This window comes from Luteibacter sp. OK325 (genome assembly GCF_003050935.1).
Lineage (GTDB): Bacteria > Pseudomonadota > Gammaproteobacteria > Xanthomonadales > Rhodanobacteraceae > Luteibacter.
Window position 1 is genome coordinate 57,672 of the sequence record NZ_QAOX01000010.1, and the last position, 114,571, is coordinate 172,242.

The 114,571-nt window shown below is 65.2% G+C and carries 105 protein-coding genes (2 of these 105 only partly in view); 54 read left to right on the forward strand and 51 right to left on the reverse strand.

The features are described 5' to 3' along the window. The 4 genes from pilB to coaE all read left to right on the forward strand — a co-directional run. On the forward strand, positions 1-908 hold the 3' portion of the coding sequence (gene pilB, locus C8J98_RS18620; protein ID WP_107914824.1) for a type IV-A pilus assembly ATPase PilB. 817 nt of this gene lie to the left of the window's left edge; 908 of the gene's 1,725 nt are visible here — the last part of the coding sequence; its start codon lies off the left edge, out of view; it ends in the stop codon at positions 906-908. Between the two features lie 144 nt (positions 909-1,052). Continuing rightward, positions 1,053-2,318: a type II secretion system F family protein gene (locus C8J98_RS18625; protein WP_107914826.1), complete on the forward strand. Its 1,266-nt coding sequence runs from the start codon at positions 1,053-1,055 to the stop codon at positions 2,316-2,318. A gap of 81 nt (positions 2,319-2,399) precedes the next feature. Beyond that, the gene (locus tag C8J98_RS18630; RefSeq protein WP_107914828.1) at positions 2,400-3,269 is read left to right on the forward strand and encodes an A24 family peptidase; all 870 of its coding nucleotides are present in this window, start codon (positions 2,400-2,402) and stop codon (positions 3,267-3,269) included. Further along, positions 3,266-3,895 (forward strand): dephospho-CoA kinase, encoded by a 630-nt coding sequence (gene coaE / locus C8J98_RS18635; protein WP_107914830.1) that lies wholly within the window; start codon positions 3,266-3,268, stop codon positions 3,893-3,895. Before C8J98_RS18630 ends, coaE begins: the two co-directional genes overlap by 4 nt. Before the next feature lie 39 nt (positions 3,896-3,934). Here coaE and C8J98_RS18640 read toward each other — a convergent pair whose 3' ends face one another. Together C8J98_RS18640 and C8J98_RS18645 are read right to left on the reverse strand one after the other, a co-directional pair. Beyond that, the gene (locus C8J98_RS18640; RefSeq protein ID WP_107914832.1) at positions 3,935-5,188 is read right to left on the reverse strand and encodes a GGDEF domain-containing phosphodiesterase; all 1,254 of its coding nucleotides are present in this window, start codon (positions 5,186-5,188) and stop codon (positions 3,935-3,937) included. Further along, positions 5,185-6,426, reverse strand: coding sequence for an HD-GYP domain-containing protein (locus C8J98_RS18645; protein WP_107914834.1), 1,242 nt, complete (start codon positions 6,424-6,426; stop codon positions 5,185-5,187). Before C8J98_RS18645 ends, C8J98_RS18640 begins: the two co-directional genes overlap by 4 nt. Before the next feature lie 204 nt (positions 6,427-6,630). On the opposite strand from C8J98_RS18645, the gene msrA reads away from it, so the two are divergent. Further along, the gene (gene msrA / locus C8J98_RS18650) at positions 6,631-7,305 is read left to right on the forward strand and encodes a peptide-methionine (S)-S-oxide reductase MsrA (protein WP_107914836.1); all 675 of its coding nucleotides are present in this window, start codon (positions 6,631-6,633) and stop codon (positions 7,303-7,305) included. Between the two features lie 222 nt (positions 7,306-7,527). Here the strand turns inward: msrA and hutU are convergent, their stop codons facing one another. After that, the gene (gene hutU, locus C8J98_RS18655; RefSeq protein WP_107914838.1) at positions 7,528-9,201 is read right to left on the reverse strand and encodes a urocanate hydratase; all 1,674 of its coding nucleotides are present in this window, start codon (positions 9,199-9,201) and stop codon (positions 7,528-7,530) included. A gap of 86 nt (positions 9,202-9,287) precedes the next feature. Further along, positions 9,288-9,725, reverse strand: a complete 438-nt coding sequence (locus C8J98_RS18660) for a hypothetical protein (RefSeq protein ID WP_107914840.1) — start codon at positions 9,723-9,725, stop codon at positions 9,288-9,290. Between the two features lie 56 nt (positions 9,726-9,781). Between C8J98_RS18660 and C8J98_RS18665 the strand changes: the two genes are divergently transcribed. From C8J98_RS18665 to C8J98_RS18710, 10 genes are all read left to right on the forward strand, one after another. Continuing rightward, entirely contained in the window at positions 9,782-11,044 is a 1,263-nt protein-coding gene (locus C8J98_RS18665; RefSeq protein WP_107914842.1) for an ectonucleotide pyrophosphatase/phosphodiesterase, read from the forward strand. Positions 11,045-11,053: 9 nt separating this feature from the next. Continuing rightward, positions 11,054-11,446: a DUF2007 domain-containing protein gene (locus C8J98_RS18670; protein ID WP_107914844.1), complete on the forward strand. Its 393-nt coding sequence runs from the start codon at positions 11,054-11,056 to the stop codon at positions 11,444-11,446. Further along, the gene (locus C8J98_RS18675) at positions 11,447-12,112 is read left to right on the forward strand and encodes a biliverdin-producing heme oxygenase (protein WP_107914846.1); all 666 of its coding nucleotides are present in this window, start codon (positions 11,447-11,449) and stop codon (positions 12,110-12,112) included. Then, a complete protein-coding gene (locus C8J98_RS18680) occupies positions 12,105-13,946 on the forward strand; it encodes a GAF domain-containing protein (RefSeq protein WP_233260291.1) in 1,842 nt (613 codons plus the stop codon). The genes C8J98_RS18675 and C8J98_RS18680 overlap by 8 nt, the downstream gene beginning before the upstream one ends. 124 nt (positions 13,947-14,070) lie before the next feature. Then, positions 14,071-14,808: an arginyltransferase gene (locus C8J98_RS18685; protein WP_233260292.1), complete on the forward strand. Its 738-nt coding sequence runs from the start codon at positions 14,071-14,073 to the stop codon at positions 14,806-14,808. A 39-nt stretch (positions 14,809-14,847) separates the two neighbouring features. Continuing rightward, positions 14,848-15,636, forward strand: a complete 789-nt coding sequence (locus C8J98_RS18690) for a cobalamin-binding protein (RefSeq protein ID WP_107914850.1) — start codon at positions 14,848-14,850, stop codon at positions 15,634-15,636. Between the two features lie 198 nt (positions 15,637-15,834). Continuing rightward, positions 15,835-17,277 (forward strand): DUF3300 domain-containing protein, encoded by a 1,443-nt coding sequence (locus tag C8J98_RS18695; RefSeq protein ID WP_233260293.1) that lies wholly within the window; start codon positions 15,835-15,837, stop codon positions 17,275-17,277. A gap of 9 nt (positions 17,278-17,286) precedes the next feature. Beyond that, positions 17,287-18,198: a DUF2950 domain-containing protein gene (locus C8J98_RS18700; protein WP_107914852.1), complete on the forward strand. Its 912-nt coding sequence runs from the start codon at positions 17,287-17,289 to the stop codon at positions 18,196-18,198. Then, the gene (locus tag C8J98_RS18705) at positions 18,195-18,638 is read left to right on the forward strand and encodes a hypothetical protein (protein ID WP_107914854.1); all 444 of its coding nucleotides are present in this window, start codon (positions 18,195-18,197) and stop codon (positions 18,636-18,638) included. The genes C8J98_RS18700 and C8J98_RS18705 overlap by 4 nt, the downstream gene beginning before the upstream one ends. Positions 18,639-18,649: 11 nt before the next feature. Then, positions 18,650-18,895, forward strand: coding sequence for a hypothetical protein (locus C8J98_RS18710; protein ID WP_107914857.1), 246 nt, complete (start codon positions 18,650-18,652; stop codon positions 18,893-18,895). A gap of 131 nt (positions 18,896-19,026) precedes the next feature. Here the strand turns inward: C8J98_RS18710 and C8J98_RS18715 are convergent, their stop codons facing one another. Together C8J98_RS18715 and C8J98_RS18720 are read right to left on the reverse strand one after the other, a co-directional pair. Continuing rightward, the gene (locus C8J98_RS18715; protein ID WP_107914859.1) at positions 19,027-20,631 is read right to left on the reverse strand and encodes an arylsulfatase; all 1,605 of its coding nucleotides are present in this window, start codon (positions 20,629-20,631) and stop codon (positions 19,027-19,029) included. Positions 20,632-20,660: 29 nt separating this feature from the next. Next, complete coding sequence (locus C8J98_RS18720) at positions 20,661-21,689, reverse strand: HAD family hydrolase (protein ID WP_107914861.1); 1,029 nt, start codon at positions 21,687-21,689, stop codon at positions 20,661-20,663. A gap of 179 nt (positions 21,690-21,868) precedes the next feature. Here C8J98_RS18720 and C8J98_RS18725 point away from each other — a divergent pair, with 179 nt between their 5' ends. Together C8J98_RS18725 and C8J98_RS18730 are read left to right on the forward strand one after the other, a co-directional pair. Beyond that, a complete protein-coding gene (locus tag C8J98_RS18725) occupies positions 21,869-23,062 on the forward strand; it encodes a BamA/TamA family outer membrane protein (RefSeq protein ID WP_233260294.1) in 1,194 nt (397 codons plus the stop codon). A gap of 13 nt (positions 23,063-23,075) precedes the next feature. After that, positions 23,076-23,564: a DUF202 domain-containing protein gene (locus tag C8J98_RS18730; protein WP_199229958.1), complete on the forward strand. Its 489-nt coding sequence runs from the start codon at positions 23,076-23,078 to the stop codon at positions 23,562-23,564. A 110-nt stretch (positions 23,565-23,674) separates the two neighbouring features. On the opposite strand, the gene C8J98_RS18735 is transcribed toward C8J98_RS18730, so the two are convergent. From C8J98_RS18735 to C8J98_RS18750, 4 genes are all read right to left on the reverse strand, one after another. Beyond that, positions 23,675-24,256: a hypothetical protein gene (locus tag C8J98_RS18735; RefSeq protein WP_107914863.1), complete on the reverse strand. Its 582-nt coding sequence runs from the start codon at positions 24,254-24,256 to the stop codon at positions 23,675-23,677. A 29-nt stretch (positions 24,257-24,285) separates the two neighbouring features. Next, on the reverse strand, positions 24,286-24,963 hold the full coding sequence (locus tag C8J98_RS18740) for a response regulator transcription factor (RefSeq protein ID WP_107914865.1): 678 nt from the start codon (positions 24,961-24,963) through the stop codon (positions 24,286-24,288). A gap of 5 nt (positions 24,964-24,968) precedes the next feature. Next, positions 24,969-25,913, reverse strand: coding sequence for a transporter (locus C8J98_RS18745; RefSeq protein WP_107914867.1), 945 nt, complete (start codon positions 25,911-25,913; stop codon positions 24,969-24,971). Between the two features lie 102 nt (positions 25,914-26,015). After that, complete coding sequence (locus C8J98_RS18750) at positions 26,016-28,256, reverse strand: patatin-like phospholipase family protein (protein ID WP_107914869.1); 2,241 nt, start codon at positions 28,254-28,256, stop codon at positions 26,016-26,018. Positions 28,257-28,474: 218 nt separating this feature from the next. Here C8J98_RS18750 and C8J98_RS18755 point away from each other — a divergent pair, with 218 nt between their 5' ends. The 5 genes from C8J98_RS18755 to C8J98_RS18775 all read left to right on the forward strand — a co-directional run bounded on the left by C8J98_RS18755 (position 28,475) and on the right by C8J98_RS18775 (position 33,077). Then, complete coding sequence (locus C8J98_RS18755; RefSeq protein ID WP_107914871.1) at positions 28,475-30,046, forward strand: sensor histidine kinase; 1,572 nt, start codon at positions 28,475-28,477, stop codon at positions 30,044-30,046. Then, positions 30,016-30,669, forward strand: coding sequence for a response regulator transcription factor (locus C8J98_RS18760; RefSeq protein WP_107914872.1), 654 nt, complete (start codon positions 30,016-30,018; stop codon positions 30,667-30,669). Before C8J98_RS18755 ends, C8J98_RS18760 begins: the two co-directional genes overlap by 31 nt. 87 nt (positions 30,670-30,756) lie before the next feature. Then, entirely contained in the window at positions 30,757-31,188 is a 432-nt protein-coding gene (locus C8J98_RS18765; protein WP_107914874.1) for a response regulator transcription factor, read from the forward strand. Positions 31,189-31,380: 192 nt separating this feature from the next. Next, entirely contained in the window at positions 31,381-32,361 is a 981-nt protein-coding gene (locus C8J98_RS18770) for a formylglycine-generating enzyme family protein (protein WP_233260295.1), read from the forward strand. Continuing rightward, positions 32,358-33,077, forward strand: a complete 720-nt coding sequence (locus C8J98_RS18775) for a MarC family protein (RefSeq protein ID WP_107914876.1) — start codon at positions 32,358-32,360, stop codon at positions 33,075-33,077. The genes C8J98_RS18770 and C8J98_RS18775 overlap by 4 nt, the downstream gene beginning before the upstream one ends. Here the strand turns inward: C8J98_RS18775 and C8J98_RS18780 are convergent. Both C8J98_RS18780 and pdxH read right to left on the reverse strand, forming a co-directional pair. After that, entirely contained in the window at positions 33,052-33,492 is a 441-nt protein-coding gene (locus tag C8J98_RS18780) for a secondary thiamine-phosphate synthase enzyme YjbQ (RefSeq protein WP_107914878.1), read from the reverse strand. The genes C8J98_RS18775 and C8J98_RS18780 overlap by 26 nt on opposite strands. A gap of 13 nt (positions 33,493-33,505) precedes the next feature. Then, positions 33,506-34,093: a pyridoxamine 5'-phosphate oxidase gene (gene pdxH / locus C8J98_RS18785; protein ID WP_107914880.1), complete on the reverse strand. Its 588-nt coding sequence runs from the start codon at positions 34,091-34,093 to the stop codon at positions 33,506-33,508. A gap of 21 nt (positions 34,094-34,114) precedes the next feature. Between pdxH and C8J98_RS18790 the strand changes: the two genes are divergently transcribed. After that, on the forward strand, positions 34,115-34,972 hold the full coding sequence (locus tag C8J98_RS18790; RefSeq protein ID WP_233260296.1) for a kinase: 858 nt from the start codon (positions 34,115-34,117) through the stop codon (positions 34,970-34,972). 19 nt (positions 34,973-34,991) lie between these two features. Here C8J98_RS18790 and C8J98_RS18795 read toward each other — a convergent pair whose 3' ends face one another. Further along, positions 34,992-35,834, reverse strand: a complete 843-nt coding sequence (locus C8J98_RS18795; RefSeq protein ID WP_107914882.1) for an SDR family oxidoreductase — start codon at positions 35,832-35,834, stop codon at positions 34,992-34,994. A 7-nt stretch (positions 35,835-35,841) separates the two neighbouring features. Here C8J98_RS18795 and C8J98_RS18800 point away from each other — a divergent pair, with 7 nt between their 5' ends. The 4 genes from C8J98_RS18800 to hemE are packed head-to-tail and all read left to right on the forward strand — an operon-like array spanning position 35,842 to position 38,805. After that, positions 35,842-36,372 carry a shikimate kinase gene (locus tag C8J98_RS18800; RefSeq protein ID WP_107914884.1) on the forward strand — a complete coding sequence of 177 codons (531 nt, stop codon included), beginning with the start codon at positions 35,842-35,844 and terminating at the stop codon, positions 36,370-36,372. Next, complete coding sequence (gene aroB / locus C8J98_RS18805) at positions 36,372-37,439, forward strand: 3-dehydroquinate synthase (RefSeq protein ID WP_107914885.1); 1,068 nt, start codon at positions 36,372-36,374, stop codon at positions 37,437-37,439. The genes C8J98_RS18800 and aroB overlap by 1 nt, the downstream gene beginning before the upstream one ends. Positions 37,440-37,481: 42 nt before the next feature. After that, positions 37,482-37,745: a WGR domain-containing protein gene (locus C8J98_RS18810; RefSeq protein ID WP_107914887.1), complete on the forward strand. Its 264-nt coding sequence runs from the start codon at positions 37,482-37,484 to the stop codon at positions 37,743-37,745. Then, the gene (gene hemE / locus C8J98_RS18815) at positions 37,735-38,805 is read left to right on the forward strand and encodes a uroporphyrinogen decarboxylase (RefSeq protein ID WP_107914889.1); all 1,071 of its coding nucleotides are present in this window, start codon (positions 37,735-37,737) and stop codon (positions 38,803-38,805) included. The genes C8J98_RS18810 and hemE overlap by 11 nt, the downstream gene beginning before the upstream one ends. Before the next feature lie 125 nt (positions 38,806-38,930). Here the strand turns inward: hemE and C8J98_RS18820 are convergent, their stop codons facing one another. The 5 genes from C8J98_RS18820 to purT all read right to left on the reverse strand — a co-directional run bounded on the left by C8J98_RS18820 (position 38,931) and on the right by purT (position 45,671). Next, positions 38,931-39,443 carry a hypothetical protein gene (locus C8J98_RS18820; protein WP_107914891.1) on the reverse strand — a complete coding sequence of 171 codons (513 nt, stop codon included), beginning with the start codon at positions 39,441-39,443 and terminating at the stop codon, positions 38,931-38,933. 3 nt (positions 39,444-39,446) lie between these two features. After that, entirely contained in the window at positions 39,447-41,699 is a 2,253-nt protein-coding gene (mrcB, locus tag C8J98_RS18825) for a penicillin-binding protein 1B (RefSeq protein WP_107915029.1), read from the reverse strand. 172 nt (positions 41,700-41,871) lie between these two features. Further along, complete coding sequence (locus tag C8J98_RS18830) at positions 41,872-42,705, reverse strand: NAD-dependent epimerase/dehydratase family protein (protein ID WP_107915031.1); 834 nt, start codon at positions 42,703-42,705, stop codon at positions 41,872-41,874. Between the two features lie 8 nt (positions 42,706-42,713). Further along, a complete protein-coding gene (locus C8J98_RS18835; RefSeq protein ID WP_107914893.1) occupies positions 42,714-44,432 on the reverse strand; it encodes a tetratricopeptide repeat protein in 1,719 nt (572 codons plus the stop codon). 57 nt (positions 44,433-44,489) lie between these two features. Next, positions 44,490-45,671, reverse strand: a complete 1,182-nt coding sequence (purT, locus tag C8J98_RS18840; protein ID WP_107914895.1) for a formate-dependent phosphoribosylglycinamide formyltransferase — start codon at positions 45,669-45,671, stop codon at positions 44,490-44,492. A gap of 125 nt (positions 45,672-45,796) precedes the next feature. Between purT and C8J98_RS18845 the strand changes: the two genes are divergently transcribed. After that, positions 45,797-47,293, forward strand: coding sequence for a transglutaminase-like domain-containing protein (locus C8J98_RS18845; protein WP_146171676.1), 1,497 nt, complete (start codon positions 45,797-45,799; stop codon positions 47,291-47,293). A gap of 91 nt (positions 47,294-47,384) precedes the next feature. On the opposite strand, the gene C8J98_RS18850 is transcribed toward C8J98_RS18845, so the two are convergent. Then, a complete protein-coding gene (locus tag C8J98_RS18850; protein WP_107914899.1) occupies positions 47,385-47,774 on the reverse strand; it encodes a DUF423 domain-containing protein in 390 nt (129 codons plus the stop codon). An 81-nt stretch (positions 47,775-47,855) separates the two neighbouring features. Between C8J98_RS18850 and C8J98_RS18855 the strand changes: the two genes are divergently transcribed. Continuing rightward, positions 47,856-48,473 (forward strand): SCO family protein, encoded by a 618-nt coding sequence (locus tag C8J98_RS18855; protein ID WP_107914901.1) that lies wholly within the window; start codon positions 47,856-47,858, stop codon positions 48,471-48,473. After that, positions 48,470-48,916, forward strand: coding sequence for a copper chaperone PCu(A)C (locus tag C8J98_RS18860; RefSeq protein ID WP_107914903.1), 447 nt, complete (start codon positions 48,470-48,472; stop codon positions 48,914-48,916). The genes C8J98_RS18855 and C8J98_RS18860 overlap by 4 nt, the downstream gene beginning before the upstream one ends. Positions 48,917-49,030: 114 nt before the next feature. Here the strand turns inward: C8J98_RS18860 and C8J98_RS18865 are convergent, their stop codons facing one another. From C8J98_RS18865 to C8J98_RS18875, 3 genes are read right to left on the reverse strand one after another with little or no spacing between them, the layout of a single operon-like run. Beyond that, the gene (locus C8J98_RS18865) at positions 49,031-49,300 is read right to left on the reverse strand and encodes an acylphosphatase (RefSeq protein ID WP_107914905.1); all 270 of its coding nucleotides are present in this window, start codon (positions 49,298-49,300) and stop codon (positions 49,031-49,033) included. Position 49,301: 1 nt separating this feature from the next. Further along, positions 49,302-49,775, reverse strand: coding sequence for a TlpA disulfide reductase family protein (locus C8J98_RS18870; protein WP_107914907.1), 474 nt, complete (start codon positions 49,773-49,775; stop codon positions 49,302-49,304). Beyond that, positions 49,772-51,046, reverse strand: a complete 1,275-nt coding sequence (locus C8J98_RS18875; protein WP_107914909.1) for a YihY family inner membrane protein — start codon at positions 51,044-51,046, stop codon at positions 49,772-49,774. Before C8J98_RS18875 ends, C8J98_RS18870 begins: the two co-directional genes overlap by 4 nt. Before the next feature lie 81 nt (positions 51,047-51,127). Here C8J98_RS18875 and wrbA point away from each other — a divergent pair, with 81 nt between their 5' ends. Genes wrbA through C8J98_RS18895 form a run of 4 tightly spaced genes read left to right on the forward strand, consistent with a single transcriptional unit; the run spans position 51,128 to position 54,347 of the window. Next, on the forward strand, positions 51,128-51,730 hold the full coding sequence (gene wrbA / locus C8J98_RS18880; protein ID WP_107914911.1) for an NAD(P)H:quinone oxidoreductase: 603 nt from the start codon (positions 51,128-51,130) through the stop codon (positions 51,728-51,730). Further along, on the forward strand, positions 51,727-52,065 hold the full coding sequence (locus tag C8J98_RS18885) for a DUF2069 domain-containing protein (RefSeq protein WP_107914913.1): 339 nt from the start codon (positions 51,727-51,729) through the stop codon (positions 52,063-52,065). The genes wrbA and C8J98_RS18885 overlap by 4 nt, the downstream gene beginning before the upstream one ends. 57 nt (positions 52,066-52,122) lie before the next feature. Beyond that, positions 52,123-53,823, forward strand: a complete 1,701-nt coding sequence (locus C8J98_RS18890) for an acyl-CoA dehydrogenase family protein (protein ID WP_107914915.1) — start codon at positions 52,123-52,125, stop codon at positions 53,821-53,823. 38 nt (positions 53,824-53,861) lie between these two features. Next, complete coding sequence (locus tag C8J98_RS18895) at positions 53,862-54,347, forward strand: asparaginase domain-containing protein (RefSeq protein WP_107914917.1); 486 nt, start codon at positions 53,862-53,864, stop codon at positions 54,345-54,347. 9 nt (positions 54,348-54,356) lie between these two features. Here C8J98_RS18895 and C8J98_RS18900 read toward each other — a convergent pair whose 3' ends face one another. Together C8J98_RS18900 and C8J98_RS18905 are read right to left on the reverse strand one after the other, a co-directional pair. Next, a complete protein-coding gene (locus tag C8J98_RS18900) occupies positions 54,357-55,706 on the reverse strand; it encodes a S8 family serine peptidase (protein ID WP_146171677.1) in 1,350 nt (449 codons plus the stop codon). Between the two features lie 950 nt (positions 55,707-56,656). After that, positions 56,657-58,495 carry a M4 family metallopeptidase gene (locus C8J98_RS18905; protein ID WP_107914919.1) on the reverse strand — a complete coding sequence of 613 codons (1,839 nt, stop codon included), beginning with the start codon at positions 58,493-58,495 and terminating at the stop codon, positions 56,657-56,659. 206 nt (positions 58,496-58,701) lie between these two features. Between C8J98_RS18905 and C8J98_RS18910 the strand changes: the two genes are divergently transcribed. Further along, on the forward strand, positions 58,702-59,145 hold the full coding sequence (locus tag C8J98_RS18910) for a DUF4279 domain-containing protein (RefSeq protein ID WP_158272759.1): 444 nt from the start codon (positions 58,702-58,704) through the stop codon (positions 59,143-59,145). Between the two features lie 3 nt (positions 59,146-59,148). Here C8J98_RS18910 and sufT read toward each other — a convergent pair whose 3' ends face one another. Continuing rightward, positions 59,149-59,706 (reverse strand): putative Fe-S cluster assembly protein SufT, encoded by a 558-nt coding sequence (sufT, locus tag C8J98_RS18915; protein ID WP_107914923.1) that lies wholly within the window; start codon positions 59,704-59,706, stop codon positions 59,149-59,151. 191 nt (positions 59,707-59,897) lie between these two features. On the opposite strand from sufT, the gene C8J98_RS18920 reads away from it, so the two are divergent. The 8 genes from C8J98_RS18920 (at position 59,898) to dnaE (ending at position 67,962) form a co-directional block, all read left to right on the forward strand. Then, positions 59,898-60,347: a hypothetical protein gene (locus C8J98_RS18920; RefSeq protein ID WP_107914924.1), complete on the forward strand. Its 450-nt coding sequence runs from the start codon at positions 59,898-59,900 to the stop codon at positions 60,345-60,347. Positions 60,348-60,486: 139 nt separating this feature from the next. Continuing rightward, positions 60,487-61,068 (forward strand): RNA polymerase sigma factor, encoded by a 582-nt coding sequence (locus C8J98_RS18925; protein ID WP_107915035.1) that lies wholly within the window; start codon positions 60,487-60,489, stop codon positions 61,066-61,068. After that, a complete protein-coding gene (locus tag C8J98_RS18930) occupies positions 61,065-61,442 on the forward strand; it encodes a hypothetical protein (protein WP_107914926.1) in 378 nt (125 codons plus the stop codon). The genes C8J98_RS18925 and C8J98_RS18930 overlap by 4 nt, the downstream gene beginning before the upstream one ends. A 5-nt stretch (positions 61,443-61,447) precedes the next feature. Further along, on the forward strand, positions 61,448-62,029 hold the full coding sequence (locus C8J98_RS18935; protein WP_107915037.1) for a DUF3106 domain-containing protein: 582 nt from the start codon (positions 61,448-61,450) through the stop codon (positions 62,027-62,029). Continuing rightward, a complete protein-coding gene (locus tag C8J98_RS18940; RefSeq protein WP_107914928.1) occupies positions 62,026-62,598 on the forward strand; it encodes a nitroreductase in 573 nt (190 codons plus the stop codon). Before C8J98_RS18935 ends, C8J98_RS18940 begins: the two co-directional genes overlap by 4 nt. Beyond that, positions 62,586-63,485 (forward strand): 5'-3' exonuclease H3TH domain-containing protein, encoded by a 900-nt coding sequence (locus C8J98_RS18945; RefSeq protein ID WP_107914930.1) that lies wholly within the window; start codon positions 62,586-62,588, stop codon positions 63,483-63,485. The genes C8J98_RS18940 and C8J98_RS18945 overlap by 13 nt, the downstream gene beginning before the upstream one ends. Positions 63,486-63,561: 76 nt before the next feature. Then, positions 63,562-64,164 (forward strand): NUDIX hydrolase, encoded by a 603-nt coding sequence (locus tag C8J98_RS18950; protein WP_199229960.1) that lies wholly within the window; start codon positions 63,562-63,564, stop codon positions 64,162-64,164. 252 nt (positions 64,165-64,416) lie between these two features. Next, on the forward strand, positions 64,417-67,962 hold the full coding sequence (dnaE, locus tag C8J98_RS18955) for a DNA polymerase III subunit alpha (RefSeq protein WP_107914932.1): 3,546 nt from the start codon (positions 64,417-64,419) through the stop codon (positions 67,960-67,962). A 23-nt stretch (positions 67,963-67,985) separates the two neighbouring features. Here dnaE and C8J98_RS18960 read toward each other — a convergent pair whose 3' ends face one another. The 3 genes from C8J98_RS18960 to C8J98_RS18970 all read right to left on the reverse strand — a co-directional run bounded on the left by C8J98_RS18960 (position 67,986) and on the right by C8J98_RS18970 (position 70,174). Beyond that, positions 67,986-68,717 carry a hypothetical protein gene (locus C8J98_RS18960; protein WP_146171678.1) on the reverse strand — a complete coding sequence of 244 codons (732 nt, stop codon included), beginning with the start codon at positions 68,715-68,717 and terminating at the stop codon, positions 67,986-67,988. Positions 68,718-68,792: 75 nt separating this feature from the next. After that, complete coding sequence (locus tag C8J98_RS18965; RefSeq protein WP_107914935.1) at positions 68,793-69,527, reverse strand: hypothetical protein; 735 nt, start codon at positions 69,525-69,527, stop codon at positions 68,793-68,795. A 44-nt stretch (positions 69,528-69,571) separates the two neighbouring features. Then, a complete protein-coding gene (locus C8J98_RS18970; RefSeq protein WP_107914937.1) occupies positions 69,572-70,174 on the reverse strand; it encodes a hypothetical protein in 603 nt (200 codons plus the stop codon). A gap of 230 nt (positions 70,175-70,404) precedes the next feature. On the opposite strand from C8J98_RS18970, the gene C8J98_RS18975 reads away from it, so the two are divergent. The 5 genes from C8J98_RS18975 to ispA are packed head-to-tail and all read left to right on the forward strand — an operon-like array spanning position 70,405 to position 74,639. Beyond that, the gene (locus tag C8J98_RS18975; RefSeq protein ID WP_107914939.1) at positions 70,405-71,364 is read left to right on the forward strand and encodes an acetyl-CoA carboxylase carboxyltransferase subunit alpha; all 960 of its coding nucleotides are present in this window, start codon (positions 70,405-70,407) and stop codon (positions 71,362-71,364) included. A gap of 60 nt (positions 71,365-71,424) precedes the next feature. Then, on the forward strand, positions 71,425-72,168 hold the full coding sequence (locus C8J98_RS18980) for an NYN domain-containing protein (protein ID WP_107914941.1): 744 nt from the start codon (positions 71,425-71,427) through the stop codon (positions 72,166-72,168). Beyond that, complete coding sequence (gene tilS, locus C8J98_RS18985; protein ID WP_107914943.1) at positions 72,165-73,460, forward strand: tRNA lysidine(34) synthetase TilS; 1,296 nt, start codon at positions 72,165-72,167, stop codon at positions 73,458-73,460. Before C8J98_RS18980 ends, tilS begins: the two co-directional genes overlap by 4 nt. Before the next feature lie 32 nt (positions 73,461-73,492). Beyond that, the gene (locus C8J98_RS18990) at positions 73,493-73,753 is read left to right on the forward strand and encodes an exodeoxyribonuclease VII small subunit (RefSeq protein WP_107914945.1); all 261 of its coding nucleotides are present in this window, start codon (positions 73,493-73,495) and stop codon (positions 73,751-73,753) included. Continuing rightward, positions 73,737-74,639: a (2E,6E)-farnesyl diphosphate synthase gene (gene ispA, locus C8J98_RS18995; RefSeq protein ID WP_107915041.1), complete on the forward strand. Its 903-nt coding sequence runs from the start codon at positions 73,737-73,739 to the stop codon at positions 74,637-74,639. The genes C8J98_RS18990 and ispA overlap by 17 nt, the downstream gene beginning before the upstream one ends. Positions 74,640-75,355: 716 nt before the next feature. Here ispA and C8J98_RS19000 read toward each other — a convergent pair. Both C8J98_RS19000 and pmbA read right to left on the reverse strand, forming a co-directional pair. Beyond that, a complete protein-coding gene (locus C8J98_RS19000; protein ID WP_107914947.1) occupies positions 75,356-75,763 on the reverse strand; it encodes a DUF4870 domain-containing protein in 408 nt (135 codons plus the stop codon). A 105-nt stretch (positions 75,764-75,868) separates the two neighbouring features. Further along, a complete protein-coding gene (gene pmbA, locus C8J98_RS19005; protein ID WP_233260297.1) occupies positions 75,869-77,221 on the reverse strand; it encodes a metalloprotease PmbA in 1,353 nt (450 codons plus the stop codon). 119 nt (positions 77,222-77,340) lie between these two features. Between pmbA and C8J98_RS19010 the strand changes: the two genes are divergently transcribed. Further along, positions 77,341-77,589 (forward strand): DUF1653 domain-containing protein, encoded by a 249-nt coding sequence (locus C8J98_RS19010; protein WP_107914949.1) that lies wholly within the window; start codon positions 77,341-77,343, stop codon positions 77,587-77,589. After that, positions 77,586-78,131 carry a ribosome biogenesis factor YjgA gene (yjgA, locus tag C8J98_RS19015; protein ID WP_107914951.1) on the forward strand — a complete coding sequence of 182 codons (546 nt, stop codon included), beginning with the start codon at positions 77,586-77,588 and terminating at the stop codon, positions 78,129-78,131. The genes C8J98_RS19010 and yjgA overlap by 4 nt, the downstream gene beginning before the upstream one ends. 84 nt (positions 78,132-78,215) lie before the next feature. Here the strand turns inward: yjgA and C8J98_RS22115 are convergent, their stop codons facing one another. From C8J98_RS22115 to tldD, 4 genes are all read right to left on the reverse strand, one after another. Then, positions 78,216-78,353, reverse strand: coding sequence for a hypothetical protein (locus C8J98_RS22115; RefSeq protein ID WP_158272760.1), 138 nt, complete (start codon positions 78,351-78,353; stop codon positions 78,216-78,218). Between the two features lie 364 nt (positions 78,354-78,717). Continuing rightward, on the reverse strand, positions 78,718-85,776 hold the full coding sequence (locus tag C8J98_RS19020) for a beta-1,3-glucanase family protein (RefSeq protein ID WP_158272761.1): 7,059 nt from the start codon (positions 85,774-85,776) through the stop codon (positions 78,718-78,720). Positions 85,777-86,198: 422 nt separating this feature from the next. Further along, positions 86,199-87,560 (reverse strand): flagellar filament capping protein FliD, encoded by a 1,362-nt coding sequence (fliD, locus tag C8J98_RS19025; RefSeq protein ID WP_107914955.1) that lies wholly within the window; start codon positions 87,558-87,560, stop codon positions 86,199-86,201. Positions 87,561-87,752: 192 nt separating this feature from the next. Further along, positions 87,753-89,195 carry a metalloprotease TldD gene (gene tldD, locus C8J98_RS19030; RefSeq protein ID WP_199229962.1) on the reverse strand — a complete coding sequence of 481 codons (1,443 nt, stop codon included), beginning with the start codon at positions 89,193-89,195 and terminating at the stop codon, positions 87,753-87,755. A gap of 115 nt (positions 89,196-89,310) precedes the next feature. Between tldD and C8J98_RS19035 the strand changes: the two genes are divergently transcribed. Continuing rightward, positions 89,311-90,510: a sterol desaturase family protein gene (locus C8J98_RS19035; RefSeq protein WP_107914959.1), complete on the forward strand. Its 1,200-nt coding sequence runs from the start codon at positions 89,311-89,313 to the stop codon at positions 90,508-90,510. A 130-nt stretch (positions 90,511-90,640) separates the two neighbouring features. Here the strand turns inward: C8J98_RS19035 and C8J98_RS19040 are convergent, their stop codons facing one another. The 13 genes from C8J98_RS19040 to C8J98_RS19100 all read right to left on the reverse strand — a co-directional run bounded on the left by C8J98_RS19040 (position 90,641) and on the right by C8J98_RS19100 (position 106,505). Continuing rightward, a complete protein-coding gene (locus tag C8J98_RS19040; protein WP_158272762.1) occupies positions 90,641-94,579 on the reverse strand; it encodes a YhdP family protein in 3,939 nt (1,312 codons plus the stop codon). Positions 94,580-94,606: 27 nt separating this feature from the next. Next, on the reverse strand, positions 94,607-96,094 hold the full coding sequence (gene rng, locus C8J98_RS19045; RefSeq protein WP_107914963.1) for a ribonuclease G: 1,488 nt from the start codon (positions 96,092-96,094) through the stop codon (positions 94,607-94,609). Between the two features lie 54 nt (positions 96,095-96,148). Beyond that, positions 96,149-96,706, reverse strand: a complete 558-nt coding sequence (locus C8J98_RS19050) for a Maf family protein (RefSeq protein ID WP_107914965.1) — start codon at positions 96,704-96,706, stop codon at positions 96,149-96,151. Positions 96,707-96,716: 10 nt separating this feature from the next. Continuing rightward, positions 96,717-97,187: a 23S rRNA (pseudouridine(1915)-N(3))-methyltransferase RlmH gene (gene rlmH / locus C8J98_RS19055; protein ID WP_107914967.1), complete on the reverse strand. Its 471-nt coding sequence runs from the start codon at positions 97,185-97,187 to the stop codon at positions 96,717-96,719. A gap of 7 nt (positions 97,188-97,194) precedes the next feature. Further along, positions 97,195-97,530 (reverse strand): ribosome silencing factor, encoded by a 336-nt coding sequence (rsfS, locus tag C8J98_RS19060; protein WP_107915045.1) that lies wholly within the window; start codon positions 97,528-97,530, stop codon positions 97,195-97,197. A 311-nt stretch (positions 97,531-97,841) separates the two neighbouring features. Further along, entirely contained in the window at positions 97,842-98,483 is a 642-nt protein-coding gene (nadD, locus tag C8J98_RS19065; RefSeq protein ID WP_107914969.1) for a nicotinate-nucleotide adenylyltransferase, read from the reverse strand. Beyond that, a complete protein-coding gene (gene holA, locus C8J98_RS19070; protein ID WP_199229963.1) occupies positions 98,480-99,484 on the reverse strand; it encodes a DNA polymerase III subunit delta in 1,005 nt (334 codons plus the stop codon). The genes nadD and holA overlap by 4 nt, the downstream gene beginning before the upstream one ends. An 18-nt stretch (positions 99,485-99,502) precedes the next feature. After that, positions 99,503-100,051, reverse strand: a complete 549-nt coding sequence (gene lptE, locus C8J98_RS19075) for an LPS assembly lipoprotein LptE (protein WP_107914973.1) — start codon at positions 100,049-100,051, stop codon at positions 99,503-99,505. 2 nt (positions 100,052-100,053) lie between these two features. Then, positions 100,054-102,801, reverse strand: coding sequence for a leucine--tRNA ligase (leuS, locus tag C8J98_RS19080; protein WP_107914975.1), 2,748 nt, complete (start codon positions 102,799-102,801; stop codon positions 100,054-100,056). A 209-nt stretch (positions 102,802-103,010) separates the two neighbouring features. Then, complete coding sequence (locus C8J98_RS19085; protein WP_107914977.1) at positions 103,011-103,601, reverse strand: PqiC family protein; 591 nt, start codon at positions 103,599-103,601, stop codon at positions 103,011-103,013. After that, positions 103,598-105,280 carry an MlaD family protein gene (locus C8J98_RS19090; protein ID WP_107914979.1) on the reverse strand — a complete coding sequence of 561 codons (1,683 nt, stop codon included), beginning with the start codon at positions 105,278-105,280 and terminating at the stop codon, positions 103,598-103,600. The genes C8J98_RS19085 and C8J98_RS19090 overlap by 4 nt, the downstream gene beginning before the upstream one ends. Further along, on the reverse strand, positions 105,277-105,897 hold the full coding sequence (locus C8J98_RS19095; RefSeq protein WP_107914981.1) for a paraquat-inducible protein A: 621 nt from the start codon (positions 105,895-105,897) through the stop codon (positions 105,277-105,279). Before C8J98_RS19095 ends, C8J98_RS19090 begins: the two co-directional genes overlap by 4 nt. After that, the gene (locus tag C8J98_RS19100; RefSeq protein ID WP_107915047.1) at positions 105,894-106,505 is read right to left on the reverse strand and encodes a paraquat-inducible protein A; all 612 of its coding nucleotides are present in this window, start codon (positions 106,503-106,505) and stop codon (positions 105,894-105,896) included. The genes C8J98_RS19095 and C8J98_RS19100 overlap by 4 nt, the downstream gene beginning before the upstream one ends. Before the next feature lie 171 nt (positions 106,506-106,676). On the opposite strand from C8J98_RS19100, the gene trxA reads away from it, so the two are divergent. After that, entirely contained in the window at positions 106,677-107,549 is an 873-nt protein-coding gene (gene trxA / locus C8J98_RS19105) for a thioredoxin (protein ID WP_233260298.1), read from the forward strand. Between the two features lie 175 nt (positions 107,550-107,724). Here trxA and C8J98_RS19110 read toward each other — a convergent pair whose 3' ends face one another. After that, on the reverse strand, positions 107,725-108,174 hold the full coding sequence (locus C8J98_RS19110) for a DUF4442 domain-containing protein (protein ID WP_107914985.1): 450 nt from the start codon (positions 108,172-108,174) through the stop codon (positions 107,725-107,727). A 156-nt stretch (positions 108,175-108,330) separates the two neighbouring features. Between C8J98_RS19110 and C8J98_RS19115 the strand changes: the two genes are divergently transcribed. Next, positions 108,331-110,244, forward strand: a complete 1,914-nt coding sequence (locus tag C8J98_RS19115; protein WP_107914987.1) for a M61 family metallopeptidase — start codon at positions 108,331-108,333, stop codon at positions 110,242-110,244. Positions 110,245-110,285: 41 nt separating this feature from the next. Here the strand turns inward: C8J98_RS19115 and C8J98_RS19120 are convergent, their stop codons facing one another. The 3 genes from C8J98_RS19120 to C8J98_RS19130 form a co-directional block, all read right to left on the reverse strand. Continuing rightward, positions 110,286-110,807 (reverse strand): DNA starvation/stationary phase protection protein, encoded by a 522-nt coding sequence (locus tag C8J98_RS19120; protein WP_107914989.1) that lies wholly within the window; start codon positions 110,805-110,807, stop codon positions 110,286-110,288. A gap of 138 nt (positions 110,808-110,945) precedes the next feature. Next, the gene (locus C8J98_RS19125) at positions 110,946-112,337 is read right to left on the reverse strand and encodes an ATP-binding protein (protein ID WP_107914991.1); all 1,392 of its coding nucleotides are present in this window, start codon (positions 112,335-112,337) and stop codon (positions 110,946-110,948) included. Further along, positions 112,334-112,999, reverse strand: coding sequence for a response regulator transcription factor (locus C8J98_RS19130; protein ID WP_107914993.1), 666 nt, complete (start codon positions 112,997-112,999; stop codon positions 112,334-112,336). Before C8J98_RS19130 ends, C8J98_RS19125 begins: the two co-directional genes overlap by 4 nt. 155 nt (positions 113,000-113,154) lie before the next feature. On the opposite strand from C8J98_RS19130, the gene C8J98_RS19135 reads away from it, so the two are divergent. Continuing rightward, a protein-coding gene (locus tag C8J98_RS19135) for a M14 family metallopeptidase (RefSeq protein ID WP_107914995.1) crosses the window boundary here: on the forward strand, positions 113,155-114,571 show its 5' portion. The gene runs 374 nt beyond the window's last position; the window shows 1,417 of its 1,791 coding nt (coding positions 1-1,417); its start codon is at positions 113,155-113,157; its stop codon lies off the right edge, out of view.

Genomic DNA, 114,571 nt, shown 5'->3' on the forward strand with positions numbered 1-114,571 from the left:
AAACCCGGGCGATCGACTTCCGCGTGAGCACCCTGCCGACCCTGTTCGGCGAGAAGATCGTGCTGCGTATTCTCGACGGATCCTCGGCCAAACTGGGCATCGACAAGCTCGGCTACGAAGAAGTCCAGAAGAACCTCTACCTCGACGCTATCGAAAAGCCTTACGGCATGGTGCTGGTCACCGGTCCGACCGGCTCCGGTAAGACGGTCTCGTTGTACACGGCTCTCAACATCCTCAACACCGAGGGGCGCAACATCTCCACGGTGGAAGACCCGGTCGAAATCCGCGTCGAAGGTATCAACCAGGTCCAGCAGAACGTCAAACGCGGCATGACCTTCGCCGCCGCCCTGCGCTCGTTCCTGCGCCAGGATCCGGACGTGATCATGGTCGGCGAAATCCGCGACCTCGAGACCGCCGAGATTGCGGTCAAAGCGGCGCAGACAGGTCACATGGTCCTTTCGACCCTGCACACCAACGACGCACCACAGACCATTGCCCGCCTGATGAACATGGGCATTGCGCCCTACAACATCATTTCGTCGGTCACCCTGATCATCGCCCAGCGCCTGGCCCGCCGCCTGCATGACTGCAAGCGAGAGATCGTCCTGCCCGCGACCGCGCTGCTAGCCGAAGGTTATACCCAGGAAGAAATCGATACCGGCTTCAAGGTTTACGAAGCCGTCGGCTGCGACAGCTGCAACGAGGGCTATAAGGGTCGCGTGGGCATCTACCAGGTCATGCCGATGGTCGAGGACATCCAGAAGATCGTCCTGGAGGGCGGCAATGCCATGCAGATCGGCGAAGTGGCCCGCAGGAACGGCATCAATGACCTCCGCGCGTCCGCCCTGCTCAAGGTCCGCAATGGCATGACCAGCCTGGCCGAGATCAACCGGGTTACCAAGGACTGACAGCCCGACAAGCCATCCGGCTCGCCCAAGATGTGCGCCAGATGGCAGAAAGACAGATGACCAAGGCTTCACACTAGAATAAGAACAGGGGCCGACCGATAGGGGGCGGTCCCCTGAAGCATCAATCCGGGGGAACACCGCGTCATGGCCATTGCCACCGCCACCAAGAACACGCGCGCCGTGGGCGTTGCTCGTGCCCAAGTAAGCAAGCTCATATCCTACGACTGGACTGCCCTGGACAAGCGCGGCAAGCGCATGAAGGGAGAGATGCAGTCGAAGAACGCCGCGCTGGTCAAGGCGGAACTGCGTCGCCAGGGGATGAACCCCCAGACAGTACGCGAGAAGTCCAAGCCCCTGTTCGGCTCGGCCGGCAAGACGGTCAAGCCACGCGACGTCGCGATCTTCAGCCGCCAGATCGCCACCATGATGGCCTCGGGTGTGCCGATGGTCCAGGCTTTCGACATCATCATCGATGGCCAGAAGAACCCTCGCTTCAAGAACATCCTGATCGATGTGAAGACCGGTATCGAGGGCGGCTCGTCGCTGCACGAGGCCCTGGGCCAACACCCGGTGCAGTTCGATGAGCTCTACCGTAACCTGGTCCACGCGGGCGAGTCCGCCGGTGTACTGGATACGGTGCTCGACACGGTGGCGACCTATAAGGAGCGCATGGAGAGCATCAAGGCAAAGATCAAGAAGGCCTTGTTCTATCCGCTCATGGTGATGGTCGTTGCCCTGCTGGTCTCGTCGATCCTGCTGCTCTTCGTCGTTCCGGTGTTCCAGCAAACCTTCAAGGATGCTGGTGCCCAGCTTCCCGCTCCGACCCAGTTCGTGGTGTCGGCTTCGGAGTTCATGCAGGCGTACTGGTGGTTGGTATTGATCTCCATCGTCGGCGGCGTCACGGTCCTAATCCAGGGCAAGAAACGCTCCCCGAAGTTCGCCCATTTCCTCGAACGAGTCATGCTCCGACTGCCCGTCATGGGCGCCATCATGCATCAGTCGGCGATCGCCCGATTCGCGCGCACCCTCGGCGTGACCTTCCATGCGGGTGTGCCGCTGGTCGAGGCGCTGGAAGCGGTCGCCGGCGCGACGGGCAGTGTCATTTACGGCGAAGCCATCATGCAGATGCGCGACGACATCGCCGTGGGTCACCAGCTTCAGCTGGCCATGCGACAGACCAGCCTGTTCCCGAACATGGTGGTGCAGATGACGGCGATCGGCGAGGAGTCAGGCTCGCTCGACCACATGCTGTTCAAGGTGGCCGAGTTCTACGAAGAAGAAGTCAGCAACGCGGTGGACAACCTGGCCACGCTGCTCGAGCCCATGATCATGGTCATCCTCGGCGTCCTCGTCGGCGGCATGGTCATCTCCCTCTACCTGCCCATCTTCAAGCTGGCCGGTACGGTCTGACCTCTTCGCGCCCGCGCCATGCACAATAGGAACCCTTCGCCCTTGCGGGCGGAGGGTTTTTTCTTGGATCACGGATTGCCCATGCTCGATTTACCCCTTGCCCTCTGGATCGGTGTCGCCGGCGTCTTCGGCCTGCTGGTCGGCAGTTTCCTCAACGTGGTAATCCTGCGGGTGCCCGAGCGCATGCAGGCGGACTGGCGCAAGCAGGCGCGCGAGGTGCTCGAGATCGAGGCACCCGAGGAGCCGCGGCCGCCGGGGATCGTGGTCGAAGGCTCGCATTGCCCGAAGTGCAAGCACGCGCTTGCCGCCCGCGACAATATCCCGGTGTTCGGCTGGCTGTTGCTACGTGGCCGTTGCCGATACTGCCGTGAGCCGATCTCGGCGCAGTACCCGCTGGTGGAGCTGCTCACGGGACTGGCCAGCGCCGCCGTCGTCTGGCGGTTCGGGCCGACCATCGGGGCCCTCGCCGGCCTGGTGATGACGTACTTCCTGATCGCCTTGTCCGGCATCGACGCCCGCACCCAGTTCCTCCCGGACGAGCTCAACTACCCCCTGCTCTGGATCGGCCTGGGCCTGGCCCTGATCCCGGGCTGGCAAGCGCTGCCGGTATCGCCTTCCTCGGCCATCCTCGGCGCCCTGATCGGCTACCTCAGCCTGTGGAGTGTGTACTGGCTGTTCAAGCTGCTCACCGGCAAGGAAGGCATGGGTCACGGCGACTTCAAATTGCTCGCCGCGCTCGGCGCGTGGCTAGGCCCGGTGGCCTTGCTGCCGATCATCATGCTGTCGTCGCTGATCGGCGCGCTGGTCGGCGGGAGCCTGATGGTGTTCCGCAAGCATCAGCGCGAAGTACCGATTCCTTTCGGCCCTTATCTCGCGGCGGCCGGCTGGGTCTGGCTGATGTTCGGCGACTCGCTCCTCTCCGGCTACATGCACCTGACGGGGCTGCAATGAGCGCCTTCGTCGTCGCACTCACCGGTGGCGTAGCCTCGGGCAAGAGCGCGACGGAGCGCTGCTTCGAGGCCCTGGGTGTCCATGCCTACGACGCGGATGTCGCGGCGCGGGCCGTGGTCGAACCGGGATCGGAGGCGCTTGTGGAGATAGCTCGCGCCTTCGGTACGGACGCCCTGGACAGCGAAGGCCGGCTGGACCGGCCGGCCATGCGCAAGCGTGTCTTCGACAACCTGCTGGCCCGAACGACGCTGGAGGGCATTCTTCATCCGCGCATCCGCGCGTGGCTGCACGAAGCTGTCAACGCCGATAGCGGCCCTTACTGCATCCTGTCGATCCCGCTGCTGGTGGAGAATCGCGCCAACTACGAATGGGTCGACCGCGTGCTGGTGGTCGATGTGCCGGAGGCGGTGCAGATTGAACGGCTGACGCGGCGTGACGGTGTGGATGAGGAGCTGGCGCGGAAGATGATCGCGGCGCAGGCGTCGCGCGAAAGGCGGCTGGGGATCGCGGACGATGTGATCGTCAATGAGGGGAGCGAGGCGGAGCTGGCGGTGAAGGTGGGCGAGCTGCACCAACACTACCTGGCTTTGTGTGGGAGCCGCTTCAGCGGCGATGCTCTGCCTTGATGTAAGGGGCAATCGCCGCTGAAGCGGCTCCCACAAAAGTCAGACCAGGGAGGCGGCGGCGATGCGCTCGGCGACGAAGTCCTCGGCGACCATGGGGCGGCCGATGTGGTAGCCCTGTACGAGGTCGCAGTCCATCTCGACGAGGCGGCGCAGCGTCTCTTCGTTTTCCACGCCTTCAGCCACCGCTTCCAGGCCGAGGCGGTGAGCCACGTCGACCATCGCGCGGACGAGTAGCTCGGTGCGGCTGTCGCCGATCATGGCGTCGACGAAGCTGCGGTCGATCTTCAGCTCGGTGGCCGGGAAGTGGCGCAGGTAGGCGAACGAGGCGTAGCCCGTGCCGAAGTCGTCGATGGCCACGCGCACGCCCTGGTCGCGCAGGCGGCGCAGCACGCGCACGCTCATGTCGAGGTCGGTGAGCAGCGCGGTTTCGGTGATCTCGATGATCGCCGATTCCGGCGGGACGCCCCAGATTTCCAGCGCGCCGAGCATCTGTTCGGCGAAGCCCTGTTCGGCGAAGACCCGCGGGGAAAGATTGATCGCCACGTCCAGCGGGCAGCCGCCGCGATGCAGGGCGGCCGTATGACGCAGCGACGCGTGAAGGCTCCAGCGGGTCAGCTGCACGATGAGGTCGCTGCGCTCGGCGAAGGGAACAAAGTCGGCCGGGGCCACTTCCACGCCGGAACGCGTGCTCCAGCGCGCCAGCGATTCCACGCGGACCACTTCGCCCGTACGCAGGTCGCACAGTGGCTGGAAAGCCACGTGCAGCCGGTTGGCTTCGATGTCCTCGCGCAGTTCGCCGTAGAGGATTTCGATCGGCGTGGCGTCTTGCTGATAAACCGCGAACGGCTCGCCGATGCGTAGCGCCTCGTCATGCGCGAGCTCGGCACGCCGGTAGAGCAATTCCGCCGTGGTGCCGTGCTCGCCGTAGAGTGTCACGCCGATCACGGCGCGACCGTGCCAGGGACGCTCGCCGCGCAGCAGCGGGCTGTCGAAGGCACCGACGATACGCGTGGCGGCAAGCAGCGCATGCGTGCGGTTGCGGATGGCAGGCAGCACCGCGACGAAGGTGTCGTCACCGGCCACGAAGATCTTGTCCACGTGGCGCACGGCATCGACCATGCGCTCGCGGGCGGCAAGCATGACCTCGTTGCCGAAGTCGAAGCCGAAGCGCAGCTGTGCCTCGCGCATGCCCTGCAGGCGAATGACCAGCACCGCGCAAAGGCCGGCGTCGTTGACCGACCGGTCGAGGATGCCCTGAATAGCCGGCAGGATGTGCGACCGCTCGCTGGTCATGACAGAAAATACTCCCTCGGGTCGATACCGAAACTGCCGGCGGCCAGTGTGCGCAGGATCTCGCGCCGTACACCGTTGGTCTGGCGCATGAGATCCACGATCATGAAGTCATCGAGATGGCTCTTGTCCGTGCGGGAAAGCAGCGCCACGCGCGGCTGCAGGCGGCGTGCCTGGTTCTGCACCATGACGATGGCCACCTCGCCGGTGTTGAGCTCAACCAGCGAGCCGGTCGGATAGACGCCGAGGCAAGCCTGGAACTGCTCCACCAGTTCACCCTGGAACTCACGATCCCGACCGGAATAGAGCTGCCGGATCGCCAGGTGCTGGGACACCGCTGGCCGATAGGGCCGTGGCGTGGACATCGCATGGTAGGTGTCGATGATTGCAGCCATGCGTCCGGCCAGCGGGATGGCGGTGCCGGCCAGCCCCTGGGGGTAACCGCTGCCGTCGAAGCGCTCGTGATGGGTGAGCACCATGTCGCGGACTTCCGCATCGAGAACGCCGGAGTGATCGAGAATGGCCACGCCTTCGTTCACGTGCTGGCGGGCGAGCTCCCACTCGGCGTCGTTGAGCGGACCACCTCGCTCGAGCATCTCCTCGGGCAACTGCGACTTGCCCACGTCCATCAACAGGCCGCCGGCGGCGAGGCTGACGATGGCGTCGTCGGTGAAGCCCATGTGCCGGCCGAAGGCCGCCGCCAGCGTGCTGCAGCCGACGGCGTGCTGGTAGGTGTAGCTGTCGCGCTGGCGCAGGCTCTGCATCCAGAAAAAGGCGTCGCCGCTGCGCAGCACGCTCTCCACCATCGGCCGCACGGCATTTTCCACCGCGTCCGGATCGATCGGCCGGCCGGCCTGGATGTCTTCGACGATGCGCGCGGCGAAGCTGGCCACGGTATCGAAAGCCTCGCGGGCCCGCGGCATCTCGTCGTCGAAGGAAGCGGTGTCGCTGTAGCTATGCCGGGTGACCAGTCGCGTGTTCAGGACCGGGCGTACCTTGGCTGCCGTCGGCGCTGGCGCTGACGCGACTCCTGACACACGCGCCGGCGCGACGCGACGGTGCAGGTCGACGAAGACGTACTTGCAGATGCGCTGCAGGGACTCGATGTCCTCACGGGAGGTGATCGGCACCCCCTGCAACGGAAAGGGCGTGTCCGACCATTCACAATCGAGGCGGCTGACATACATGCCGATCTCCAGATCGGTCACGAAGACGCGTCTCTCCACCAGGTCGTACGCCACGTTTCCCCTGCCTCCGTCGATACTGCCAGCGCGGTGGGCAGTCTTGGTCAAACCGTCATTTTGCCGGATTCGTGCCGCGGCTGCCCGGCTCACGGTCGTCGGTCCTGTATCGACCGGATGTTTGTTAACTGTAGCGCTAGACCCTGTCAGTTTCCTTTGGTTCGCCCGGTCTTATCAGGCAGGCCCCCTCCTTCGGAGATCCGCATGAACCGCCGCTCCTTGTTTGTCCCCCTCCTGATCGCGCTCACGGCCTGCTCCGCAGCCTCGGCCCGCGACGAGGGTGTACACCTGCCCGCCCCCACCGTCGACGCGGCTGCCGCGCCGGGCGAGGCCACCGCCGTATTCGCCGGCGGGTGCTTCTGGGGCGTCGAAGGCGTCTTCCAGCACGTCCGCGGCGTTAAGAGCGTCCGTAACGGCTATGCCGGCGGTGATGCCGCCCATGCCAACTACGATGACGTAAGCGAGGGTGATACCGGCCACGCCGAGTCGGTGCGCGTGGTCTACGACCCGGCCCAGGTTACCTATGGGCAACTGCTGCAGGTGTTCTTCTCGGTCGCCCAGGACCCCACCCTGCTGAACCGCCAGGGGCCGGACTCGGGCACGCAGTACCGCTCGGCGGTGTTTTTCGCCACGCCGGAGCAGAAGAAGGTGGCCGACGCTTATGTGGCCCAGCTGACGGCGGCGCATGCGTTTTCCGCCCCGATCGTGACCCAGGTGACGCCGTTGAAGGCCTTTTATCCGGCTGAGGACTATCACCAGGATTACATGCGGTTGAACCCGGATGCGATGTATATCGCGGTGAATGACCGGCCGAAGGTGCTGGCGCTGGAGCGGATTTATCCGGAGCGGTATACCGCTGCCTGGGCTAATGGGCGGTGAGGCTAGCACCCCTTCGCCGCTGAAGCGGCTCCCACAAGGAGCTGAGGTTCCGGTCTCTGGGAACCCGCTTTCTGTGGGAGCCCACTTTCTGTGGGAGCCCGCTTTCTGTGGGAGCCCGCTTTCTGTGGGAGCCCGCTTTCTGTGGGAGCCCGCTTTCTGTGGGAGCCCGCTTTCTGTGGGAGCCGATTCATCGGCGATGCTCTTACCCGATGATCGACACCGTCACCCGATCATCGGCAGATTCAACCCCTGCTCCTGCGCACACGCAATCGCATCCTCATACCCCGCATCCGCGTGGCGCATGACGCCGGTGCCGGGGTCATTCCACAACACTCGCGCGAGGCGCTTGTCCGCCGCCTCGGTGCCGTCGGCCACGATAACGACGCCGCTGTGCTGGCTGTAACCCATGCCTACGCCGCCGCCATGGTGCAGGCTGACCCAGGTGGCGCCGCCGGCCACGTTGAGCATGGCGTTGAGCAGCGGCCAGTCGCTGACCGCGTCGCTGCCGTCGCGCATGGACTCGGTTTCGCGGTTGGGACTGGCGACCGAGCCGGAATCCAGATGGTCGCGGCCGATCACGATGGGCGCCTTGAGCTCGCCGTTGCGAACCATTTCGTTGAAAGCCAGGGCGAGGCGATGACGCTGACCCAGACCCACCCAGCAGATGCGCGCCGGAAGACCCTGGAAGCTGATCCGCTCGCGGGCCATGTCGAGCCAGCGGTGCAGGTGCGGATCGTCGGGGATCAGCTCCTTCACCTTGGCGTCAGTCTTGTAGATGTCTTCCGGATCGCCGGATAGTGCGACCCAGCGGAACGGCCCCACGCCGCGGCAAAACAGCGGGCGCACGAAGGCCGGCACGAAACCCGGGAACGCAAAGGCCTCGACCAGACCCTCATCCTTGGCCATCTGGCGGATGTTGTTGCCGTAGTCGAAGGTGGGCACGCCCATGGCATGGAAGGCGAGCATCGCCTCGACGTGCTTGCGCATGGAAACCTTGGCCGCGTGTGAGGTGCCCGCGGGATCGGACTTGCGGCGCTCGAACCATTCTTCCACCGTCCAGCCCGACGGCAGGTAGCCGTTGACAGGGTCGTGCGCGCTGGTCTGGTCGGTAACGGCATCCGGACGGACACCGCGGCGAACCAGTTCCGGCAGCACGTCGGCAGCGTTGCCGAGCAGGGCCACCGAGACGGCGCGACCTTCCTTCGCATAACGATCCAGACGTGCCAGCGCGTCATCGAGATCCGTCGCCTGTTCATCGACGTAACGCGTCTTCAGGCGGAAATCGATACGGCTCTGCTGGCATTCGATGGTCAGCGACGAGGCACCGGCCAGGCTCGCGGCCAGCGGCTGCGCGCCGCCCATGCCGCCCAGGCCGGCGGTGAGGATCCAGCGGCCGGCGAGGCTGCCACCGTAATGCTGGCGGCCCATCTCGACGAAGGTTTCATACGTGCCCTGCACGATGCCCTGCGAGCCAATGTAAATCCACGAGCCGGCCGTCATCTGGCCGTACATCATCAGGCCCTTGCGATCGAGCTCGTTGAAGTGTTCCCAGTTCGCCCAGGCCGGCACGAGGTTGGAATTGGCCAGCAGCACGCGCGGCGCGTCCGGATGCGACGGGAACACGCCGACCGGCTTGCCGGACTGGATGAGCAGCGTTTCGTCGTCGCGCAGTTCGCGCAGGGCGCGAAGGATGGCGTCGAAGCATTCCCAGTTGCGTGCGGCACGGCCGATGCCGCCATAGACGACGAGTTCGGCCGGATTCTCGGCCACCTCGGGGTCGAGGTTGTTCTGCAGCATGCGGAACGGCGCTTCCGTGAGCCAGCTGCGGCAGGTGAGTTCGGCGCCGCGCGGTGCGCGGACGGTGCGGGTCGTGTCGATGCGCGTAAAGGCCGTCATCGGGGAGGCTCCGTCGATCCAGGGGAATCGCCGATTATGGGCTTGCGGTGCGGCGCCTCGCCAGCCGCGTCGCAACAAACAACGCGTTAGTGCCCCGCTGAGCCCGCATTGGCAGGGGTGGCCCGCTGCGCCGCATCGCGTACCCTGGGATCGGCCTGGGCACGACGCACCGTGGCGTCCTGCTGGGCCTGGTAGCTCTGCTGTTGGGCGCGATCGGCGTTGTCCAGCTGGCTGCGCAGGGCCGGATCGGTCGCCGTGCTGCGTTGCTGGTTCATGTTGTTCTGGCGCAGCTGCTGCTGAACCGCGTTCTGGTTCTGCTGGTTGATCACCTGTTGGCGATTCACCTGGCGCTGGAACTGCTGGTTTGGCGGGGGCGTCGCTACGACCGGCCGTGCGACCGGCGCGGGGGTCGCGGGCCGGGCCGCAGGTGCGGGCTTGGCCGGTGTCGATGTCTGCGCGACCGAGGTCAACGGCAGCGCGACCGCAAGAAGAAAGAGCAGGAACTTATGAGATGAATTGGTCATGGGACTCGTCCATCATAGGCGGATTGCCTTGATAAACAGAGCCTACGTCGTCCCTCATGAACGCCACGTCGTCCACGCTGCCGCGCGTCTTCATCGCGCTTTTCGCGGTGGTCCTGGCCGGTTGCGCCACGCGCCCCGCCAAGCCCGCCACTCCACCCGTCGCGTCCGTGCTTCTGGTCTCGATCGATGCGTTCCGACCCGATTACCTGGACCGCGGCCTGACACCGAACCTGGTCGCCATCGTCGCCGACGGCGCGCGCGCCCGATACATGCTGCCCTCGTTCCCTTCGCTGACTTTCCCCAACCACTACACGCTGGTGACCGGCCGCGTGCCCGACCGCAACGGCATCGTGAACAACACGATGCAGGACCCGGTACTGGGCAAGTTCAGCCTGTCCAATCATGCCGCGACCAGTGATGGCCGCTGGTGGGCGGACGCCGAGCCGATCTGGGTGACCGCACAGAAGCATGGCCTGCATACGGCAACCATGTTCTGGCCCGGCACCGAGGCCGAGATTCATGGCGTGCGTCCCGATCACTGGATTCCCTTCGACGATTCGCTTACCTCACGGCAGCGCGTGGACAAGCTGCTCTCGTGGATCGACGAGCCGGGCCCGAAGCCGGCCTTCGACACCCTGTATTTCGACAGCGTGGACCATGCCGGTCATGAGCACGGGCCGGATTCCGCCGAGCTGAACGCCGCGCTTGGCGACGTCGACGACGCGATCGGTTACCTCGTGACGCAGCTGCGCCAGCGTGGCCTCTACGACCGCATGAACCTGGTGATCGTGTCTGACCACGGCATGGCTTACGTGCCCAAGGGCAACATCGTCTTTGCCGACGATGCCACCGATCTCAACGCCCTCGACGCGGTGTCTTACGGCGTCATGGCCACGTTCAACCCGAAGCCGGGCGTGGACACGGGAGCGGCCGTTGCGCGACTGCTCGGCCCGCACGAGCACATGCATTGCTACCGCAAGCAGGACCTGCCCAGGCGCCTCGACTACGGCACCCATCCGCGCGTACCGGCATTCGAATGCCTGGCCGATACGGGTTGGTCGATCATCAGCCGCGCGGTCCTCGCCAAACGCAAGGATCCGATGTCGATGGGCGAGCACGGCTACGACAATCTGGACCCCGCCATGCGCGCTCTGTTCGTCGCACACGGGCCGGCGTTTGCGCGCGGAGTCACCGTCGCCCCCTTCCCCAACGTGGACGTGTATCCACTGCTGATGGGCCTGCTGCGCCTGCCGGCGCAGCCCAACGACGGTCATATCGAGGATGTGAAGGGTCTGCTGGCTCCGGGGCAAATCCCGTAGAATCGGGGTATGCGCCAGATATATACCTCACCCCGCCCGGAAAACATCGACCGGATCGTGTCGCTCCTCACCGAGCACGACATCGAGACGACCGTCACCAACCGGTCGACCTGGAATCGCCCGACCTACCAGCGCTTCAGCTATTCGCAGCGCAACGACAACCGCGATTCGTGGCCGCAGGTATGGGTCAAGAGCGCCGACGACTTCCCCAAGGCCCGCGCCTTGCTGAAGGACATCGGCATCGAGCCGGTGGTGCGTTTCCAGGAAGAACTGCAGATGCACCGCTCACCGGACCTGCGGCCCAAGCCGCAGCGCACGGCGGCCCGCGTACGCCTGATGGCCCTGGCCATCGTCGCCGGTGTGGTGGTGGTTGTCGTGCTCAAGGCCGTCCAGGTGCTCTGAATGGACGGCGCCGTCGGTTTGACGCCCGCCCATCTTCTCCTCCGCGAAGCGACCCGGGATGCCCATGAGGCTGCCGAGGCGACGGCTGGCATGCGTTTGCTGCTTGCCGGTGAGCTGGATGAATCCGGTTATGCCGGGTTGTTGCGGGCGCAGCTTGGGTTGTTTCGTGAGTGGGAAGCCGAGCGAGGCGGTTGGCTGGAGGCGTTAACAGAGTGGCGTTATGTTTCGCGGGCTTCGTTGATCAAGGCAGATCTCTGTACGAGCCGCTGTGGGAGCCGCTGTGGGAGCCGCTTCAGCGGCGATACGGCGCGCGACAACGGCACCTACCTCGCTGCAACGCCTTTCGCCGCTGAAGCGGCTCCCACAATTGCCGCTGAAGCGGCTCCCACAGGGCACAGCGCGGCAGCCTGGGGCGAGCTCTACGTCATCGAAGGCTCCGCCCTCGGCGGCCGCGTGATCGTCCGCCGCCTCCGCGAGCTCTACCCCCAGCTTCCGCACCATTTCTACGCGATCGGCGAAAACGCTCCCGCCAGTTGGCGGCGTTTCCAGTCCCTGCTCGACCACGCACTCCCCGACGAAGCCTCCCAGGAAGCTGCCGTCCACGCCGCGCGGCGGATGTTCGCGCGCTTTCAACAGACGCTGAAGGATCCTGCGCCCCATGACTGACCTGCCCGACCTGACCGCCTGCGACCGCGAACCCATCCACATTCCGGGCTCGATCCAGCCGCACGGTGTCCTGATCGTGGTGGACGCGCGTACGCGCGCCATACTGCAGGTGAGCGAAAATGCCGCCGATGTGCTCGGCGTTGAACCGGCATTCTTGCTCGACGCCCCGTTGAACGAAGTCGTCTCGCTCCCGGCAGATCTGTTCGACGACGACGAGTGCCCTGCGCACAGCCCCTGGGTGCCGGTGACCTTCCCCAATGCCACGAAGCCGTCCGGGTGGTACGCCTCGGTACACGCTTACGACACGCGCTGGATGATCGAGATCGAGCCGCACGTGAGCTACTTCGAAGACGACCCCTACCGTGTGGGCTTCGACCTCACGCACCGGCTAGAGCTCGATCCCACCGTGGAACGCGCCGCCGCGCGCGTGGCCCGTGCCGTACGCAACCTGCTCGGCTACGACCGCGTCATGGTCTATCGCTTCGATCACGACTGGCACGGCGAAGTCGTGGCGGAAGCGCGCCAGGAAGGCCTCGAAGCCTACCTCGGCCTGCACTACCCAGCCACGGACATTCCCGTGCAGGCGCGAGCGCTCTACCTGCGCAACCGCGTCCGCCAGATCAGCGATTGCCGCTACGTGCCGGCGCGCCTCCTTCCGGCCTACGATCCGGAAACCTCAGCGGCAACGGACCTCAGCGACGTGTCGCTGCGCAGCGTGTCGCCGGTACATCTCGAATATCTCGGGAACATGGGCGTTACCGGCACCCTGGTGGCGTCGATCATCACCAACGGCAAGCTGTGGGGCCTGATCTCCTGCCACCACTACAGCCCCTTCTTCGCCGACCACCGCATGCGCGAAGTAGCCGATGCCGTGGCACGGGCCTTCGCCTCGCGCGTGGCCGCGATCGACGAACTGACGAAGATCGAAGGCGAGAGCGTTTTGCTCACGGTGCGCGAAAAACTGATCACCGCCTTCAATGAGCGCGACAGGATCGATCCGGATCTTCTCGCCTCGCTGGCGCCGGAGTTGCTTGAAGTGGTGGATGCGGACGGCATCGCCATCTTCGCCGGCAATCGCGTGATGCGTCACGGCCAGCTTCCGGACGAAGCGACCTTGCTGCGCATTCGTGACTTCGTCGGCAGAGGTGTCGCCGGGGACGTCGACGGCATCACCGGTGTCCTGCATACCGACCAGATCGGCGCGCGCTATCCCGAGTTGTCCGACCCCGCGATGACGAGCCTGGCGGCAGGCATCATCTTCATGCCGTTGCAGTCGGACGCGCACAATGCCGTCGTATGGACACGTGCCGAGCAGGTGCGCAATGTGCGCTGGGCCGGCAACCCCAACCTCGCCAAGCTGGAGAATTACCCCGGCGCGCGCCTGTCGCCGCGGCAGAGCTTTGCCAGCTGGCAGGAAAACGTTCGCGGTCGCTCGCGCCCCTGGTCGCGACTGCACCTGGAGTCCGCGCGGGGCCTGCGAGTGCTCATCGAGATGATGGAGCGCAAGTACTACCAGCAGAGCTTTGCCCTGATGCGCGCCTCGCTGGCCCGCCTGCCCGACCCCATCGTCATCACCGACGCATCGCAGGACGACTGGCGCGACTGCATCGTCGTATTCGTCAACGACGCCTTCGTGCACAAGACCCACCGCAGTGCCGAGAGTGTCACCGGGCTTCCCATGACAGCCCTGCTCGGCGAAAGCGCCGACGCGGTGACCGTATCCCTGCGCCATTCCGATGGATCGCTGCTGAGAAGCCGCGTAGAACTGGAACCGGTAGCGGACTCAGTCGGCAGCATCACCCACTGGATGTCCGTCTTCCATTTCGGGCCCTGAGGTCAGAAGGCCAGGCAGGTCTTGTGTGGGAGCCGCTTCAGCGGCGATAGGGTGCTCGCGGCACCCCGACCCGCTGCCGCGGGATCGCCGATGAATCGGCTCCCACAAGATAGCCCAGCCCGCGATGACGCCGACCGCCCTTCAGCGCTATAACATCCCCATGACCGACCGAGTCCGCCTGTTCCAGACCCTGCCGCACACCTGCGGCTATTTCGCCGAGCGGACGGCGCAAAACCTCGTGGTCGACCCAGGCGCGCCCAATCTCGACAAACTCTACGGCCCAGCGCTCGCAAAAGGCTTCCGCCGCGCCGGCGGCCACCTCTACCTGCCGCAATGCGCCGCCTGCCAGGCTTGCGTGCCCTGCCGCATCGACGTGGAGCGTTTCGCGCCGGACCGCGCCCAGCGGCGCTGCCTCAACCGCAACGCTGACCTGACCATACGAGAAGGCATCCCCGGCTTCACCCCCGAGCGGCACGAACTCTACGAGCGCTACCTGCGTGCGCGTCACAGCGGAGGCGGCATGGATACGGCCGATGCCGAGGACTTCCAACGTTTCCTCGCGGCACCGTGGAGCCCCACGCTGTTCCTCGAGTACTACCTCGGCGACCAGTTGCTCGGTGTCGCCGTGACCGACATTGCCCTTGCCGGCGTTTCGGCCGTCTATACGTTTTTTGACCCGGATGAGGAAGCGCGTGGCCTCGGCACGTTCGGCATCCTGCAGCAGGTGGCGTTGGCGAAGCGTCGTGGCATTCCGTATGTGTATCTTGGTTTCTGGATTGCCGGGCATCCGAAGATGGATTACAAGCGGCGGTTCAGGCCGCTGGAGATTCGGCGACATGGGCGTTGGATTGAGATGCCTTGAGCCGTCACAATCGGCGTTTACACCAACACCGGAACCCCCATGGGCCCGCGCCGCATCGTCTGCCTCACCGAAGAACCGACCGAGACCCTCTACCTTCTGGGTGAGCAGGACCGCATCGTAGGAATCAGCGGCTTCACCGTGCGGCCCACCGAGGCGCGCCGCGACAAGCCCAAGGTCAGCGCATTCACCAGCGCCAAGGTCGACAAGATCCTCGCCCTGAAGCCCGATCTCGCCATCGGCTTTTCGGACATCCAGGCCGATATCGCGCAGGCGCTCATCAAGGCCGGCGTGGAAGTGTGGATTTCCAACCATCGCAGCGTCGAAGGCATCCTCGAATACGTTCGCCGGCTCGGGGCGATGGTTGGTGTGGCGGATAAAGCCGAGAGACTGGCGGCCACGCTGGAACGCGGCCTCGATGAAACACGCGAAGCATCCGCCCGCCTGCCTCGCCGGCCGCGCGTGTACTTCGAGGAATGGGACGAGCCGATGATCTCTGGCATTCGGTGGGTGTCCGAGCTGGTCGGCATCGCCGGTGGTGATGACGTGCTGCCGGGTCGCGCGGTGCAGTCTTTAGCGAAGGACCGGATCATCGCTGACGCGCAGGAAGTGATCGACACGGCGCCGGACATCATCATCGGGTCCTGGTGTGGGAAGCGCTTTCGTCCCGAACAGGTGGCTGCGCGCGCTGGGTGGGAGAAGGTGCCGGCGATTCGTGATGGGCAGCTGTACGAGGTGAAGTCGCCGCTGATTCTTCAGCCGGGGCCGGCTGCGCTGACCGATGGGCTGGGGGAGTTGCGACGGATTATTCATGGGTGGGCGGGTAGGTAACGCTGGATGCGGGGTGGCTTAGGGCTAGCACCCTATCGCCGATGAATCGGCTCCCACAGAAGGGATGTTCATAGGAGGCGTCCCTACCGAGTGGGACGTAGGTAGTTTTGCGGAAGTTCGCTACGCACAACTGCGCTGTCGCCGCTTTCGGCCCGGATCGATCCTTTCCCTCGAGATCCGCATCGTGGGAGAGCGCTCGTGAATGCACGCATGGCTTGGCGGGTGGGCGTCGCAGTCCTGCTCGCCCTTGGCGTACCGGTCGCCCTGGCGCAGTCACCTGCACCTGCACCTGCACCTGCGGCCGCACCGGGACCGGCAGCCCAGAACGCACCGGCGGCACCTTCGGCACCGGTGTTCAAGAAAGAACAGATCGACCAGTTCATGGCGCCCATCGCGCTGTATCCGGACGCCCTGCTCTCGCAGATGTTAATGGCTTCGACCTACCCTGCCGACGTGGCCGATGCCGCCGCCTGGTCGAAAGCCAATCCCAAGGCGACCGGCGACGCCGCGGTGAAACAGGTGGCCAACCAGCCGTGGGATCCCAGCGTGCAGTCGCTGGTGGCTTTTCCACCGGTGATCGCGCAGATGGGTGCGCATCCGGACTGGGTACGCAACGTCGGCGATGCTTTCCTCGCCCAGCCCGATGACGTGATGACTTCGGTGCAACGCCTGCGAGCCCAGGCGCAGAAAGCCGGCAACCTGAAGAGCACAGAACAGCAAAAGGTCATCGTGCAGCAGAGCGCGCCAACGACGACGATCATCGAGATCCAGCCCGCTGATCCCCAGGTGGTCTACGTTCCTTCGTACAACCCGACCGTGGTGTACGGCACCTGGGCGTATCCGGCTTACCCGCCGCCCTATTACCCACCACCCCCGGGCTATTACCATCCGGTCGCCACGGGGCTGGCCGCCGGCCTTGCCTTCGGCACCGGCATCGCTGTCGCCAATTCGCTGTGGGGCGGCTGCGACTGGGGACACAATGACGTCAACATCAACGTCAACCGCTACAACAACATGAACGTGAACAACCGCATCAGCGGGAACGGCAACACCAACTGGAACCACAACGCGGCCAACCGTCGCGGCACGCCGTATCGCGGCGCCGCCACTCAGCAGCGCTTCAACCAGGGCGTGGGCGGCGCTCAACAGCGCCAGGCGTTCCGTGGCCAGCCGTCGGGAATGGACGCCAACCGGCAGCGGGCGATGCAGAGTTTCGACCGCACGACGAATGGCGGGGCGGCAGCCTCTGCACGCCGACCGGGCGAGACCTTCAATGGTTCCCGTAATCCGGGAGGGGCTGCGGGTGCGAATGCGGGCAACCGTGCGGACCTGGGCAACCGCGCCAACGCCGCGGACCGCCAGGGCGGCGGGAATCGTCCGGGCGCCGGTGGTGCAGACCGTCAAGGCGGCCAGAATCGCCCCGGTGCAAACGGCGGCGGCGTGCAACACCAGCCCGGTGCCTCGCAGGCGCGCGCCAATGCCTTTTCCGGCGTGCGTTCACCGGGGGATGGCGCCGCGCAGCGCCAGCAGGGCCAGCGCAGCATGCAAAGCGCCGGCGGCCAGCGCAGCGGCGCCGCTGCCGGCCGTCAGATCAATCGGCCTGTCCCCGCGCGCGGCGGCGGCGGATTCCATCGTCGCTAGGAGCACGACATGTCACGATTCCTCACCAAGCGGTTCGCACAGACCCTCCTTGCGTCGTCGCTGCTCACTGCATTCGCCGTATGGGCTGCCGCAACGACGTACCCGACGCCGGATGCCGCGTCCGAAGCGCTGGTCGCCGCGCTGAAGGCGCACGACCAACCCGCTCTCGCCAAGGTACTCGGCGAGGACTGGCGCACGTACATCCCCACTGACGGCATCGATCGCGACGACGTGGACGCCTTCATCGCCGACTACGACAGCTCGCACAAGATCGTCACCGAAGGAAACACCCATCACCTTGCGGTGGGTAGCTCGAACTGGGTGCTGCCGATCCCCCTGGTGAAAGGAGCGAACGGCTGGTCATTCGATACGAAGGCCGGCCGCGACGAGATTCTCGCGCAGCAGATCGGCCATAACGAAGCATCCGTGCCGCAAGCCCTGCTCGCCTACTACGATGCCCAGCGCGACTATGCCTCGAGCACGCACGACAAGGACGCCGTGACGCATTACGCGAGCAAGCTGATCAGTACGCCCGGAAAGCACGACGGCCTGTACTGGGAAGCCAGCGACAACGCTCCGGAGAGCCCGCTGGGCCCGTACTTCATTACGCCGCCCACCGGTGGTGGTTACTACGGTTACCACTACCGCATTCTCACCGCGCAGGGGCCTTCGGCGCCCGGTGGCGCCTACAACTACATGGAAGGCAAGGTGCTGACCAACGGCTTCGCGCTGATCGCGTGGCCGGTGCGCTATGGCGAGACCGGGGTGATGACCTTCGAGATCAGCCATGACGGCCAGATCTTCCAGAAGAACCTGGGCAAGGACTCCGAGCACGCCGCTGCATCCATCACCCGCTTCGATCCGGACTCCAGCTGGACCGAGGTGCCGAGCGACACCCCGACTGCAGGAGATACCCAGTGAACGCTCGCCTCTTTCCCGCCCTGCTCCTGCTGGCCGCCGGCGCGCTCGTCGCCCCAGCCGGCCACGCCGCGGCCATGCTCAAGTGCACGATGCGTTTCGATCTCGCCTCCTGGTCCATCCTTTACAAACATTCCTCCGGCACGGGGACCGTCAGTTGCTCCGACGGTAGCCACCTGAAAGTTAAGCTGACCGCGAATGGCGGTGGCCTCGCCGTCGGCAAGTCCAACATCAAGGGTGGCAAGGCGAACTTCTCGGACGTGAGGTCGATCGATGAAACGCTGGGCACCTACGCCGCCGCCACGGCAAGCATGGGGCTGCCCAAGAATGGCGAAGCCCAGGTCATGACCAAGGGCGAGGTAAACATGTCCCTCGCAGGCGCTGGCAAGGGCTTTGGCCTGGGAGTTACGGTGGGCGGAATGACGCTCGAGAAAGTGCCCTGAGGTAGGCCGCCATGCGCAAGGTCAAGCTCGACTACTCCTACGAAGTGCGCTGCATTCGCCATGAAAGCGACACCGGCGCCTCATGCTTTTCCGCGGATGCGATCATTCGCGATGCCGACGGCAAGGAGGTGACGCGCGTGATCGGAAAGCGCGTGCACAGCTACGTGGAAGCCGCCGAAGACGAGGCCGTCGAATCCGCCCGGCAAGAGCTACGCCAGCTCAAGTCACGCCAACCGCCAGACGCCGGCAAACCCTGAACCAGGCACCGCAGCCGTTGTGGGAGCCGCTTCAGCGGCGAACCCTCACCCATAAACTGCCGAACGAGGCCTTGCAACCATCAAGCGAGCTGTTCACCCACCCGCCCGATGATCGCGAGGCCTCCCCCATACTACTTGCCCGTCACCGCGTCATTGAGCTTCTCAATAGCCTGATCAGCAGTAAAGGTATTCGGCTTCTGGATCTTCGGGAATTCACCAAAGGTCTGATTGAACTTGGTGAGTAACGCTATCGCGCCGTAGACGATGTAGACGTGGTTGATGTACCAGTCCCAATAGGTGTTCGAGGTGACGTCCGCGAACTCGTAAGGATCCGTCCTCAGGTTGTAGATCTTGGGAATGCGCATGGCCGTGAACGGTTCGCCCCAGATCTGCATCGTCCCTTTGCACCGCTGTTCCATGAACGTTATCTTCCAGTTGTCGTAGCGAATACCAAGGATGTCGCCGTCGTCGGAGATGTAGACGAAGAGCTTGCGCGGCGATTTCTTCTCCTGGCCGGTGAGGTATGACAACAGGCTCACGCCGTCGATGTGATTTTTATAGGTGCGGCCAATCGCCTTGACACCTTTTTTGAGATCGTCGACAACGGTCTTGTTTCCCGCGAGCTCCAGAAACGTCGGCAGCCAGTCATGGTGCTGCACGATTTCGTTCGACACGGAGCCGGGCTTGATCTTGCCGGGGTAGCGAACGACCAGCGGGATACGGAAGGCGCCTTCCCAGTTGGTGTCCTTTTCGCTGCGGAACGGCGTCATGCCGCCGTCGGGCCAGGAGTTCCGGTGTGGTCCGTTGTCGGTGGAATACAAGACCATGGTGTCGTCGGCGATGCCGAGTTTATCCAGGTAATCGAGAAGCGTGCCAACGTTCCTGTCGTGGTCGATCATGGTGTCGTGATAAGGGGACTGCCAGCGGCCGGCCTGGCCCAGGCTCTCTTCCTTGGTATGCGTATACAGGTGCATGTGAGTGAAGTTGACCCAGACAAAGAAGGGCACGTCGTCGTCCGTGGCCTTCTTGATGAACCCCTTCGCCCTTTCCGCGAAGTCGTCATCGCAGGTGAGCATCCGCTTCCGGTTGAGCGGGCCCGTATCCTCGATCTTCTGCTTACCGACCCTTCCCCATCTTTTCTGTTCCGTTGCGTCGTCGACGTCGGTAGCGAAACTATGGATCACGCCTCGCGGCTTCACCGTCTCGATGAAGGCGCCGAACTCCTCTTGGGGAAAGTAGTCATACATCTCCGGCTCTTCTTCAGCGTTGAGATGGTAGAGATTGCCGTAGAACTCATCGAAGCCGTGGTTGGTCGGCAACATGTGGTTGAGGTCGCCCAGATGATTCTTGCCAAACTGGCCCGTCGTGTAGCCTTGATTCTTCAGTAGCGCGGCGATGGTCACGATCTTCTCGTTCATGCCGGTCGGCGCACCGGGTATGCCGACTTTCGACAGGCCCGTGCGCATGACGCTTTGCCCCGTGATGAAGGAGGATCTTCCGGCCGTGCACGACTGCTCGCCGTACGAGTCGGTGAACATCATGCCTTCATTTGCCAGGCGGTCGATGTTCGGCGTCTGGTAACCCATCAACCCGTGCGTGTAACAGCTGAGGTTCGATATGCCGATATCGTCACCCCAGATGACCAGGATATTCGGTCGCTTGCCGCCCTTGCCGGCAGATCCTTTGGCCGGCTCAGCCTTCTTGTCTTTCTTGTCGCTCTTGCTCACGCTTGCCATGGTCACTCCTCCGCAATTGCACAGGTGGATCAGGGGGCCGACGGTCGTGGGGTCACCGACGGATCGAACACGTTCTTCCAGTCGTTCTTGATGCTGACGACGCGGAAGTGATAACGGGTGGCGGCGGCGAGGGAGTCGCCATTCTTTTCGGCATAGACGAACTCACGTGCCGCATCATCGTGGTTCACCAGCAGGGCGAACGACGGGCCGCCGCGATCCATGGCGTAACGCATCATCGCCACGTCGCCGACACCGCCGACGTTGCCGCCGACGAATACCGGCCGCCGACCGATAGCCAGATGGATCACCGGCGGCTTGCCCTCGCGGTCGGTCACGTGCTCCACCTTGCCGGTATAGGTCAGCACCGTCTTGCCGTCGCGCTCGTCGAATTTCGTCTGCAACGAACTGCCGATGACCCGCTCCGGGGGAATGCCGAACACCTCCTGCGACATCCCACGGGTGTAGGCGACAGGAGACCCACTGCAGATCCAGGTCTGGAAGCCGTTGGCCTCGAGGTAGCGCAGGAGTTCAACCATGGGGCGGTAGGCCAGCTTCGTGTACGGCTCGCCAAAGTGCGGGTTCGGTGCCGCACGCTCCTCACGCGCCATATCGGCGGACACCTGGTCCGCCGTGCGATCGTCGACGGCGGCAGCGACAATCTGCGCGAGGCCGCTCTCGCCGAGCGCCTGCAGGCCCTTGAGGTCGCCGGCGAGCAAGGCTGCCACGCCAGGTTGCTGCTTGAGCTCCGGGTGTTTGGCCACGGCCGTCTTCACATCCGCCACCAATGGCAGCAACGCCCCCGGCAACGGCTTCTCCGGCATGAGCGTGCCGTCCATGTCGAACACCGCGACGCGGGCTTCCGGTGCGATATAGCCCGGATCGCCCTCCTTGGTCGCCGCAGTGACGAAGTCGATGACCGCCGTGCGTGTCGGTCCGTCGTTCCACGAGGGCAACGCGTCCCCTGCGCCATCGGAGTGTGCCCGCCCCGTCGTGGCGATGATGAACAGCAGCGCTAAGGTCGCCACGGTATGGCGCATCTCCCACCGATAGCAAAGCATCGACACACCCTCCTCTGGAGGGTCCGATGATCCGCAAGTGGATGACACAGTCGAAGCGTAGTAGCGCCCAGAAGACCCTAGGTAAATCTACGAGGGGTCGGAATGCTAGGTAGAAATACCCAGCCGTTTCGCGGAGGTTTGCGCTGTGGCCCGCATCGGTCCGAGCCGAAGATCGAGCCATGCGAATCGCGACGATCCCACCTCTCCTGTGCCGCGCGATGCTCGCGCTGGCGCCCGCCTGTGGGTTCGCCCAGGACGCGGCCCGACCGACGCCAGTGACGCCGCCTACGGCGGCACCAAAGGAATCCTTCTGGCAGCTCATGCACGACCCCAACGACCACGCCATCGACATGTCGCGCTGGCTGCTCCAGCACAAGGGGGCACTAATCGTGCCTATCGTGATCACCGAACCGGCCGTGGGAAATGGTGGGGGCGCCGCGGCGGTATTCTTTCGCCCGGCAAAGCAGTCGCAGGCTTCGAAGGATCGGGGCGAGCGCATCGCGCCGAACATCTATGGCTTCGGCGCGGCGAAGACCCAGAACGGCACCTATGGCGGCGCCCTCGCAGGTGAGTTTCATTTACGTGACGATCGCTGGCGTTACAAGGCGGCCCTCGGCAAGGCTTCGGTTAACCTCGACTTCTACACCCAGGGATTGGTGCTCGCGCCGCGCAAGATCGGCTACAACCTCAACGGCTATTTCTCCTTCCAGCAGGTGCAGCATCGCGTCGGCGATACGCCCTTGTATCTCGGTGTCCGGTGGATCTATATCGATCTGAACAGCCGCCTGAACATCGAGAGCAACAAACAGTTCTTCAAGCCGCGCGACTTCGCCAGCAAAGCCTCCGGCCTCGGCCCGGTGATCGAATACGACACTCGCGACAACACGCTGACCCCCTCGAGCGGGCTATTGGCCATGGTCGATACGACCTTCTACATGCCGGGCATCGGCAGCAGCAACACGTTCCAGTCCTATCGCGCCCACACACTGGGCTATCTCCCGATCGGCAAGAGCCTGGTCCTTGGCCTTCGTGCCGATTACCGCACGGCGCCGGGCAACGTGCCCTTCTACCAGTTGCCTTCGATCGACCTGCGCGGCATTTCGTATGGGCGCTACCAGGACACCTCGGTTGGCATGATCGAAGCGGAACTGCGCTGGAACATGACCAAACGCTGGGCCACGCTGGTTTTCGGTGGCGCGGGTCGCGCGTGGGGCAGGCACAACGCGTTCGACAGCGCGCCCACGGAGACCACCAAGGGCGTCGGCTTCCGTTACCTCATTGCCAGTGCGCTCGGGCTTTATGCCGGGGTGGACTGGGCCTGGAGCCACGACGACCACGCCTGGTACCTGCAGGTAGGTAGCGCGTGGCGCTGACGCGGAGATTTCGATGAATACACCACCGGGCGACTATCATTACACCCCTGCAGCCGTCGTCGCAGATAGGGGCGATCCGGCCGTTGAGCTATCCGCGCGGCGCACCGGCATGTCGTTCCAGCGCACGCGCATGAGTACCGATCGCACGCTGATGTCGGTGATGCGTACCTCGATCTCACTGATCAGCTTCGGCTTCACCATCGGCCAGTTCTTCGAACATCTGCGTACGTCGAAGATCCTTGCCGAGGGGAGCCACGCTCCGCGCAACTTCGGCGTGGCCCTGGTCGGACTGGGCATCGCCATGCTCGTGCTCGGCATCGTCTATCACCTGCACTACATGCGTACGCTTCGCGCCGAGCGCGAAGCGATGGCACGCGAAGGCCTGATTCACGGCGAGACGCCCTACCCGGTCTCGATGACCTTGCTGGTGGCCTTGGTGATGCTGCTGCTTGGCGTACTGGCCATCATCAGCATGACCGCGCACATCGGACCCTTCGATTAGCGTCTCGGGGGCCAGAGCTTTGCGTGGGAGCCGGCTATGCCGGCGATGGGGTGAGGCGGACTGGTTATCGCCGCTGAAGCGGCTCCCACACCTCCCACAAGAGCCTTCGACTAGCGGATGACGCCGTCGGCTTTCATCTTCGGAATCAGCGTTTTCGACAGCTCGTTGGTGGCCTTGGGAATATCGTTGCTGGCCAGCCCCTGGGTGGTCACGGTCCAGACCAGCTTCTGGCTGCGCACGTCCCACAGGCTCGTTTCCAGGGTGACAACCGTCGTCTGGGTGATCTCGGGCGTGCTATCCCAGGCGCCACCGTACCAGCCGTAAAAGCCGCCGTAGCCAGGACCAGGGCCGCGAGGCGTGACGTTGATACGATCCTCGACACGCTGGACACGTGTGACCAGCACCGCGTCACTCCCCGTACTGCGAACGACGTCACCGAGCTTGGCTGAGCCATCGTGTCCGGAAGGAATCGCCGCGTAACTGGCCTGCGCTCGGACGCCGGCGGCGCTGAGGTCGCGGGCGAAGGTGTCTTCGAAGAGACGGCGCATGGTGTCACTGCGCGCGACACCGATCACCAGGACATTCGTTGCAGGCGGTCCGGACCAGCTCGGGTCCTTCCACTCGTTGGTGACGCTATACGTGGCACACCCGGAAAGCAGCAAGGCAACGACGATGCTTGCACGATATTTCATGACCAGACCTCCTTCGGTTGAGACGGTTGCTACGGCGCGCCCTCGCCCCGCGGCACCGTATACGGGCCTGCGGGATCGCGAATGAGGCCCATGCGGATGGCTTCACGCACCAGGGCCACGCCGCTGTGCACATGGAAAAGGTCGAGTAACGACTGTCGGTGGCTCTCTACCGTGCGCACCGAGATGCCGAGCTCGACGGCAATGTCACTGGCGCGGAGCCCGTGCGCCATGCGCTCGAGCACCTCGCGCTGTCGCCGTGTGAGTCGGTGCACGGAGGGTGGTGCGTTAACCAGCGCGGCCATCAGTCCGGGACTGACATAGCGGTGGTTCTCCAGCACGTCGTTCACGGCGTCGAGCAGCTCGTTGCGTGGCGACTGCTTCAGCACATAGGCCCAGGCACCCGACTGCATCGCGTCCTGCACGATCAGCGGCTCGTCGTGCCCCGACAGAACGATAAAGCGGCTGCCGTCGCGACGCTCGGCCACGCGACGCACCGGTTCGAGGCCGGGCATGTCCGGCAGGTCGATGTCGCCGACGACAAGCATGCCTGGCGCGACGCGCTCGAGCAGTGCGGCAGCGGAGTGCACCAGCACCACGGAGCGGACATGCGGCGCGAGCAAGGCGGAGACACCTTCGGCAACCACCCGATGGTGATCGGCGACAATGACGTCGACCGCCAGGGGAACGCGTTCGATGGGCTCATGCATCGCCGTCAGAGCGCAAGACTGATGTTCAGGACGAGCGGCTCACCCTTGATGCGGTTCCTCACGTCGAACTCTTTGACCCAACGCAGGGTGAAGTCGATGTTGCTTTCCTTGCTGAAGGATTTTTTATAGGCGAGTGCGGGGCCTGCGCCGTAGGAGCGTCCTTTGAAGCCGTTCAGGCGATCCGCCGTCGGGCCGTCGTCGTTCTCGAGCTGCCGGATGACGCCGATGACGCCGCCGAAGCCCCAACCGCTCGGTGTACGTTTCATCGCCAGCAGGTCGAGGCGGAACACGGCACCGTTCTGGTAGTCGGTGGCGTGGTTCTTCGAATAGAAGTCGACGCCGGCGAGGGCGCTGAATTCGAACGAGCCTTTGTCGTACAGGTGCGTGTAGCCCACCGCCGGGGAATACGTCCAGATGTTCAGGCCCTTGTTCGCCAGCCGGCCTTTCGTGTAATCCGCCGTGGGTGCGTAGATGTAGACCCCGAACGACCAGTGCTCCACCTCGCTCACGTGGTAGCTGGCGATCACCGGGGCGAAGTAGAGGTCGAACAGGCCGGAGGCGCGATCGTTGACGGCCGCCGAGCGCTGGCCGACGAACAGCGAAGCCGTCGCCGTGGGGCGGATGTACGGGACGGTGAACATACTGGCGTAGTTCCAGCGACCTTTGCCCGTATTCCAGATGTACGCGAACGTCGCCGCATAGAGATCGACCTTGGCGTGCAGGTCCAGCGCCGTACTGCCACCGATCGGAACGGACTTGCTGCCACCGATGCTGCCGTCGTAGTTGATGTAGCTCACCGAGACGTTAAGCCCTGGCGTCGGCGGCACGATTCCCACGAAAGGCGTGATCTGCGCGCCGGTGATCGATCGACCCAGGGCGCTTTCCGTGGCATCGGCCCCGGCAGGCGCAAGCGCCAGGGCGATCAGGGCGAAGACGATTCGGCGATTCATGGTCACGATCCGGCATCGGTGACAGTGACATGCAGAGTGCGGTGTGTACGCCCGTGCGATAAGCGAACTTTCACCCGGCACGCGTAAGTAAAACTACCGGTCTCACAACCTGGGGCGCAGCAGGGAACCGAAATTCAGGTACACAGCCGTGTGGCCGCCAGCGGCATGGCCGATGCCCAGGAAGACGGGACCCAGAGGCGATTGCACGCCGGCGAAGATGCTTCCCGCGTAGATCAGCGAGCCCGCGCTGACATCGCCCTTGCTCTGCCATGTATTGCCCGCTTCCAGGCTCATGCCGATGAAGATAGGCGTGGAGAACAGCGCGTCGAGGTTGCCCGTGCGCCGGTACAGCACGGCACGCCCGAGCGCTGACTGGTTGCCGTATAGCGATCGTTCGCTGTATCCGGACAGGTTGAGGAAGCCACCAAGGAAAGCCTGGCTCTCGAAGAAATTGGCATTGTCGATGGCGCTCGACGCACGCAGGCCCAGCAACAGGTGGTACCGACCGGTACTCATGCCCCAGTCCGGTACCCAGTCGGCGACGATGCGTGCGACGTCGCCTTTCACGTCGCCGCCCAGGAAGTCGCGGTAACTCTCGTACTCGACGTTGACGTGCGAGCCCCGGGTCGGAAACGCGGCGTTATCCAGGCTGTCCCAATCCACCTTCGCGCCGATCGAGGCAAAATCCGAGGCGCCGCTCGGAAATGCCGATGGCGTGCCGATGCGCAGGTCGCCGTTATCGCGGCCGCGCGCGAAGATGGTCGAGATGCGCCAGTACGAAGCAGGCGTCCAGCCTAGCTCGAAGCCCGCATTGCGACGACGGATACGGTATTCGGCGACCTGGTGGTTCGCACCGAGGTCGAACACCGGTACGTCTTCGTTGCGCAGCACGGCGAACGGCATGATGTACGCGGTCGCGCCTTGCCCGAACGGCTGGTAGAACTCCGAGCGAACGCCGCCGATGCGGCCGCTCCACAACGTATTGCGCCATTCGCCGCCGCTGTCGTTGAGGTTGGCGGCGGTGATCTCAGCGGAGATCAGGTATTCGCTTCGACCATTGAAGTCATCGTCGAGCTGAAAGCCCATCTTGCCGTAGATCGGGCCCCAGGCCTTGTCGACAGGGGTCAGGCGGATGCCACGATCTTCACCGCGCTCGACGAGGTGATAATCCACTTGCTGGTAACCGCCCTGCCCGTAGATGGTTCCGATACGCGCTTCGACCTCCTTCGGATCGAAGGGCTTGCCTACCTCGGGCTGCATGCGGTTGGCGGCGAATTCGCCACTGCGGGTGCTTCGGGTGTCCACGTCGATGAAAGCCACAAGCTTCGGATCGAACTGACGCTGGCGGTGGTTTTCTTCAAAGGCCTGCCAGGCCTGTGGCGATGCGCTGAGCGCACGCAGCCGCGGGAGCATCGCCTCCGCGGCAGCACGGCCGATGGCGATCGCTTCTTGTGCACGATTGAAATCCCCCGCGCCCAGCTTGCCCAGGGCGGGACGAATGAGGATGTCGCGGTCATCCAGCGCATTCAGTTGTCGCGCCGTCTTCTCGGCCATCAGTGCGCTGACCATCTGGTTGAGCAAGGCCACGGGGTTGGACAGGGTCGACTCTTCGGCCAGCGGCGTACCGACGTCCACCACGATGAGCCGGTCCGCCCCCATGTCGCGGACCACGTCGATCGGTACGTTGTCCATGAGGCCGCCGTCGACCAGAAGCTTGCCGTCGACATTGGTCGGCGCAAAGGCGCCCGGCACCGACATGCTCGAACGGATCGCCAGCGGCAGGTCACCATGGGAGAACACCACCGGCTTGCCCACCACGATGTCGGTCGCTACGGCCCGGAAAGGCACCGGCAGGCTGTCGAAGTCGGTGACGTTCCAGGTCGACACGAGCAGGCGACGTAGCAGCAGGAGCAGCTTCTGGCCCTGCACCACGCCGGCGGGCGTGACGATGTGACCGTTTTTGTAGCCGACTTCGAAGTTCAGCAGATAGCGATAATCGGCATCTTTTCGATGCATGGGTTCTTCGACGCGGTCCGGGTCGTCGGAGAAGAGGTCTTTCCAGTCGAGCTGGCCGATCACGTTGGCCATCTCGTCCGAGCTGTAGCCGGCCGCGTAAAGACCACCGACGATCGAGCCCATGCTGGTACCGGCGATGCGGCAGATTGGGATGTGTTCGCGCTCGAGCACCTCGATCACGCCGATATGCGCTGCGCCACGCGCGCCGCCGCCACCGAGCACGAGGCCGATGCAGGGCGAGGGATCGCGCGGTGCAGCGTGCACGACCGTCACGCACAGGAGCAGGCCGGTTGCCAGCGTCGAGAGCCAGGGAAGGGACAGGCGCATGCGGTTTGCCCGTATCGCAATCGGTCCTGAAGTCTCGTCCGGGAGGCCCGTCCGACGGCAGCGAAGAACTACTTAAGCCGAAGTGCGATAGACGTCCGCGCGAGATAGACACCAAGTGGCCCTTGCGCGCGTATAGTCCCCCGAGGGCATGGCGGGGGCCGCCCTTCACTGTCGTGACAGCTGGTCGGGGCCACCCTCCATGGGTGGCGGGAGAGGCGATGACGCAGGCCTTGGCATCGACGCATAACGTGACCCATTGGTGCGGGGGTGTGTTCGTGGGCGTCATCGCTGCCCAACTGCTCTCCGCCGCCCTGTGGAGTCACCAGGGCGGCACGCATATCGTCTGGTTCCCCGGTGCCGTACTGCTTGGCGCCCTGCTCGCTACACCGCGGAACATGTGGCTCGCCCTCATGGGCGCCGCACTGATCGGCCTTGTGGCCACCGGCGTGGCTTTCGGCCTGCCGCTGGCCGATACCACCCTGGTCATTGCGCCTGCGGTGCTTCTGACACCGGTGGCCGCATGGGTGTTGCAGCTCGTACCACTGCATGCGCCGCCGCTGGAAGATTTCATCCGCCTCTACGCTTTCTCCGCCGTCGCGGTGATCGCGCTGCCTGCGGCCTGCGCGACGCTGGTCTACCAGGCAAGCCACTTCACTTCGTTTCGCGGTTCCATTCTGAGCGACTGGCCAAATATCGCCCTCGCCCATGCGCTCGGCTATGTGCTGTACGTGCCCGTGTGGGTCAGCGTGCGGAACCCGGAAGCCGCCGTGCGCCACGAGCCACGGCTTCCCACCGAATTCTACCTGCTCATGATCGTGTCGATCGCCCTGCTCGGTGTCATCTGGTACGGCTATGGAAGCCGCGCCGAGCTTGTCCCTGTACTTTGCCTGGCACCGGCGCCGATCATCATCGCCGCGATCATCCGGGCACAGATGACGGGCAGTTCCATTGCCGTCTTCATCATCGTGATCATGGCCGGTCACCTTAGTGTCACCGGACATGGCCCCTTCATGGCCTCCACGCCGCAACAGACGACTCTCGCACTGCAGCTGTGGACGCTCACCGCGGCGCTATCGGCGTTGACGCTCGGCGTCGTGGTGGAGCAGCGCTTCGCCAGTCGCCGCGCCTTGAACGACGCGCATGGCGAACTGCGCGAGATGACCGGCCGGCTCATCGCCACCCAGGAGCAGGAGCGCGCGCGCCTCGCCCGCGACCTGCACGACGACATCAACCAACGCCTGGCGGCGGCTTCGATCGGCCTGAGCTCATTGCGCCGACGTGTACCACCGGCGATACAGGGCGAGGTCAATCACATCCAGCACCAGGTAATCGCTTTGTCGGAGGACGTGCGCCAGTTATCACACGAACTTCACCCCAGCTGCCTGCACCATGCGGGCTTGCGCGATTCGCTCGAGGCGCTGTGCCATACGCAGCGGCGCCCGCGGGCGCCGCATGTGATCTTCATCGCCGATCGGGCCATCGATGTACTTTCGGCGGATATCGCACTGTGTTTCTATCGTGTCACCCAGGAAGCGCTGACGAATGCACTCCGTCACGCTGAAGCCAGTCAGGTCACCATCAAGGCATCGGTGACCAGCGATGCTGCGTCATTGTGGATTTTCGACGACGGCAAGGGGATCGATCCCGACGATCTGCCATCGGCAGGACCGGGCATCGGTTTGATCAGCATGAACGAACGTGCGAAGTTGCTGGGGGGCAGCTTCGAATTGCGTACCGCACCGGGAAAGGGAGTGGATCTATGTCTACGCATTCCGCTGGAAACGAGCTGAGTTGCGAGGCGCTGCCGCGCATCGTCTTCGCGGACGACCACCGCATGGTCGCCGAAGGTATCGAACGCCTGCTCGACGATGATTTCGAACTGGTCGCCCTCGCCCAGGATGGTCGCAGCCTCCTCGACATTGTCGAGCGCGAAAGCCCGGACCTCATCCTCTCGGACATCAACATGCCCGGCGGCAACGGACTCGAGGTGCTCAAGACCCTGCGGAGCCGCGGCGACAGCACCCCCTTCGTCTTCCTGACCATGCACGCCGAACCCGCCCTGGCCGCCTCGGCGATGCGCTCCGGCGCCAACGGCTACGTGCTCAAGGTCTCCGCCGGCGACGAACTGCTCAGTGCGCTGCGTCAGGTGCTTGCCGGCGGCACTTATGTCACTCCCTCGCTGGGTGCTCGCTATCTGCGCGGCCGCATGGCCGATCTGCACGAGCTCACCCCCAAGCAACGCGAAGTGCTGCGTCTGGTCGGATCAGGCCTTCGCTCCAAACAGATTGCCGCGCAACTGGGCCTCTCGGTGCGCACGGTGGAAGCGCACAAGTACACCATCATGCAGATACTGGACGTGCACAGCACGCTCGAGCTGGTGCGCCGTTCGGAGGACCTCGGGCTGCTGTTCTGACCCGGGAAACACGGAAGTAGATATACGCAGCGGTAGTCACGTGGCTTTACGCTGGCCCGTACCTGCTGCCAGGCGGAGAGTGAGCCCATGGATGACATACGCCCCACCCCTTTCAGAGCCAGTGTCGTCCTCGCGGACGACCATCCGCAGACTGCGCTGGAAATCGAGCGCCTGCTGCGCGAGGACTTCAACGTGATCGGAGTCGTCGGCAACGGCGCCGCACTGGTTTCGCTTGTCGAGATCATGCAGCCCGACGCCGTGGTCACCGACATCGCCATGCCCGGGATGGATGGCCTTGAGGCCGCACGCCGCCTCGCTGTGAGCTGCCCCGGCCTGCCCGTGGTTTTCGTGAGCTGCCACGACGATGCCGGCATTGCACGCAGGGCGCTTTCGCTTGGCTCCGCCTACGTGGTCAAGGCATCGGCCGGTGAGGACCTGCTCGATGCGGTCCACGCGGCCCTGCGTGGCGACGCCTATGTGTCGTGCTCGGTACGCACCGGATACCTCGACACTCCGTAAATCTACTTGAGCGGGAACCGTAGTTCCTCGGTCGCAGCATGGCCGTAGACGCGCGAGCATGGATCCCGACATCGTTTTCCCGTTCACCACGTCCGGCGGAACACGGAACATGGCCACCACCACCCCCGGCGGCCTGCCGCTGGCGTGGCGAATGGGTCTCTCGTCGGCCGTGGCAACCTCCAGGGAGTGATCATGGCCCTCGCCAATCCTGTGCACCGTTACCCGTCCACACTGCGGGCAATCGACATGTCCCGCCTGGAAGGCGGCATGTTCCGCATGGGTTCGGAACGTTTTTATCCGGAAGAGCAACCCGTGCACCGCGTCCGCGTCGATCCTTTTCTGATCGATCGCACGCCGGTGACCAACGCGCAGTTTGCACGCTTCGTGGAAGCCACCGGCTACCTGACCTTCGCCGAGATTCCGCCGCGCGCCGAGGACTATCCCGGCGCCCTGCCCGAGATGCTGCACCCGGGCTCGCTGGTCTTCGTGCAACCGTCCGGCCCGGTGCCGATGCAGATCGATCACTGGTGGCGCTTCGTACTGGGTGCCGACTGGCGCCATCCCACCGGTCCGGGGAGCGACATCCATGGCCTGCAGGATCATCCGGTGGTGCATGTCACCGCCTCCGATGCCGAAGCGTACGCGGCGTGGGCGGGAAAACGCCTGCCCACCGAAGCCGAGTGGGAATTCGCCGCTCGCGGCGGCCTCGATCATGCGGAGTACGCCTGGGGCGATGTCCTCGAACCGGCCGGCGGCTACATCGCCAATTACTGGCAAGGGCACTTTCCACACGAGAACACCGCGGAGGACGGTTTCGAGCGTACGTCGCCGGTGGGATCGTACCCGCCGAACGGCTATGGCCTCGTCGACATGATCGGCAACACCTGGGAATGGACGTCCGACTGGTATCGGCCCGGGCACACCGTTGAGGTACAAAAGGCTTGCTGCGTACCGGCGAATCCCCGGGGCGGCTGCATGGAACAGAGCCACGATCCACGCGCCGCGGGACCGGCCATACCGCGCCGGGTGTTGAAGGGCGGCTCCCACCTGTGTGCGGTGAACTACTGCCAGCGCTACCGACCGGCGGCGCGCTATCCGCATCCGATCGACACTTCCACCAGCCACATCGGCTTTCGCTGTGTTGCCGACATCACCCCGGAGGCTTCACCGTGAACGCCACGATCACCCTCCTGCAGGCCAGTATCGATGCAGGACGCAACCTGATCACGCCCATACTCAGCCTTTCGCAAGTGTTCACCCTGCTCTTCGTGGTAATGGGGCCACCGCTGAAAACGCCGCTCGCTTACTACGTGCGCATGCAGGCCTTCGATGCGGCGACGCGACGCAGCCTGGCGATCAAGACGGCCATCCTTGCCACCGTGGCAGCGCTGATCGGCGGTTTCCTCGGCCTCGCGTTACAGAACAGCTGGCAGATATCCCTGCCCGCGATGCTACTCGCGGGCGGTCTTATCTTCCTTCTCGTCTCGCTGCGCACGGTGCTCGAGCAGTACACCTCCGCCCCCGCGGCGCATCCAGTGCCCGATGGCACGGTACCACCGCGCCCGCAGGCGCCCAGCGCTTTTGAACTGGCCGTGCCGATGATCGTGACGCCTTACGGCCTGGCCGGCCTGATTATCCTGCTCGCCTCCAGCCACAGTACCGAACGCACGCTGGGCATCGTCGGCATGCTTCTGCTGGTGATGCTCCTGCACCTGCTGGCCATGCTCTTCTCGGGCCCGATCGTGCGAGGCATCGGACCGTTGCCATTCAAGCTGTTCGGCACGGTGATCGGCTCGCTCACCGTCGGCTTGTCCGTGCAGATGATGATTCTCGGTTATCAGCTGCTGGCGACCATGCCTGTGCTCAGTGGCCCGATATCGTCACCGTGATCTTGCGCTGGTGCGCTTCATGACGGTGCTCGTAGAGGAACACACCCTGCCAGGTCCCCAGCAAGGGACGCCCACTGTGAACCGGCACCGAGAGCGACACGCCGGTGAGCACCGCCCGCACATGGGCAGGCATGTCGTCGGGGCCTTCATCCTGATGACGGAACAGCGGATCGCCGTCCGGCACCAGGCGTGCGAAGAATCGCTCGAGGTCGGCGACCACCGTCGGGTCGGCGTTCTCGCCAATGAGCAGCGAGGCGCTGGTGTGCTGGACGAACACGTGCGCGATGCCGGTCGTCACGCCACTGGCCGAGACGGCGTCGGCGATGCGGTCGGTGACCTCGGTGAGCGAACGCCCGCGCGTGTGGACGGTGAATGTGGTCTGCGCGATGTGCTGTACAGGCTGGGCGCGGCTCATCGCGGGCTCCGGATCAGGGATAAAGCAGGCGGCTGGTCCAGCTTGTACCGTGTTCGGCGTGCACGATGCGTTCGTGCAGGCGAAACTCGGCGCCGTACCAGAACTCGACGCGGTCCGGCTTGAGGATATATCCGCCCCAATGGGGAGGGCGCGGCACGTCGCGGCCTTCGAACTCCTTCTCGAAATGCGCCACGCGGTCTTCAAAGGTCTGCCTGTCCGGCAGTTCCTGGCTTTGTTTCGACGCCCAGGCGCCGATCTGGCTGCCGCGTTGGCGACGGACGAAGTAGCCGTCCGATTCGGCGGCGCTGGCCTTGCTCACGCGCCCTTCGAAACGTACCTGGATGCCCTCGCGAATCTGCTTCCAGTGGAAGCACGCCGCGACCTGGTCGTGCGCGGCCATCTCGCCGGCCTTCGCGCTCTCGTAGTTGGTGAAGAAACCCAGCCCGTTCTCGTCGATGCGCTTGAGCAGCACGATGCGTGAATGCACGCGGCCGTTAGCGTCGACCGTGGCGAGGTTCATGGCGGTGGGTTCGCGATCGCCACTGGCTTTCGCTTCGTCCAGCAGGCCACGGAAGGTGTCGAGGATCTCGGGAGTCAGCATGGGTGGGCTATGCTTGCCGGTATGGAATCAGCCGATGCTAGCACGCTCGCCGAGCGGGTCCTGGGGCGTTTCGCCGCGTCGGTCGCGCACGCCTCGCTGCCCTTCATCCTGGGTGTTTCCGGCCTGCAGGGCAGCGGCAAGAGCACGCTGGCAGCCGCCCTGATCGAGGCTGCAAGGGAACGGGGATGGTCCGCGGTGACCCTGTCGCTGGACGACGTGTACCTGACCCGCGCCGAGCGCGAGGCCCTGGGCAAGCAGGTCCATCCACTCCTGCGGACACGTGGCGTCCCCGGAACCCATGATCTCACCCTGCTCGCGTCCACACTCGATGCCCTCGAAAAGGCGGCGCCCGAGCGGCCCGTGTCGATCCCGCGCTTCGACAAGGGACAGGACGACCGCTATGCATCGACGCTGTGGCCCGAGGTGCCGCAGCCACCGATGCTGGTCATCCTCGAAGGCTGGTGTCTGGGCCTCGAACCGCAGACCGACACCGATCTGGTCGAGCCGATCAACACACTGGAACGCGAGGAGGACGCCGACGGCGCCTGGCGTCGGTGGGTGAATGCGAAACTCGCCGACTACCTTCCCGTGTGGCGCCGCCTGGATGCTCTCGTGCTGCTCGAGGCCCCGTCATGGGATGTCGTGGCACGTTGGCGCGACGAAGCCGAGTGGTCGCTTCGCGCCCGCGGCGAGCCCCGTGCGATGGACGAAGAAGAGATGGCGCGCTTTCTCCAGCATTACGAACGCCTGAGCCGTCATGCGCTCGCGACGTTGCCAGCGAAGGCAGACCTGGTGGTAACGCTCGATTCTTGTGGGAGCCGCTTCAGCGGCGATGGGTGCTTGCTGAAACCTGGCCCGCTACCGCGGGATCGCCGATGAATCGGCTCCTACAGAAAGATTACAGAAGCGCGGCGTAGCCCATGCGTGCGTCGGGCCAGCGGCATTGGAATCCCGTCGCACGCAGGCGCGCATTCGACATGCGCTTGTTGCCAATACCCGCAGCGGCCGGCCCGTCCGCCGGCGGGGCTGCGCCGAGCAGGCCGGCAAGGTAGTCGTAGAGTTCATCCACAGGCAGCGGCGTGTCGTCGACACCGACGTAAAGCGATTCGGGTGCATCCAGCGACAGCAAGTGCGCGATTGCGGCAGCCGCGTCGTCGACGTGCATGCGATTGGCGAAAACACCGCGGCCACGCGGTACGGAAACCTTGCCGTCGCGAAGCCGCTCGAGCAGTTGCGTTCTTCCCGGACCATAGAGACCGGCCAGGCGCAGCGACATGCCGCCAACATCACGCGACGCCAGCCAGTCTTCCGCTTCGACAAGAACACGCCCGTTAAAGCCGGGCGGATCCGGGGGCGTGGTTTCGTCGACCCAATCGCCGGCGTGCTCGCCATAAACAGCCGTCGAGGAGACAAACAGCGTGCGCCGCGGCGGCGCCGGAAGGGCCTCGACCAGATGGCGAAGCCCGTCGAGGAACACGGCGCGATACGCCGCCTCGTCGCGCGCATCCGGCGTCGGGGCGAAAACCACCGCGTCGACCTTCGGCAGGCCACGCAAGGTGTCCGGCCGGGTCAGGTCGCCGCGCAGCCAACGCGTGGCCGGATCCGGCGCCATCTCACCACGGCGAAGTGCAAACACCTGTTTTCCCTGCGCCACCAGGCGACGCGCCACGCGGCTACCGACATCGCCCGCGCCGGCAATCAGCACGGTCTCGTTCTTCTGTGGATGGCTTATTGCTAGCATGGGTGCAATGAATCCTTCGCCCAACCTGTTCCTGGTCGGCCCTACAGGGGCCGGCAAGACCACGATCGGACAGCGCCTCGCAGCGCACTATGGCCTGACGTTCGTCGACCTCGATGTTGAGATCGAGGCACGCTGCGGCATGACGATCGCCGCGCTCTTCGAAAGCGAAGGCGAAGCGGGTTTCCGGGCACGTGAGTATGCGCACCTGGACGAGTTTAGTCTGCGTCACGGTATCGTGCTCGCCACCGGCGCCGGCGCCGTGCTGGCCCCCGACAATCGCGAGCGCCTGATGAGCCGGGGCACCGTGCTCATGCTCGGCGTCGACGTGGACGAACAGCTCGATCGCCTCCAGCACGATCGCGTCCGCCCGATGATCGCCGGCAACGATCGCCGGGGACGGCTGGAAAGCCTCGCCCACGATCGCAACCACCTCTACGAGGAAATCGCCGACCTGATCTTCCGCGGTCGCCACGAAGGCGTCGACGACGCCGCGCCCCGCGCGATCGCCCTCCTCGACCGCCACTGGAAACGCAGCTGATGGAAACCGTCGATGTCGCCCTCGCCGGGCGCGAATACAGCGTCTGGATCGGCCCCGCCCTCATCGCGGACAGTGCGCGCTGGCGCGCGAGGATCCGCGGCAGGCACGTGCTGGTAGTCAGCAACACCACGGTCGCACCGCTCTACCTCGCCGCGCTGGCGAAGGGCCTCGAAGGCCTGACGTGGTCGTCCTACCTCATCGACGATGGCGAAACCCACAAGACCTTCGCCAACGTGGGTCGTGTCCTCGAAGCGCTCGGTGAACTCGGCGCCACGCGCGACGCCTGCGTCATCGCCCTGGGTGGCGGCGTCGTCGGTGACCTCGCCGGCTTCGCCGCCGCCTGCTGGATGCGTGGCATCGACTTCATCCAGGTGCCCACCACGCTGCTGGCCATGGTGGATTCGTCCGTCGGGGGCAAGACCGGCGTGAATCTGCCCGCCGGCAAGAACCTCGCCGGCGCCTTTCACCAGCCACGCGCCGTCGTCGCCGATGTGGACGTTCTCGCGACGCTACCCCAGCGCGAGTACCGCGCGGGGCTGGCCGAAATCGTCAAGGGCGCCGCGATCGGCGATCGGGACTTCTTCGCCTGGCTGGAAACCCACGCCGACGCGCTGGCGCGACGGGATCCCGACATCCTGATCGAAGCGATCGCGCGTAAGTGCCGCTACAAGGCGGGCGTGATCGCGCGCGACGAAACCGAACAAGGCGAGCGCGCGCTGCTCAACCTGGGCCACACCTTCGGCCACGCACTGGAGACCGCAGGCAACTACAGCGAGATCCTGCACGGCGAGGGCGTCGCCATCGGCATGGTGCTGGCAGCCCGGCTGTCGGAAAAGCTGGGCATGGCCCCGGCGGCCGACACCCAGCGCCTCACGCAGTTGCTCGATCGCCTCGGCCTGCCCACCACCGCATCGCGCGAGCACGCTGCCAGCCGTCTGCTCGACCTGATGCGCCTGGACAAGAAGAACACCGCAGGTACGTTGCGCCTGATTCTCTGGCGCGGCATCGGCCGTGCGGAGATCGTCTCCGGAGTGCAGGACGCGGACGTCCTCGCCGTGCTCGATTGAACCACCTACAATGATCGGCCCTGCGCCAGCCCGGATCGTTTGATGCGGATCTACATGCAAACCATGCCCGAAGCGGCGACGGAAGCGCCCCGCTTCGTCCAGATCACGCTCGAGCAGGATCTCCTCGGCGGCTGGACCCTGTACCGCGAGAGCGGCGTCCAGGGCGGCAAGACCACGCTGAAGCGCGAGGTGTACCTGGAGCGCGATGCCGCGCAGGCCGCCTTCGAGAAAGCGCGCGACGCGCAGATAAAAAAAGGATTCAAAGTGATGTTCAGCCAGGGTCAGGAGTCGGCACATGGCCGCTGACGTCCTCCGCAACGATCGTTTCCTCCGCGCGCTGCGCCGCGAGCCAACCGACACCACGCCGATCTGGGTGATGCGCCAGGCCGGCCGCTACCTGCCGGAGTACCGCGCCACTCGCGCCCGGGCTGGCAGCTTCATGGGCCTGGCGACGAACCCGGACTTCGCGTGCGAAGTCACCTTGCAGCCGCTGGAGCGTTTCGAGCTGGACGCGGCGATCCTCTTCTCCGACATCCTGACCATTCCCGATGCGATGGGCCTGGGCCTGACGTTCGAGCAGGGCGAAGGCCCGCGCTTCGCGCGTCCGCTGCGCGATGCCGCGTCGATCGAGAAACTCGCCGTGCCCGACATGGACGGCGAACTGCGCTACGTGATGGACGCCGTACGCCTGATCCGCAAGGAACTCGACGGCCGCGTGCCGCTGATCGGTTTCTCCGGCAGCCCGTGGACGTTGGCCTGTTACATGGTCGAAGGCGAAGGTTCGAAGGACTTCGCCCGGGTCAAGGCGCTGGCCTGGAACGAGCCCGCCCTGGCGCACCACCTGCTGGACACCGTGGCGCGTTCGGTCGCCGCCTACCTGATCGCCCAGGCCCATGCCGGTGCGCAGGCGCTGATGATTTTCGACACCTGGGGCGGCCTGCTCGGCCCCGCACCGTTCGCCGAGTTCTCGCTGCGCTACATGGCCCAGGTAGTGGAAGCCCTGAAAGCCGACCCAATCAGCCGGGAGCTGCCGGTGATCCTGTTTTCCAAGGGCGCCAGCGGCCAGCTCGAAGCGCTTGCCGACACCGGCTGCACCGGCCTGGGCGTGGACTGGACGATCGACATCGGTGAGGCACGTCGCCGCGTCGGCAACCGCGTCGCCCTGCAGGGCAACCTCGACCCGGCGGTGCTACGCGCCTCGCCGGAGATCGTCGCGCGCGAAGCCCGCGCGGTGCTGGATGCCTTCGGCAATCATCCCGGGCATGTGTTCAACCTCGGGCATGGCATCACGCCCGAGGTGGATCCGGAGAACGTGAAGGTGCTGGTGGATACCGTGCATGAGCACGGGCGGGTCATTCGGGGCTGAGCAAAAGCGTCGCCGATGAATCGGCTCCCACATTAGAGACCTTCGCAGGAAACCGACCTGGGAGGGATGTTGTGGGAGCCGCTTCAGCGGCGAATAAAGACATGCGCGGCGAAGCCGCGAACCGATCAGAACCGGTTAGGCCCCGCCTTATGGCACTTCCCCACCTCGGCCCGGGCCGCCATCGCCTGCCCCTGGTCATTCGCCTGCATGCGCATCTCGTAAATCGTCTGCCAGTTGCGCGCGCAAAGGCTACCAAACCCGGGGCCCATCTCGAACGACTGCTTTGCCAGCTTCTCCGCCAGCGGGAAATCCTGCATGCGGACGGCCACTTCGGCGCGGTCCTGGATCAGTTCCGGTGCCTGCGGCGCCATCTTCAGGGCCTGGACGAGCTTGGCATCGGCGTCCGGGTAGCGGCCGGCCTGTTCGTCCGCCTGGGCAGCCTTTTCCAGGCCCTGCACGCCGGGATCGCGCAACGGGGCGACTTCGATGGCCGACTTCTCGCGCTCACCCGCGGCGCGGATCTGGGCGACGATATCGTAGGCGGGCTTGCTCGGCCGGGTCGCCTGCGGCGGGGCGGGCTGGCTGCAGGCGGCGGCGAGCGTAACGGCGGCGATGGCACAGAAGCGAAAGCGATGCATGGGTCAATCCGTAGGATTACTGGGAACGGGCGGCGCCGGCTGGGCGTCGCCGCCGCCGAACATACCCTTGAATTGCTGCCAGAAACAGCCCTCCTCGGCATCCGGGACATAACCGGAGACGAAGGGGAACTGCCGGGCGCCCTGGCAGGACGGGTCCGTACGCTTGCCCGTCTGCGGGTTCACCCAGGCCATTTCGAGTCCATCGCCCAGCGCCGTGGGCAACGGTCTGGTCGGCAGCTTACGGAACAGCTCCTGCCACACGCGCATGCTCCCGGTGGCGCCGTAGAGGCCCGTCGGCTTGTTGTCGTCACGGCCCATCCAGATCACGGCCAGGTGCTCGCCCGTGAAACCGGCGAACCAGCTGTCGCGCTGGCTGTCGCTGGTACCTGTCTTGCCGGCGGCATGGAGCGAGCCGAGCGACGAGTTGCCGATGGCCGCGGCGGTACCGCTGTTGACCACCTGCTGCATGGCCCACGTGGTCAGGCGGGTGGCGGTCTGGTATTCGCCCTCGCCGCCCTTGACCTCGTAGCGCTTGATCGCCTGCCCCTTGTTGTCCATCACGCCGCTCACCGCGATCAGCGGCAGCGCGTGCCCATCGGCGGCGATGTACTCGTAGAGCTGGGCGACCTGTAACGGCGACAGGTCGATCGCGCCAAGCAACAGCGACGGGCTGGGATTGACGTCTTCAAGCCCGAACGATTCCAGGAAGCCCTTGATCCGCGGCACACCCACCTGCATGCCCAGGTGCACGGTGGCGAGGTTCCACGAATGCACCAGCGCGTCGAGCATCGGCACCTGGCCGTGGATCTCGCGGTCGTCGTTCTGCGGGGTCCACGGCTTTCCGTCCGGCTGGGTCATGTTGATCGGCGTGTCGTCGACGATCGTGGCGAGCGACCACTTCGAAGGCTGCGCCCACGCCACCAGATACACCAGCGGTTTGACCAGGGAGCCGATCGAGCGGCGGGCGTCCAGTGCGCGATTGAAGCCCTGGTCGCCCGGGTCGCGGGAGCCGACCACGGCCAGCACGCTGCCGGTGGCGGTGTCGGTGACCACGGCGGCGGCTTGCGCGGCGGCGCCACGCTTACCGAGCGACTTCGCCGTCGTCAGGATGGCTTGCTCGGTGTACAGCTGGGCTGCCGGATCGAGCGTGGTGAAGATGCTCAGGCTACCGTCGCGCAGCGCGGCTTCGTCGAAGTCGTTGGTGATCTGCGCACGGACCAGCTGCATGAAGGCCGGGAAGCGGTTGTGCGGAAGTTGTGCGTTCTCGGCGATGCCGAGCGGCGTGGCCTGTGCCGCCTTCATCTGCGCATCGTCGAGCAGGCCGGTGTCGTGGAACTGCTGCAGCACGAGGTTGCGTCGCGACAGCGCGCGGTCAGGGTAACGGCGCGGATCGTAGTAGCTTGGTCCCTTCACCAGCCCGACGAGCATGGCGATCTCCTGCGGACGCAGGTCTTCCAGTCGACGCCCGAAGAAGAACTCGCCGCCGGCGGCGAAACCGTGCACGGCCTGGCTGCCCTGCTGGCCGAGGAAGACCTCGTTGACGTAAGCCTCGAGGATGCGACCCTTCGAGTAATGCGCTTCCATCAACACCGAAAGGATCGCCTCGTTCACCTTGCGCAACATGTTCTGGCTGCGGTCGAGGAACAGGTTGCGCACCAGCTGCTGGGTTAGTGTCGAGCCGCCCTGCACCGCGTGACCGGCGCGGAGGTTGGCGAGCGACGCCCGCGCGATAGCGGAGAAGTCGATGCCGATGTGATGGTTGAAGTCGCGATCCTCCACCGCCTGCAGGCCCTGCACGAGCAGCGGCGGCACGTTCTCGAGGCGCACGATGCGACGCTCTTCCTGCTGCGCACCGTAGAGGGTGGCGATGCGCGCGGGATCGAGATGGATGGCCTTGATCGGCTTGTCGTTGGTGTCGTCGACGATCTGGCCGACCTGGCCATTGCCGAGGCTCACACGGATGCGATGTGGCAGCTCGCCACCATCCGGACCCGAATAGCCGCGTGAGGCGATGATGAAACGTGAGCCGTTCTTCGAGTAGCTGCCCTGGACCTTGCCGCCGCCTTCGGTGGTGTAACCGGCGAAGGTGAGTTCCAGTTCCAGCGCGGCAGGCGTCATGGCACGCCCCGCTTCCAGCGGGAGCGGGCGCGCGTAGACGCGGGTCGGCACCGCGAAGACCAGGTCGTTGAAGCGATCCTGCAAGCGGGCGTTGAGGATCAGCGTGTACGGCAGCAGGAAGCCGAACACGAGGCCCATCACGAGCCAGAAGGGAATGCGCAGCCAGGGCCAGCAGGCGCGCAGGAAGGAGCCAAGACGATTCAGGAAAGCCAACGCGGGGAGGTCCTGGGGAAAGAGACGTAGCCGGATGATAGGGGCACTGCCCCGGCGCCCATCTGAACGAATGCTGGCGAAGCAGTGACCGGAAGGGTCAGGAGGCCGCCTGCCACGCCTCGGGCCCCGGCGTAAAGGCGCGGGGATGGATGCCCAGAGCGGCTTCCAGGTGTCGATTGTCGGCGATCAGGTCGCTATCGAGTCGGTGGATGGGTCCCCGCATGGCCGGCGACACCAGGGTCGCGACGTTCAGGATAAACCGCGGGATGGGCAACGGAAGCGTCGCCGAACCCGCCGTACGACGTGCCCGGCGAAACATCTCGGCGGCGCTGAGCCGTTCGCCACCACCGATCGCGAAGGTCTGATTACGGCCCGCCGGGAGCGCCAGGGCGGCCACGATGGCCGCCGCGATATCGTCGGCATGGACCGGCTGACGCTGGCCCCGGCCCGCCGGCAACGGGAATACGTGCCGACGGATGGCGGCCTGGACCACGGGGGTCAGGCTCTTGTCGAGGCCGGCGCCGTAAACCAGGGTCGGGCGGAATATCGTCCAAGGCATGCCCCGCGACGCGCAAACGGTGCTCAACTGGGTCTCTGCTTCGCGCAGGATGCGTGACAGGTCACGCTCTTCCGGATTGGAGGAGTTCCGTTTGGTTTCCGCACTCATCGAGGACGTCGCCACGACGTGTGGCGTGCCCGGCAGCCGCGTCCCCGCCAGCCATTGCGATAGTCCGTTGAGCGGACCCAGGCAGACGACGGCCTTCAACGGCGGCAGCGCCGGCATACCGCCCGGAAGATTCCCGACCAGCCAGTCGGGATCGCCTGCGCGAGGCTGTCGGCTCAGCGCCAGCACGTCCTCGCCGGCGGCAGCCAGGCGAGGCAAGAGGAAGTGACCGATCTGGCTCGACGCGCCGATGACAAGAATCTGCATGCGGCCGCTCATCGCCCCGTCGCGATACGCTCGTAGGCGCCCTGGAGGCGCGGGTCGTCCGGCGCATAATGGCGCGCGCGGTCCAGTGCCTGGAACGCACCCTGACGGTCGCCCTGCGAGGAGCGCTGGAGTGCGCTGTCGATCCACGCGCTGCCCAGGCGGTGACGCATCTCGCCCTGCGAGGCATCGCCCGGGGCGAGGTCGGAAAGCGTCGCGTAGAGGTCCTCGGCGCGCTTGACGTTGCCGTTGGCGACGGCCTGCTGCATCAACTTTTCGACCTGACCCGGCAAGCCCTGCAGGCCAGCGCGAGCGGCGGGGTCGTTGCCATCGATAGCCAGCGCATTGCGATACAGGTCGTAGGCGCTGTCGCCCGGCGGATCCATGATGTCGCCACGGGTAACAGCGGCCTGGGCACGGGTGACCAACGCGGCCACCTTCGCTTTCTGTTCCGGACTGACCGCCAGGGAAGCCTCGGCCGTGTCGCCATCGCGTACCGTGGCCACCGCATCGGATGAGCCGCCGCGTTTGCCGCCACCCTTCGCTTCGCCGCCGCCGATTCGTGCGCGCGCGGCAGCGAGTTCGGCAGACTTCGGCGCCAGCCTGGCCGCCTGATCGAGCAGGCGTGAGGCCTGTGCATCATCCTCGCTATCGAGTGCGGCGTTGGCCTGGACGATCAGCGCCTGGGCCACTTGCCCCAGGCCTGCTTTTGCATCCGCGTTGTCCGGGTCGGTGGCGAGCACGGCGTTGAACCGGGCCAGCGCGTTGTCGTCGCCATCGCCGGTGAAACGGCCAGCGCGCATGGCATCGTTGCCCTGCTGGATGAGGGCGGTGACGGCGTGGTCATCCTGTTTGCGATTTTCCGCCAGCGATGCGCGCAAGGAAGGCAGGTCGCCGTAGCCCGGCACGAGAATGGCGATGCGATCGACCAGTGCGTTCGCCTTGACCCTGTCGTTGTCGGTGATGGCCTGGCGCGCCTGCGCGGCGAGCGCGTCACCGACCTTGTCGAGGCCGCGCGCGGCCACCGTGTTCGATTTGTCCGCGTCGAGCACGCGGCGATAGAGCGCACCGGCACCGTCGTCGCCATCGAGCTTGCCTGCCGCGAACGCCTGCTGCGCCTGGTCGATCAGGGACTCGGTGTGTCCTTGCGGATTGCGGGCCTGCGAGAGGCGTGCGCTCAGCTGCTCGACATCGCTGCCGCCACCGAGCAACTCACGCGCCACATTGAGTGCGGCCTCTGCCTCGTCGAGCCGGCCGGCGGTGAGCGCCTGGTCGGCGCGGGCGATCTCGGCCTGGCCCACGCGACGCAGGCCATCGCGGGCCTGGTCGCTGTCCGGTTGCTGGTCGCGGGCCTTTTCGAACAGCTCACGCGCGCTGTCGCCCTGGGTGCCGTCGAGCTTGCCGGCGGCGAGCGCCTGGTTCGCCTGGGCGAGCACGTCGTTGAGTTCGGTGCTCGGCACGAGGTTGCGCAGGCGATCCTGCTGCAACCACAGGCCGGTGCCGGCACCGATCAAGACGAGCACCAGGACGGGAATCAACCAGCCGCGCTTGCGCGGTCGGCGCGGCGACGGTGTGGGGCCACCGGTTCGGCGACGCGGCTCGTCGACGACGAAGTGAGGCAAGCCGTCGTCGACCGGCGGTGCCGGCTTGTCCAGATCGTCGAGCCGCCCGAGGGTCGGTTCGGTTCGTCCGCGTGGTTCGTGGTCGTTCGAGTCTCGGCGTCCGCTCATGGGTCAGGCATCTTCCCTAGGAGCGCAGCAGCTTAACATCGGGGTGTGAACGGCTGTTCAAAGCTCGACGCGGATGAGGCTCGCCGCGCGCTTGGCCTTGTCCAGCGCTTCCTCGACCGTTGCACCGCGGGCGAGCGTCACCGCCATGCGACGGCGCCCGCGGACTTCCGGCTTACCGAAGATGCGCAACATCGTGCCGGTCTCGGCCAGGGCATCGGCGATGCCATGGTAAGTCGGCGCCGCACCTTCGCCTTCGACCAGGACGGCGCACGAGGCAGCCGGGGCAAAAGCGTGAATTTCCGGTACGGGCAGGCCCAGGATGGCGCGCGCATGCAGGGCGAATTCTGAAAGATCCTGCGAGATCAGGGTGACCAGTCCGGTGTCGTGGGGACGCGGGCTCACCTCGGAGAAGATGACCTCGTCGCCGCGCACGAAGAACTCCACGCCGAACACACCCCAGCCGCCGAGCACAGCCGTGATAGCGTCGGCCTGCAGCTCGGCGGAGACGCGTGCCGCCTCACTCATCGGCTGCGGCTGCCACGACTCGCGGTAGTCGCCGTCTTCCTGGCGATGCCCGATGGGTGCGCAGAACGACACGCCGTCGCGATGACGCACGGTAAGCAGGGTGATCTCGTAGTCGAAGTCGATGAAGCCTTCGACGATGACGCGACCGCGGCCCGCACGACCACCGGACTGCGCGTATTCCCATGCCGCGTCCGCATCGCCCGACTGGCGCACGACGCTCTGACCCTTGCCCGAGGAACTCATCACCGGCTTGACCACGCAAGGCGTGCCGAGTGCGCCGATGGCGGCGAGGAACTCCTCGCGCGTATCGCAGAACCGGTAAGGCGAGGTGGGCAGTCCCAGCGTTTCCGCGGCAAGGCGACGGATGCCTTCGCGATCCATGGTGAGCCACGCGGCCTTCGCGGTGGGGATGACCTTGAGGCCTTCCTTTTCCATGTCGATGAGGGTTTGCGTGTGGATCGCCTCGATCTCGGGAACGACCAGATGCGGTTTCTCTTCTTCGATCAGCTTGCGCAGGGCGGCACCGTCCAGCATGTCGATGACGTGGCTGCGATGGGCCACCTGCATGGCCGGCGCGTTCGGGTAACGGTCTACCGCGATCACCTCGACCGCGAAGCGCTGCAGCTCGATGGCGACTTCCTTCCCGAGCTCGCCGGACCCCAACAGGAGCACCTTGAGGGCGGTGTGCGAGTGCGGTGTGCCGAAGGTCTTCATGGGGGCGGGTCCGGATGGGATCGAAGGCCGCATTCTACCGGGGCGGACCCCTACCAATGGGGTACTTGACTCCAGCCGTGAAAGTGCTGTTATGCAGTTGTCCCCAACAATCCGGAAGTACGCTCATGAGACGTCGTCTTGCCGCCGTCGCCGTACTGCTGTGTCTCACCGCCACTTCGGCCCTGGCGGATCAGCGCTGGATGACCGTTCTCCTCGACGGTCGCAAGGTGGGTAGCCTGCAGATCGACCGCGACCAGGCGGGCGACAAGGTGACCACGACCCAGGTACTCAACTTCCGCCTGACCCGCGTGCACACGCCGATCCTGCTCGAAACCCGGATCAAGACGGTGGAGTCCCCGCTGGGCGCTCCCCTGGCGTTCTATGCCAGCACCAATATGTCATCGCAGCAGAACCTGGTGGAAGGCCAGGTGCGCGACGACGGCGCGTTCCAGGTGGCCAACACCGTGGGCGGCCAGTCCAAGGTGAACCTGCTCATCTGGCCGACCGGCGCCTCGCTGGCCGAAGGACAGCGACTCTCCATGCTGGCCCATGGATTCAAACCGGGCACGACCTACCAGATCCGCAACTTCGACGCGGTGAAGCAGCAGGTGGCCAACATCCAGGTCGTCGTCATCGGCGACGAGATCGTCGATATGCCCGACAACCGTCAGGAAACACTTCACCACCTGAGGCAGTCGCTGGTCGGTGCCTCGGGCGATCGCAGCGTGGACGTGTGGATCGATAACGAGGCCTATATCCGCCGGGGCATCTCCCCCCTGCTCGGCTTCCGCCTGGAGATGGCTGCGTGCAGCGAAGCCTGCGCGAAGGCGCCCGACCAGGACGTGGACCTGCTCCGCGCGGCGATGATCCAGTCGCCGCGGCCGATGGTCATGGGGCTGCGCGCCGCGCCGGTGCGCTACACCGTCACGGTTCGCGGCAATTTTCCGGAACCCTTCGTCGAAACCGACGAGCAGCACGTGAGCTCGATTGGCGACGGCGTCTACATCATCGACGTCGGCTTCGGCCATATGGCCAGCGACGAGGCAGCACCCTCCCCCGAAGACACCGCACCCAATGCCTGGGTGCAGTCGGATTCGCCGAAGATCCGGGCCTTCGCGCAGCAGATCACCGGCGACGCGAACAGCGATCTCCAGCGCATGCGCCGGCTTCGCTCCTACCTCTCCGACTACATCTCGAGGAAGGGACTCGATGTCGGCTACGCCTCCGCACTGGAAACCATGGATAGCCGGAACGGTGACTGCACCGAGCATGCCGTCTTGCTGACGGCCCTGGCGCGTTCATTAGGCATCCCGACCCGCGTGGTCACCGGCATCGTCTACGCCGAACGCATGGGAGGCGCGACGCGGGTCTTCATTCCCCACGCCTGGACGCAGGCCTTCATCAACGGGCGGTGGATCAGCTTCGACTCGGCACAGCGACGATTCGACTCGACGCACATCGCGCTGGGCATAGGCAACGGTGACCCCTGGCGGTTCTTCGCGGCGATGAGCACCCTGGGTCACATCACCATTAATCGGGCGATCGCCGGTTCGAATCTGATGGACCTGCCAATGCCCTCGGGCATGACGGCCAACATTGGAGGCGGCAAGGGTTCCGACTGATGGGTGTTGGTTGCGAGCACCCATCGCCGATGAATCGGCTCCCACAAGGTGCCCGACCCGCTCTCTGTGGGAGCCGCTTCAGCGGCGATGCCTACGCGGCGGAACCCGCACGCCCCCGCAACGCCAACCCCACCGCCACCCACCCACCAATAAACGCCACCCCACCCACCGGCGTCACCAGCCCGACCAGCCGCGGCGCCCCGACCGCCAACGCATACAGACTGCCCGAAAACAACACGATCCCCAGGGCGAACAGCACGATCGCCACCGACCGCGCGCGGCCCGGCGACAATCCGATCACCGCGGCAAAAAGCGCCAGCGCGTGCCAGAAATGGTATTCCACGCCGGTGTGCCAGATTTCCAGTCCGTGCTCGTCGACCACCCCGCGCAGCGCATGCGCGCCGAAGGCCCCGAGGGCGACGGCCGAGGCGCCGGCGATGCCGACGAGGAGGGCCTGGGCAGCGCTGACATGTTGTCGCATCCGGATCGTTCCCGTAGGAGGAAGTGCCTGAAGGCCGGCACGGGTGGCGTATCCTTTGCGGGATATGTCGCGGAGTGTCGCATGAAGCCCTCGTTCTCCCGCCGGGCCCGCTGGGCCTTGCTGCTCCTGATCGCCCTCGTCTGCCTGGGCGGTTGCCAACGCGACCCCCAACCCGCCTGGAAGCTGACCGACGTGTCCGGCCACCTGCCCGACCTCGACTTCCGGCTGACCGATGACAACGGCAAGGCCGTGACCGGGGCCGACTTCAAGGGCAAGGTCACGCTCATGTACTTCGGCTACACGCACTGCCCCGATGTGTGCCCGCTGACCCTGACCCAGCTACACGTGGTGCTGGATCGCCTTGGCCCGCAGGCGGACAACGTGCGCATCCTCTTCGTCAGCGTCGATCCCAAGCGCGACACGCCCGAGATCATGCATGCCTATGTCAATGCGTTCGACAAGCGCGCGGTCGGCCTGGTCGGTTCGGATGCCGACGTGGAAGCGCTGGCCAAGCGCTATCGCTCCGCCTTCACCCGCGAGCCGGACCGTGGCGACGGCGCCTACGACGTGAGCCACAGCTCGGCCATCTATTTCTTCGATGCCACGGGCAAGGCCCGCCTGCTGGCGACGCCGTCCACTTCGCAGGACGACATGGTGCACGACCTGCACCTCCTCACTTCGCTGGGAGCCCAACCGTGACTTTCCGATCGCTCGCAATCGCGCTGCTGCTCGTCGCCGGCGTGGCACATGCCGCCGATGCGCCCTCCGTCAAGGCCAACGGCGGCTGGCTGCGTGTACTCCCCGGCAATCTGCCCGCCGGCGGCTATGTGAGCTTTGAGAACGTCTCCGATCGCACCGTTTCGATCGTCGGCGCCTCGTCGCCGGACTATGCCAGCGCGATGATCCATCGCAGCAGCACCGACGGTGGCATGGGACGCATGGAAATGGTCGACAGCGTACCGCTGCCGCCCAAGGGCAAGGTGGCGTTCTCGCCGGGCGGTTACCACGTGATGTTGATGGACTCGAAGCACCCGGTGAAACCGGGCGACAGGATCATGGTGACGTTCGAGCTGTCCGACGGAGAAAATTTGCCGGTGACGTTCCTGGCCCGCCCGGCGAACGCAACCGGCCCAACGGACTGACCTGTGGGAGCCGGCTATGCCGGCGATTGTAGGAGCCGATTCATCGGCGATCCCGCGGTAGCGGGCAAGGTCGCCGCAAGCACCCGATCGCCGCTGAAGCGGCTCCTACATGTACTACTTGGTGACAAACTCGGTTGGCGCGTCGTGCGTGCCGAGATCCTCGCGGTATAGCTCGTTGACTTCCGCCGAGTCGGGGCCATCGTGCAGCCACACCTCGAGCCGGTCGATCGCCGCCGCCTCGCCGTAGACGACCACCTCGACACTGCCATCCAGCAGGTTGCGGGCGTGGCCGGTGAGCGCCAGTGCTTTTGCCTGTTCCCGCGCCGAAGCACGAAAGAAGACACCCTGCACCTTTCCCCTCACGACGAAGCGAGCGGCTTTCATTTCATTTCCCCTTGCTGATGGCCTCGCCGAGGCTCTGCTCGGTGACGGGCCCGACGAAGCGCTTGGCCACGGTGCCGTCCGGCGCGATCAGGTAAGTCGTCGGCAGGCCCTTCGGCGGCTCGAAGGCCTTCGGCGGATCCATTACGTCGACCTGGGCGATCGGGTACACGACCGGATGCTTGGCCAGGAAGGCGCGAATTTCCTTCGCGTCGGTATCTTCGAAGGCCAGGCCGATCGCGGTGACGTTCTTGTGGTTCTTCACGAAGGCCGAGATATCCGGCATTTCCTTGATGCAGGGCACGCACCAGGTGGCCCAGTAGTTCACTACCACCCACTTGCCGTGCTGTGCGGCGAGATCGAACGGCTTGCCATCCAGCGTGGTGATTTTCAGATCGGGAGCGGCGGCCGTGGCGGCCATGGCCGGGCCGGCGAAGGCCAGTGCGACGACGGCAACGGCGAGAAAGCGGCGAATCATGCGGGAGTGTCCTCGATGGGAGCGCTGACGAGAGCGGGGGGAAAGAGTTGATCGAGCCGCGCACCGAGCGTTGCGTCCAGCGCAGCTGCAAGGTGGTCGAGCAGCACGAGCAACTCGGTGGGGAGGTAGATGCCGAGCCGTTCCACCTGATCGCGCGGATGCAGCGGCAGGCGGTACGAGGTGCAACGATAGATGCGGAGCAGTTCGGTGCAGTCCAGGCTGCGGGTCAGCAGCCAGCCGCCCGCTTCGCCGCGCTGGATCATGTCCGCGCGCTGGAGGTCGTCGAAGTAGCAGGTGATCGCGCTCGACGGCAGGTACGGGGCACGAATGCGGACCGTGGCGGGATCCACGCTGTCGCCGGCGCGTTGCGCCTCGACGAACTGTTGCAACACCACCAGCAGACCGATGAATTCCGCACCCTCCGGCAACGCTTCCTGAGGCAAGGTGTATTCGAACGCGGAAATCGACGCGGCGATCGACGCGCCCAGGATCACGATGATCCAGGACAGGTAGATCCACAGCAGGAAGATCGGGATCGCCGCGAGCGCGCCGTAGATTTCCTCGTACGTCGGCGCGTTGCGGATGAACAACGTGAAGCCCCAGCGTGCGAATTCGAACAGGATCGCCCCGAGCAACGCGCCGATACCCGCATGCCGCCAGTTGACCCGGCGATTCGGCACCATGGTGTACATCAACACCAGGGTGACCAGGGTGATCACGAACGGCAGGAAGTTGAGCAGCCTGCTCTGCGTTGCGATCTGGTCGGCGGCCGCGTGCAGCATGGGGAACGCGGTGATGTACGAGGTGAGCACGAGGCTGCCGACAACCAGAATGGGACCCAGCGTGAGTGCCGCCCAGTAGAGCAAAAGACGCGAGGTCCAGCCGCGTGGCTTGCGTACGCGCCAGATGCGGTTCATGCGGTCTTCGATGCTGATCATCATCGACACCGCACTGAAGAGCATGACCAGGATGGAAATGCCCGTCAGCTGGCTGGCTTTGTCCGCGAAAGCCAGCATGTACTCCTGGATCTTGATGCCCGTGGCGGGCACGAAGTTCTGGAAGGCATAGTTGGCCAGGCTGCCGCGCCACTCGGCGAATACGGGGAAGGCCGAGAGAATCGCGAACACCGCGACGGTCAGCGGCACGAGCGAGACGAGCGTGGTGTACGACAGCGCGCCGGCCGTCTCGAAGCATTTGTCGTCGACGAAGCGCAGCCACGTGAAGCGGGTAAAACTCAGGGCGCGGTCGCGATCGAAGCGAAGCGGCGGCATGTCTGTCCTTAATCCTGTCCCGAAAGATTGGGAACGTGTGGCAGTTCTGCGAGACTAGCGCCTTCGCACAGGCGCCCATCCATGTCCCACGACGTCCTCGTACTCTACTACAGCCGTAGCGGCCACACGGCCCAGCTCGCCCGCCTCATCGCCCGCGGCATCGAGGAAGTCCCCGGCATGCGGGCACGCCTGCGCCAGGTGCCGCCGGTGGCACCGGTGACCGAAATCGCCATGCCGCCGGAGCCGGACGAAGGCGCCCCTTACGTGACCCGCACCGACCTGGTCGAGTGCGTGGGCATGGCCATGGGTAGCCCCACGCGCTTCGGCAACATGGCCGCGCCGCTGAAACACTTCCTCGATACCACGGGGGCCGAGTGGGCGTCCGGTGCCCTGGCAGGCAAGCCGGCGGCATTGTTCACCTCGACCAGCACGATGCATGGCGGGCAGGAAGCCACCTTGCTGTCGATGGCCCTGCCCCTGCTCCACCACGGCATGCTCATCGTCGGTATCCCGTACACCGAGCCGTCACTGACCAGTACCACCAGCGGTGGCACGCCTTATGGCGCCAGCCACGTGGCTGGCGCTCGTGGCGACAACACCATCAGTGAGCACGAGCGCGACCTTGCCCGCGCCCTGGGCAAGCGCCTGGCCGATGTCGCACGGCGATTGGGTACGCCCGCGTGAGGGTGGCGCTGAGCGCCACGCAGAAAACGGGGCTGTGGGCGTGGGCGGCGCTGCTCGCGCTCCAGGTGCTCTGGTACTCGCTGTATCCGCCCATCTCGATTCCGACCTGGGTCGCCTTCGCACTCACCGTCCCGCCGCTGCTCCTGCCGCTGCTGTCGTTGCCCAAAGTCACCCGCGCGCTGCTTTGGGTCGGCGTGCTGGCCCTGTTCTATTTCTGCCACGGCGTCACCGAGACATGGAGCGGTGGTCCGGACCGCTGGCTCGGCGTGATCGAGCTGGTGCTGACCCTGCTCCTGATCGGCACGCTGGGCGTGGGTGTCCGCAGGCCTCGTTGACCGTCCAAAGTCATCGGCGCAGGCTAGACCTGCTTACCTGACGGAGAGGATGCCACGATGGGTTTTCTGCAGGACGCGCCTCGACTGGCGCATCCCTATCGCGACGATCGCGTACTGAATGCATGGCTCGGCCATGTCTTGCCGGCCGGGCGCCTGCATGCGATGCGCGCCGATCTGGACGCACTGGGCGACTATGCCGTGATGGCCTGGGACCGACGCGGCCGCACGCCACGCACCGAACCGGTGCTCACCTCCTGGGACGCCTGGGGCGCACGCGTGGATCGCATCGCGCTGACGCCCGCGTGGGAAGAAGGTCCCGGCCTGACCACGCGCCATGCCGTGCTCGCTTCCGGTCACGATGTTTCGCCATGGGCGCGTGTGGAAGAGTTCGCGCGCGTGTACCTGTACCACATCGCCAGCGAGTTCTACTGCTGTCCCCTGGCGATGACCGATGGCGCTGCGACGGCGATCCGCGCCTCCGGCAACGCCGCGTTGATCGATCGGGCGTTACCGCATTTTCTCAGTCGCGACGCATCCACGTTCTGGCTGTCCGGGCAATGGATGACCGAGACGCCGGGTGGTTCGGATGTCGGCCGCACCGAGACTATCGCGCGGCAGGATGCCGAAGGACAGTGGCGGCTGTACGGCCGCAAGTGGTTCAGCTCCGCCGTGGTGGGCGAAGCCGCGCTTGCACTGGCGCGGCCGGAAGGTGCGGGTCACGGCACCTCGGCCCTCGCCTTGTTCTACGTCGAGACCAGGGACGAGCATGGCGCCTGGCGTGGCATCACGATCGACCGCCTTAAGAAAAAGCTCGGCACGCACGAGTTGCCGACCGCCGAGATCCATCTGGATGGCTTGCCGGCGACGCCAGTGGGGCCTCTCGACCACGGCGTGCGCCAGATCGCGCCGATGCTCAATGTCACGCGAACCTGGAACGCCGTCTGCGCGGTGGCGAGCATGGCCCGTGCGATTTCGCTCGCGCGCGACTACGCCACGCGCCGCAGCGCCTTCGGAGCACGCCTGATCGACCAGCCGCTGCACGCCCGCACGCTCGCCGACATGCAGGCCGAGTTCGAAGCCGCTTTCTCGCTCACCTTTTTCGTCGCCGAGTTGCTCGGCCGCACCGAACGCGGCGAAGGCGCTGCGCACGAAGGCGCCCTGCTCCGCCTGCTCACGCCGCTTGCCAAGTTGTGGACGGCAAAAGTGTCGATACGCATCGTTTCCGAAGCGCTGGAGTGCTTCGGAGGCGCGGGTTACATCGAGGACACCGGCCTGCCGCAACTGTTGCGCGACGCTCAGGTCTACGCCATCTGGGAGGGCACGACCAATGTTCTCTCGCTCGACATGCTGCGTGCGATCGGCGCGACCGGCATCGCACCGCTGCGCCAGGCCATCGATGGCCTTCTCGGCGCGGACGCGCCCGAGCGCGGCATCATCGGCAGCGCGCTGGACGCCACCGAGGCCCTGCTCGGCGATATCGTCGCGGACCGCGCCTCGCTGGAAGCCTCCGCACGTGGTGTCGCCTACACACTGGCCCGCGCGATGGCCGCCGCGCTCCTGGTCCGTTCGGCGGCGTGGGCTGACGCGACCGGCGATGCACGCCCGGCAGCCGCCTGCCGGCGCTTCATCGCGCGTGGGCTCGACAGACTGGCGTTGCCTGAGAATGACGAGGATATCCTGCTGGCGACCGACGCTCCCCCCCGCCCCCTGGGGAACAAGGCCGCCGCCGGGACGATGGCCGACGCGGTCACGAGGTAGAATGGGCGCCCCGCTTTACCCGGCTTCCCAGGTCAGACATGCAGCAGCTCACCATCGTTACCACTGGCGGCACGATCGACAAGGTCTACTTCGACGACAAATCGGACTACCAGATCGGTAGCCCGCAGATCGCCGACATTCTCCAGCAGCTTGGCGTCGCGTTCCGTTTCGATGTGATTCCGATCCTGCGCAAGGACAGCCTGCATGTCACCGACGAAGACCGCGTGCTGATGCGCAGCACGATCGAAGCGCAGCCGCACCGCCACGTGCTGGTGACGCACGGAACCGACACCATGGTCGAGACTGCGCGCGTCCTGGCAGGCATCCCCGGCAAGGTCATCGTCCTTACCGGCGCGTTGAATCCGGCGCGCTTTCAGGGTTCCGACGCAGTGTTCAACATCGGCTGCGCCGTGGGCGCGGTGCAGACACTGGGCGATGGCGTCTACATTGCGATGAATGGCCGCGTGTGGGATCCCGCCACGGTTCGCAAGAACCGTGACGCGAACCGCTTCGAAGCCATCTGATCCGCCCGGTCAGGAACGCGGCCGGGGAAGAACACTATCTTCGATGACCGCGTCGACCGTCGCGCCCGCATCGATCAGGCCGGCCCCGCAGCCTTTCGGGCACGGGCCGGGCAGCGGTCTGGCGTTGTCGATCAGCTGCGCCGTGATCTCGTCGACCCCGATGAGCGGATCGGCCGAGCGCATGAGCGCCACCAGCCCTGCGACCTGCGGCGCCGCCATCGACGTGCCCGCGTAGTACTTGAAGATGGGCCGCTGGCGGCCCCGCTCACCGCCGTCGACCGACGAAAGGATGTCGTCGATGCCCATCCGTCCCAGCGAGCCCCCGGGCGCCGCCACGGTCACCCCGTCGCCGTAGTTCGAGTACCAGGCCATGCTCCCGTCGCGCGCCAGCGCGGCGACTGACACGACCCCCGGGCAGTTGGCGGGCGATACGCCTGAGGCCTTGATCGAGTCGTTGCCCGCAGCCGCCACCACGCTCGTGCCGCGCGCGCGCGCCTGTGCGATGGCGCGGCCCATAGTCATGCTGCAGGCACCGGGCACGCGCAGACTGAGGTTGATGACATCGACGGGCGCCCTGCCCGGAATGCCGGCCACCTCACCGCCGGAGGCCCAGACGATGGCGTCGGCAACATCCGAAAGCCTGCCGCCACAACGGCCCATGACGCGCACCGGGACAACCTTCGCCTGCGGCGCGACGCCGACGATACCCGGCGTGTTGCCGGCACGCGCCACGACGATGCCGGTGACATGCGTGCCGTGCCACGACGATGGCGAGCCCTGGCGCGAATGGCAGTCGCCCGGATCGGTCCAGTCGCCCTCGTCGGTAGGATCGGCATCGCGGCCATCGCCATCGCGCGCCGCCTGCGCGTCGGTGATGAAGTCGTAACCCGGAAGCAGTTGGCCATCGAACTCCGGATGCGGTGTGACACCGGTATCCAGCACCGCGACGACAGCGCCCTCGCCACGCGTATCGCGCCATGCCACCGGTGCCTCGATACCGACTTTCGGATCGTGCATGTACCACTGGCGTCGCCACAGTGGATCGATGATGCTGCCGGCCAGGCTGACCATGAGATCTTCCTCGACCGCAACGACACCCTTCGATGCCGCCATCGCCTCGGCCTCGACAGCGGACAGTTCGAACAACTCACCACCCGCTGCCAGGCGACGCACGTGCCACGCAGGTGAACCATGTTGCGCCATAGCATGCACGGCCTCCATCGTGGCGGCGTTCGCGGTAACAGAGTCGTCGAAATGCACGATGTAGCGGTTGGTTGTTTCATCGGCGGCAACGACGGGCGCACTCACTGCGAGACCGAGCATCACCGCGCCAAGAGGCCGGCAGGCATATTTCGACATGACGCGTTCCTTCGACAGGGCGCTCTCTGCGCCGGTCGAAACACGCTAGAAGACGCGCGCCATCGCCACCATTCGCCGCACCTCGACAGCGCACGTGGGAATCACGCGGGACGAACTCCGGGCAACGCTTACTTAGGCTGCAGGAGGCTCGCCTTCGGCATTGCGTTTTGCGCTCGCGGTGCGTTGCAAGAGCCGGCGGGTGCCACCCTCGGGGCCACGACTGCGGCGACCCGCTTCGGAAGGGCCGCCCAAAAGCGGCCGTTTACTTATTGCCCTACGGGCCGGGTCGATTGATGCCGAGCGTGGGAGCCGCTTCAGCGGCGAACCCTCAGGCTGTCGTGTACGCGAACGAGGCATTGCGGTGATCGGGCGAGCGGTTCAACGGCCCGCACGATCAGATGCACGGCATCGTTCGCCCTGGCAGCGCTGAGGGTTCGCCGGCGCAGCCGGCTCCTACAACAGCAGGGAACGGTCGCGCTTCCGATAGCGAGCGGTGCGCTCGACCCCACGAACCTCAGTACTCGGAAGAGCCGGCGGGTATCACCGTCGGGGCCGGTAGCGGAGGCGAGGCGTGCCACCGGAAAAAGCCCGCAGGGGGTCGGCCATGGATGGCCGGCCGTTTTCGCGCGACAGGAGTCGCGTCGAAAACCTCCGGTGGGGCGCCGACCCGGCCCGTAGGGCTATAAGTAAACGGCCGCTTTGGGCGGCCCTTCGTTAGCGGGTCGCCGGAGTCGTGGCCCCGAGGGTGAGACCCGCCGGCTCTTGCGCCAACGCGCACCGCGAGCCGCGAGCCGCGCACCGCTATACCGACAGCGAGCCGTCCCCGGAAATTCGCGAGCTGCCTTTTTCGAGGCAAGCACCCTTTCGCCGCTGAAGCGGCTCCTACAGAGAGCCAAAAAAAGCGCGGGCATTGCTGCCCGCGCTTTTCATTACGAAACAACCTCAGCCGCTTACGGCGTCCAGGTTGCCTTCAACGAGACACCCGAGAAAGCCGTATAGCCGCGTACTTTCACGTAGTACGTGCCGGCCTGGGTCGACGTAAACGTGCAGGACTCGGCGTTGCCGGTCTTGTACGGGCGGCAGTTGTAGCTCGAGGTGGTCGGTGCGGAACCGAACTTCACATAGAGATCCGCGTCACCCGTGCCGCCGCTCGTCGCAATGACGAGGTTCTTGCCGGCCGTCACGACCACCGTGTAGCTCAGTTCCTGGCTGGCGCTACCGGCAAGGCCAGTCTTGGCCACGCCATTCTGCAGCGCCGTACCACCACCGCCGCCACCCGTCGAGCAGGTCACGCCCACGCCGGTGAACGCCGAGGCGACATCGGTCGCCGAGAAACCGAGGTCGGTCGCCGCGCTGGCAACACCGCACGAGCCGGTGTTGAAGGTGGAGCTTGCGGTCCAGTACAGGGCGTTAGCGCGAGCGAACACCTTGAACGCTTTCACCGTGTCCCAGCCGGTCTTCTTGGCCAGCAGGCAGAACGCCTTGTTGTAGACGCCGGACGAATAATGCACGTCGAGACCGCTGGTGTAGTCGGCGGCGTTACCGATCGAACCACCGTCCTGCGGCGGATCGCACATGTAGCGCAACGCGGTGCCGATGCCGGCACTGGCCTTGACGATATCGGCGCCGACGAGGAAGTCGTTCGTGCCGCGATCGTAATACTCGGCCGCTTCGCCGGCGATGTCCGAATAGGCTTCGTTCATGCCGCCCGACTGGCCGCTATAGGTCAGGTTCGAGTGCTGCTCGGTGTAGCCGTGGCTGATTTCGTGCGAGGTCACATCCAGCGCCACCAGCGGATAGAAGGTGCTGGCACCATCGCCGAAGTTCATCGAGCTACCGTCCCAGAACGCGTTCTCGTAGCTGGAGCCGTAGTGCACCTTCATGATGAGCACCTGGTTCAACGGCGCCGCGCCGGTGTACGCGGTGTACATGTCATGCACCACGCCACCGAAGTGATGGGCGTCGTTGATGGGACCATACGCGCCGTTGATCGCGTCACCGGTGGAATTGAAGCAGGTGAAGCTCCATAACGTTCCGGCACCGGACGTCGCATGGTTGAGGTTGTACGTCTTCACGTTCGTATTCTGCGCCGTGCAGGTGTTGCCCGACTGCGTCACGATCAAGGAGGGCTTACCGCCTGCGCCCCAGGTGTATTGCCCGGTCTTCTGGTTGCCGCCCGGACCGGTGGCATTGACTTCGGCGTAGGTCAGGCCTTCCCACTGCTGGATGATCTCGCCGGTGTTGGCGTCGATGATCGCGGTGGGACGAGTCGGATGATCGCCGCCGGAGAAGAATGAGGTCAGGTAGACCAGGCGCGCGGGTACGCCATCTCCGGGATAGACATAGAGATCCGCCTTGGCGTTCTCGGGCGCCGCGACAGCACCGGCCAGCGTCTTCGCCTGCTTACCGAGAAGAGCAATCGCGCGAGCCGCGTCGATCTTCGGCGTTACCGATGCGAGGTCGACCTGCAGGTCGGATGTCACCACGCCATTGGCGACGAGCGAATTGCCCTGGGCGTCCTGCTCCACGGCGATGCTGCGGCCGAACACCGGCACACCCTTGAAGGTCTGCTGCATGCGGACGGTCTGCGTGCCCTTGACGGTCGGCAGTGCGTTCTTCGCGACGAAAGCGTTGTCGGCCGAGAGGCCGAGCTTCGCGGCCAGCTGGCTGGCGGGGATGGCTCCCAGGCTCTGGGCCCGCAACGCTTGCTCGGTGGCCGCCGAAGCGACGGAGCAGGTTGCGACACCCAGCGAAACGACCAGGAGTTTCAAGCGAACATGACTTGCCATTACGTTCCTCCTCCAGGAACAGGCCACACGAACCCATTGCGGTCGTGTGGACCACATTCCGAACGATATGATTGACGCGCCGAAGCGCGATGCCCGTTGCGACCTCCGGCCCCCCCGCCGAAAGTGCTTGTCAACCTAGCGCAAGTTCTCGCGGTCGACTACCTAGGGATTTCCCTAGGACACACGAACTTGCGAAGATGACCGCCATGACGCAGCCCACCGATATCGACCTCGACCTCCGCCACATGACCCCGTTGGTGCGCGCCTCGTTCCGGCTCACCTCGGAACGGCACACCCTCGACCACCTGCTCGACGAGCTCGGCGTGCCGGGCGCCAGGAGCTGGCAACGTGGTGAGACGGAGGGGATTTCATCGCAGCGCCGCAGCCACGGCTGGTGCGTGGAGTTGCCCGAGCAGCATACGTACGCGCTGGACGATGCGCTCAGCCAGCTTCTGGCCGTCCTTGCGCCGCATCGCGACGACATCGTCGCGACCATCCGCAGCCTCGAACTGGACGCGCATTTCGGGCTGCATGTGCAGATGACCGGCGACCGTGCACCCGCTGGTTACTGGTCGCCCGTGAACATCAAGACCATCGCGCTCTACGAGGCCTCGCTTGAAGCCGACATCAGCGTGTCTCCGGCTCCCTGAAGCTCAGAGCATCCCGGTTTCGAGCTTGGCCGCGTCCGACATCATCGAATGATTCCAGGGCGGATCGAACACCAGGTCGACATCGGCTTCGACCACGGTAGGGATGAGTTCGAGCTTGGTACGGACATCGTCGATGAGGATGTCACCCATGCCGCAACCAGGCGCGGTCAGGGTCATCTTCACGTACGCCTTGCGCGAGCCTTCGTCGGTGGATTCCAGACTCACGTCATACACCAGGCCAAGCTCGACCACGTTGATCGGAATCTCGGGATCGAAGCAGGTGCGCAACTGCTGCCAGACCAGCTTCTCCACCTCGTCGTCGGAGGCGCCGTCTTCCAGTTCGATCGGACGCGGTGGCTCCTTGCCGAGCGCGTCGGCGTCGCCGCCGGCTATGCGGAACAGGTTGCCTTCCACATACACGGTAAAGCTGCCGCCCAGGGCCTGGGTGATGTACCCGATCTGCCCGGCCGGAAGCGTCACCGTCTCGCCCTGCGGCACCATGACCGCCTGGCAGTCGCGCTCGAGGGTGAAAGGTTCGCTGCTGAGGCTGAAACCGCTCATTGCTGTCCTGTAAAGGCCGCGCCGCGGCCGCAAAGTCGTCGATTATGCGCCCGCCGCCGGCCGGCGGTAAGCATCCATGAGGATAAATCGGGGCGGTGACCGACTGCCTCAAGAGCGCGGCGCCCGCTTGCCCGCTATCATTGCCCCCTTTGGCCCATCCCCGGACCCTATGCGTCATCCGAAGGAACACCATGCCGGCTGAGCGTCTGCGTCGCCTCCCCGGCCTCCTGTTTGGCGCTTTTTGCGCCATCGCGTTCGGTTTCGCCGCCGGTGCCGTCTGGATGGTGCCGTCGATGATGTTCGGCCGCGCCCTGCCCGCGCTGGTCCTTCCGGTGGGCTGGGTGCTCGGTATCGTGGTTCGCCGCTGGCTGCGCATCGAGGGCGGCGCGGGCGCCGGACTGGCTGCCATCGCCACCTTGATCGCGGCGGCGTACACCGCGTGCCTGGTCGCCGCGGCGACCATCTCCGGGATGATGGGCATTGGCTTCGGCCAGGCCATCCATGACGCCGGAGCGGCCATGCTGCTCGAACTGGCCCGCCTGGCCCAGGGCCCCTGGGATCTGGTGCTTTACGTCGCCGGCGCCCTCCTTGCCGCCCTCGTCGCCTGGCCGATCGCACGCCGGTCACCGGGCCAGCCCTGACTTCATAAGCAGTAAATGCCCGGCCTAGGAATATGGCTGGTGCAGATCCCGTCAACCGGCGGTCGCCGACCGCGTTTATCGGAGTGATTCAGGCCGTATGGAGCATGAGGATGCCAAGACCGACGAAGCGAAGGGCGCCGTGAACGGCTCGCTCGCGCTCGACAGTGCATCCCTGGACGATGTCCGCGAGGTGCCGGCGAACATGGACGCCTTCCTGGCGGCCATCGAGCGCAGGGCCTGGCGCATGGCCGAAATCCACCTGGGCAACCGTGAAGACGGCATGGATGCGGTGCAGGACGCGATGCTGCGCCTGGTCCGCCACTACGCCGACAAGCCGCCCGGGGAATGGACGCCGCTGTTCTGGGGCATCCTCCGTCGTCGCATCGTGGACCTCCAGCGCCGCCGCAAGGTGCGCTCGATCATCGTCGGCTGGATCGGCGGTGGCCGCGACGACGAAGGCGACGAGTTGCCCGCGTGGGAACCGGCCGACGACAGCCCGGATCCTTCGGCGCGGTTGCAGGATTCCCAGGCGTACGGCGACATCGTCGTCGCGGTTCGCAAGCTGCCGCAGCGCCAGCGTGAGGCATTTACCTTGCGCATCATGGAAGGGCTGGACGTAGCTGAAACGGCAGCGGTCATGGGCTGCTCCGACGGCAGTGTGAAGACTCACCTTTCGCGCGCGATGCATTCGCTGCGCGATCAATTGGAGGCATGGCGATGAGCCAGCACGATCGAGACCTCGAACGTCGCGCCCGGGAACTCTACCTGCGCGCCAGCCGCGACGTGGATCCGACCACGGCCGGGCGCCTGCGCGCGGCCCGGCGTACGGCGCTGGCCGCACCACAGGAATCCCCGGCGCGTCGCCTGATGCTCCCCGCCGGCGCGTTCGCCGTCGTGGCGCTGGCGTCGCTCATGCTCTGGCAGCCGGGCGCTGCGCCGCCCTCGGCCCCGCCGGCCGTCATGCAGTCCGCCGATACCGAGGCGACCGACCTCCCGCCAGACCCGGACAGCACTGATCCCGCCCTGTACCAGAACCTGCAGTTCTATAGCTGGCTGGCCTACAACGACACGCAGCCGTCCGCCGCCCACAAGTGATCGCCATGCGCCGCCTCCCTCTCGTCATCGCCGCCCTGCTTGCCCTGGCAGCTCCCCTTGCTGCCCCGGCGCAGGATCGTCCGCTGCCTCCCGGCGGGTCCGATTGGCCCAATAGCGAACATCCTGCCGTGCCGCCGCGTCCGTGGAGCCAGCTGACGCCCGACGAGAAAGACATCCTTTCCCCCGTGGCTCATGACTGGGACAGCTTCACGCCGAGGAAGCAGTCGCACATGCTCGAAATGGTGCAGCGCTGGAAAGGCCTGCCGCCGGAGCGGCGTGCCCAGATCCGCGATCGCATCGACCGCTGGCAGCACATGACGCCGGAAGAACGGGCGGAAGCTCGCAAGAACCAGCGGAAGTTCCAGGACCTGAGCCCGGAGCAGCGCGCCAAGCTGCACGATGCCTTCGAACGGTTCCGCAACCTGGCGCCCGCGCAGAAGCAGGCGCTGATGGAGAAGTGGCGCAACCAGACGCCCGAGCAGCGTCGCCAGGCCATCGACAACATGGGTCCGAACGACGCCCTGCCGCCCCCGCCGCCAGGCGAGCACGGGCCGCCGCCGGGCGGTTCCGCTAAACTGGGCGGATGACGCAGACCACGCTGGACCTCCTCGACCACCGTCGCTCCGTACCTTCGCGCCAGCTCGGCGAACCGGCTCCCGACGACACCGTTCTCAAACGCCTGCTCGAAGCGGCTATCCGCGTACCCGATCACGGCAAGCTCGAGCCGTTCCGCATCCGCGTGCTGCGCGGCGACGCCAAGCGTCAGTTCGGCGCGCAACTGGCCCGGCTTGCCGTTGAAGCGAATCCCGACCTGTCCGAAGCCAAGCACGAGAAAGAACGGCGGCGCTATGACTTCGCGCCGTTGGTGCTGGTCGTATCGGCGAAGATCGACGACGAAAGCAAGGTACCCGAGCTCGAACAGAACCTTGCCGCCGGCTGCGTGGCCTATAACGTGCTGCTCGGCGCCCAGGCGCTCGGCTACGGCGCGCAGTGGCTTACCGGCTGGGCCGCGTACGATCGCAACGTGGCAAAATTGCTCGGCATGAAGAAGAGCGAACACGTGATCGGCTTCATCCACGTCGGCACACCGTCGATGGACGCGCCGGAGCGCGAACGCCCGGTCTACGACGATATCGTGAGCGTGTGGACACCGTGAGCGGCGATTCCCTCGTTCACCTGGTCGACGGCAGCCTCTACGTGTTCCGCGCCTGGCATTCCATGCCGGACGAGTTCCACGACCAGGACGGCGAGTCGGTCAATGCCGTGCACGGCTTTACGCGGTTCCTCTGCGAGCTGCTCGAGCGCACCCGCGCGGAACATGTCGCCGTGGCCTTCGATGCCTCGCTCACCACCTCGTTCCGCAACGCGATCTATCCGGCCTACAAGGCCAACCGCGAGCTGCCTCCGCCGCAGCTCGTGCGCCAGTTTTCGCTTTGCCGCGAGATCTCCGCCGCGCTGGGCCTGAGCGTGCTCAACGACCACCAGTACGAAGCCGACGATCTCATCGGCAGCGCACTGTGGGGCCTGCGGTCGCACGGTTTCCGCGGTGTCATCGTCTCTGCCGACAAGGACTTCGGCCAGTTGCTGGGCGAACACGACGAACAGTGGGACTTCGCCAAGAACGTTCGCTGGGGCCCGGCCGGCGTATTCGACAAGCTCGGCGTGCATCCCCACCAGGTAGCCGACTACCTCGCGCTTTGCGGGGATGCCGTCGACAACATTCCCGGCGTACCCGGCATCGGCGCGAAGACCGCGGCGGCCCTGCTCGCCCATTTCGGCAATCTGGACGCCGTGCTGGACCGCATCGACGAGGTGCCGTACCTGCGTATCCGTGGTGCGGCGGCCTGCGCCGTTCGCTTGCGCGAGCACGCCGACCAGGCCTTGCTGTGCCGCCGCCTGACCCGCATCGCGCTGGATATCGCCGTGGCCGAGACTGCCGACGCGCTGCGCCGTCGCCGGGGCGAAGCCGACACCCTCGACGAACTCTGCGAGCGCCTGCGCTTCGGTCCGCTCACCCGATCCCGGCTGCGCGCGCTGATCTGAGGCGATTCCACCCAACGTCACACGACCGCGCTACCCTTGGCCGGATACTTCGTATCCATCGCCCAGGAGCCCGCCCATGCAGACCAGCCCGTTGCCCCACGCCTCGCCGATCCCCGACGACGCCAGCGCACCGGAAGAGGTGCTGCACAAGGCCAAGTGGCTGACCCTGAAGCGTCGCGGTCGCTGGGAGTACGCCGAGCGGAACAATCCCGGCGGTGCCGTGATCATTCTCGCGGTGACTGCCGACGACAAGGTGGTCTTCGTCGAGCAGTACCGCGTGTCGATCCTCGCCAACACCATCGAGATGCCTGCCGGACTGGTGGGCGACCTGGCCGATGCCGAAGACGAAGACGTGCTGATCGCCGCGCGTCGCGAGCTCGAGGAAGAAACCGGCTATGCCTGCGGCAAGATCGAGTTCATCCACGAGGGACCATCCTCCGCCGGCATGAGCACCGAGATGATCGCCTTCGCCCGCGCCTGGGACCTTGAAAAGGTTGGCAAGGGCGGCGGCGATGAAACCGAGAACATCATCGTCCACGAGGTGCCTCGTGCCGAAGCCGGCAAGTGGCTGTTCGACCGCGCCGCGGAAGGGTTTTCGATCGACGCCAAGCTGTTTGCTGGGCTGTGGTTCATCGAGCACCCCGAAGCTCATATCCAGGATAACCGCAGCCTTACCTGACGGAGATGGCTCGGTGGGAGCCGATTCATCGGCGAATGGTAAGTACATGTGGGAGCCGATTCATCGGCGAATGGTGAATAAACCCGCGGCACAGCCGCGCTCCTTGAGGTTGCTGGCCTCGGTTCCCACCGAACGCGAACGGAGAGCATCGCCGATGAATCGGCTCCTACAGGGGCGGGTATTGGTAATGTCAATTCTTGTCGCTGAGTCACTCCCCGGTTAGCCTTCCCACTGCTTCACCCGGCGCCGCCCATGTCTGTCCGCTTTGCCCATCTCCACCTGCACAGCGAATACTCGCTGGTCGACTCGACCATCCGCATCAAGCAGTTGGTCGCCGCGTGCGTGCGCACCGGCATGCCTGCCGTCGCACTGACGGATGAGAACAACCTCTTCGGCCTGGTCAAGTTCTACAAGCAGTGCACCGCGGCGGGCATCAAACCCATCGCTGGCTGCGACATCTGGGTATCCAGTCCGGACGATCCGCGCCCCTGGCGCCTGACCCTGATGTGCCAGGACCGCGACGGTTACCTCAACCTGTCGCGACTGGTCTCCCGCGCCTGGCGCGAAGGCCAGGGCACCGGTCGCGCGCTGGTCGACGCCACGTGGATGCATCCGGAGAGTGTGCGCGGCCTTATCGCCGTTGCCGGCCGGGAAAGCGAACTGGCCCGCGTGGCCCTTGGCGCCGGCCTTCCCGCGGCGGGCGCACGGCTGGAATCGCTGCGCCGCCTGTTTCCCGATCGCCTCTATCTCGAGCTGACCCGTACGGGTCGCCAGCACGAGGAAGACTGGGTACGTGCCGCCATGGCCCTGGCCGGCGACTACGAACTGCCGGTGATCGCCAGCAACGACGTCCGCTTCCTCGAACGCGAGGGCTTCGAATCGCACGAGGCACGTACCTGTATCAACCAGGGCCGTGTCCTCGCTGATCCCAAGCGCCCGCACGACTACAGCGAAGAGCAGTACTTCAAGAGCGCCGAGGAAATGGAGGTGTTGTTCGCCGACATTCCCGAAGCCCTCGAGAACACGGTGGAGCTGGCCAAGCGCTGCAACCTGGAACTGACTTTCGGCGAGTACTTCCTGCCGAACTTTCCGGTGCCCGAAGGCCACACGCTGGACACCTTCATTCGCGCCCAGGCCCAGGCCGGCCTGGAAGAACGTCTCGCCGTCCATCCGCTCGCCGCGGGCAAGACGCGCGAGGACTACCAGGCCCGACTCGACCGCGAAGTCGACGTCATCATCGGCATGGGCTTTCCCGGCTATTTCCTCATCGTGGCCGACTTCATCGGCTGGGGTAAGGACAATGGTATTCCGGTCGGACCGGGCCGCGGTTCCGGTGCGGGCTCGCTGGTGGCCTGGGTGCTCAAGATCACCGACCTGGATCCGCTCCAGTTCGAGCTGCTGTTCGAGCGATTCCTCAATCCCGAACGCGTGTCGATGCCCGACTTCGACATCGATTTCTGCATGGATCGCCGCGACGAGGTGATCGACTACGTCGCGCGCAAATACGGCCGCGACCACGTCAGTCAGATCATCACCTACGGCTCCATGGCGGCCAAAGCCGTGCTGCGCGATTCCGGCCGCGTGCTCGGCATGGGCTACGGCCAGGTGGATCGCCTGGCCAAGCTCATTCCCAACCGTCCGCTCGACCTCACGCTGGGCGACGCGCTCGGCCGCACCGAGAAGTCGAAGAAAGAACCGGACCGCATCGTCAAGGAATTCTGCGACGTCTACGAGCAGGAGGAAGAGCCGCGCCAGCTGATCGACCTCGCACTCAGCCTCGAAGGCCTCACCCGTAACGCCGGCAAGCACGCCGGCGGCGTCGTCATCGCGCCCACGCCGCTGACCGACTTCGCGCCGCTCTACTGCGAAGCCAGCGGCGACGGTGTCGTCACCCAGTACGACAAGGACGACGTCGAAGCGGTGGGCCTGGTGAAGTTCGACTTCCTCGGCCTGCGCACGCTCACGATCATCGACTGGGCGGTCAAGGCGATCAACAAGCGCCGTGCGAAGGAAGCCACCGAGCCGCTGGTGATCGAAGCATTGCCGCTGGACGATCCGAAGGTATACGAGCTGCTGAAGAAGGCGCAGACCGTCGCCGTCTTCCAGCTCGAGTCGCGCGGCATGCAGGGCATGCTGAAAGACGCCCAGGCCGACCGTTTCGAAGACATCATCGCGCTGGTGGCCTTGTATCGACCCGGCCCGATGGACCTGATTCCAAGCTTCTGCGCGCGTAAGCATGGTCGCGAAGCGGTGGAGTATCCGGATCCGCGTGTCGAGCCCATCCTGAAAGAGACCTACGGCATCATGGTCTATCAGGAGCAGGTGATGCAGATGGCGCAGATCGTCGGCGGTTACACGCTCGGCGGCGCCGACCTTCTTCGCCGTGCGATGGGTAAGAAAAAAGCCGAGGAGATGGTCAAGCATCGCGCCACCTTCCGGGAAGGTGCGGCGAAGGACGGCATCGATTCGATCAAGGCCGACGCGATCTTCGACCTGATGGAGAAGTTCGCCGGCTACGGCTTCAACAAGTCGCATGCCGCGGCTTATGCGCTGGTGTCGTACCAGACCGCATGGCTGAAGGCGCACTACCCTGCCGAGTTCATGGCCGCGACGATTTCGTCGGACATGGACAACACCGAGAAGGCCGTCACCTTCCTCGAAGAAACCCGCGCTATCGGCATCAAGGTGCTGCCGCCGGATGTCAATGCGTCGGACTGGATGTTCGAGGCGGTGGAGCCGAAGGTCGTGCGTTACGGCCTGGGCGCGATCAAGGGCGTCGGCCAGGGTATCTGCGAGGAAATCGTCGCCGAGCGCAAGGCAAAGGGCCCATACCGCGGACTCGTCGATTTCTGCCAGCGCGTCGGCTCGAACAAGCTCAACAAACGCACGATGGAAGCGCTGGTCCAGTCGGGCGCACTCGACGCGCTCGGCGAGAACCGCGCCACCCTCATCATGCACCTGCCTGAAGCCATGCGTGCGGCGGACCAGGAAGCGAAGAACCGCGCTTCCGGCCAGGTCGATATCTTCGGCAACGCCTTCGGCGCGGCGGAAACGCCGAGCATCATCGAACTTTCCGGCGCCGTGCCCGAGTGGCCGCTCGAGCAGCTGCTGCAGGGCGAGCACGACACGCTCGGCCATTACCTTTCCGGCCATCCCACGGATCCGTGGAAGGGCGAGCTCGCACAGCTGTCGAGCTGCCCTATCGGCGAGATCCCGCAGCGCTACCAACCGCCCAAGCCGCGTCGTAACGACGACGATGAAAACGCCAGCCGTTTCCGTCGTGGTCCGGAAACGCCATGGACAGTCGCAGGCATGGTGGTCGGCATGCGCAAGCGCGGCGACAGCGATGCATTCGTGCAGATCGAAGACGCCACCGGCCTGCTCGAAACCAGCTTCTTCCGTGAGGTATTCACGGAGGCCGCGCCGCTGCTCACGCGTGGCACTCTTATCGTGGTCGAAGGCGGCTTGCGCATCGACGATTTTGCCGGCGGATACCAGCTGCGCGCACGCAAGGCGTATGCGCTGTCGGAAGCGATGGAACATTTCGGCCGCCTGCTCACGTTGAAACTCAACGGCGTCGGCAGCGACTTCCCGCAACACCTGAAACAGGCGTTGATGAGTTACCGCGGCGGTCGTACGCCCTTATTGCTATCGGGCTATCGCAACGATACGGGCAGCGCCAGCCTCGAACTGGGCGAGCAGTGGCGTGTGCGCGCGCTGCCCGACCTGCTTCGCACATTGCGTGGCATCCCCGGCGTGCTCGCGACCGATCTTCGTATGGTTCGCCCCGCCGACTGAGCGGCAGCGGGACGAGGAGTCCATCAAAAGTCGATGGGGCCGTAAGGATCCGTCCTTTCAACGAGGGCCACTTCCTTGATGATCACGGGCGACGCGTCACCTTTCTTGCCAATGGCTACGCCCAACTGGGTGACCGGCGTGCCGGGAGGAAGGGTCACGGTCGTCTCAAAGGCGGCGGGGACGGAGAGTGACCCCGCCTTCGTATCGTCGAAAACCTCCGATAGCTTTTCCCCCTTGTCGTCGGCAACGATGACCTTCATGCCGATGCTGGCAGGGCCAGCCGACTTGTACGCCGCGTAGGTCACGCGCAGCGTGTAGAACGAAACGGAGCTCTGCGTGCCGTCATGGTTCGGCACGTCGATCCACTGGAAGATGGAATCGCCGGGCTTGTTCAGGACAACGCCCGGTGTCGCGTCGATGCCCGTCGCGTAGGACGGCGTCCCGTCGCCGTAGAAGCCCCACGGCTTCAGGTGATCGCCGATGCGATGGTCGCGTCGCGGTGTGATTTTCCACCAGCTGAACGACGACTCCCAGGGATGCTTGTAGTCTCCGTTTTCCGTGCCGAGCGTCGGCGGCGCGCCGGTAAAGTCACCATTCGGGACCGTGACGCGGCAGTAGGTATGACCGCCGTAGTGACTCTTCTCACGCCCGGCCTCGCAGGACACGGCATCAAAGTCTTCGGCGGCGGCGACCGGGGACAGTGCAGCCAGGCAGGCCACCATGAGTGCGCCTCGGGTAAACGTTCCATGTTTCATACATGTCCTTTCGTTACAGATCGGGCGGTGGTCTTGCCCGCCACGGACGGTGCAGTGGGCAAGACCGTCCGGCGTTTACTCGGCTGGCGGCGTGACTCCCAGGCGAGTACGCACGATGCGCACGTCGTCGACCTGGAGCATGGTGGGAGTGTTGTTGTCCCGACGCTTGATTCCCACCAGAAGGACGGCGGGCGCCGGACTGGAGATACCGTCGACCTTGAAGTCGATGTTTTCCCAATCCCAGCCGACCGTGCGCGAGACGCTGGCCAGTTCGCGCACGGACTCCGACGCTTCTGAGCCGACGAACAGGGCAACATCGACATCGGCCGGTAGCGGGCCGGACCCACGGGCGCGCAGCTTGACCGTGTATGTATTCTGCGGTGCGCTCGAAATGGTCGAACCGAGGGGAAGAAATGCGCCGGTCACAGCCTCGGCACCCTGTCCTTGCAATGCCAGCACACGCGACGTGGGTGTGCTGCCTAAGTAAGGCGCGGGCGAATACCTGCCTTCCTTGAGCGACCACCCGCTGAGCGTTTCCGGATCGTTCGGATCCTCGAAATCGCCGTTGCCCAGTCCCACACGACACAGATCCTGGCTCCAGCTGTCCGCGCAGACGACCATGCCGCGAGGCTTAGGTAGCGTCCAGTTACGCAGTGCCTGACTCAGTTCCAGCAGGGTCTGAAAACCAACGGCGAGACGCGAGGGCTCGTCGGCAGCACTTGCCAGCGGTGCCGGACCGGCCTGCACTGCCCCAGCCTGAAGCGCCAGCGCAAGCGCGCCGGAACAAAGCAATACATTCTTCTTGTTCATGGTTTCTCCTTGGTTGAAATAACGGACTTCCCTGGTCCTGCGTCTCAGCGGCGGAACACCTCCGTTCCGGCACTTTCGATCAGTACGACGTCGTCCACCTGCACGGTGGCGAGTGTGCCGCCTTCGTTGTCGATCGCCACGAGCACGTGCGCGGGAGCGGCATAGGGGCGGCCCTGCACGCTCAGCTCCACGGTGCTCCATTGATCGGTCAGGGCCATGCTGGTGACGTGCCCAAGAGGGATCAGGTCGGTCCGCTGGCCGGTGCTCATGGACAGGGTGGCGCGCACCTGGGCCGGGGCATGCTCGGCGCGGATCTGAAAGCGCAAGGTATAAACCGCTTCCGCGCTGCCCTGCGGGGTATGTGCGTAGACCGCTTGCTGGATGCTGCTGCCCAACGGCAGGGCGGCATAGGTATTACCCTCAGCGTCCGTGCCGTGGCCCGGCAGGCCAACGCGTTCCCAGGACGACAGCGCCCTGTCGTCGAAATGACCGTTCTTCAACGACAGAAGGCAGGCATCGCCCGTGGCGCTGCCGCCATGACAGCCTGGCAGCGATGGCGCGGCACCGGAATTTCCGGCGAACACCATGCCGGCACCGGCAAAGGTGAGAAGGGACACCAGCGCGAGGGCGGGGAGAGGTTTGAGCATCATCATTCCTTGATGTTTGTGGGTTCGGCGATTGGAGCATGGCCGGGTCAGGCACGAGCGAGCCCTTGGGCGCGCCGGGCTATTGCCCTACACGGATTTCGCCCAAATCTCACCCACAGGGCAATGCGCTCAACGACTTACGAGGCAGACCGGGCATCCGTACCCTTGCGCACACCGCGCCGCGCCCCACTAGGTATAATCAGCGGTCTTGCCCGGATGCACCCTATTCCATGAATCCCAACTTCCTCGATTTCGAACAACCCATTGCCGAGCTGGAAGCGAAGATCGAAGAGCTTCGCCATGCCAGCAGCGGGCAGGCATTCAACATCGACGAAGAAGTGGGCCGGCTGCGTGAAAAGCTGAAGATCAAGACCGCCGAGATCTTCCGCAACCTCACGCCCTGGCAGGTGAGTCAGGTTTCGCGCCACCCGGCGCGCCCGTACACGCTGGATTACATCCAGGCCATGTGCGAGGAATTCCACGAGCTCAAGGGCGATCGCATGTTCGCCGACGACCAGGCGATCGTCGGCGGTCTCGCCCGTATCAACGGTCGCTCGATCATGATCGTCGGCCACCAGAAGGGTCGCGACACCAAGACCAAGGTGAAGCGCAACTTCGGCATGCCGCGTCCCGAGGGCTATCGCAAGGCGCTTCGCCTGTTCAAGATGGCCGAGCGCTTCGGCATCCCGGTGTTTACCTTTATCGATACCGCCGGTGCGTGGCCCGGGATCAACGCCGAAGAGCGCGGCCAGTCCGAGGCCATCGCGCGGAACCTGCTGGAGATGGCCGAACTGCGCGTGCCGATCATCTGCACCGTCACCGGTGAAGGCGGTTCCGGCGGCGCGCTGGCCATCGGCGTGGGCGACCGTACGCTGATGCTTCAGTACTCCACCTACTCGGTCATTACCCCCGAAGGCTGCGCGTCCATTCTGTGGAAGAGCGCCGACAAGGCCAAGGATGCCGCCGAGGTCATGGGTCTCACCGCTCCGCGCCTGCTCGAAAACGGGCTGATCGACAAGATCGTGCGTGAGCCGCTGGGCGGCGCGCACCGCAATGCCCAGTCGATGGCGATTCGCCTCAAGGCCGTGCTGCTCAACGAGCTCGACGAGCTGGAAAAGCTCGGCGTCGACCAGCTGCTGGAAAAGCGCTACCAGCGCCTGCGTGGTTACGGCGCCTTTATCGAGGGCTGAGCCGCCGTCACACCGCGCGGGGTAACATCGGCCTTCCATGCCCCGCCCGCGGATTGAACCATGGCCAACGACGTCACCGATAAACTCGCCGTCCTCATCGACGCGGACAACGCCCGACCCGCGATCGTCGACGGCCTGCTCGCCGAAGTCGCCAAGTACGGCACCGCGCACGTGAAGCGCATCTACGGCGACTGGACCGGGCCCCACCTCAACGGGTGGAAGACGGCGTTGCTCGATCATTCCATCCAGCCGATCCAGCAGTTCGCCTATACCTCGGGCAAGAACGCTACCGACTCGGCGATGATCATCGACGCGATGGATCTGCTTTACTCCAACCGTTTCGACGGTTTCTGCATCGTCTCCAGCGACAGCGACTTCACGCGCCTGGCGTCGCGGATCCGCGAGGCCGGCCTCATGGTCTATGGGTTCGGCGAGCAGAAGACGCCCAAGCCGTTCGTCTCTGCCTGCGATAAATTCGTCTACACCGAAGTGCTCGTCGGCACGGTTGAGAGCGAGGCGTCCGAGCAACCCGTGCAGCGCTCGGCGCATGAACTGCGCGGCGACACCAAGCTGGTGAACCTGATCCGCAACGCCATCGACGCCGGCTCCGACGAGAACGGATGGGCCAGCCTCGGCGCCATCGGCAGCATCATCAACAAGCGCTCGCCCGAGTTCGATTCGCGCAATTACGGGTACTCGAAACTGAGCGGATTGATCAACGGCATCGGCCTGTTCGAGGTCGAGGAACGCCAGCTGGGCAATGCCCGTCACCTGTTCGTGCGCCTTCGCGCCAAAGGCAAATGAGCACCTCGCTGACCGATCACCTCGCCCGTGCACTCGACGACGTGCCGGGCGCGCCGCTGGTCGTCGCCTTCAGCGGCGGGCCCGATTCCACCGCGCTGCTGCACGCACTCGCCGGCCAGATGCCGAGGCCGCCGTTGCGCGCGCTCCACATCGATCACGGACTGCATGCCGACAGCGCCACGTGGGCCGTGCATTGCCGGCGCCTGTGCGATTCGCTCGGCGTGCCTATCGACGTCGTGCGTGTGACGGTGGACCTCACGCGCGGCGAAGGCATCGAAGCCGCGGCGAGGCGTGCTCGGCATGACGCATTCGCGTCCGCGCTCAAGCCCGGCGAATACGTCGTGCTTGCCCATCATCGCGACGACCAGATGGAAACCGTGCTGCTCAAGCTCATGCGGGGTGCCGGGCCGGAGGGCCTGGCAGGCATGAAGGCGATACGCCCGCTTGCCGCCGGCATGCTTTGGCGGCCGCTGCTCGATCTCCCGCGTGCCGCCCTGCTCGATCACATCGCTGCGAACGGCCTTTCCACCCTGCACGATCCCTCCAACGACGACCCCCGCATCGCGCGTGGGTACCTGCGCGCCACCGTCATTCCCGCGCTCATGGACCAATGGCCGCAGGCGGCTGTCAGCATCACGCATAGCGCCCGCCTGTGCCGTGAGGCGGCGGACGGTCTGCGCGAGGGCTGGATCGACGCACTCGACGACCTGCGCCGCGACGAAAACACCCTCGATGCCCGCGGATGGCTCGACCTGCGTCCGGCCTGGCGCGCGCCCCTGCTCGATCACTGGCTACATGCCATGGGACTGAGCGCACCCACCACGGCGCAGCGCGATGTACTGGAGCGACAGGTCCGCGAGGCCTCGGTGGAGCGCCTGCCGCTGGTCGGCTGGCAGGACACCGAGGTCCGCGTGTGGAAGGGACGGCTGTGGGCCATGTCCCGCTGCCAGCCATTCGATGAGACGTGGTCGGCGACCTGGCATGGCGAGCCACTGGCGCTGCCTGGCGGGGGCGTCCTCACCCTGGGCGACACCCGGCTGGCGGAACCGCTCACGGTGCGCTATCGCCGAGCCGGCGATCGCATACGCACCGCCGGCAACCACATCACCAAGGAACTGCGCGATCTCTTCCAGGAAGGGGCGGTACCGCCCTGGCGGCGCCCACGCATGCCCCTGCTATGCGAGAACGGCAGCCTGATCGCCGTGGCCGACCGCTGGCTGAGCGATCGCGGCAAGGCACTTTTCGACGGCGCAGGCACGCTTCCGGCATGGCGGCGCAGCGTTTCCGATTGATCAAAAAGGCCATGTGAGCTAATTTTGCGGGCATGCCGAAGTCTCCCGCCCCTGCTGCACCCGCGTCATCCATTGCCGAATTCGAGCACTCGCTCGACGAACTCGAGCAACTGGTCACGCGCATGGAAGGCGGTGAATTGAGTCTGGACGAATCGCTCAAGTCGTTCGAGCGCGGCATCGGCCTTTACCGGCACTGCCAGACGGCGCTGGAGCAAGCGGAACTGCGCGTGCGCCTGCTGCTCGATCCCGAAGCCCCCGAGACCGCCGAACCCTTTGATTCCCACATCGACTGACCTGCCGGCGCCGCTGAAGGCGCTGGTCGGCCGGGCGGACGAAGCGCTTGCGCGCGCGTTGCCCGGCGGCGACCTTCCTCCCGTGGAACTGCATGGTGCCATGCGCTACGCCGTGCTCGGCGGTGGCAAGCGCCTGCGCCCGCTGCTGGTCTATGGCGCGGGGCATGCCCTTGGACGCGATGACAGCATCCTCGATGCACCGGCCTGCGCGGTCGAGATCATCCACGCGTATTCGCTGGTGCACGACGACCTGCCGGCGATGGACGACGATGCGCTACGCCGAGGCCAGCCGACCTGTCATATCGTGTATGGCGAGGCCATGGCCATTCTTGCCGGCGACGCCCTGCAGGCGCTGGCCTTCGAGATCCTGTCCACGCCCCATGGCGATGACGACGATCCGAACGCACGCATTGCCATGCTGCGCGCCCTCGGCGCCGCGTGCGGGGCGGAAGGCATGGCCGGTGGCCAGGCCTTCGACCTCTCCGCCGTGGGCCAGAAGCTGTCGCTGGTCGAACTCGAGCGCATGCACGCCTACAAGACCGGCGCCCTGATTCGCGCCTCGGTACGCCTCGGCGCCCTGGCGGCGGGTTGCACCGATTCCGACCTGCTGGCCCGCCTGGACCGGTACGGCCACGCGGTAGGCCTGGCCTTCCAGGTACGCGACGACATCCTCGATGTGGAAGGCGAGTCCGCCGTGATCGGCAAGACCGCCGGCAAGGACGCCGCCGCGGACAAACCCACCTTCCCATCCATCATCGGCCTGCCCGCCTCGCGCGAACGCCTCGACACCCTGGTCAACGATGCCCTCGAGGCGATCGAACCGCTGGGCCCGCGTGGCGAGTACCTCGCCGACCTGGCGCGCTATTCGGCGCAACGCGCTCACTGAACGCAAGCTCCTCGCACCTCGCGCATGGCTCGCCTTCGGCTCCGCGGGCTCGGCTTCGCCGTCGCTCTCTACACTTGGGCGTCTCGCGAGGGAGACCTTGGTGCCCACCCTCGCTGCTCAGACAGTCCTCCGCGCTCGGTGCGGAAGGCCGCTTCGCGGCCCATGTGCCTATTTGGCCTACGGCCGCTCACTTGTGCGGAACTCGCCTCGAGGGTGGACACCAAGGTCTCTCACGACGATACGGTTGAGTGGGATGAGAGCCGTTGGCATGGCCGTCCCGGAACACCAGGGAGATGCGGAAGCGATTGCTGGCACCCGGTTGCCGATCACGTCCGTCGCTCCTGCGCCAGCGTGCCGGCCGACGATGCCGCCGCGCGCTTTGGCTCGACCCACGCGAACCTCAGGGCTCGGGAGAGCCTTCGGTGCCCACCCTCGAGGCGAGTTCCGCACAAGTGGAGCGGCCGCAGGCCAATAAGAACACGGGCCGCGCAGCGGCCTTTCCGGCACGAAACGCGGAGGACTGTCTGAGCAGCGAGGGTGGGCACCGAAGGCTCTGCGCTGCTACGTCACCGAGCGCGGAGGACTGTCTGAGCAGCGAGGGTGGGCACCGAAGGCTCTGCGCCGCCACGTCCGCCGCCTTCGGCGTCCCCGGAATTCCGCGATGAGCCATGAAAAAGCCCGCTTTCGCGGGCTTCTCGTATTCATGTCGCGATATCTCAGCTGATCAGCCGCAGCGCGAACGGATAGCGGTAGCTGCCTGTCTGACTGACCTTCACCGCGGCAATGATGCAGAAGGCGATGTTGAGGATCCACAGCAAAATATGCAGGAAGGCGCCGATCAGGATGATCGTGAGGATCCAGCAGATCACGTATCCGAGGAGGACAGTAATCTGAAAGTTCAGGGCTTCCTTGGACTCGGTGATCAGATAGGCCTTGTCAGCCTTGTCCTTGTTGATCAGCCATACGATCAACGGAACGATGATGCTGAAGAGGATTCCCGAAAGATGCGTGAGCATCGCGAGGTTCTTGTCGTCGTTCCCTTGGTAGACCGGCGGGACCGGCTCATACGGCGGCGGGGGCGGCGGGGGTGGTGACGGCGGAATCTGATCGGACGGCGTACTCATGGTGCGACTCCGGTGGCGATGTCGGGCCCACTGTCGGAGAGCGCAGGGGACGTGTCAAGCCGTCCTTCCGGCACATACCGCCCCGGGAGGGGCGGCGCGGCCCGATTATTCGCCCGCGATCGTCATCTTCTCGATCAGCCACGAGCCGGTGAGGATGTGCGAGCGACGGTCGATATCGTTACCCACGGCGACAAGGTTGGCGTACATGTCGCGCAGGTTGGCCGCGATCGTGATCTCTTCGACCGGGTAGGCAATCTCGCCGTTCTCTACCCAGAAGCCCGACGCACCACGCGAATAGTCACCCGTGATGATCGACACGCCCTGCCCCATCACCTCGGTGACCAGCAGGCCCGTACCGAGCTTGCGCAGCATGCCGGCGAAGTCGTCGTCGCCGGTCTTCACCAGCAGGTTGTGCACGCCACCCGCGTTGCCGGTGGAGGTCAGGCCGAGCTTGCGGGCCGAGTAACTGCCCAGGATGTAACGCGCAAGCACGCCATCGACGACGAGCGGCGCGTCGATCGTGGCTACGCCCTCGGCATCGAATACGGACGATCCCATGCCCCGCGGAATGAGCGGTTTCTCATCGATGCGGAACCACGATGGCAAGATCTGCTTGCCTACGTGATCGAGGAGGAAGCTGGAACGTCGATACAGCGATCCACCACTCACCGCGCCGAGCAGATGGCCGATCAGTGAGCGCGATATCTCGGGGGCGAAAAGCACCGGTGCCTGGCGCGTGCCGAGGCGACGCGCATTCAGGCGCGCCAGCGTGCGCTCGGCGGCTTTCCGGCCGATCGCGGCGGGATCCATGAAATCGGCCGCGCTGCGCTGGCTGTCGTACCAGTAGTCACGCTGCATGCCGTCATCGTCGTCGCCGGCGATCAGGGCGACCGACAACGAATGCCGCGTCCCGCGCTCCCGGCCGAGGAAGCCATGAGAATTAGCGTAGACGGACAGGCTCTGCCCCGCGCTCACGCTGGAACCGTCGGAATTGGTGATACCGCCGATGGCGCGACCGGCGTCCTCGATTTCCTGGCCGAGGGCGATCGCCCGGTCCACGTCGAGGTCCCACGGGTGCCAGAGGTCGAGGTCCGGGAAAGTCGTGGCCATGCGATCGGCGTCGGCCAGGCCGGACGCCGGGTCGTCCTCGGTGAACCGGGCGATGGCGCAGGCCTGGTCGATCGTGGCCTGGATCGAGTCCGGATTGAGGTCGGCGGTGCTCGCCGAGCCCTTGTGCTGGCCGAAATACACGGTGAGGGCAAAGCCGCGGTCACGTGTGTGCTCGACGGTTTCGACCTCACCCAGGCGGACATTCACGTTCAGGCCGACATCCACACTGGCGGAAACCTCCGCCTGGGTCGCGCCGGCGGCGCGGGCGCGGCGGATGGTGTCCTCCGCCAGGGTGGCGAGGCGATCGAGGTCCTGCTGGCTGTTGTCGACGGTGGAAACGAGGCTCACGTGGGCTTCCCGGGGGCTGGCGGTTAGAATGGAGGGCCGCACGCGGCCAGTCCCATCCAGATGGGGTCGCGTCACCCGATTAAAAAGCAACGCACCGCGCATGGTGCCATGGAACACATATGAGCATCCGTGTCGGTTTCTACCGCCACTTCAAGGGCATGGCCTATCGCGTGCTGGGCACCGCCCGGGACAGCGAAACCATGGAAGAACTCGTGGTTTACCAGGCCCTCTACGGCGACCACGGCGTGTGGGTCCGCTCCGCCGCCATGTTCGCCGAGACCGTCGAGCGCGACGGCCGCACGCAACCCCGCTTCACCTTCGAAGGTGAAGCCACCGACCTTTTCGCCATGCCGGAGAACCAGCCATGAAGCCCTACGACGATCGCCCGAATAAGGACGATGAAGAAGACTTCGGCCCCAGCCGCAGCGAACTGCGCCGCAATGCCCTGGACATGCTCAAGCTGGCCAAGCAACTGGTCGAACTGCCGCCCAGCCGCATTCCCAAGCTGAAGCTGCCCGAAGACATCGTGGACGAGATCGGCCGCACCCGTAAGGTCACCGCACACATCGCCCACAAGCGCCAGCTGGCCTTCCTCGCCAAGCAGATGCGTCGGCATGGCGACGAGGCCTTCACCGACGCCCGTGCGGCACTCGGCGAAGACCGCGACCGCCAGCGCCAGGAAGCCGCGCACATGCATCGCCTGGAAGCACGCCGCGAAAAGTTGATGGACGGCGGCGACGTCGCCCTGGGCGAACTGTTCGACGAATACCCGAACCTCGATCGCCAGCACCTGCGCTCGCTTGTTCGCCAGGCCAAGGCCGAACGCGAAGCGAGCAAGCCGCTGCATGCGTTCCGTGAGCTATACCGCATCATCAAGGAACTCGAAGCCGGCTCATCGGAAGACGTGTAGGAGCCGATTCATCGGCGATCCCGCGGCACCCGGCCAGTTTGCCGCAAGCACCATCCATCGCCGCTGAAGCGGCTCCCACATGTTTTAGCGAACGGCAACAACAAACGCGGCAGCGGAACTCACGTGAGTCGCGGGCGAAGCGACGAAGGCGCCCAGCATCAGCAGGCAGGTCAGCACACCGGCGGCGAAGAAGGTCTGCAGCATGGCGGTTTCGAATTTCATGGTCGTTGTCCTTTAGCGATGTTTGAAGTGGGGTCGTAGTTACGGTTGCATCGTGCGTGCCAACTGCGAAAATCGCCTGCAAGGCGCATTCCTGTGCGGTTTGCGTCACTCACCTTCCCAGTCCATGCCTGTCCGCGGACGGTGTTCGGTTACTTCCGGACATGAGGCAACCCGGCTATCGCCGATGAATCGGCTCCTACAACGGTCGTGCTGCCACGGCGGCTCCCCTTCCTCAGTGCCCCCGCGCAAGTGCGATGGCGAAGCGGAGCCTTCCCCCACATAAAGAAAAAGCCCGGCGTAAGCCGGGCTCTCCTTTTAAGAGGGGCGGAGGAAAACCTCCCCGCCCCTGTCGTACCTCAACCTCTTACCAACCGATCCCGAGTTCGAGATGTTCCGGCTGGGTCTCGATCAACGTCGAGCTCTGGTCGGATACATCGTCGTACGCGAAGCCGTAGGCCTTGCCGTTCACGCCGTGCAGGTGCCAGAAGCGCGAGTAGTAGTTCGCCGGCGACTGCAGGTAGAACGAGGAAGCATCCTTCCACTGCGTGGTGTCTTCCATCACGTGGCGGTTGAACGCTGCGCAGATCTGCGCCTCCAGCTGGCCTTCCACACCCCACGGGTCGCTGGAGCGAGCGAGGTTGCCCTTGCCTTCCAGCACGTCCTGCGTGGTCGGCTTCTGCACGTTGAAGAGCATGCCTTGCGGCTCGTCCGCCTCGTGCGTGTCGGCCCAGTTCGTGTGACGGAAGGTCAGTACACCGTTGACCACCGTACCCTCGAACTGCTTGTTGCCGATGGTCATCTCCAGCACGTGACCTTCGTAGTACGTCCACGACTGGTCGATGTAGCTGTCGAAGTAATGCTCCTGCGGCTTGCCGACATCGAACGCATCCTTGCCCGGTGCGAGGATCCGGACCGGATCGGTCTGGGTCAGCGCAAACTCGGCCGGAACCTCCTGGTTGTACTGCGCGAAGATCTGCGCGCGCGTCTGCGTGATGCCGGACGACACGTGACGGGTCTTGTTGCCGCCGAACACATCGAGCGCGAGCGGGATGGAGAACTGGTCCACCTGCGTCGTGTTGATGAAGATGGCGTTGTCGTTCCAGGTGAACTCGTACCAGTCGTAATAGACGCCGATGTTCGGATCGGTGCCGTTGAGCGGGTTGGGACCTGCGAAGCCGATCGAATCGTCGGCGGCCTTGAGCACCTTGATGTACATCGGTTCACCGACCGAGACGAAGATGCGACCCGAATCCAGCTTCGGCAGCAGGAGCAGCTTGGACTGCGCCAGCGTGAAGAAGTAGTTCGGATAGTTCTGGCCGTTCTTGGTCAGGTGACCGGTACCGTCATTGTCCTCGACCTTGAGCGGAGCGATCGTGCCATCGGGCTTGACCCACGAGAACACGTTCGTCTTCGGATCGCGACCGATCACCGCGACGTACACCTTGTCGTCGGTCCACTTGCCAGCGGTCGTATTGCGCAGCTGGGTGCCGATGAAGCCCGGATACACCGAGTAATCGAAGCCCTGCGACGGATCGTTCGAACCCGGGTTGGTCGGCTGGGTCGGCGGCGTCGTGCCACCGTCCGTACCGTAGACCTCGAGTTCCCACAGCGAGTAACCGTACTGCGTGCTGCGCTTGATGCCGTGCATGCGGACGTACTGTGCCGAGACCGGCGTGAACGTGCGCGTTTCCACGCCACCGGTGCTCGCCGGATTCGCATCCGCCGTCTGCCAGGTGGAGTGGTCGGTGGACACTTCGATCGCATACGCCGTGGCGTGCGCGTTCTCCCAGTTGAGCACGACCTTGTTCACCTGCTTGACCGAACCGAGATCCACTTCGATCCACTGGTCATCGGTGAAACCGGACGACCAACGCGTGCCTGCATCGCCGTCGTTGACGTTGCCCGGCTTGAACGCGACCGGATTCTCCGAATCCGAAGCGACCACCGGACGGTTCAGGGCGAGATTGCTCGTGCCCGACACCGGCTGTTGCGGAGCGGCCGGCTGCTGCACGGTGAGTGTCGCAGGCTGGCTCATGGCGGTGCGCCCCGCCGTGTCGGTGACGACCACGTCGTAGCTGCCTGCATCGGCGACAGCGGCCGTGAAGCCCAGGGCGGCCTGGGTGGCACCGGCGATCGACGCACTGTTGCGGCGCCACTGGTAACCGACCGTACCGTTGGCCTTGACGCCCACGGTGAAGTTCACCGCCTGTCCAGCTGTCACGCTCTGCGACTGCGGCTGGCCGACGATGGTCGGGGTCGGGGTCGGGGCCGTAGCGGCATACACCTCGAACTCGAACATCGAGACGCCGTAGTCGGTGTTGCGCTTCAGGCTGTTCATACGGACGAAGCGTGAAGTCTGCACCGGGAAGGTCTGCGTATCCACGCCGCCCTTGCCGACGAGCGGACCCACCACCGTATGCCATGCCTTGCCATCGTCGGAGATGTCGATGGTGTACTGGGCGGACGAAGCATTCTCCCAGCGCATGATTACGTGGTCGAAGCTCTTCGGCGTGCCGAAGTCCACGATCAGGTCGACAGGATCCTGCTTCTGGATGGAACCCCAACGGCTGTTGAAGTCGCCATCGATGGCAGCGGACGGGCTGAGGTCCGGACGCTCGGTGTCGTAGGACGACGACGCGGTCGCACCCTTGGCGATGTTCACGCCACCCTTGCCATCACCCGGCGTACCCGGGCTGGGCGGATTACCGCCACCGTTGTCGTTGCCACCGCCATTGTCCGGCTGCGTGACGGGACCTGCCCACGTCGGTGGATCGATACCGGCGCCGGAGTTGTCGACCGTCAACAACACGTTGTTGCTGGCGGTGGTGAGGCCTTGCGCACTGACGACATTGACGCGGTAGACGGTGCCGTTCTGGGCGGCCGTGAGGGCCCGCGTGGCGTACTTGCCGTCGGTCGTGCTCGACACGAACGTGAGCACGTCCTGGTCGTTCGCGTCCTTGGTCACGGTGTACCAGTCGTAGCTGAGCGGACCGACACCCGTCGCCGTGACGGCGAACGGTGCCGAGCGACCCACGCCGGCGGTCTGGTTGGCGGGCTGTGCGGTAATCGTCGGAGCGACCACCTTCGTGCCCTTCACGCAGAGCACGTGACCCGGGTTGTTCTCCGCCACTTCGCGACGGATATCACCCAGCGAGCTCACCTGGAAGGCAAAGGTCGAATCGGTCGGATCCTGTCCCTCCGTCCACGTATTCCATGCACCCGGGAACGCTTCGCTCGAGTAGCTCTGGCCGCTGATGGCCAGCGCTTCGTCGACCGTCGGAAGGCGCATGCCGTCCTTCGCGCATTCCTGGATGGCAACCGACTGCGTGAACTGCGCGCCCTGGTCGGTGAAGCCGCGCTGCACGCGGTCCCACTGCAGGCCACTGAGGTTATCCGTCACCAGGTTCGAACCGGTCGCGGACGTGTAGCGGTCCGTGACGGCGCAGCAACCCGCCGAGTTGTACACCTCGAACTCATACAGCGAGTAGCCGTAGTCCGTGGCGCGGTGGATGCCCTGCATGCGCACGTAGCGACCCTTCACCGGGTGGTCGAAGGTGAAATCCTCCGTGCCGCCGAGGCTGGTGTCGGTGTGGTATGCGTCCTGGAAGCCCGTGTTCGGATCGTCCGAGTACTGGATCTTGTACTCGCTGGCGTGGGCGTTCTCCCACTTCAGCACGACACGATTGAACGTGCGCGACGAGCCGAGATCGACCGTGATGTACCCGTTGTCGTCACCGACCTTCGAGCCCCAGCGGGTGGTCTCGTCGCCGTCCACGGCCTGCCATGCGGCGGTGCCCTGCACGTTTTCCACCAACGACGAAAGCGTCGTCTTCTCGCGGGCGAGGTTCGCTCCCGGCGGAGCCAGGGTGAGCTTCGCGGTCGTGGTCGCTACGACGCCAGTGATATTCGTCACCGTGACCGTATACGTACCGATATCGCCCTGCTGCACGGACGGGATGGTAAGCGTCGGCTGGTCGTCACCGACCGCCACGCCGCCGATCGACCACTTGTAATGGAACGGCGAGGTGCCGGCCACCAGGGTGGTCACATCGAACGTCGCCGGCTGACCCGGGTTCGCACGAATGTCGGCCAGCGTGCCCGTGAAGACCGGCGGACGCGGCTGGTTCACGGTCAGGTGTGCCGCCGACTTCGCGGAGCTGCCGAAGTTGCTGACAACAACCGTGTAGTCGACGTTGCTGTCGGCCGTCGTCAGCGTCGGCGTGTCGTAGGTGGGGTCGTTCGCACCCGGAATGGCCGAGTCGCCCTTCATCCACTGGTAGGTGAGCGTCGGCGAACCCGAGGCAATGACCTTGAAGTGCGCCTGCTGACCCGCGTCGACGTTCTGCGCCGTAGCAGGGGTGGAAATGGCCACCGCGCTGAAGGCGAACACCTTGAGGAGTGCCGGAGGGTTGGACTCCTGGTCAGCGCCTTGGCCATGCACGACCACGGTATACGACGCACCGTCATCGGCGCGCGTCGCGACGGGCGTGACGTAGCTCGGGCCTGTCGCACCCGGGATTTCCACGCCGTTCTTCTTCCAGATGAAGCTCAGCGGCGGCGCGCCGGAAGCGGTCACGGAGAAGTGCCCGACGTCGCCTTCGGTGATGTCCTGCTCGGTCGGCGGGGCAATGATCGACGCGTCCCCCGACGGACTCGGCGGAGCCGGCACGTTGACGATGGCGAACGTGGCGGAACCCGCGATCAGGCCAGCGGCCGAAGCGGTCACGGTGACCTGGCCCGGCGTGAACTTCGAGCGAAGCGCGATCTTCTGCAGGCCACCCTCGAACTGCAGTTCCGACGAACCCGGCGAGTGGTAGCTGTGGATCGGCTCGGCAATGCCGCCATTGTTGTCTGGCACTTCGCCGGCACTGTAATCGACATACTGCTGCGTACCACCCTGGTACGTCACGATCGACGCGCCGCTGGTCACCTCGAAGGTGACCTTCTGCGCGGCGTCCGGCACGACGATGTTATTCGCGTCGACCACCTTGGCCACGATGAAGGCGGCGTCCGAACCGTTGGCCGTGACCTGGAAGCTGGTGCCGTCCGGCCTGACCACGTTCGGCACGACATCTAGCTCGATGTGATCGGCCTTGCCTGCGGTGGTGAGCGTATCCGCCACCGGCTGCCCATCGGCGCCATTACGCACGCTGCCCAGCGCGTCGATGCACTGTGCCGTCGCCGTGCCTTTCACGAACGGGAGGTTCCAGTGCACCTGGCCCGGCAACTTCGTGGTGGCCTGCGCCTTGTCGGAACCGACGATCTTGCCGGTGATTTCGTCAGTGGGGCCGTTTTCGGCGGCGTAAGACGCGTCGTCGATCGTCTCCCACGGATTCGGCACCTGGTCACTACCCTGCGGGATGCCGTTCACCAGCAGGCGAACCTTCGGGCAGTTGCTGAAGGCGTTGACCTGGATGTCGGCACCGTCGGTGTGATTCCAGGTGTTGGCCAGCTTGACCACGGGGCGCAGTTCGTACGGCACCCACACGGACTCATAGATGTAATACAGCATGCGCGGGAAGCGGTTCGCGTCGGTCATCGACGCGTTGTTGCCGCGCACGTTGTGGCGGAAGCCCTTGATCGGCTTGCCGTCCGCATGCGTGGCGATGCTGCCGTCCGGGTTCTTCTGGTAGGACCAGTGCGTGGCGTCTTCGAGTCCTTCGACCATCTCGATGACTTCGCCCGGCGTATCGGACATGTACCACTGGGCCATGCCGAACGTGCCGACCTTGCGGGCCTGCGAGTAAGGCACGAGGTAGTTCAGTGCGAAGGCCAGTTCGTAGTCGTACGAATGGCGCAACGTACCCGGACCCCAGTATTCCGCGCCCCAGGCGGGCTTGTTCGGAAACTCGTTCGAGTGCAGGTAGGTTTCGCAACCGGCCTTCGAGCAGCTGAGGATGTCACCGTTAGCGGCATCCGGAGTGCGGTCGGCGGCGGCACGCGGGTTGATGCTGTCCCAGGTACGGGCCAGCGCGCGCAGCTCGACGGCAAACGGCGTCGACATGGCGCCGTTGTCGTGCTCCCACGCCAGGATCGACGGGTGGCTACGATCGCGGATCACGATGTCGCGATGGACCTCGCGCTTGATCGTCCACATGTCGTTGCACTGCTGGTCACCCGCCTTGCAGGGAGTGGCGAAGCCGTTCTCGCCGTCGCCGCTGGGCTGCACGATGAAGACGCCCAGCGCATCCGCGGCCTCGACGAACTCGGGGCTCGACGGTGAATGGCCCGGACGCCAGAGGTTGCCGCCGCCGGCGGCAAGCTGCTGAAGATCGCGCCACTGCTGTTCCTCGGGCACCGACGAGCCGAGCGCGGGATAGTCATAGCGACCCGAACCGCCCCACATGTACTGCTTGGAGCCGTTGACGTACGGGAAGTCCTTGTCCCAGGTGATGACGCGGATGCCGAGCGTGCTCTGCTTCGCATCCACCACCACGCCATCGACACTCACCGTGTGGAACACCTTGTAGAGGTACGGCTTGCCGTTGAGGCTGTTGTTCGGATACCACAGGTGCGGGTTGCTCACCTGGATGGAGGCGTCGAACATCGGCGCTTCGTTGTTCGGCACGGAGTTCGGCTGCAACGTCTTGATCTGATGGTCGGATGCGACCGTCGTGCCATTGGCGTCGACGATCTCCGTGGTCAGCTCGACCGTCTTGGGAGCGTTGGTCTCGTTGGCAATGTTGGTCTGAACTTCGACCGTCGCCGTGGAGTGATCGGCACTGAGGGACTTGGTACCGACGTACGTGCCCCAGGTTCTCTGGCCCGCGTAGACGTTCTCCGGAATGTGCACGAAGTTGGTCACGTGCAGCTTTACCGGACGGAACAGGCCTGCCTCGGCCTGGCCGAAACGGAACGAACCGGAGAAGCCGGGATCCTCGAAGAAGCCACCACCGCCGCGGCTGACCTTCACGGCCAGTACGTCGGTGCCATCGAAATGGAGGAAGGGCGTCAGGTCCACGATATGCGGCAGGAAGCCGATCACGTGGGTGGCGTTCGCATCCGGCTGGCCCGGCTGATTGAGCACGCCGGTACCGGGGACGAATTGACCGTTGATGTAAACACGGTCACCCGTATGGGCGCCTTCGAACTCGACCATGACTTTCTTGCCAGCAAACTTCGCCGAGTCATCGAGCTTGACGCGATACCAACTGGTCTCGCCGTCCAGGCTGCCCTGGCCACCGCCGGACTCCTGATTGATGAAAGTGGTGAAATCGTTGGCGGCGTGGGGAATACCGACCGTCAGCCATGCGCTGTCGTTGAAGGTCGGGCTCGCACCGTCGTCGCCGTTGGGTAGTGGTGCGTACACCACCGGGTCGTTCGGGTTCTGCACGGCCTGCTTGGTGTACTTCCAGGGTCGTGCGCCGAGGTTAATGTCCTGGCGATCCGATGACGCCAGGCTGGTGACCGCTTGTGCGGTCATCGTGGCGCCAAGGAGTACGGCAGCGAGCAGGCTTGACAGCCGCCCTCGTCCGTTCGCCCTGCGTTGCAGTATCGAGTGTGTCGTCATTGGGTGTGGGTCCCCTGTGAGAGCCGCTGAGGGACAGCGCGTTCGCAACACGCACGACGGCACGAGCCGGCGGTCGGAGCTGCCGGCTTTACTGCTGTCGATACATGGTGAGTGGGACGAAATAGCCGTCCATACGCTGTCTGCCGGCGGATCATCCGCTTGCCAGATGACACTCACAATACCTTGCGATCAACTATCAGGGACTTTCGCCACCATACGCTCGCGTTTCGTGACGCACGTCCTGTTTGTTCTCGCCAGGATAGAAACGGCCAAGCCGTTTCTCCCTCGTCGTGCGTATTACCGCGGCATACCTCTTTCGAGGTACGTCGCAACGATCAGCCCTTGTTCGATGACAGCGCGTCGAACTGCTGCTGAAGGTAGCTGCTGGTGCTGCTCAGTTTCGTCATCATCGTGTCCAGCGCCGTGTACTGCTTCGTAATGCGGTCGACGAATGCCTGCATCGTCACTTCGAAGTCCGCCGTTTTTTTGACGATGTCTTTTGCGCGCGAATTTAAATTGGCGGTGCGTTGGCTCAGGATGCCTTTGGACGATGTCCAGTCGGCGATCATCTTGTCGAGTTTTACCGTGACGCCTTGCGAGCCGCTGAGTAATGCCTGGGTCTCGCCCGGAGAGGTAGCGAGGGCCTTGGTCAGCTTGGTTGCGTCGAACTTCAGCGTTCCACCCAACTGGAATGCCACGCCGAGGTCGCTGAGCGAACGCGGCCCGGTCGTGTTGCCCGACGATTGCGAGCCGAGCAGCGTCGACATCTGACTCTTGATCGACGTCACGGTGGCGTCGCCAATCAACGCGCCCACCTGCTGGCTTGTCGGGTCGTACTTGGTCAGCGTCTGGTACTGCGTGATGAACTGGTTGTAGGCAGTCACCAGTGAGGTCAGGCCCGTAGCGACGGCGCTCGTGTCGGTCTGGACGGCGACGGTGGTGGTGCCGGCTTTGCTCAGCGTGAGCGTCACACCGTCGATCGCCGATGCCACGGTATTGGTGGGACTCGTCGCCTTCGTGTTGCCGTCGATGGTGAACTCCGCATCCTGCGCCACGACGGTCGCGCCGTCCGTCGCCGGGTCGAAGGCGAGTTGCGCCAGCGCGGCGTCGCCGCTGGCGGAAACCTTGAATGCGTTCTGCTTGCCGGTCGAACTCGATGTGAGCGTCAGGTGCGCACCGTCCGTGCCGGTGACGATGCTGGCCGTGACGCCTGGGTTACCGGAAGCCTTATTGATCGCGTCGCGGATGTTCTCCAGCGTGTTCGCGGGTGGCTTGACGTCTAGGGTCATCGACTTCGCGCCAATGGCGATCGTCAGCGACCCCACGCCTACCGACGTCTTGCCGCCGCCGGCGAAAGCCACCGAGGTGGTCTTCTGTGCGGTGGCGAGCTTAGTCACTTCGATGGTGTACGTATTGGACTGTGCATCGGCATCGGTGACGGCAGAAAGCACGGTGGGTTCGCTTATCGTCGTCTTGTGCGTCTTGAAGGCCGAGCCGTCCGAGAGGGCCTTGATCGCATTCTGCAGGCTGGTCAGCGAAGCGGTGAAGTTGCCGAGTGCCGAGATCTGCGTCTTGTTCGACGTGGTCTGCGCCGTCAGCGCCTTGTCCGTAGCCTTGCGCTTGTTGTTCGTCAGATTCGTGACGATGCTGGAGACATCGATCGAGCTCGAGCCAAGGTTGATGGTATTGGTTGCCACGAGGTTCTCTCCTTGAGAACGCCTGCCCAGGGCGTCGGGATGTTGACGGCACAGACGCCGTCACGCTGATATCCCTACTCGCAAGCAATTACGATGCCATCGCAATTTCATGTGGGAGCCGGCTGTGCCGGCGATGGCCGCACCGGCTAAACCGCTCCGTTGGCTTTTCGCCGCTGAAGCGGCTCCCACATGTCAGGCGGCCGTGCCGCCTACGGTCATGGCGTCCACGCGCAGCGTCGGCTGGCCGACACCGACCGGGACGCTCTGCCCATCCTTGCCGCACACGCCGACGCCTTCGTCGAGCTTGAGATCGTTGCCGATCATCGAGACGCGCGTGAGCACTTCCGGGCCGGAGCCGACCAGGGTCGCGCCCTTCACCGGACGCGTCACCTTGCCGTCCTCGATGAGGTAAGCCTCGCTTGCCGAGAAGACGAACTTGCCGTTGGTGATGTCGACCTGACCACCGCCGAAGTTGACGGCGTAGATGCCGCGCTTCACCGAGCGGATGATTTCTTCCGGCTCGCGGTTGCCGGCGAGCATGTAGGTGTTGGTCATGCGCGGCATGGGCAACTGCGCGAACGACTCGCGGCGACCGTTACCGGTGGATTTCACGCCCATCAGGCGCGCGTTGAGCTTGTCCTGCATGTAGCCCTTGAGGATGCCGTTCTCGATCAGCGTGGTGCACTCGGTCGGCGTGCCCTCGTCGTCGATGCTGAGCGAACCGCGGCGACCCGACAGCGTACCGTCGTCGACGACGGTAACGCCCTCGGCCGCGACTCGCTGTCCGATCCGGCCAGCGAATGCCGAACTCCCCTTGCGGTTGAAGTCACCTTCCAGACCGTGGCCAATCGCTTCATGCAACAGCACGCCGGGCCAGCCGGGACCGAGCACGACGGTCATCGTGCCTGCCGGGGCATCCACGGCTTCGAGGTTGACCAGCGCCTGGCGCACCGCTTCGTCAGCGAAGGCGTGCGCACGACCGTTGGCGATCAGCTCGCCATAACCGTAACGACCGCCGCCACCGGAATGACCCTGCTCGCGCCGGCCATTCTGCTCGACGATCACCTGGATGTTGAGGCGAACCAACGGACGCACGTCGGCCGCCAACGTACCGTCGGACGCGGCCACGAGAATGGTATCCAGCGTGGCCGCCAGGCTGACCACGACCTGCTTGACGCGCGGATCGCGCGAGCGCGCGTAGGCATCCACCTCGCGCAGCAACGCGATCTTGTCCTCGTTGGGCAGACTCTCCACGGGGTCGATGGCCGGGTAGAGACCGCGACCGGTGGCGATGGCCAGCGGCTTGCCCGCGCCGGCACCGCCCTGGGCGATGGCCCGCGCCGCGCGCGACGCCTCGAGCAGCTGCGGCAAGACGATTTCATCGGAATAGGAGAAGCCGGTCTTTTCGCCTGAAATGGCGCGAACACCGACGCCCTGCTCGATGGAATGGCTGCCGTCCTTCACGATGCCCTCCTCCAGCACCCAGGATTCGCTGCGCGAATGCTGGAAGTAGAGATCGGCCGCGTCGATCGACGGCCCCATGAGCTGGGAGAACACGCGATCCAGGTCAGTGGAAGCGAGGCCGCCGGGGGTGAGCAGGCGACGTTCGGCGAGGGAAATCAGGGAGTCCATCAGGTCTGCCGGTAGGGAATCGGGATATCCCCGGAAATGGGGTCGGATGGAGGCAGCTTAAACCCTGGGACCCCCGCAAATTGCTACGATGGCGGCGAATCCAGGGGAACGGACCACGATGAGCAAGGGAATCAAGAGGGACTTCGCCCGCCGCGCCGCGGCAGCGCCTGTCCGGCGCGCCGAGGCCGTGGTCGACGAGGCCCGTGAGTTGCTGCACAAGAGTGGCGAACTGTCGCCCGGCAAGGCGATGGTAAGCACGGCGATCACGCTGTCGCTCGGCTTCCTCTGCCTGCTGGCGGTGGTCGCCTTCCACTACCCGCAATACCTGACCACGCCCGACCTGCGCCACAAGTACTCGGTCGACGTGCTTCGCCAGGCCTTGCTCGGCGGCCTGCTTGTCGCGGGCGGTCTGTCGCTGGCGAACGTTATCCTCGGCCGTAAGCGCAATCTCAACATCGCCGCGTTCGTCATGGTGATCGCCGCCGTCGCGCTGGGCGGCTCGCGCGTGCCGGTGGGGGCTTTCCCCGATCACACACCGTATATCGGCCTGGACTGGTTCATCCTCGACCTGCTCGGCTCGACCGTATTGTTCGTGGTGATCGAAAAGCTCTTTCCGCTCTACCGTGGACAGAGCGTCTTCCGCTTCGAGTGGCAGACCGACATGAAGCATTTCGCCGTGAACCACTTTATCGTGGGTCTGGCACTGCTGATCGTGAACTTCCTCATCCACCACGCATTCGGCTGGCTGGTGAGCAGCAAGTTCCAACAGATGATTGCCGGCATCCAGTTCGTGCCGCAGCTACTGCTGTGCGTCCTCGTCGCCGACATGGCGCAATACTGGACGCACCGCGCATACCACGAAGTCCCTTTCCTGTGGCGCTTCCACGCCGTGCACCACAGCGTGAAGACGATGGACTGGCTGGCCGGCTCGCGCCAGCACATGCTCGAACTGATCTTCACCCGCGTCTGTGTGCTCGCACCGCTTTACGTGCTCGGCTTCAGCGAGGCGGTGATGAATGCATACATCATCGTCGTGGGCTTCCAGGCCGTGTTCAATCACGCCAACGTGCACCTGCCGTGGGGTCCGCTGAAGTACGTCGTCGTGACGCCGGACTTCCACCACTGGCACCACGCCTCGGACGACGAAGCGATCGACAAGAACTACGCGGCGCACTGGGCGTTTCTGGATTACCTCTTCGGTACGGCCGTGAAGACCACGAAGACGAAGTTTCCCGCGAAATACGGCGTGGTCGGGGATTACATGCCGGAGGGATTCGTCCGGCAGCAGCTGTTTCCGTTTCGTCGACAGAAGCCGTGATCACGCGCGCGGGCCGCGCTTGGCAGGAGATGCCGGGCGCGGCGCCGCACGCTTTCTTGGCGGAAGGGTCTTGGACAGTTCCGGCCAGGGGACAATGGCGAGCAGGATTTCGCCCGGATGGGGATAGGCGTTAGAGCAGGGGGGCGGTGGAGGGGGTGCCTTTTTCGATCGGTGTGAAGACGGGTTTTTCCCAGGTGCCGGTGACGTGATAGCGCTTGCGGGCGGCCTGGTTGAGGCCGTGACCGAGGATGCCCTGGACCGCGAGTCCGGCGGCGGCGCCGACGGGCCCACCGGCGATGGCGCCGACGATCGGCAGGCTGCTGCCAAGGTGAGGTACCACCAACACTTCCTGGTCGTAGTCGTGTGTCTTGAGCCCGGTACGCCCGGTAATGGTGATCTCGGCGGCAGGGCCGCGGATCTTGAGGTTCTGTGTGCTCGCATCGCCATTGGCGAACCGGAAGTCGCCGGTGATGGAGTCGAACCCGAAGCCCTTGCCCACGACGTCACCGAAGTCGAGCGAGAGGCGACGCGGCAGTTCGGTGACGGAGACGAGGCTGAAGAGTCGACCGACGCCGGGCTGCACTTCGAGAATGCGACCCTTCGCGATGTCCACCTTCAGCGTGCCGTCCATGTTCGCCAACGCCAGCGCTGACGGACCGCCCGGCCACACCGCGTCGAGTTTCGCCGACGTGCGTCCGCCCTGGAAAATACCGACGAAGCCGAGCGCATCGAGCATGCGGGCGACGTCTTCGGAGGCGAAGTCCATGGCCAGGTGCGTGCGGCTGCGCTTCTCGTCGCCGATCCAGTCACCGGCAGCGGTGATCTGCACATTCTTCGACTGGGCTCGCAGCTGATCGATGTGCATGCCCTCGTCGGTCGGCCATGTCTCCAGCCGCGCTTCGCCGAGCTTCGCCTTGCCCAGGCGCATGTCGGTGACCTGCAGGTGCAGGGGCGGCAGGCTGGCGGGAGCTACGCCGGTCTCATTCGCGTCCGCAGCCTTTTTGACTGTGGCGGCAGCTGCCGTGGCGCTCGCACCGGCCGCAGTGGCACTTTCCGAGGCTGGCGTCGTCGTGACGGTGGCCGTTGCATTGGCCTTGTCTTCCGCCTTCAACGTCGTCGACGCCACGGTCGCCGCAGCGCCCGCGGCAGCCTTGCCCTTCCTGGTGGCGTCCGCCGTGTCGTCCGCCGCGGGCCACCACAGTCGGTCCATGCGCGCCGTGATGCCGCGACGACGCAGTTCGTCGTTGGGTACGGTGAGCTGCCCGGCCATGGCATCGCTGTCGACGCGTAGCGACAGATCCTGCGGACCCGGCCGGGCGACGATGTGCATGTTGGAGAAGTGTTGGCCGAACACTTCGCCGTCGTCAGTGACGATATCCAGCCCGCTGAGGCCGGGTCCGCCACTGCCGCTCGCCGACATGCCAACGACGTATTGCACCCAGCCGGACACGTCGAGTTTCGCTGCGTGGCCGCCGATGAGGTAACCCTGCGCAGGCATGGCACTGGGTACGCTTGCGCCGAGATTGAACGCCGCGGCGATCGGTACTTTGTCGGTTGGCAGACGCAAGCGACCGCGCACGATGTCACCCAGGGCGAGGTCAAGGCGCGCGCCGTCCACCGGCAGGCCGACGCGCACCGACAGTGGCTCGGCGACGGGCGCAGGCTTTTTCACGGGCGTCGGCAGGAGAAGCTCCACGCCGCGGAGGTCCGAGTCGACGGTCAACGCCTGCGCCGTCGCGTCGCCCTGCCCTGTTTTCGACAACACGTAGCCAATACGGAAATTGCCGCGACCCCTGGCGGTATCGCCAAGCCACTTCAGGTTTTCGTAATCGGCGACCATCTCGTTCACGGCGAAGGCGCCGGTGATCGAGGCATCGATGACCTTCGCCGGATCGCCTGTCGCCGCCGCGATGGCGAGATCGAGATCGGCCGGCTGGCCGTGGAACGAGGTCTTCAACCCCGTGGCCGTGAAGCCCTTCGCATCGAAGCTCATCGGCCCGGTGATCTTGTCCAGGCGCAGCTTCCATTCGTTGGCGACGAGGTCCGCGTCTTTCAGCGTGGCCTTGCCGTCCAGGGTCACGTCGCGCGCATTGGCCAGCGGCAGCAACATATTGAAGCCGAACTCGCCGGTGCCACCCAGCTTCAGCTTGTCGAGCGACTCGCGACTGCTGCTGGCGATGGGGCTGTTCTTGACGAAATCGAGGAAGCTGGTTCCGGTGCCGGCTCCACTCACTTTCAGGTCGAGGATGCCGTCGGCAAAATCGGGAATGGCGGCGGTCGCGGAACTGACGGCATTGCCGAGCGAGTGGCCCTCGGTCGCCTCGACGAACATGCCGTTGTCGACGAAGGTGGCTACCGCCGAAAGACCTTCCGCGCGCGGCCAGCCCGTGCCGTAGTCGAGCACGGTATCGTCGATGACCGCACGACCCTCGAAACGACCTTCCTGGTTACGGAAGGGCCAGTCGCGCAGGTTGCCGCGCACCACGGCGGCGCCACTTTCGATGCGCCCCGACACCAGGCCACGGTTGAGCCAGTTCTGTGATCCTTCGGACATGGAATGCGGCCAAAACAATTTGGCCGCCGGCACATCGCCAGGTCCGAGGGCGACGTACATGTCCATGAAGGGTCCGGTATCCGCACCGGGAAGGACGAATTCGCCGCGCGCCTGCCCACCGAAACCTTCGCCCTGGAAATCCAGCGGATCGGCGCCGATATGCCAGTCGTCGCCATCCTTGTAGACGGCAATGTCGCCACCTAGCGAGGCCATGACGAAGGGTTTGCGAAACACGCCACTGAAATCGAGCGTGGTCGCCTGCTTCGGCAGGCTGAGCGCCAGCGCCTGGTCGTCACCGAACACTTCACCATCGAGCTTCGACACACCAGGCAATTTGCCGATCGCCTCGATGCCGAGACCGGCGAAGGTGGCATGGATGAAGCGCAGACCATCGACGGAATTCCAGTCGGCGCGCACCTCGTTGAAGTGTCCGCGAGGCCGGCCATCGATCAGCCAGTGCGCCAGGGCGGGAGAAACCTGCGGCGCGAGGCCCATCCACGGCAGCAGGGGCCCGAGCTCGACCTTGCGTGCGACGAGCGTGTCGTTGCTGCGATCACCCTGCACGTGTGTCACGAAAGCAATATCGCTACCGTCGGCACCCGCCCAGTCGACGCGCTGGCCGTCGGCGGTGCGATTCATGTCGACCAGACCATGCACGCCCGGCGTACTCACCGTGCGCGCGGGACCACGCAGGGCGAGCTGATCGAAATCGACCCGCGACGTCGTGCGCACGACCTGTCCGTCGCGCCAGTCCAGCCAGGATTCGAAACCGCCTTTGCCGCCGGCGAGCGTATAGCCGCCCGCATTGAAATCCGCGGTAAGTGCGGCGAGGTCGAGGTCGGCGCCTTTGACGTACACGCGACCACTGGAGCCGTCGGCGGCAAAGCGCCCCGCCGCGGTCAGGAGGCCGCTGACGTTCTCGCGGCGCAGCGTGCCGCCGACGCGAACCGCCTGTCCCTGCAGGCTGATGCGCAACTGGTCCGCGATGAGACCGTAGCTGCGGTGCGTGGTGTCGTCGGCGATGTCCAGGTGAAGGTTACTGAGCCACAGGTCCACGGAAAGGTTGCCGAACGAGACTTTCTGCGTGCCCCCGCCGGCACCGAAACCGTCGATGCTCCAGCGACCGTCGGCTGCGCGATGAAGACCCATGCGCATGTCGTGCAGGCGCAGGTTGAGCAGGTGCCGGGAGGGCAGCACGAAGGCGCCGAAATCGAGCTTCACCGCCGCCTGGGGCAGACGCAGCGCGTCACCGCCTTCGGTCGGTGCGATGGTCACGTCGCGCATGACGAACAGCGGACCGGAAGGCCGCCAGAAACCTTCCAGCGAGCCGAAACGCACCGGCTTGCCGAGCTTCTGGCTGAGCAGCGCGGCGACACGGTCGGGATAATGGGCGGCCAGCGGCAACAACAGCTGGCCGACCGCCATCACCAGGGCAAGCGCTACCAGCACGCTCGCGACCAGACCCAGAAGGAAGAACCGCAAGCGTCGTGCGCGATGGCGCCAGCCGGGACTCACCGGCCCACGTTCCGGCAAGCGCCGGCGTCAGAGCAGCACGACATCGAACTGTTCCTGCGAATAGTGCTCTTCCGCCTGGAAGCGGATGCTCTTGGCGATGAACTCTTCCAGCTCGGCCACCGCGGCGGACTCTTCCTCGAGAATGCGGCCGACGACCTTCGGGCTGGCCATGACCAGCAGCTTCTGCGCATTGAACTGGCGCACGGCGCGGGTGATCTCGCGAAAGATCTCGTAGATCACCGTTTCGGCTGTCTTCAGCGCACCGCGACCGCTGCACGCCGGGCACGGCTCGCACAGCTGGCGCTCGAGGCTTTCGGTGGTGCGCTTGCGGGTCATCTCGACCAGGCCCAGCGCGGACATCGGGTACACCGTGGTCTTGGCGTGGTCTTTCTGCAACCCCTTCTCGAGCATGCGCAGGACCTGCCGCTTGTGCTCGTCGTCGATCATGTCGATGAAATCGATGATGATGATGCCGCCCAGATTGCGCAGACGTAGCTGGCGCGCGGCGGCCTGCGCCGCCTCGAGGTTCGTGCGGTACACGGTTTCTTCGAGGTTGCGGCTGCCGAGATAGCCACCCGTATTCACATCGACGGTCGTCATCGCTTCGGTCTGGTCAACGATGAGGTAACCGCCGGACTTCAACGGAACCTCTTTACGCAGGGCGCGCTGGATTTCGTCCTCCACGCCGTAGAGGTCGAAGATCGGCCGCTCGCCGGCATAGTGTTCGATGCGGTCCGAGAGCACCGGCATGAACTTCTGTACGAATTTGACGGTTTTCTCGTAGGTTTCGCGTGAATCGACGCGCACCTTCTCGATCCCGTCGTTGAGCGAATCGCGCAGCGAGCGCAGCGGCAGCGAGAGTTCCTCGTAGACGCGTTCGCCCATCTTCGCTTTCTGGATGTTCTCCTGGACCACGCGCCAGACCTTGCTCAGGTAGGTCACGTCGAACGCGAGCGATTCCTCGGATTGACCTTCCGCATTGGTGCGAACGATGTAACCCAGCGGGTTCTCGCCGATCAGCGGCGTGATGATGTCCTTCAGGCGCTGCCGTTCGGATTCTTCCTCAATGCGCACGGACACGCCCAGCGTGCGCGAATGCGGCAGCAGGACGAGATAGCGCGAGGGAATGGAAAGATGCGTGGACAGACGCGCGCCCTTGCTGCCGATCGGATCCTTGACCACCTGGACCACGATTTCCTGGCCCTCGTGGACGAGTTCGCTGATCGGCGGTACGGGACCGTGACCGTTCGACTTGCCATCGACAGGGGCATCGGTAGGCGGAAGTGGCGCCCGGACGATATCGGACGCATGCAGGAACGCGGCGCGATCGAGACCGATCTCGACGAATACCGCCTGCATGCCGGGCATGACGCGCTGCACGCGCCCCTTGTACACATTGCCGACGTAGCCGCGCTTGGACGCGCGCTCGACGTGGACCTCCTGCAGCATGCCATTTTCGACAACGGCCACCCGCGTCTCACGCGGTGTGACATTGATCAGGATTTCCTCGCTCACACCAGCCCCTATCCTTAAGTCATCGCGCTTTATAGCCCGCGCGCCGACAACATGTCACTGACTCCTGAGGAGTCGGGAAGTTTCGTGGAGCGGCAGGCCCATGACGCCCGAATAGCTGCCGGAAAGGTGTTCGATGAAGGCCGCCGCGCGACCCTGGATGGCATAGGCCCCGGCTTTGCCGAAGCATTCGCCGCTGGCTACATAGTCGTCGATCTGGGCCGCGTCGAGTGAGGCGAATCGCACGATCGACACCGAAAGTGCCTGGCGCTCACTTTTGGCGTCGATCAGCCAGACCGCCGAGACCACGCGGTGTTCACGCCCGGACAGGCGACCCAGCATCGCGGTGGCGTCGGCCGCGTCACGCGGCTTGCCAAATACCTCGTCGCCCAGCACCACCTCCGTGTCGGCGCCGATCACACGGACACCCACTTCGCCTGCAACTATGGCGTAGCCCGCACGCGCCTTGTCCAGCGCCACCCGGGCAATATAGGCGTCGGGGGTTTCGCCGGAACGACGGACCTCTTCCACGTCGACATCGAGCACGCGCGGCGCTTCACCGATCTGGCCAAGGAGTTCCCGCCGGCGTGGCGATTGCGAAGCCAGGTAGAGCACGGCGTGTCCTTCAGGCGCGATGGTAGGGATGACCGGCCACCAGGGTGGTGGCGCGATAGAGCTGCTCGGCAAGCACCAGGCGAACGAGCATGTGTGGCAGGGTCAGTGGCCCCAGCGACCAGCGCTGGTCGGCGCGGGCGAGCACCTCCGGCGCGTGGCCGTCGGGCCCGCCGATAAGGAAGGCGATATCGCGACCGCCCATGCGCCATTGTTCGAGTTGCCGGGCCAGGTCTTCGCTCGACCAGGTCTTCCCGCGCCCATCGAGCGCGACGACGTGGATATCCCGGGGCAAGGCGGCGAGGATCGCCGCGCCTTCGTCGAGCGTGGCGCGCACGTCATCGCGACCTTTGCCGCGAATGCCGGGCTTGATCTCGATGAGCTCGAGCGGGAGCTCGTGCGAAAGGCGCTTGCGGTACTCGGCGAAACCTTCCGCCACCCAGGCCGGCATGCGTTCGCCGACGGCAATGAGTCGAGCCCGCACAGCGGGCTCAGTCGTTGGCGGCTTCGAAGCCGTCGTCGCCCACGGTCCACAGGCGCTCGAGGCCGTAGAACTCGCGGATGCGGGGCATCATCACGTGGACGATGATGTCGCCCAGGTCGACCAGCACCCATTCGGCTTCGGTCTGGCCTTCGACGCCCAGTGGCATCACGCCCGCCTGCTTGGCGAACTTGATGACTTCGTCGGCGATCGACTTGACGTGACGGGCGGAGGTGCCCGACGCGATGAAAAGGATATCGGCGATGGAGGTCTTGCCACGAACGTCGATTTCGCGGACGTCCTTGGCCTTGAGGTCTTCGAGCGCGGCGACGACGCGCTGGCGCAGGAGCTCGTTGCTGACGGCGGACTTGCCCTTGGCCTTGCGGGATGCGGTCGAACTCAAGATACGAAAACCTCATGCGGCGGAATGCCGGCTTCGAGGGCAGTATAACCCTCGCTGGCGCGGGGCGCGTCAAATGCCTGGGCAGGTATTCAGGCGGTGGGTTGACCCTGGGGCAGAGGCATCGCCGCTGAAGCGGCTCCCACAGGTCTGCCGCAGCCTCCTTGTGGGAGCCGCTTCAGCGGCGATGTGGGAGCCGATTCATCGGCGATGTGGGAGCCGCTTCAGCGGCGATGTGGGAGCCGCTTCAGCGGCGATCAGCGCCCCAGGGTGCGATAAGGCGCCAGCAGGGTCTCATCCTCAAAGCACGCCGAAGGCAGCAAGAACCGAGGCTCGAGCCCCGCCGCGAAGGCCTCACGGATCGCCGTGGCGGCGATATCCAGTGGCGTGATCGCGATATCGACCACCGTCCCCGCCGGCCCGTGAACCCGCTCCGCGCGGCGTCCCGGGGTGAAATCGGCCAGCTCCCCCGAGGGCGTGTGGCTGACACCAGGACGCGTCAGCACCCCCACGTGGGCGAATTCGAACAGTTGTCGCCACCGGTGCCAGGACGCCAGTCCGACGAACGCATCCGCCCCGACCAGAAGCACCAGCGGCCGGTCCGGCCCGATATCCGCGCGCAGTGAGGCGAGCGTATCGACCGTGTACGAAGGGCCATCGCGATCCAGCTCGCGTGTATCGATGGTCAAGCGGTCCTGGCTCGCCAGCGCCGCGCGCAGCAGGGCAACGCGACCGGCCGCATCGGCGACCGGTGGTGGCCGATGCGGTGGCGTGCGCGCCGGAACCAGCCTGACCTCGGCGTCGAGCGCCTCGGCGGCTTCCCACGCGGCCCGCAGGTGGCCGTGATGGATGGGGTCGAAGGTGCCGCCGAGAATGGCGAGCGGACGCGCCTCGCTCATCCGAAAGCCGCCGCGGCACGGGGTTCGGCAATAGCGGCGATCAGCCGCTCGGCCTCGAGCCACGGGTTGCCCTGCTCGCGCCCCTTTGCCATGCGGTCGATCCGCGCCGCCCGGGCAAGGCAGGCCAGCCAGTGTTCACGGGGCGCGCGGCGCAGGGCCTTGCGAAACAGTTGCTCACGCGCCGGCCAGAGTCGTTCCACCTTGGCCTGCGCGGCGAAATCGCGCGCATTGGCCAGGCGCAGGGCGAGCTGCAGCTGGTTGACCAGCCAGCCCATCAGGGCGATCAGCTCGTCACCCTCGGAACGCAGGCCGGCGAGAATGCGCAGCGCGCGGCCGCCCTCCCCCGCAAACGCGGCGTCGGTGAGTTTGAAGGCGTCGAAGCGGGCGCTATCGGCCACCAGGCCTTCCAGCGTCGCCGCGTCGAGGCGTTGGTCGCCGGCGAGGACGACCAGCTTGTCGATTTCCTGGGCGGCGGCAAGCAGGTTGCCTTCGACACGCTCGGCCAGGAGGGCCACGGCGTCGGGGCTGGCCTTGACGCCACGCGACATGAGCCGTGCGCCGATCCACTGCGCCCATTCGTTCGGGCGTGGCGCGTTGAACACTACCTGGATGCCGCCGGCGTCGACGTTTTTCGTCCACACCGCCTCGTGCTTGGTACTCCACTCCGTGGCCGTGATCAGCAGCGTGGTGTCAGGCGGAGGGTTGGCGACAAATTCGCTGATCGCCGAGCTGCCGTCCTTGCCCGCACGGCCACCGGCCAGGCGCAGGTCGAGCAGGCGCTGGGTGGCGAACAGGGAAAGGCCGGCCGAGGAACGGGCGAGATCGTCCCAATCGAAGCGGCTGTCCGCTTCGAGTACCTCGCGCTCGCTGTAACCCAGGCGACGGGCCATGGCGCGCACGGCGTCGGCCGCCTCGAGCACGAGCAGCTCCTCACCGGCGAGCAGGTATACCGGCGCCATGCGGTCGCCGGCGAGGTGCTTCTGCCACTGGCCGGGGCTCATCGGCACCGTCAGGCTTCCTCAGGTACCGCTGGGGGCTGTCGGCTGCGCGGCCACGGCGGGATGTGCTCCGGCGGCCTGCAGGCGGAACAGGATCGACTGGACCATGTCGCCGATCAGGCTGCGCTGCAGCTCCTCGGTCTGGCTGGCCGTACCGATGGTATTGGTCGCGTCGTAACTGAACTCGCGGGACATGTCGACCGACTGCGAGGGGATGATCACCGTGCCGTCGCCGGCCTTCGCGTTGAAGTCCACGTGGTAACGCACGGCGTATTCCGTCACGCGGGCCGTGCCACTGACCGTAAGCGAGTCGGTGCGGAAGGTGTTCGAGGTGATCGTCAGGTCGGCGGCGGCGGCCGAGGCGTGATCCACGACTTCCGCGCCGGAATTGGACAGCGCACGATTAAGCTGGCGCTCGAGGCCGCCGCCACCGGCCACCGTGAGATGGATCTTCTTCATGCCCGGCGGAAGGGCCGCCGTTTGTCGCAGATGGAAGCCGCAGGCGCTGAGCAGCACGACGGCGGCGAGGACCAGGGCGGTACGCAGCGAACGGGAGAGGTTCGGGCTCATGGTTATCCTGCGACGATGTTGACGATCTTGCCGGGCACGACGATCACCTTGCGCACGGTCTGGCCTTCGAGCATCCGCGCCACGGTGGGCTCGGCGCGCGCCATGGCCTCGGCGTCTTCCTTCGAAGCCGAGGCAGGCACCTCGATGGTAGCGCGAAGTTTGCCGTTGACCTGCACCGCATAGGTCAACGATTCGCGGACCAGGGCAGCCTGGTCCACCGCCGGCCAGCCGGCGTCTTCGACCAGCGTTTCGCCATGGCCGAGCACCTGCCACAGCGCATGCGCGATGTGCGGGGTAAACGGATTGATCAGCTGGACCACGGCGGTGAACGCCTCCTGGCGCAAGGCTGCGCCCCGGGCACTGGCGTCGTCGAACTTCGCCAGGGCGTTCAGCAGTTCCATCAGCGCCGCGATGGCCGTATTGAAGGACTGGCGGCGACCGATATCGTCGGTGACCTTCTGGATGGTTTCGTGGAGCTGGCGCCGCAGCGCCTTACGCGTGCCCTCGGCGGATGCGTTCTCCCCGTCCGCCGGGACCGCGGCCTCGGCATGCGCCGAGACATCGCGCCACAGCCGACGCAGGAAGCGCGCCATGCCTTCCACGCCCGCCTCGTTCCATTCCAGCGACTGGTCCGGCGGCGCGGCGAACATCGAGAACAGGCGCACCGTGTCGGCGCCGTACTTGTCGACCATCGACTGCGGGTCGACGCCGTTGTTCTTGGACTTGGCCATCTTTTCGATGCCGCCGATTTCCACCGGCTTGCCATCGGTACGCAACACCGCGCCGACGATGCGCGCGCGCTCGTCGCGCTGCACGTCCACATCGGCAGGATTGAACCAGGTGAGCGAGCCATTGGCTTCCTTACGGAAGTAGGTCTCGGCAATCACCATGCCCTGGCAGAGCAGGTTCGTCGCCGGCTCGTCGCTGTTTACCAGCCCCTCGTCACGCATGAGCTTGTGATAGAAGCGGAAATAAAGCAGGTGCAGGATCGCGTGCTCGATGCCACCGATGTACTGGTCGACCGGCGTCCAGTAGTTGGCGCGCTCGTCCACCTGCGCCTTCGCACCCGGACTGGTGTAGCGCGCGTAATACCAGCTCGACTCCATGAAGGTGTCGAAGGTGTCGGTTTCGCGCTCGGCCGGGCCACCGCACGAAGGACACGTGGTCTTGCGCCACTCGGGGTCGGCCTTGATCGGCGACTGCACGCCGGAAAACGCGACATCTTCGGGCAGCACCACCGGCAACTGGTCTTCCGGCACGGGCACGGCGTCGCACTTGGGGCAATAGATGACCGGGATCGGGCAGCCCCAGTAGCGCTGGCGGCTCACGCCCCAGTCGCGGATGCGCCAGTTGACCCGGCGCTCTCCGCGGCCAGCCGCGATCAGTGCCAGGGAGATCGCGTCGAAGGCGGCCTTGAACTCGAGGCCGTCGAACTGTCCCGAATTGATCAGGGTGCCGTACTCGGTGTAGGCACCGGCGGTCTGGATATCGGATTCGAAGGTCTTGATCGTCTCGACGGCCGAGGACGACTGATAGGCGTCGGACGAACCGCCGTCGAGTGCGTTCTGCAACACATCGCTGCCGTCGGTGGCGAGGTCGCGGCGGAGTTCCTCGACAGCGTCCACCACGCCGCGATCGACGACCACCATCTTAATCGGCAGCGAATACTTCTGGGCGAATTCCCAGTCGCGCTGGTCATGGCCGGGTACCGCCATGACGGCGCCCGTGCCGTAACCCATCAGCACGAAGTTGGCGACCCATACCGGCACCTTCTCGCCGGTGAGCGGATGCGTGGCGTCGACGCCCGTGTAGTAGCCGCGCTTCTCCTGGGTTTCGAGCTCGGCTTCGGATACGCCGCCGGTCTTGCAGCTCTCGATGAATTCGGCCAGACCCGGATTGCCCACGGCAGCACGCGTGGCGATCGGGTGCTCGGCAGCCACCGCGACGTACGACACGCCCATGAGGGTGTCAGGACGGGTGGTGAACACGGTCAGCGGTTCGGCCTCGCCGTCCACATCGAAGTGGATTTCCAGGCCTTCGGAGCGACCCAGCCAGTTGCGCTGCATGGTCTTGACTGCGTCGGGCCAGCCCGGCAGCGTGTCCAGGCCGTCGAGGAGTTCCTGTGCGTAAGCGGTGATCTTGAGGAACCACTGCGGAATCTCGCGCTTCTCTACCAGGGCACCGGAGCGCCAGCCTCGCCCGTCGATCACCTGCTCGTTGGCCAGCACGGTCTGGTCGACCGGGTCCCAGTTGACGACGCTGTTTTTGCGATACACCAGGCCCTTCTTCATCAGCCGGGTGAACATCTGCTGTTCCCACTGGTAGTACTCGGGGCGGCAGGTGGTGACTTCGCGTGTCCAGTCGTAGGCGAAACCCATGCGCTTGAGCTGCTCGCGCATGTGTTCGATGTTCTTGTACGTCCACTTGGCCGGCGCCGTGTTGTTCTTGATCGCGGCATTCTCGGCGGGCAGGCCGAAGGCATCCCAGCCCATCGGCTGCAGCACGTTCTTGCCCTGCTGGCGCTGGAAGCGGCTGATCACGTCGCCGATGGTGTAGTTGCGGACATGGCCCATGTGGAGGGCGCCCGAGGGGTACGGCAGCATCGAGAGGCAGTAATACTTCGGCTTGCTCGCGTCCTCGGTCACTTCGAACGCGCGGGTGGCGTTCCAGAAGTGCTGCGCGGCGGTCTCGACGGCGTCAGGGGCGTAACCGCCCTGTTCGCGCGTGCCCTGGTCTTGGGTGTCCTGCATGGTGTTGGGTACCGGTGGGATGCTCACAATCGCGGGAGACTATCCCACGGGGAGGATTCAGGCAAAGCGAAGCTGGCTTTGTGTGGGAGCCGATTCATCGGCGCTGGGCCTGCGGCTACACCGCTTCATTGGCTTTTCACCGCTGAAGCGGCTCCCACGGTGCCGCATCGCCGATGAATCGGCTCCTACATTGTCTGCCTTGTTCCTGGTTATTGGCAGGAGGTCTGGCCGGCGGCGACGGCGCGGACGGCGGCGGCTACCTGGTCGGCTACCTGGCCGATGGCCCGCTGGTGGGCCTCGACGAGGCTGTCGTAGGTCGATCCCGCCGGCTCGCTGGCGCGCGAGGCGCAGGCGGCGCCCGCCGTCTCGCCCGAACGGACCGACCAGCTTGCCTCCAGCGTGGCGCTACCGCCCACTTCGGAGTCGAAGCGGCGTACATCGAGCTGCACGCGGATGACCTTGTCGCCCTTGGCATGGGGCAGTCCGTGCACGTCGTGCGTGCCCAGGCGAGTGGACAGGTCGGCCACCAGGGCGCCACGAATCTCGTCGCCGAGCGGCGAGGCCCAGCGCTCACCATCGAGGACGGACACACCGGTGGCACCGTGACGGAGCACCAGGGATGGCTGATCCACCTGCGGTGGCACGCCAACAGCCTGCACGTCGATCACGAAGGGCGCCGCAACGGAGGCCATCGGGGCCGAGGACGGCACCAGCGTGTGGAAGTGCGTGGGCGCCGATGAGCAAGCGCCGAGTACGGCGATCAGGCTGGCGGCGCCGACAAGGCGAAGTGTCTGGATCATGGCTGTACGTCCTTGCCCTGCTTCGGGGTCGACGGCGTGGAAACCGGCGGCGCTGCATCGGCACCCCTGCCGCGCAGCAGCGCTTCGGGGTGGCGACCGAGGTAATCGGTGAAAGCACGAACCGAGCGCACCGTGCGCTGCAGCTCCTCGAGCGTATTGCCGATGTTCTGCTGGAGGGGGGAGTCCTCCGACAGGGCGTCGTTGGCCGTGCCGACGGTCTTGTTCACGCCCTGCAGCGTCCGCCTGGCTTCCGGCAGCAACTCGGTATTGACCTGTTTCAGCGTGCCATTGAGCTCGTGCAGGCTGCCGTCGAGGTTCTTGCCGATCGAATCGAACGGGATCTTCTCGATCTTGTCGACGATGCTGGCGATCTGCTCCTGCAGGTGGTCGAAGTCACCCGGCGTAGTCGGGATCTCAAACGGCCGGGCGTCCGGGTTGAACGATACCTTCTTCGCCTTCGGATCGAAATCCAGCGCGATGTAAAGCTGGCCGGTGAGCAGGTTGCCATTACGTGCCTGCGCACGCAGGCCATGGGCCACGAGACCGCTCATGATCTTCGGCATTTCCTGGTCGTCGTCGCCACCGGAGAGCTTCGCGAGTTTGTCGTGCGCCTGGCCCAGGCGCTGCGGATACACCACCGCGCCGACGATGACCGGGAAGGTCTGCGTCTTCGCGTCGTAGTCGAGGTTGACCGACACCACGCGACCGAACTTCACGCCGAGGAACTCGACCGGAGCGTCCACCGTGAGCCCGCGCAGCGAGTGCTCGAAGCGCATGCGGATGTAGCGCGGCTTGCCGTCGGGCGGTGCGATGGCCGTGGCCTGGTCGTTGAACAGGGTGAACTCCTCCATTTCCGGCGCCGCGGTTTCGTCGTGCGGTCCCGGAGGATCCTGGAAAGCCACACCGCCCGCGATCACGGTCGCCAGCGACTGCGTATTGAGCTTGAGGCCATCGGCGCCGAGCGAGACATCGACACCGCTCGCATTCCAGAAGCGGGCGTCCTTGCTGACGAAGCGATCGTTCGGGCCATCGACGAACAACTGCAGGGAAACGCCCTTGCCGTCCTTGTCCAGTTCGTATGAAACGATACGACCGACCTGGATACGCCTGTAGTACACCGGCGAGCCGATATCGAGGGAACCCAGGTCGGCGGCGTGCAGCATGAAGCGGCGACCCGGCGCGCCATGGGTCACGGCAGGCGGGGTTTCCAGGCCGGTGAAGTCGTTCTGGTCTTCCTCGGAATCACCGGCATCCGCGCCGATGAAGGCGCCGGACAGCAAGGTATCGATACCCGACACGCCGCTCGCGCCGATGCGCGGACGAACCACCCAGTAGCGCGTGCCCTTGGTCGCGAATGCCGCGGCGTCTTTTTCGAGGTCGATTACGACGGAAATGTGCGTGCGGTCCTTCGACAGGCGCATGGTGGTGACCTTGCCGATCACCACGTTCTTGTACTTGACCTGGGTCTTGTTGGCTTCGATGCCTTCGGCCGTGAGGAAGGTGACCGTGATCTTCGGACCGGCCGAGGTGAAGTGCGTCACCAGCAGGGAGATACCTACCAGGGCGGCGATGATCGGCACCAGCCAGATGAGCGAAAAGCCGAGCTTCGACTTGCGCACCTCCGGTTGCGGCAGGTCGTCGTCCTGGATCGGCGTGTTTCCTTGGTTGGTGTCGCTCATTGCGATTTCCTGTTGTCCCAGATCAGACGGGGATCGAAGCTCATGGCCGAAAGCATCGTCAGTACGACGACTACGCCGAAATAGACCACGCCGGGCAAGGGCTCGACGCGGCTGAGAATCTGAAAGTGCACGAGGGCGGAAAGGATCGCCACGACGAACACATCGAGCATGGACCAGTAGCCGATCAGCTCGACGAAGCGGTAAAGCCTCGCCCGCTGCTTCGATACCAGCCCACTGGACCGCTGCACGGACACCAGCAGGGTGGTCATGATGATGAACTTCAGCATGGGCACGACGATGCTCGCCGTGAAGACGATGACCGCCAGGCCGGGAGAGCCCGCGCGCCACAGCTCGAAAATGCCGCTGAGGATGGTGTTGTCGTCCTTCGAGGAAAGACTCTGCGTGCGCATGATCGGAAACACGTTGGCCGGTATGTAGAACATCGCCGCAGCCAGCAGCAGCGCCCACGAACGCGCGATGCTGCCCTGCTTGCGTACGTGCAACGCACTGTGGCACCGCGGGCAATGCGCGTGGGGGTCCTCGCTGTAGGCGGTGACCAGACGGCAAACGTGGCAGGACATCATGCCCAGTTCCTGGGCCCGGGGCGGCGTATTCATGCTTTCGCCTCCCCGGTGATATCCCACAGGTGGCGGGCATCGTGGCTCGAGAAGACGGTGATCAGCACGGTCAGGAAGCCGAAGGCCCAGATGCCAGGCCCGGGGACCACATCGAAATACGTGTGCGCCTTGACCACCGCCACCAGCGTGCCAAGCATGAACACTTCGATCATGCTCCAGGGCTTCACACGTACGAGGGCCGTCATGGCCTGGGCGAACCCGGGCGCGCGGCGACCGTCGCGCGCAAACCAGAGCACCCAGCAGAAGATCACCAGCTGGCTGAGGGGAAAGAAGAACAGAGTCAACGCCGTGAGTGCCGCGACCAGCTGCGCGCCGTCGGTCCACATCGCGATGACAGCGCCCCATAGGGTGGTCGTCTCGGCCATGCCGGAAAGCTTCAGGGTGACGATCGGCGACACGTTGGCAATCACGAAGACGATCAGGGCGGCAATGATCAGGGCGAACTGTCCCTCCACGCCGATCCACTGGTGGCGTTCCAGCACGGCGCCGCAGACGGTGCAGTCGGCTACCTGCCCACGCAGCAGCTTCCGCTTCTGGTAAACGGAGTCGCAGTGCTCGCAAATGATCAGGTTGTGGGCGTGGTGCATGCCGTCCCGGCGGTTCGAGGCCACAGTGGCCTACCCGCCTATGATCGCAAATCCGCGTAAACGGCGCATGACGGGCAACGTAGGATCCGTCCTAAATCGGCGTCGGGGCTTGATATGCTCCGCCTCTTCCCCGATTTACGGGGCATCGAATCTGAGTCCCAGGAGCCCCCCGTGAGCAGCGCCCCGATCACCAGCGAACACATCTTCGACGCGACCACGGCCGGCTTCGAGAACGACGTTATCCAGGCCTCGCTCGAGACCCCGGTCCTGGTGGACCTCTGGGCCGAGTGGTGTGGCCCGTGCAAGTCGCTCGGCCCGATCCTCGAAAAGCTGGCCGTGGAGTACAACGGCGGCTTCCGGCTGGCGAAGATCGACGTGGACGCCGAGCAGCAGCTCGCCGCCATGTTCGGCGTGCGCAGCATACCCACCGTGATCCTGATCAGCGGTGGCCAGGTGGTGGACGGCTTTGCCGGTGCCCTACCCGAGGGCCAGATCCGCGAATTCCTGACCAAGCATGGCGTGCAGCCGGCCGAGGCCGCGAATGACGAGGACGCCGAAGCGGTGACGCCGGAAACCGCCGAAGAAGCCATCAGCCGGATCCAGCAGGCCATCGCCGCGGAACCGGAGCGCCCCGAGCTCAAGCTCGACCTCGCGCTGGCCCTGATGCGCGCCGGCAACGTGGCTTCGGCCCAGTCCGAGCTCGACGCCCTGCCCGCCAACCTCGCCACCGACGCGCGCGCCGTGCGCCTGCGCAGCCAGCTCGAGCTGGCCCGTGCCCTGGCCGGTGCGCCGTCACTGGCCGAACTCCAGGCCCGCGTGCAGACCCACGACAGCGACTGGGAAGCCCGCGACCTGCTCGGCGTGCGCCTGCTGATCGAAGGCGAGGCGGCGGCCGGCCTCGACCAGTTCCTGGACATCCTCAAGCGCCAGCGCGACTGGAACGAAGGCCAGGCGAAGAAGCGGCTGCTCGCGGCCTTTGCAACGATGGACGATGCGGTGCTGGTGAGCCAGTACCGTCGGAAGATGGCTTCGCTGGTGTTCTAGGGCATCGCCGCTGAAGCGGCTCCCACAAGAGCATCGCCGATGAATCGGCTCCCACACAGAGCGGCTCTTGTGGGAGCCGATTCATCGGCGATGCTTTTTGCCCCCTGTGGGAGCCGATTCATCGGCGATGCTTTTTGCCCCTGTGGGAGCCGATTCATCGGCGATTCGAGAAACCTCAACGCCCCTTCTTACGCCTCACATAAAGCTGCTTTCGAACGGAAGCCACCAACTCCCCGGACGCCGTCCGCACATCCGTATCAAACCACCGCAGGCACTTCTCGCCGTTCGCGGTAGCCGCCCGCAGCTCGTCGAGCACACCGTCCTCGATGCGGAACTCCGCAAATACATCCTCCCGCCCCGGGGAGACGAAGCGAATCTCGCCCGCCTGGTCCCAGACGATGTAATCATCGCCCAGGCTTTTCAGCGTCATGATCATCCAGAACGGATCGGTCATCGAGAACAGGCTTCCGCCGAAGTGCGTGCGCACGTAATTGCGGTTGTACCAGGCCAGCTTCAGCCTGACCCGCGCATGGCGGTAGTCGTCGTCGAGCCGCAGCACCCGCACACCGGCGAACAGGAACGGTGGCCACCAGTTGAGGACGCGGCGCAGGGTGCTTGCTTTCATGACAAGGGGTTCGGGATCGGGGAGCCCGTCATCGTAGTCGCGCCCGGGTGGGGAACGAAGACCCCCGTTTTAAACGAGGGGTGACCAATGGCAGGGGGCCACCCGGGTCCACGCGCCTACCATCGATCGCACCCACCTGCCGCCGGAATCCGAGCCATGCACCTTACGCTCCGCCGTGCCACCCTGCCCGCCGCCCTCGCCGTGGCGATGGTTTTTTCAGGCTCCTCCGCTATCGCCCAGGATCTTCCCGCCCCGGTCGACCAGGCCTACCAGGGCACGCTCGGCCTGAACGTCGATCTCACCGACGCGCCGAAGAACATCTATCACGTGCGCGAGACCATCCCGGTGGCTGCTGGTCCGCTCACGCTGTTCTACCCGAAGTGGATTCCCGGCGAGCACTCGCCCACGGGCCCGATCCAGAACGTCGCCGGCCTGACGATCAGCGCAAACGGTAAGCCGCTCACCTGGCGCCGTGACCTCAAGGAAATGTACGCGCTGCACCTGGATGTTCCGGCCGGCGTGGACAAGCTCGACGTGGCCTTCGAGTTCCTCGCACCGCGTGAAGCAGGCGGCTTCTCGTCCAGCCCTTCGTCCACGCCGAACTTCGTCGCCCTCGAGTTCAACCAGGTGGCGTTCTATCCGGCGGGCTACTACACCAGCCGCATCATGATCCAACCGACGGTGAAGCTCCCGGCGGGATGGAAGTTCGCCAGCTCACTGGAAACGGATACGCCCGATAGCGCCTCGCCCAGCTTCAAGGCGGTCAGCTTCGAGAATCTCGTCGACTCACCGTTGATTGCCGGTCGCCATTTCAATCGCGTGGACCTCGCACCGGGTGCGCAAACGGCCGTCCATCTGAACATCGTCGGCGATAGCGCGGCTAGCGTAAAAGCCACCGACAAGCAGATCGCCGGCCAGCGTGCCCTGATCGTGCAGGCCAACAAGCTGTTCGGCGCACATCACTACAAGCACTATGATTTCCTGCTGATCAACTCCGATCACACGCAACACTTCGGCCTCGAGCATCACCAGTCGAGCGACGATCGCCTCTTCGCCAACTTCCTCACCGACAACGACGTCAACCTCGCCGCAGGCACGCTGCTTCCGCACGAATACGTGCACTCATGGAACGGCAAGTTCCGCCGCCCCGCCGACCTGTGGACACCAACCTTCACCGAGACGATGCAGGACGACCTGCTCTGGGTTTACGAAGGCCTGACCGACTACTGGTGCGGCGTACTCGCCGCGCGCTCCGGCATCTGGACCACCGAACAGTGGCGCGATTCCCTGGCCAGCATCTCGGCCGGCATGTCCAACCGCACCGGCCGCTCGTGGCGTTCGCTGCAGGACACCGCCGATGCTGCACCGCTCACGTACGCAGGTGGTGGTGGCTGGTCGAATTATCGCCGCGGCACGGACTTCTATCCCGAAGGCCAGCTGCTCTGGCTCGACGTAGACACGAAGATCCGCGATCTCTCCGGCGGCAAGCATTCGCTCGACGATTTCGCGCGTGCGTTCTACGGCATGGATAACGGCGAGTACGGCACGAAGACCTATACCTTCGACGACGTCGTAAGCACGCTCAACGGTGTACAGGCCTATGACTGGGCGAGTTTCCTGCGCCAGCGACTCGACGCCACCGGCAACACGCTGCCCGAACACGGCATCGAGAACGGCGGCTGGAAGGTCGTCTACGACGACAAGCCGGGCGGATTCGACAAGACGGCCGAGACCCTCCGCAAGTCGGCCAACTTCGCCTATTCGCTAGGCGTGCAGGTGTCCGACAAGGGCGTGATCCAGGACGTGCAGTGGGATGGAACCGCGGCGAAGGCCGGCCTCGTACCGGGTCTTACCATCGTTGCCGTCAACGGCAAGGATTACTCGACCCAGGTGCTGAAGGACGCGGTGACCGATGCCAAGTCAACCACGACGCCGATCGAGTTCCTGGTCAAGAACATCGACGAGTACAGCACGGTGAAGGTGGACTACCACGGCGGACTGAAATACCCGCACCTGGTCCGCGGCGACGGCAAGGACGTCATCGGCGTGATCGCGACGCCACGCAAGTAAGCAACGAAGGCGGCGCGGCGTCCGCCGCGCCGCCGTGTCGATCAGGTGTTCTCGCGATTGGTCTCGAACAGGAACCACACGCGGCGCTCGCCCTGGTCGATCCAGTTCTCGATGAGGCTGGCCGTGGCGACATCGGAATACTCGTCGCACAGTGAGTGGGTTTCGCGCAGGAAACCGACCAGGCGCTGGTTGTCCTCGCGCAGCTCGGCAAGCATGTCCTGCGGCGTGACGAAATCGGCATCGTTGTCGGACAGTCGCTGCAAGCGCGAGATGTGCCCGATCGAACGCAGCGTGGTTCCGCCGATCTTGCGCACGCGCTCGGCGAGGTCGTCGGTCATATTGAAAATCTGCTCACCCTGCTCGTCGAGCAGCAGGTGCAGGTCGCGGAAACGCGGACCCGACATGTGCCAATGGAAATTCTTGGTTTTCAGGTAGAGCGCGAAGGTGTCGGCGAGCAGGGCGTTGAGTTCGGCCGAGATATCGCGGGTGGCGTCGGCGCCGAGGCCGGTTGGCGTGTGCAGATCGGCTTTGCGCTTGGCTTTGGTCGCTTCAGGGTTCTTCATTGCTGCGCTCCACATGGGGGCCCCTGAGTATGCGCCGGCGTTTGTTATGGGGATTGGAGATTTCGTACTTGCGGCGCCGTTGCGATGCATGGCGTCGTTCGCGGGATCGGCGGCGAGGGTTCGCCGCTGAAGCGGCTCCTACAGGAGCGCTAGCGTTACTACTACGCGTAATCCGGGGCCGGGATCGGCGTCGAGCAACTGGATTTTCGCGGCGTGCAGTTCGGCGGCGCGCTGGACGATGGAAAGGCCAAGGCCGTAGCCCTCGCCTTGTGCGTCGAGGCCGCGCTGGAAGCGGGTGAACATGGAGGCGCGGCGCTCGGCGGGAATGCCGGGGCCGTCGTCGACGACTTCAATGATTGCCTCGTCGTCATCGCGGGTGACCGACAGCTCCACGTGGCCGCCTGCAGGCACATGCCGGAAGGCGTTTTCCAACAGGTTACGCAACAAGGCACCGAGGGCGACGCCGTAGCCTTCCATGATGAGATTCTCGGGTAATGCCCGGATGCTCAGCTCAACGCCGCCGCGGCCGATCAGTGGCGCGAGCTCTTCGACGACCTCGAGGGCCAGTTCACCCAGATCGATGCGACTGCGGGGCCCCGAGGCCGCGCCGACTTCCAGGCGGGCCAGCGCAAGCAATTGCTCGGTGCGCCGGGCGAGCGACACCAGGCATTCGCGCGCCGCTTCCAGCGCCGCCTGGGCCTCGTGCGGCTGGGCTGAAGCCATCGCGTTTTCGAGATTGATCATGGTCGAGGCCAATGGGGTGCGTAGCTCGTGGGCGACGTCGGCACTGAAGCGCCGTTCGCGCGCAAGTGCGCTTTCCAGGCGGTCAATCTGCCCGTTGAGCGCGTCGACCACGGGCTTCAGCTCGGTCGGGGCGTGATCCAGGCGGATTGGCTCACGGCTACCGGGCTCACGGCGCGAAAGCGCGCGAGCCAGCATCTCCAGCGGGCGGAGACCGCGGCGAATCGCCCAGCCCACCAGCACGGCGAGCAGGGGCAGACCGAGAAAGGTCGGCAGGCCGTGTTCCACCCACAGCGCGCGAGTGATCTCGTGCCGGCTGTCGTAGCGCTCACCCGAGCGGATGGTGATGCCCTCGTCCTCCATGATCAGGGTGAATACGCGCCAGGTGTGCCTGTCGCTGACCACGTCATCGAACTCGCCGTCGGCGGCGGGCGTATTCGGCAGTTGTGCAAGGTTCTCCGTGGCCAGCAGCAGCGTGCCGTCGCGGTCGAACACCTCGAAGCCCACCTCCGACTCGTAGGTGCGACCCTGCACCATCACTTCCTGCGGATGATTGGACATGCTCGGCACCAGAAGGCGCGCGGCGCGCTGGTGACGCAGCTGGTCCACACCGATCCGACCGACCAGCACTTCGAGGGTACGTGCCGACTGGGCGAGACGGCCATCGGAGAGCTCGTCCACTTCTTCCAGGGTGCGCTTGGCGCTGAGCATACCCAGCGGCAGCAGCACGGCGGCGAGCACGATGACGATGAGGACCAGGAGATGCGAGCGCAGGCTGAGCGGCTTCACTTCGGCTCCCGCGGCACCATGTAGCCGAAACCACGCACGGTCTGGATCGCATCGTGGCTGAGCTTGCGTCGCAGGGCGTGCACAAGCACCTCGAGCGCGCTGGTGCTCATGGCGGCCTCGGGCCCGTAGAGCGAAGCTTCGAGCGCCTCGCGCCGGACAATACGCCCGGCGCGCTCCATCAGCGCCTGCAACAACGAGAACTCGCGCCGGGTCAGGTCGATCTTGTCTCCATGCCAGGTGACCTCGCAGCTGCCCAGGTCCAGGCTCAGCGCACCGGCCTCGATGCGATTGACCGAATCGCCGCGCACACGCCGCGCGAGCGAGCGGATGCGCGCGGCCAGCTCGTCCAGATGGAACGGTTTGACCAGGTAGTCGTCGGCCCCGGCGTCGAGCACGCGGATACGCGAGTCCAGGGCCTCGCGGGCCGACATGACGATCACCGGCGTGGTCACGCGCAACTGCCGCGCCTCGACCAGGACATCCATGCCGTCCTTGCCGGGCAAACCGAGATCAAGCAGCACCAGGTCGGCTTCGTGGTCGCGCATGGCGGCCAGCGCTTCGTTACCGTCACGAAACCAGCTGATGGTGTAAGCCAGCCGTTCCAGCGCCCTGCGGATGGCATCACCAAGCTGCGCGTCGTCTTCGACAAGGATGATATGCAAGAGGGCAGCCCTGTGGCGGTGACGGCCGATAGTATCCGTGCACCGAGCTTAGTGTCGCCTTAGGCCCGCCGGTCAATCGGCCTGGAAGCCGGCCATGATTCGCGACGGCGCGGAAAAAATCACACAATGGGCGGATTCTCCTGCCGGATGCTGCAATGCCTGCGACCCTCCCCGCACGCCTTCTCCTCGCCCTGATCGCCGTGGCGCCTGTGACGATCCAGGCGAAGGACACCTGGACCACGCCCGCCGAGGCCTCATCATTCCGTACCACGCCTTCTTACGCTGACACGCAGGCCTTCCTGCAACGGCTCGCCCAGGCGGCACCGGCGACGATCCGCCTGGAGACCTTCGGCACGACGCCAGAGGGCCGGCCCATGACTGTCGTCATCGCCGCGAAGGATGGCGACCTGACGCCCGAGCGCGCCCGCGCCGCCGGCAAACCCATCGTTTTACTCCAGGCCGGCATCCATCCCGGCGAAATCGAAGGCAAGGACGCCGGACTGATGCTGTTGCGCGACTTTGCCGCGACGCACCGCCTGCCGCACCTGCTCGATCACGCCGTGCTGGTCTACATCCCCGTGTACAGCGTGGACGGCCACGAGAACTCGAACCCGTACAACCGCATCAACCAGAACGGCCCGGACGAGATGGGTTTCCGTGGCCAGTCGCAATACCTCAACCTCAACCGCGACTACGTCAAGGCCGATGCGCCGGAGACGCGCGCGTGGCTGAAACTCTGGAACACCTGGAAACCCGACCTGCTGGTCGACATCCACACGACGGATGGTGCGGATTACCAGTACGACCTCACCTGGTACGCCGAAGACGCGCACAAGCTTCCGCCGTCGATCGCGGCCTGGCAGAAGACCGCCTACGAAGGCGACGCCATCCCCGCCTACGAGAAGCTCGGCCATCTCGCCGCGCCCTACCTGGAATTCCGCGATGGCCGCGACATCACCAAGGGCATCGAGAACTTCGGGTCCGGCCCGCGCTTTTCGACCGGTTACGCTGCCATTCGCAACCGCGCCGGGCTGCTGATCGAAACGCACATGCTGAAGTCCTACGAGGTGCGTGTGCGCGCCACGTATGACGTCGTGCGTAGCGTGCTTGACCATGTGAACAAGGATCCGGCCGCCCTGCTCCAGGCTTCGAACGAGGCGGACACCTGGGCTGCCGCCCTCTCAGGCAAGCCCGGCGCGTCACTGCCAGTAACCTTCAGGCAGGATCCCGAGTCGACCCCGTTCAAGCTCAAGGGCTACGCGTTCACGCAAACGAAGAGCGAGGTGTCCGGCGATCTCTGGGTGCAGTACGACCCGAAGACGAAGAAGAACTACGACATCCGGAACTGGAACGACCTGCTACCCGATGTCTCCGCCTCGATTCCCGCGGCGTGGGCGATTCCGCCACAGTGGACGGATGTCATCGAACGGCTCGATGCGCATGGCATCCCGTATACGCGCACCACCACCGCGGTCCGCGTGCACGCAGATCGCGACGACATGACCGCGCCGAAATGGGCGGACAAGCCTTTCGAAAGCCATCACATGTTGAAGGACGTGCATATCGCGTCAT

Coding starts and splice junctions, on each gene's coding strand:
- C8J98_RS18625 (WP_107914826.1), top strand. CDS start 1,053: ATGGCCATTGCCACCGCCACCAAGAACACGCGCGCCGTGGGCGTTGCT.
- C8J98_RS18630 (WP_107914828.1), top strand. CDS start 2,400: ATGCTCGATTTACCCCTTGCCCTCTGGATCGGTGTCGCCGGCGTCTTC.
- coaE (WP_107914830.1), top strand. CDS start 3,266: ATGAGCGCCTTCGTCGTCGCACTCACCGGTGGCGTAGCCTCGGGCAAG.
- C8J98_RS18640 (WP_107914832.1), bottom strand. CDS start 5,188: ATGACCAGCGAGCGGTCGCACATCCTGCCGGCTATTCAGGGCATCCTC.
- msrA (WP_107914836.1), top strand. CDS start 6,631: ATGAACCGCCGCTCCTTGTTTGTCCCCCTCCTGATCGCGCTCACGGCC.
- hutU (WP_107914838.1), bottom strand. CDS start 9,201: ATGACGGCCTTTACGCGCATCGACACGACCCGCACCGTCCGCGCACCG.
- C8J98_RS18660 (WP_107914840.1), bottom strand. CDS start 9,725: ATGACCAATTCATCTCATAAGTTCCTGCTCTTTCTTCTTGCGGTCGCG.
- C8J98_RS18665 (WP_107914842.1), top strand. CDS start 9,782: ATGAACGCCACGTCGTCCACGCTGCCGCGCGTCTTCATCGCGCTTTTC.
- C8J98_RS18670 (WP_107914844.1), top strand. CDS start 11,054: ATGCGCCAGATATATACCTCACCCCGCCCGGAAAACATCGACCGGATC.
- C8J98_RS18675 (WP_107914846.1), top strand. CDS start 11,447: ATGGACGGCGCCGTCGGTTTGACGCCCGCCCATCTTCTCCTCCGCGAA.
- C8J98_RS18680 (WP_233260291.1), top strand. CDS start 12,105: ATGACTGACCTGCCCGACCTGACCGCCTGCGACCGCGAACCCATCCAC.
- C8J98_RS18685 (WP_233260292.1), top strand. CDS start 14,071: ATGACGCCGACCGCCCTTCAGCGCTATAACATCCCCATGACCGACCGA.
- C8J98_RS18690 (WP_107914850.1), top strand. CDS start 14,848: ATGGGCCCGCGCCGCATCGTCTGCCTCACCGAAGAACCGACCGAGACC.
- C8J98_RS18700 (WP_107914852.1), top strand. CDS start 17,287: ATGTCACGATTCCTCACCAAGCGGTTCGCACAGACCCTCCTTGCGTCG.
- C8J98_RS18710 (WP_107914857.1), top strand. CDS start 18,650: ATGCGCAAGGTCAAGCTCGACTACTCCTACGAAGTGCGCTGCATTCGC.
- C8J98_RS18715 (WP_107914859.1), bottom strand. CDS start 20,631: ATGGCAAGCGTGAGCAAGAGCGACAAGAAAGACAAGAAGGCTGAGCCG.
- C8J98_RS18720 (WP_107914861.1), bottom strand. CDS start 21,689: ATGCTTTGCTATCGGTGGGAGATGCGCCATACCGTGGCGACCTTAGCG.
- C8J98_RS18725 (WP_233260294.1), top strand. CDS start 21,869: ATGCGAATCGCGACGATCCCACCTCTCCTGTGCCGCGCGATGCTCGCG.
- C8J98_RS18730 (WP_199229958.1), top strand. CDS start 23,076: ATGAATACACCACCGGGCGACTATCATTACACCCCTGCAGCCGTCGTC.
- C8J98_RS18735 (WP_107914863.1), bottom strand. CDS start 24,256: ATGAAATATCGTGCAAGCATCGTCGTTGCCTTGCTGCTTTCCGGGTGT.
- C8J98_RS18740 (WP_107914865.1), bottom strand. CDS start 24,963: ATGCATGAGCCCATCGAACGCGTTCCCCTGGCGGTCGACGTCATTGTC.
- C8J98_RS18745 (WP_107914867.1), bottom strand. CDS start 25,913: ATGAATCGCCGAATCGTCTTCGCCCTGATCGCCCTGGCGCTTGCGCCT.
- C8J98_RS18750 (WP_107914869.1), bottom strand. CDS start 28,256: ATGCGCCTGTCCCTTCCCTGGCTCTCGACGCTGGCAACCGGCCTGCTC.
- C8J98_RS18755 (WP_107914871.1), top strand. CDS start 28,475: ATGACGCAGGCCTTGGCATCGACGCATAACGTGACCCATTGGTGCGGG.
- C8J98_RS18760 (WP_107914872.1), top strand. CDS start 30,016: ATGTCTACGCATTCCGCTGGAAACGAGCTGAGTTGCGAGGCGCTGCCG.
- C8J98_RS18765 (WP_107914874.1), top strand. CDS start 30,757: ATGGATGACATACGCCCCACCCCTTTCAGAGCCAGTGTCGTCCTCGCG.
- C8J98_RS18770 (WP_233260295.1), top strand. CDS start 31,381: ATGGCCCTCGCCAATCCTGTGCACCGTTACCCGTCCACACTGCGGGCA.
- C8J98_RS18780 (WP_107914878.1), bottom strand. CDS start 33,492: ATGAGCCGCGCCCAGCCTGTACAGCACATCGCGCAGACCACATTCACC.
- pdxH (WP_107914880.1), bottom strand. CDS start 34,093: ATGCTGACTCCCGAGATCCTCGACACCTTCCGTGGCCTGCTGGACGAA.
- C8J98_RS18790 (WP_233260296.1), top strand. CDS start 34,115: ATGGAATCAGCCGATGCTAGCACGCTCGCCGAGCGGGTCCTGGGGCGT.
- C8J98_RS18795 (WP_107914882.1), bottom strand. CDS start 35,834: ATGCTAGCAATAAGCCATCCACAGAAGAACGAGACCGTGCTGATTGCC.
- C8J98_RS18800 (WP_107914884.1), top strand. CDS start 35,842: ATGAATCCTTCGCCCAACCTGTTCCTGGTCGGCCCTACAGGGGCCGGC.
- aroB (WP_107914885.1), top strand. CDS start 36,372: ATGGAAACCGTCGATGTCGCCCTCGCCGGGCGCGAATACAGCGTCTGG.
- C8J98_RS18810 (WP_107914887.1), top strand. CDS start 37,482: ATGCGGATCTACATGCAAACCATGCCCGAAGCGGCGACGGAAGCGCCC.
- hemE (WP_107914889.1), top strand. CDS start 37,735: ATGGCCGCTGACGTCCTCCGCAACGATCGTTTCCTCCGCGCGCTGCGC.
- C8J98_RS18820 (WP_107914891.1), bottom strand. CDS start 39,443: ATGCATCGCTTTCGCTTCTGTGCCATCGCCGCCGTTACGCTCGCCGCC.
- mrcB (WP_107915029.1), bottom strand. CDS start 41,699: ATGGGCCTCGTGTTCGGCTTCCTGCTGCCGTACACGCTGATCCTCAAC.
- C8J98_RS18830 (WP_107915031.1), bottom strand. CDS start 42,705: ATGCAGATTCTTGTCATCGGCGCGTCGAGCCAGATCGGTCACTTCCTC.
- C8J98_RS18835 (WP_107914893.1), bottom strand. CDS start 44,432: ATGAGCGGACGCCGAGACTCGAACGACCACGAACCACGCGGACGAACC.
- purT (WP_107914895.1), bottom strand. CDS start 45,671: ATGAAGACCTTCGGCACACCGCACTCGCACACCGCCCTCAAGGTGCTC.
- C8J98_RS18845 (WP_146171676.1), top strand. CDS start 45,797: ATGAGACGTCGTCTTGCCGCCGTCGCCGTACTGCTGTGTCTCACCGCC.
- C8J98_RS18850 (WP_107914899.1), bottom strand. CDS start 47,774: ATGCGACAACATGTCAGCGCTGCCCAGGCCCTCCTCGTCGGCATCGCC.
- C8J98_RS18855 (WP_107914901.1), top strand. CDS start 47,856: ATGAAGCCCTCGTTCTCCCGCCGGGCCCGCTGGGCCTTGCTGCTCCTG.
- C8J98_RS18865 (WP_107914905.1), bottom strand. CDS start 49,300: ATGAAAGCCGCTCGCTTCGTCGTGAGGGGAAAGGTGCAGGGTGTCTTC.
- C8J98_RS18870 (WP_107914907.1), bottom strand. CDS start 49,775: ATGATTCGCCGCTTTCTCGCCGTTGCCGTCGTCGCACTGGCCTTCGCC.
- C8J98_RS18875 (WP_107914909.1), bottom strand. CDS start 51,046: ATGCCGCCGCTTCGCTTCGATCGCGACCGCGCCCTGAGTTTTACCCGC.
- wrbA (WP_107914911.1), top strand. CDS start 51,128: ATGTCCCACGACGTCCTCGTACTCTACTACAGCCGTAGCGGCCACACG.
- C8J98_RS18890 (WP_107914915.1), top strand. CDS start 52,123: ATGGGTTTTCTGCAGGACGCGCCTCGACTGGCGCATCCCTATCGCGAC.
- C8J98_RS18895 (WP_107914917.1), top strand. CDS start 53,862: ATGCAGCAGCTCACCATCGTTACCACTGGCGGCACGATCGACAAGGTC.
- C8J98_RS18900 (WP_146171677.1), bottom strand. CDS start 55,706: ATGTCGAAATATGCCTGCCGGCCTCTTGGCGCGGTGATGCTCGGTCTC.
- C8J98_RS18905 (WP_107914919.1), bottom strand. CDS start 58,495: ATGGCAAGTCATGTTCGCTTGAAACTCCTGGTCGTTTCGCTGGGTGTC.
- C8J98_RS18910 (WP_158272759.1), top strand. CDS start 58,702: ATGACGCAGCCCACCGATATCGACCTCGACCTCCGCCACATGACCCCG.
- sufT (WP_107914923.1), bottom strand. CDS start 59,706: ATGAGCGGTTTCAGCCTCAGCAGCGAACCTTTCACCCTCGAGCGCGAC.
- C8J98_RS18920 (WP_107914924.1), top strand. CDS start 59,898: ATGCCGGCTGAGCGTCTGCGTCGCCTCCCCGGCCTCCTGTTTGGCGCT.
- C8J98_RS18930 (WP_107914926.1), top strand. CDS start 61,065: ATGAGCCAGCACGATCGAGACCTCGAACGTCGCGCCCGGGAACTCTAC.
- C8J98_RS18935 (WP_107915037.1), top strand. CDS start 61,448: ATGCGCCGCCTCCCTCTCGTCATCGCCGCCCTGCTTGCCCTGGCAGCT.
- C8J98_RS18940 (WP_107914928.1), top strand. CDS start 62,026: ATGACGCAGACCACGCTGGACCTCCTCGACCACCGTCGCTCCGTACCT.
- C8J98_RS18950 (WP_199229960.1), top strand. CDS start 63,562: ATGCAGACCAGCCCGTTGCCCCACGCCTCGCCGATCCCCGACGACGCC.
- dnaE (WP_107914932.1), top strand. CDS start 64,417: ATGTCTGTCCGCTTTGCCCATCTCCACCTGCACAGCGAATACTCGCTG.
- C8J98_RS18960 (WP_146171678.1), bottom strand. CDS start 68,717: ATGAAACATGGAACGTTTACCCGAGGCGCACTCATGGTGGCCTGCCTG.
- C8J98_RS18965 (WP_107914935.1), bottom strand. CDS start 69,527: ATGAACAAGAAGAATGTATTGCTTTGTTCCGGCGCGCTTGCGCTGGCG.
- C8J98_RS18970 (WP_107914937.1), bottom strand. CDS start 70,174: ATGCTCAAACCTCTCCCCGCCCTCGCGCTGGTGTCCCTTCTCACCTTT.
- C8J98_RS18975 (WP_107914939.1), top strand. CDS start 70,405: ATGAATCCCAACTTCCTCGATTTCGAACAACCCATTGCCGAGCTGGAA.
- C8J98_RS18980 (WP_107914941.1), top strand. CDS start 71,425: ATGGCCAACGACGTCACCGATAAACTCGCCGTCCTCATCGACGCGGAC.
- tilS (WP_107914943.1), top strand. CDS start 72,165: ATGAGCACCTCGCTGACCGATCACCTCGCCCGTGCACTCGACGACGTG.
- C8J98_RS18990 (WP_107914945.1), top strand. CDS start 73,493: ATGCCGAAGTCTCCCGCCCCTGCTGCACCCGCGTCATCCATTGCCGAA.
- C8J98_RS19000 (WP_107914947.1), bottom strand. CDS start 75,763: ATGAGTACGCCGTCCGATCAGATTCCGCCGTCACCACCCCCGCCGCCC.
- C8J98_RS19010 (WP_107914949.1), top strand. CDS start 77,341: ATGAGCATCCGTGTCGGTTTCTACCGCCACTTCAAGGGCATGGCCTAT.
- yjgA (WP_107914951.1), top strand. CDS start 77,586: ATGAAGCCCTACGACGATCGCCCGAATAAGGACGATGAAGAAGACTTC.
- C8J98_RS22115 (WP_158272760.1), bottom strand. CDS start 78,353: ATGAAATTCGAAACCGCCATGCTGCAGACCTTCTTCGCCGCCGGTGTG.
- C8J98_RS19020 (WP_158272761.1), bottom strand. CDS start 85,776: ATGACCGCACAAGCGGTCACCAGCCTGGCGTCATCGGATCGCCAGGAC.
- C8J98_RS19035 (WP_107914959.1), top strand. CDS start 89,311: ATGAGCAAGGGAATCAAGAGGGACTTCGCCCGCCGCGCCGCGGCAGCG.
- nadD (WP_107914969.1), bottom strand. CDS start 98,483: ATGAGCGAGGCGCGTCCGCTCGCCATTCTCGGCGGCACCTTCGACCCC.
- holA (WP_199229963.1), bottom strand. CDS start 99,484: ATGAGCCCCGGCCAGTGGCAGAAGCACCTCGCCGGCGACCGCATGGCG.
- lptE (WP_107914973.1), bottom strand. CDS start 100,051: ATGAGCCCGAACCTCTCCCGTTCGCTGCGTACCGCCCTGGTCCTCGCC.
- leuS (WP_107914975.1), bottom strand. CDS start 102,801: ATGCAGGACACCCAAGACCAGGGCACGCGCGAACAGGGCGGTTACGCC.
- C8J98_RS19085 (WP_107914977.1), bottom strand. CDS start 103,601: ATGATCCAGACACTTCGCCTTGTCGGCGCCGCCAGCCTGATCGCCGTA.
- C8J98_RS19090 (WP_107914979.1), bottom strand. CDS start 105,280: ATGAGCGACACCAACCAAGGAAACACGCCGATCCAGGACGACGACCTG.
- C8J98_RS19095 (WP_107914981.1), bottom strand. CDS start 105,897: ATGAATACGCCGCCCCGGGCCCAGGAACTGGGCATGATGTCCTGCCAC.
- C8J98_RS19100 (WP_107915047.1), bottom strand. CDS start 106,505: ATGCACCACGCCCACAACCTGATCATTTGCGAGCACTGCGACTCCGTT.
- C8J98_RS19110 (WP_107914985.1), bottom strand. CDS start 108,174: ATGAAAGCAAGCACCCTGCGCCGCGTCCTCAACTGGTGGCCACCGTTC.
- C8J98_RS19115 (WP_107914987.1), top strand. CDS start 108,331: ATGCACCTTACGCTCCGCCGTGCCACCCTGCCCGCCGCCCTCGCCGTG.
- C8J98_RS19120 (WP_107914989.1), bottom strand. CDS start 110,807: ATGAAGAACCCTGAAGCGACCAAAGCCAAGCGCAAAGCCGATCTGCAC.